This window comes from Streptococcus sp. 3109 (genome assembly GCF_013276905.1).
In the GTDB taxonomy this organism is placed as follows: Bacteria; Bacillota; Bacilli; order Lactobacillales; family Streptococcaceae; genus Streptococcus.
Genome location: NZ_VMLY01000001.1, coordinates 226616 through 341958, shown reverse-complemented (window position 1 = coordinate 341958; position 115343 = coordinate 226616). Strand labels below are relative to the sequence as shown.

The 115343-nt window shown below is 39.9% G+C and carries 97 protein-coding genes, 3 tRNA genes, 1 other RNA gene and 3 pseudogenes; 84 read left to right on the top strand and 20 right to left on the bottom strand.

Annotated features, from left to right (window positions below; all coding sequences use genetic code 11):
* The first annotated feature begins 64 nt into the window (after window positions 1–64).
* The 3 genes from HT698_RS01785 to ciaH all read left to right on the top strand — a co-directional run bounded on the left by HT698_RS01785 (window position 65) and on the right by ciaH (window position 4717).
* Complete coding sequence (locus HT698_RS01785; RefSeq protein WP_173217612.1) at window positions 65–2611, top strand: M1 family metallopeptidase; 2547 nt, start codon at window positions 65–67, stop codon at window positions 2609–2611.
* A 107-nt stretch (window positions 2612–2718) separates the two neighbouring features.
* Window positions 2719–3393 (top strand): two-component system response regulator CiaR, encoded by a 675-nt coding sequence (gene ciaR / locus HT698_RS01780; RefSeq protein ID WP_000590628.1) that lies wholly within the window; start codon window positions 2719–2721, stop codon window positions 3391–3393.
* The gene (gene ciaH, locus HT698_RS01775; RefSeq protein WP_173217610.1) at window positions 3383–4717 is read left to right on the top strand and encodes a two-component system sensor histidine kinase CiaH; all 1335 of its coding nucleotides are present in this window, start codon (window positions 3383–3385) and stop codon (window positions 4715–4717) included. Before ciaR ends, ciaH begins: the two co-directional genes overlap by 11 nt.
* Window positions 4718–4745: 28 nt before the next feature.
* On the opposite strand, the gene HT698_RS01770 is transcribed toward ciaH, so the two are convergent.
* Complete coding sequence (locus tag HT698_RS01770; protein ID WP_112443507.1) at window positions 4746–5033, bottom strand: DUF3270 domain-containing protein; 288 nt, start codon at window positions 5031–5033, stop codon at window positions 4746–4748.
* Window positions 5034–5172: 139 nt separating this feature from the next.
* Between HT698_RS01770 and HT698_RS01765 the strand changes: the two genes are divergently transcribed.
* From HT698_RS01765 to ezrA, 7 genes are all read left to right on the top strand, one after another.
* The gene (locus HT698_RS01765; RefSeq protein WP_173217608.1) at window positions 5173–6102 is read left to right on the top strand and encodes a peptidase U32 family protein; all 930 of its coding nucleotides are present in this window, start codon (window positions 5173–5175) and stop codon (window positions 6100–6102) included.
* A 198-nt stretch (window positions 6103–6300) separates the two neighbouring features.
* The gene (locus HT698_RS01760; RefSeq protein WP_173217606.1) at window positions 6301–8751 is read left to right on the top strand and encodes a bifunctional DnaQ family exonuclease/ATP-dependent helicase; all 2451 of its coding nucleotides are present in this window, start codon (window positions 6301–6303) and stop codon (window positions 8749–8751) included.
* 36 nt (window positions 8752–8787) lie between these two features.
* A complete protein-coding gene (locus tag HT698_RS01755; protein WP_112443510.1) occupies window positions 8788–10011 on the top strand; it encodes an FtsW/RodA/SpoVE family cell cycle protein in 1224 nt (407 codons plus the stop codon).
* A 10-nt stretch (window positions 10012–10021) separates the two neighbouring features.
* A complete protein-coding gene (locus tag HT698_RS01750; RefSeq protein ID WP_112443511.1) occupies window positions 10022–10576 on the top strand; it encodes a DJ-1 family glyoxalase III in 555 nt (184 codons plus the stop codon).
* 84 nt (window positions 10577–10660) lie between these two features.
* Window positions 10661–11224: an HAD family hydrolase gene (locus tag HT698_RS01745; RefSeq protein WP_173217604.1), complete on the top strand. Its 564-nt coding sequence runs from the start codon at window positions 10661–10663 to the stop codon at window positions 11222–11224.
* Window positions 11225–11238: 14 nt separating this feature from the next.
* The gene (gyrB, locus tag HT698_RS01740; protein WP_173217602.1) at window positions 11239–13185 is read left to right on the top strand and encodes a DNA topoisomerase (ATP-hydrolyzing) subunit B; all 1947 of its coding nucleotides are present in this window, start codon (window positions 11239–11241) and stop codon (window positions 13183–13185) included.
* A gap of 81 nt (window positions 13186–13266) precedes the next feature.
* Entirely contained in the window at window positions 13267–14994 is a 1728-nt protein-coding gene (gene ezrA, locus HT698_RS01735) for a septation ring formation regulator EzrA (RefSeq protein WP_173217600.1), read from the top strand.
* 185 nt (window positions 14995–15179) lie between these two features.
* On the opposite strand, the gene HT698_RS01730 is transcribed toward ezrA, so the two are convergent.
* From HT698_RS01730 to HT698_RS01715, 4 genes are all read right to left on the bottom strand, one after another.
* Window positions 15180–15479, bottom strand: coding sequence for a DUF1827 family protein (locus HT698_RS01730; protein WP_000767194.1), 300 nt, complete (start codon window positions 15477–15479; stop codon window positions 15180–15182).
* A 210-nt stretch (window positions 15480–15689) separates the two neighbouring features.
* Window positions 15690–16142, bottom strand: a complete 453-nt coding sequence (locus tag HT698_RS01725; RefSeq protein ID WP_112443514.1) for an NUDIX hydrolase — start codon at window positions 16140–16142, stop codon at window positions 15690–15692.
* Window positions 16143–16272: 130 nt separating this feature from the next.
* A complete protein-coding gene (locus HT698_RS01720) occupies window positions 16273–18531 on the bottom strand; it encodes an ATP-dependent Clp protease ATP-binding subunit (RefSeq protein ID WP_112443515.1) in 2259 nt (752 codons plus the stop codon).
* A 228-nt stretch (window positions 18532–18759) separates the two neighbouring features.
* Complete coding sequence (locus tag HT698_RS01715; RefSeq protein ID WP_000443574.1) at window positions 18760–18990, bottom strand: DUF1797 family protein; 231 nt, start codon at window positions 18988–18990, stop codon at window positions 18760–18762.
* 189 nt (window positions 18991–19179) lie between these two features.
* On the opposite strand from HT698_RS01715, the gene HT698_RS01710 reads away from it, so the two are divergent.
* From HT698_RS01710 to deoD, 13 genes and pseudogenes are all read left to right on the top strand, one after another.
* Entirely contained in the window at window positions 19180–19863 is a 684-nt protein-coding gene (locus tag HT698_RS01710; protein ID WP_001011642.1) for an amino acid ABC transporter permease, read from the top strand.
* Window positions 19863–20597, top strand: coding sequence for an amino acid ABC transporter ATP-binding protein (locus HT698_RS01705; protein WP_112443516.1), 735 nt, complete (start codon window positions 19863–19865; stop codon window positions 20595–20597). The genes HT698_RS01710 and HT698_RS01705 overlap by 1 nt, the downstream gene beginning before the upstream one ends.
* Before the next feature lie 158 nt (window positions 20598–20755).
* Window positions 20756–21613: a bifunctional methylenetetrahydrofolate dehydrogenase/methenyltetrahydrofolate cyclohydrolase gene (locus tag HT698_RS01700; protein WP_000192089.1), complete on the top strand. Its 858-nt coding sequence runs from the start codon at window positions 20756–20758 to the stop codon at window positions 21611–21613.
* Between the two features lie 136 nt (window positions 21614–21749).
* Window positions 21750–22571 (top strand): phosphate ABC transporter ATPase, encoded by an 822-nt coding sequence (locus HT698_RS01695; protein WP_173217598.1) that lies wholly within the window; start codon window positions 21750–21752, stop codon window positions 22569–22571.
* A gap of 13 nt (window positions 22572–22584) precedes the next feature.
* The gene (locus tag HT698_RS01690) at window positions 22585–23457 is read left to right on the top strand and encodes an NAD(P)H-hydrate dehydratase (RefSeq protein WP_173217595.1); all 873 of its coding nucleotides are present in this window, start codon (window positions 22585–22587) and stop codon (window positions 23455–23457) included.
* A 281-nt stretch (window positions 23458–23738) separates the two neighbouring features.
* Window positions 23739–24422, top strand: a complete 684-nt coding sequence (rpiA, locus tag HT698_RS01685; protein ID WP_166736654.1) for a ribose-5-phosphate isomerase RpiA — start codon at window positions 23739–23741, stop codon at window positions 24420–24422.
* A 13-nt stretch (window positions 24423–24435) separates the two neighbouring features.
* On the top strand, window positions 24436–25647 hold the full coding sequence (locus tag HT698_RS01680; RefSeq protein ID WP_166736655.1) for a phosphopentomutase: 1212 nt from the start codon (window positions 24436–24438) through the stop codon (window positions 25645–25647).
* A gap of 1 nt (window position 25648) precedes the next feature.
* Window positions 25649–26209, top strand: a complete 561-nt coding sequence (locus tag HT698_RS01675) for a DUF1697 domain-containing protein (RefSeq protein ID WP_166736656.1) — start codon at window positions 25649–25651, stop codon at window positions 26207–26209.
* Window positions 26206–27015 carry a purine-nucleoside phosphorylase gene (locus HT698_RS01670; RefSeq protein ID WP_112443522.1) on the top strand — a complete coding sequence of 270 codons (810 nt, stop codon included), beginning with the start codon at window positions 26206–26208 and terminating at the stop codon, window positions 27013–27015. The genes HT698_RS01675 and HT698_RS01670 overlap by 4 nt, the downstream gene beginning before the upstream one ends.
* Window positions 27016–27316: 301 nt before the next feature.
* Window positions 27317–30064 carry a thiol-activated cytolysin C-terminal domain-containing protein gene (locus HT698_RS10465; protein WP_173217593.1) on the top strand — a complete coding sequence of 916 codons (2748 nt, stop codon included), beginning with the start codon at window positions 27317–27319 and terminating at the stop codon, window positions 30062–30064.
* A 128-nt stretch (window positions 30065–30192) separates the two neighbouring features.
* Window positions 30193–30438: pseudogene (locus HT698_RS01660) on the top strand (purine-nucleoside phosphorylase); the annotation flags it as partial.
* 14 nt (window positions 30439–30452) lie between these two features.
* Window positions 30453–31633 (top strand): annotated as a pseudogene (locus HT698_RS01655) (chloride channel protein); the annotation flags it as partial.
* Between the two features lie 562 nt (window positions 31634–32195).
* Window positions 32196–32906: a purine-nucleoside phosphorylase gene (gene deoD, locus HT698_RS01650; protein WP_173217591.1), complete on the top strand. Its 711-nt coding sequence runs from the start codon at window positions 32196–32198 to the stop codon at window positions 32904–32906.
* A gap of 26 nt (window positions 32907–32932) precedes the next feature.
* On the opposite strand, the gene HT698_RS01645 is transcribed toward deoD, so the two are convergent.
* The 3 genes from HT698_RS01645 to coaA all read right to left on the bottom strand — a co-directional run bounded on the left by HT698_RS01645 (window position 32933) and on the right by coaA (window position 34734).
* Window positions 32933–33457 carry a DNA topology modulation protein gene (locus HT698_RS01645; protein ID WP_173217589.1) on the bottom strand — a complete coding sequence of 175 codons (525 nt, stop codon included), beginning with the start codon at window positions 33455–33457 and terminating at the stop codon, window positions 32933–32935.
* Between the two features lie 52 nt (window positions 33458–33509).
* Complete coding sequence (gene rpsT / locus HT698_RS01640; protein WP_001274000.1) at window positions 33510–33746, bottom strand: 30S ribosomal protein S20; 237 nt, start codon at window positions 33744–33746, stop codon at window positions 33510–33512.
* 67 nt (window positions 33747–33813) lie between these two features.
* Complete coding sequence (coaA, locus tag HT698_RS01635) at window positions 33814–34734, bottom strand: type I pantothenate kinase (RefSeq protein WP_173217587.1); 921 nt, start codon at window positions 34732–34734, stop codon at window positions 33814–33816.
* Between the two features lie 200 nt (window positions 34735–34934).
* On the opposite strand from coaA, the gene HT698_RS01630 reads away from it, so the two are divergent.
* From HT698_RS01630 to HT698_RS01590, 9 genes are all read left to right on the top strand, one after another.
* The gene (locus HT698_RS01630) at window positions 34935–35339 is read left to right on the top strand and encodes a hypothetical protein (protein ID WP_173217585.1); all 405 of its coding nucleotides are present in this window, start codon (window positions 34935–34937) and stop codon (window positions 35337–35339) included.
* A gap of 215 nt (window positions 35340–35554) precedes the next feature.
* Entirely contained in the window at window positions 35555–36145 is a 591-nt protein-coding gene (locus HT698_RS01625; protein WP_319946291.1) for a class I SAM-dependent methyltransferase, read from the top strand.
* On the top strand, window positions 36142–37419 hold the full coding sequence (locus HT698_RS01620; protein WP_173217583.1) for a pyrimidine-nucleoside phosphorylase: 1278 nt from the start codon (window positions 36142–36144) through the stop codon (window positions 37417–37419). Before HT698_RS01625 ends, HT698_RS01620 begins: the two co-directional genes overlap by 4 nt.
* Before the next feature lie 19 nt (window positions 37420–37438).
* Entirely contained in the window at window positions 37439–38101 is a 663-nt protein-coding gene (gene deoC, locus HT698_RS01615; RefSeq protein WP_054392738.1) for a deoxyribose-phosphate aldolase, read from the top strand.
* Window positions 38088–38477: a cytidine deaminase gene (locus tag HT698_RS01610; RefSeq protein ID WP_000246098.1), complete on the top strand. Its 390-nt coding sequence runs from the start codon at window positions 38088–38090 to the stop codon at window positions 38475–38477. Before deoC ends, HT698_RS01610 begins: the two co-directional genes overlap by 14 nt.
* Before the next feature lie 89 nt (window positions 38478–38566).
* Entirely contained in the window at window positions 38567–39619 is a 1053-nt protein-coding gene (locus HT698_RS01605; RefSeq protein ID WP_049524889.1) for a BMP family protein, read from the top strand.
* A gap of 142 nt (window positions 39620–39761) precedes the next feature.
* Window positions 39762–41297 carry an ABC transporter ATP-binding protein gene (locus HT698_RS01600; protein ID WP_173217581.1) on the top strand — a complete coding sequence of 512 codons (1536 nt, stop codon included), beginning with the start codon at window positions 39762–39764 and terminating at the stop codon, window positions 41295–41297.
* Window positions 41290–42348 (top strand): ABC transporter permease, encoded by a 1059-nt coding sequence (locus HT698_RS01595; RefSeq protein ID WP_023942990.1) that lies wholly within the window; start codon window positions 41290–41292, stop codon window positions 42346–42348. Before HT698_RS01600 ends, HT698_RS01595 begins: the two co-directional genes overlap by 8 nt.
* Window positions 42349–42350: 2 nt before the next feature.
* Window positions 42351–43307: an ABC transporter permease gene (locus HT698_RS01590; RefSeq protein ID WP_000029124.1), complete on the top strand. Its 957-nt coding sequence runs from the start codon at window positions 42351–42353 to the stop codon at window positions 43305–43307.
* Window positions 43308–43344: 37 nt separating this feature from the next.
* Here the strand turns inward: HT698_RS01590 and plsY are convergent, their stop codons facing one another.
* Window positions 43345–43986: a glycerol-3-phosphate 1-O-acyltransferase PlsY gene (plsY, locus tag HT698_RS01585; RefSeq protein WP_173217579.1), complete on the bottom strand. Its 642-nt coding sequence runs from the start codon at window positions 43984–43986 to the stop codon at window positions 43345–43347.
* A gap of 135 nt (window positions 43987–44121) precedes the next feature.
* On the opposite strand from plsY, the gene parE reads away from it, so the two are divergent.
* From parE to sufB, 21 genes are all read left to right on the top strand, one after another.
* A complete protein-coding gene (gene parE / locus HT698_RS01580; RefSeq protein WP_173217577.1) occupies window positions 44122–46065 on the top strand; it encodes a DNA topoisomerase IV subunit B in 1944 nt (647 codons plus the stop codon).
* Window positions 46066–46092: 27 nt separating this feature from the next.
* Entirely contained in the window at window positions 46093–46920 is an 828-nt protein-coding gene (locus HT698_RS01575; RefSeq protein ID WP_173217575.1) for an aminoglycoside 6-adenylyltransferase, read from the top strand.
* A gap of 29 nt (window positions 46921–46949) precedes the next feature.
* Window positions 46950–47510, top strand: coding sequence for a GTP pyrophosphokinase (locus HT698_RS01570; protein WP_173217573.1), 561 nt, complete (start codon window positions 46950–46952; stop codon window positions 47508–47510).
* A gap of 481 nt (window positions 47511–47991) precedes the next feature.
* Complete coding sequence (gene parC, locus HT698_RS01565) at window positions 47992–50463, top strand: DNA topoisomerase IV subunit A (RefSeq protein WP_173217571.1); 2472 nt, start codon at window positions 47992–47994, stop codon at window positions 50461–50463.
* Window positions 50464–50597: 134 nt separating this feature from the next.
* Complete coding sequence (locus HT698_RS01560; RefSeq protein ID WP_173217569.1) at window positions 50598–51620, top strand: branched-chain amino acid aminotransferase; 1023 nt, start codon at window positions 50598–50600, stop codon at window positions 51618–51620.
* A 22-nt stretch (window positions 51621–51642) separates the two neighbouring features.
* Window positions 51643–53610, top strand: coding sequence for a peptide ABC transporter substrate-binding protein (locus HT698_RS01555; RefSeq protein ID WP_173217567.1), 1968 nt, complete (start codon window positions 51643–51645; stop codon window positions 53608–53610).
* Window positions 53611–53674: 64 nt separating this feature from the next.
* Complete coding sequence (locus tag HT698_RS01550; RefSeq protein WP_057487179.1) at window positions 53675–54364, top strand: DUF969 domain-containing protein; 690 nt, start codon at window positions 53675–53677, stop codon at window positions 54362–54364.
* Entirely contained in the window at window positions 54361–55284 is a 924-nt protein-coding gene (locus HT698_RS01545; protein ID WP_120007861.1) for a DUF979 domain-containing protein, read from the top strand. The genes HT698_RS01550 and HT698_RS01545 overlap by 4 nt, the downstream gene beginning before the upstream one ends.
* Window positions 55285–55298: 14 nt before the next feature.
* The gene (gene pcp / locus HT698_RS01540; RefSeq protein ID WP_000699369.1) at window positions 55299–55943 is read left to right on the top strand and encodes a pyroglutamyl-peptidase I; all 645 of its coding nucleotides are present in this window, start codon (window positions 55299–55301) and stop codon (window positions 55941–55943) included.
* A gap of 167 nt (window positions 55944–56110) precedes the next feature.
* A complete protein-coding gene (locus HT698_RS01535; RefSeq protein WP_000037113.1) occupies window positions 56111–56341 on the top strand; it encodes a DUF2969 domain-containing protein in 231 nt (76 codons plus the stop codon).
* Window positions 56342–56390: 49 nt separating this feature from the next.
* Window positions 56391–56471: transfer RNA gene (locus tag HT698_RS01530), tRNA-Tyr, on the top strand.
* Between the two features lie 9 nt (window positions 56472–56480).
* Window positions 56481–56552 (top strand) — tRNA-Gln (locus tag HT698_RS01525).
* A gap of 161 nt (window positions 56553–56713) precedes the next feature.
* On the top strand, window positions 56714–57916 hold the full coding sequence (gene rpsA / locus HT698_RS01520) for a 30S ribosomal protein S1 (RefSeq protein WP_120007859.1): 1203 nt from the start codon (window positions 56714–56716) through the stop codon (window positions 57914–57916).
* Between the two features lie 85 nt (window positions 57917–58001).
* Window positions 58002–58499, top strand: coding sequence for a GAF domain-containing protein (locus HT698_RS01515; protein WP_120007857.1), 498 nt, complete (start codon window positions 58002–58004; stop codon window positions 58497–58499).
* Window positions 58499–60154: a DNA polymerase III subunit gamma/tau gene (gene dnaX / locus HT698_RS01510; RefSeq protein WP_173217565.1), complete on the top strand. Its 1656-nt coding sequence runs from the start codon at window positions 58499–58501 to the stop codon at window positions 60152–60154. The genes HT698_RS01515 and dnaX overlap by 1 nt, the downstream gene beginning before the upstream one ends.
* 27 nt (window positions 60155–60181) lie before the next feature.
* Window positions 60182–60376 carry a DUF3272 domain-containing protein gene (locus HT698_RS01505; RefSeq protein WP_001041547.1) on the top strand — a complete coding sequence of 65 codons (195 nt, stop codon included), beginning with the start codon at window positions 60182–60184 and terminating at the stop codon, window positions 60374–60376.
* A gap of 150 nt (window positions 60377–60526) precedes the next feature.
* Window positions 60527–61297, top strand: coding sequence for a Fe-S cluster assembly ATPase SufC (gene sufC / locus HT698_RS01500; RefSeq protein ID WP_000114489.1), 771 nt, complete (start codon window positions 60527–60529; stop codon window positions 61295–61297).
* A gap of 27 nt (window positions 61298–61324) precedes the next feature.
* Window positions 61325–62587 carry a Fe-S cluster assembly protein SufD gene (sufD, locus tag HT698_RS01495; RefSeq protein WP_173217563.1) on the top strand — a complete coding sequence of 421 codons (1263 nt, stop codon included), beginning with the start codon at window positions 61325–61327 and terminating at the stop codon, window positions 62585–62587.
* Window positions 62588–62597: 10 nt separating this feature from the next.
* Window positions 62598–63824, top strand: a complete 1227-nt coding sequence (locus tag HT698_RS01490; protein ID WP_173217561.1) for a cysteine desulfurase — start codon at window positions 62598–62600, stop codon at window positions 63822–63824.
* Complete coding sequence (gene sufU, locus HT698_RS01485) at window positions 63811–64251, top strand: Fe-S cluster assembly sulfur transfer protein SufU (protein ID WP_173214244.1); 441 nt, start codon at window positions 63811–63813, stop codon at window positions 64249–64251. The genes HT698_RS01490 and sufU overlap by 14 nt, the downstream gene beginning before the upstream one ends.
* A gap of 57 nt (window positions 64252–64308) precedes the next feature.
* Window positions 64309–65721, top strand: coding sequence for a Fe-S cluster assembly protein SufB (gene sufB, locus HT698_RS01480; RefSeq protein WP_000797050.1), 1413 nt, complete (start codon window positions 64309–64311; stop codon window positions 65719–65721).
* Between the two features lie 83 nt (window positions 65722–65804).
* Here the strand turns inward: sufB and pbp3 are convergent, their stop codons facing one another.
* Window positions 65805–67046: a D-alanyl-D-alanine carboxypeptidase PBP3 gene (gene pbp3 / locus HT698_RS01475; RefSeq protein WP_173217559.1), complete on the bottom strand. Its 1242-nt coding sequence runs from the start codon at window positions 67044–67046 to the stop codon at window positions 65805–65807.
* Window positions 67047–67148: 102 nt separating this feature from the next.
* Between pbp3 and cozE the strand changes: the two genes are divergently transcribed.
* From cozE to HT698_RS01460, 3 genes are all read left to right on the top strand, one after another.
* Window positions 67149–68258 (top strand): cell elongation protein CozE, encoded by a 1110-nt coding sequence (gene cozE, locus HT698_RS01470; protein ID WP_164225969.1) that lies wholly within the window; start codon window positions 67149–67151, stop codon window positions 68256–68258.
* A 540-nt stretch (window positions 68259–68798) separates the two neighbouring features.
* Window positions 68799–69146, top strand: a transfer-messenger RNA (tmRNA) gene (ssrA, locus tag HT698_RS01465).
* 314 nt (window positions 69147–69460) lie between these two features.
* Window positions 69461–70795, top strand: a complete 1335-nt coding sequence (locus HT698_RS01460) for an Nramp family divalent metal transporter (RefSeq protein ID WP_155459215.1) — start codon at window positions 69461–69463, stop codon at window positions 70793–70795.
* 78 nt (window positions 70796–70873) lie between these two features.
* On the opposite strand, the gene HT698_RS01455 is transcribed toward HT698_RS01460, so the two are convergent.
* A tRNA-Ser gene (locus tag HT698_RS01455) sits at window positions 70874–70961 on the bottom strand.
* Between the two features lie 161 nt (window positions 70962–71122).
* On the opposite strand from HT698_RS01455, the gene HT698_RS01450 reads away from it, so the two are divergent.
* The 4 genes from HT698_RS01450 (at window position 71123) to HT698_RS01435 (ending at window position 77109) form a co-directional block, all read left to right on the top strand.
* Window positions 71123–71863, top strand: coding sequence for a DeoR family transcriptional regulator (locus HT698_RS01450; protein ID WP_173217557.1), 741 nt, complete (start codon window positions 71123–71125; stop codon window positions 71861–71863).
* On the top strand, window positions 71860–72771 hold the full coding sequence (pfkB, locus tag HT698_RS01445) for a 1-phosphofructokinase (protein ID WP_173217555.1): 912 nt from the start codon (window positions 71860–71862) through the stop codon (window positions 72769–72771). Before HT698_RS01450 ends, pfkB begins: the two co-directional genes overlap by 4 nt.
* On the top strand, window positions 72768–74720 hold the full coding sequence (locus HT698_RS01440; protein WP_173217553.1) for a fructose-specific PTS transporter subunit EIIC: 1953 nt from the start codon (window positions 72768–72770) through the stop codon (window positions 74718–74720). The genes pfkB and HT698_RS01440 overlap by 4 nt, the downstream gene beginning before the upstream one ends.
* A gap of 85 nt (window positions 74721–74805) precedes the next feature.
* Window positions 74806–77109: a DNA translocase FtsK gene (locus tag HT698_RS01435; protein ID WP_345789466.1), complete on the top strand. Its 2304-nt coding sequence runs from the start codon at window positions 74806–74808 to the stop codon at window positions 77107–77109.
* Between the two features lie 42 nt (window positions 77110–77151).
* Here HT698_RS01435 and HT698_RS01430 read toward each other — a convergent pair whose 3' ends face one another.
* Window positions 77152–77580, bottom strand: a complete 429-nt coding sequence (locus tag HT698_RS01430; protein WP_173217551.1) for a DUF6556 family protein — start codon at window positions 77578–77580, stop codon at window positions 77152–77154.
* A gap of 138 nt (window positions 77581–77718) precedes the next feature.
* Between HT698_RS01430 and HT698_RS01425 the strand changes: the two genes are divergently transcribed.
* The 12 genes from HT698_RS01425 (at window position 77719) to HT698_RS01370 (ending at window position 92219) form a co-directional block, all read left to right on the top strand.
* Window positions 77719–78861, top strand: a complete 1143-nt coding sequence (locus HT698_RS01425; RefSeq protein WP_173217549.1) for a cysteine desulfurase family protein — start codon at window positions 77719–77721, stop codon at window positions 78859–78861.
* Between the two features lie 8 nt (window positions 78862–78869).
* The gene (gene thiI, locus HT698_RS01420) at window positions 78870–80084 is read left to right on the top strand and encodes a tRNA uracil 4-sulfurtransferase ThiI (protein WP_173217547.1); all 1215 of its coding nucleotides are present in this window, start codon (window positions 78870–78872) and stop codon (window positions 80082–80084) included.
* Between the two features lie 135 nt (window positions 80085–80219).
* On the top strand, window positions 80220–81044 hold the full coding sequence (locus HT698_RS01415; protein ID WP_031233572.1) for an alpha/beta hydrolase: 825 nt from the start codon (window positions 80220–80222) through the stop codon (window positions 81042–81044).
* A gap of 21 nt (window positions 81045–81065) precedes the next feature.
* On the top strand, window positions 81066–81806 hold the full coding sequence (locus tag HT698_RS01410) for an esterase family protein (protein WP_153219659.1): 741 nt from the start codon (window positions 81066–81068) through the stop codon (window positions 81804–81806).
* 12 nt (window positions 81807–81818) lie between these two features.
* Window positions 81819–82985: an ATP-grasp domain-containing protein gene (locus tag HT698_RS01405; RefSeq protein WP_173217545.1), complete on the top strand. Its 1167-nt coding sequence runs from the start codon at window positions 81819–81821 to the stop codon at window positions 82983–82985.
* 354 nt (window positions 82986–83339) lie between these two features.
* On the top strand, window positions 83340–84833 hold the full coding sequence (locus HT698_RS01400; RefSeq protein WP_173217543.1) for a class I SAM-dependent DNA methyltransferase: 1494 nt from the start codon (window positions 83340–83342) through the stop codon (window positions 84831–84833).
* Window positions 84834–84845: 12 nt separating this feature from the next.
* Window positions 84846–85910, top strand: coding sequence for a restriction endonuclease subunit S (locus HT698_RS01395; protein WP_173217541.1), 1065 nt, complete (start codon window positions 84846–84848; stop codon window positions 85908–85910).
* Between the two features lie 59 nt (window positions 85911–85969).
* Window positions 85970–86206, top strand: a complete 237-nt coding sequence (locus tag HT698_RS01390; protein ID WP_000260605.1) for an AbrB family transcriptional regulator — start codon at window positions 85970–85972, stop codon at window positions 86204–86206.
* The gene (locus tag HT698_RS01385) at window positions 86203–86616 is read left to right on the top strand and encodes a type II toxin-antitoxin system death-on-curing family toxin (RefSeq protein WP_023941843.1); all 414 of its coding nucleotides are present in this window, start codon (window positions 86203–86205) and stop codon (window positions 86614–86616) included. Before HT698_RS01390 ends, HT698_RS01385 begins: the two co-directional genes overlap by 4 nt.
* A 117-nt stretch (window positions 86617–86733) precedes the next feature.
* Entirely contained in the window at window positions 86734–87699 is a 966-nt protein-coding gene (gene xerA, locus HT698_RS01380) for a site-specific tyrosine recombinase/integron integrase (protein WP_023936148.1), read from the top strand.
* A 33-nt stretch (window positions 87700–87732) separates the two neighbouring features.
* Window positions 87733–88839, top strand: a complete 1107-nt coding sequence (locus tag HT698_RS01375) for a restriction endonuclease subunit S (protein WP_173217539.1) — start codon at window positions 87733–87735, stop codon at window positions 88837–88839.
* Between the two features lie 29 nt (window positions 88840–88868).
* Complete coding sequence (locus HT698_RS01370) at window positions 88869–92219, top strand: DEAD/DEAH box helicase family protein (RefSeq protein WP_173217537.1); 3351 nt, start codon at window positions 88869–88871, stop codon at window positions 92217–92219.
* A 527-nt stretch (window positions 92220–92746) separates the two neighbouring features.
* On the opposite strand, the gene HT698_RS01365 is transcribed toward HT698_RS01370, so the two are convergent.
* Window positions 92747–93217: an arginine repressor gene (locus HT698_RS01365; protein ID WP_001043011.1), complete on the bottom strand. Its 471-nt coding sequence runs from the start codon at window positions 93215–93217 to the stop codon at window positions 92747–92749.
* A gap of 16 nt (window positions 93218–93233) precedes the next feature.
* Complete coding sequence (locus tag HT698_RS01360) at window positions 93234–95507, bottom strand: Xaa-Pro dipeptidyl-peptidase (RefSeq protein WP_173217533.1); 2274 nt, start codon at window positions 95505–95507, stop codon at window positions 93234–93236.
* 347 nt (window positions 95508–95854) lie between these two features.
* On the opposite strand from HT698_RS01360, the gene HT698_RS01355 reads away from it, so the two are divergent.
* The 3 genes from HT698_RS01355 to pyk all read left to right on the top strand — a co-directional run bounded on the left by HT698_RS01355 (window position 95855) and on the right by pyk (window position 101610).
* Window positions 95855–98956, top strand: coding sequence for a DNA polymerase III subunit alpha (locus HT698_RS01355; protein WP_173217531.1), 3102 nt, complete (start codon window positions 95855–95857; stop codon window positions 98954–98956).
* An 82-nt stretch (window positions 98957–99038) separates the two neighbouring features.
* Window positions 99039–100046, top strand: a complete 1008-nt coding sequence (gene pfkA / locus HT698_RS01350; RefSeq protein WP_173217529.1) for a 6-phosphofructokinase — start codon at window positions 99039–99041, stop codon at window positions 100044–100046.
* A gap of 58 nt (window positions 100047–100104) precedes the next feature.
* On the top strand, window positions 100105–101610 hold the full coding sequence (pyk, locus tag HT698_RS01345; protein ID WP_112443566.1) for a pyruvate kinase: 1506 nt from the start codon (window positions 100105–100107) through the stop codon (window positions 101608–101610).
* 710 nt (window positions 101611–102320) lie between these two features.
* On the opposite strand, the pseudogene HT698_RS01340 reads toward pyk, so the two are convergent.
* Window positions 102321–102830: pseudogene (locus HT698_RS01340) on the bottom strand (S24 family peptidase); the annotation flags it as partial.
* A 479-nt stretch (window positions 102831–103309) separates the two neighbouring features.
* Between HT698_RS01340 and HT698_RS01335 the strand changes: the two are divergent.
* The 4 genes from HT698_RS01335 to HT698_RS01325 all read left to right on the top strand — a co-directional run bounded on the left by HT698_RS01335 (window position 103310) and on the right by HT698_RS01325 (window position 105518).
* Window positions 103310–104182, top strand: coding sequence for a DUF4300 family protein (locus HT698_RS01335; protein WP_173217527.1), 873 nt, complete (start codon window positions 103310–103312; stop codon window positions 104180–104182).
* Window positions 104183–104242: 60 nt separating this feature from the next.
* Window positions 104243–104371 carry a hypothetical protein gene (locus HT698_RS10460; protein ID WP_262081764.1) on the top strand — a complete coding sequence of 43 codons (129 nt, stop codon included), beginning with the start codon at window positions 104243–104245 and terminating at the stop codon, window positions 104369–104371.
* A 114-nt stretch (window positions 104372–104485) separates the two neighbouring features.
* Entirely contained in the window at window positions 104486–104797 is a 312-nt protein-coding gene (locus HT698_RS01330; protein ID WP_000420573.1) for a hypothetical protein, read from the top strand.
* Window positions 104798–104801: 4 nt separating this feature from the next.
* A complete protein-coding gene (locus HT698_RS01325) occupies window positions 104802–105518 on the top strand; it encodes an alpha/beta hydrolase (RefSeq protein WP_173217525.1) in 717 nt (238 codons plus the stop codon).
* Window positions 105519–105638: 120 nt separating this feature from the next.
* Here the strand turns inward: HT698_RS01325 and HT698_RS01320 are convergent, their stop codons facing one another.
* Genes HT698_RS01320 through HT698_RS10455 form a run of 3 tightly spaced genes read right to left on the bottom strand, consistent with a single transcriptional unit; the run spans window position 105639 to window position 107488 of the window.
* Window positions 105639–106454 carry a TIGR03943 family protein gene (locus tag HT698_RS01320; protein WP_173217523.1) on the bottom strand — a complete coding sequence of 272 codons (816 nt, stop codon included), beginning with the start codon at window positions 106452–106454 and terminating at the stop codon, window positions 105639–105641.
* Complete coding sequence (locus tag HT698_RS01315) at window positions 106451–107356, bottom strand: permease (protein ID WP_173217521.1); 906 nt, start codon at window positions 107354–107356, stop codon at window positions 106451–106453. Before HT698_RS01315 ends, HT698_RS01320 begins: the two co-directional genes overlap by 4 nt.
* Window positions 107357–107488: an SPJ_0845 family protein gene (locus HT698_RS10455; RefSeq protein WP_000268685.1), complete on the bottom strand. Its 132-nt coding sequence runs from the start codon at window positions 107486–107488 to the stop codon at window positions 107357–107359.
* 290 nt (window positions 107489–107778) lie between these two features.
* On the opposite strand from HT698_RS10455, the gene HT698_RS01310 reads away from it, so the two are divergent.
* From HT698_RS01310 to HT698_RS01300, 3 genes are read left to right on the top strand one after another with little or no spacing between them, the layout of a single operon-like run.
* Window positions 107779–109908: a Tex family protein gene (locus HT698_RS01310; RefSeq protein ID WP_112443573.1), complete on the top strand. Its 2130-nt coding sequence runs from the start codon at window positions 107779–107781 to the stop codon at window positions 109906–109908.
* Window positions 109895–110344 carry a SprT family protein gene (locus tag HT698_RS01305; protein ID WP_112443574.1) on the top strand — a complete coding sequence of 150 codons (450 nt, stop codon included), beginning with the start codon at window positions 109895–109897 and terminating at the stop codon, window positions 110342–110344. Before HT698_RS01310 ends, HT698_RS01305 begins: the two co-directional genes overlap by 14 nt.
* A gap of 58 nt (window positions 110345–110402) precedes the next feature.
* Entirely contained in the window at window positions 110403–110675 is a 273-nt protein-coding gene (locus HT698_RS01300; protein ID WP_001085044.1) for a PspC domain-containing protein, read from the top strand.
* A 137-nt stretch (window positions 110676–110812) separates the two neighbouring features.
* Here HT698_RS01300 and HT698_RS01295 read toward each other — a convergent pair whose 3' ends face one another.
* The gene (locus HT698_RS01295; RefSeq protein WP_173217519.1) at window positions 110813–111010 is read right to left on the bottom strand and encodes a hypothetical protein; all 198 of its coding nucleotides are present in this window, start codon (window positions 111008–111010) and stop codon (window positions 110813–110815) included.
* Window positions 111011–111437: 427 nt separating this feature from the next.
* Between HT698_RS01295 and HT698_RS01290 the strand changes: the two genes are divergently transcribed.
* Together HT698_RS01290 and HT698_RS01285 are read left to right on the top strand one after the other, a co-directional pair.
* Complete coding sequence (locus HT698_RS01290) at window positions 111438–112196, top strand: ABC transporter ATP-binding protein (protein WP_000173372.1); 759 nt, start codon at window positions 111438–111440, stop codon at window positions 112194–112196.
* A gap of 1 nt (window position 112197) precedes the next feature.
* Window positions 112198–114186, top strand: coding sequence for an ABC transporter permease (locus HT698_RS01285; RefSeq protein ID WP_173217517.1), 1989 nt, complete (start codon window positions 112198–112200; stop codon window positions 114184–114186).
* 239 nt (window positions 114187–114425) lie between these two features.
* Here the strand turns inward: HT698_RS01285 and HT698_RS01280 are convergent, their stop codons facing one another.
* Window positions 114426–115121, bottom strand: a complete 696-nt coding sequence (locus HT698_RS01280; protein WP_173218216.1) for a VIT family protein — start codon at window positions 115119–115121, stop codon at window positions 114426–114428.
* Window positions 115122–115343: the final 222 nt, after the last annotated feature.

Below are 115343 nucleotides of genomic sequence, written 5' to 3'. Positions count from 1 at the left end.
ACATGATATAATAAGTTTGTTTGAAGAAGAGCAGCAGCTCTTAAACTTAGAATAGGAGAAAACTATGCAAGCAGTTGAACATTTTATTAAGCAATTTGTTCCTGAACATTATGATTTATTTTTAGACTTGAGTCGTGAGACCAAGACTTTTTCTGGGAAAGTGACCATCACTGGTCAAGCACAGAGTGACCGCATTTCCCTTCATCAAAAAGACTTGGAAATAGCTTCTGTAGAAGTTGCAGGGGTAGCTCGCCCATTTACTGTTGACCATGACAATGAAGCCCTTCATATCGAATTGGCTGAGGCTGGTCAAGTTGAAGTGGTTATCGCTTTCTCAGGAAAAATCACAGACAACATGACAGGGATTTACCCTTCTTATTACACAGTTGATGGAGTCAAGAAGGAAGTCTTGTCTACTCAATTTGAGAGCCATTTTGCGCGCGAAGCCTTCCCATGTGTGGATGAGCCAGAAGCCAAAGCAACTTTTGACCTCTCTCTACGTTTTGACCAAGTAGAAGGTGAATTGGCCTTGTCTAACATGCCAGAAATCGATGTTGAAAACCGTGAGGAAACAGGTATCTGGAAGTTTGAAACAACACCTCGTATGTCTTCTTACTTGTTAGCCTTTGTTGCGGGTGATTTGCAAGGTGTAACGGCTAAAACTAAAAACGGTACCCTTGTTGGTGTTTACTCAACCAAAGCCCACCCACTATCTAACCTTGATTTTTCACTGGACATCGCTGTTCGCTCTATCGAGTTTTACGAAGATTACTATGGAGTTAAGTACCCAATCCCTCAATCTCTCCACATCGCCCTTCCTGACTTCTCGGCTGGTGCTATGGAAAACTGGGGTCTTGTGACCTACCGTGAAGTTTACTTGGTTGTCGATGAGAACTCTACATTTGCTAGCCGTCAACAAGTTGCCCTTGTTGTGGCCCATGAATTGGCTCACCAATGGTTTGGGAACCTCGTAACTATGAAATGGTGGGATGACCTTTGGCTCAATGAAAGCTTTGCTAACATGATGGAGTACGTCTGTGTGGATGCTATTGAACCAAGCTGGAATATCTTTGAAGATTTCCAAACAGGTGGAGTACCTCTTGCTCTTGAACGTGACGCGACTGATGGTGTTCAGTCTGTTCACGTCGAAGTCAAACACCCAGATGAAATCAATACGCTCTTTGATGGCGCTATCGTCTATGCCAAAGGAAGCCGTCTCATGCACATGCTTCGCCGTTGGCTAGGAGATGCTGATTTTGCTAAAGGTTTGCACGCTTACTTTGAAAAACACCAATACAGCAACACCATTGGTCGTGACCTTTGGAATGCCCTTGGACAAGCATCAGGCCGTGATGTCGCAGCCTTCATGGATTCTTGGTTGGAACAGCCTGGTTACCCAGTTCTTACTGTCAAAGTTGAAAATGATGTTTTGAAGATTTCACAAAAACAATTCTTCATCGGTAAGAATGAAGACAAGAACCGTCTCTGGGTTGTGCCACTCAATAGCAACTGGAAAGGCTTGCCTGATACACTTGAAACTGAAAGTATCGAAATCCCTGGCTACGCAGCTCTTCTTGCTGAAAACAAAACGGCACTTCGTCTCAACACTGAAAATACAGCCCACTACATTACAGACTATCAAGGAGACTTGTTAGATGCTGTTCTTGCTGACCTAGTTGAGCTTGATAACACAAGTAAACTGCAAATCGTTCAAGAACGTCGTTTGCTTGCTGAAGCAGGGCACATTTCTTATGCTGACTTGCTTCCAGTTCTTGATAAGCTTGCTAAGGAAGAATCTTACCTTGTCGTTTCAGCTGTTTCTCAAGTAATTTCTGCCCTTGAGCGCTTTATCGATGAAGGAACAGAAGCTGAAAGAGCCTTCAAAGCCTTGGTTGCTAAATTGGCTCGTCATAATTATGACCGTCTTGGTTTTGAAGCTAAAGATGGCGAATCAGATGAGGATGAATTGGTTCGTCAGTTGGCTATTTCTATGATGATTCGATCAAATGATGCAGAAGCTAGTCAAGTCGCTAGCCAAATCTTCGAAGCTCACAAGGATCAGCTTTCAGGACTTCCAGCAGCCATTCGCTCACAAGTTCTGATCAATGAGATGAAACATCATGAGACCAAAGACTTGTTAGCACTTTATCTTGATACTTATACGCACGCAACAGATGCTGTCTTTAAACGTCAGTTGGCAGCCGCTCTTGCCTATAGTAAAGATGCGGACAATATCCAAACCTTGATTGCTGCTTGGAAGGACAAATTTGTGGTGAAACCGCAGGACTTGTCTGCTTGGTATTACCAATTCCTAGCTCACCAAGCAACTCAGGAAACAGCTTGGTCTTGGGCGCGTGAAAACTGGGCTTGGATTAAGGCAGCTCTTGGAGGAGATATGAGCTTTGATAGCTTTGTTATCCTTCCTGCTCATGTATTTAAGACTCAGCAACGCTTGGTGGAATACAAGGAATTCTTTGAGCCACAACTTTCTGATCTTGCTCTCAGCCGTAACATCGGTATGGGAATCAAGGAAATTGCAGCGCGTGTTGACTTGATTAACCGTGAAAAAGCTGCAGTGGAAGCAGTCGTTCTTCAATATGGAAAAGCTTAAACGTTCGTAAAATAATAAAAACTCAACTTTCTCTCTTAAAGTGAGAGGGAGTTGAGTTTTTTTTAAGGCAAATTTGGTATAATGGTTTTAATAAGGAGGAGTTTCTCATGATAAAAATCTTATTAGTTGAGGATGACCTAGGCTTGTCAAATTCAGTATTCGACTTTTTAGACGATTTTGCGGATGTCATGCAGGTATTTGATGGGGAAGAAGGTCTCTACGAAGCTGAAAGTGGTGTCTATGACTTGATTTTGCTCGATTTGATGTTACCAGAAAAAAATGGCTTCCAAGTCTTGAAAGAATTGCGTGAAAAGGGAATTACGACTCCAGTTCTGATCATGACCGCCAAGGAAAGTTTGGATGACAAGGGACATGGATTTGAACTGGGAGCGGATGATTATCTGACCAAGCCTTTCTACCTAGAAGAACTCAAAATGCGGATTCAGGCCCTTCTCAAACGTTCAGGTAAGTTTAATGAAAATACGCTATCTTATGGAGATATTCTCATCAATTTATCAACCAATACCGTTAAGGTTGAAGATACTACTGTCGAATTGCTGGGGAAAGAGTTCGATTTACTAGTTTATTTCCTTCAAAATCAAAATGTTATTTTGCCTAAGACGCAGATTTTTGATCGTCTATGGGGATTTGATAGTGATACAACGATTTCAGTTGTCGAAGTCTATGTTTCAAAAGTCCGTAAGAAATTAAAAGGAACCACTTTTGCAGAGAATTTACAAACCTTGCGCAGTGTTGGGTATATTTTAAAAGATGTTCAATAAACTAAAAAAAACATGGTATGCGGATGACTTTAGTTATTTTATCCGTAACTTTGGTGTCTTCACTCTGATTTTCTCTACCATGACTCTGATTATTTTGCAGGTCATGCACTCGAGTCTCTATACTTCAGTGGATGATAAGCTCCACGGACTGAGTGAAAATCCTCAGGCAGTTATTCAGCTTGCTGTAAATAGGGCAACAGAAGAGATTAAAGATTTAGAAAATGCCGCTACAGATACTAGCAAGACTGAGATAAAACCCAATGTCAGTTCCAATACGGAAGTCATTCTCTTTGATAAGAATTTTACCCAACTCCTTTCTGGAAATCGATTTTTGGGCTTGGATAAGATTAAGTTAGAGAAAAAAGAACTAGGCCATATCTACCAGATTCAAGTTTTTAATAGCTATGGACAAGAAGAAATCTATCGCATGATTTTGATGGAAACGAATATCAGTTCGGTTTCAACCAATATCAAGTATGCTGCTGTCTTGATTAACACCAGTCAGTTGGAGCAGGCCAGTCAAAAGCATGAGCAATTGATTGTGGTCGTGATGGCTAGTTTCTGGATTTTGTCTTTACTTGCCAGTCTCTATCTAGCTAGGGTCAGTGTTCGTCCTTTGCTTGAGAGCATGCAGAAGCAACAGTCCTTTGTGGAAAATGCCAGTCATGAGTTACGAACTCCACTTGCAGTTTTGCAAAATCGCTTAGAGACCCTTTTCCGTAAGCCAGAAGCAACCATTATGGATGTGAGCGAAAGCATTGCATCGAGTTTGGAAGAAGTCCGAAATATGCGTTTTTTGACGACAAACTTGCTGAACTTAGCTCGGAGAGATGATGGGATTAAGCCGGAGCTTGCAGAAGTTCCAACTAGTTTTTTCAATACGACTTTCACAAACTATGAGATGATTGCTTCGGAAAATGATCGTGTCTTCCGTTTTGAAAATCGGATCCATCGTCCGATTGTGACGGATCAACTGCTCTTGAAGCAGTTGATGACTATCTTATTTGATAATGCTGTCAAGTATACTGAAGAGGATGGTGAAATTGATTTTCTTATCTCGGCGACCGATCGTAATCTTTATTTGCTAGTTTCCGATAATGGAGTCGGTATTTCGACAGAAGATAAAAAGAAAATTTTTGATCGTTTTTATCGAGTCGACAAGGCTAGAACCCGGCAAAAAGGTGGCTTTGGTTTAGGATTGTCCCTAGCCAAGCAAATTGTAGATGCGCTAAAAGGAACCATTACTGTTAAAGATAATAAGCCAAAGGGAACAATCTTTGAAGTGAAGATTGCCATTCACACACCATCTAAAAAGAAAAAATAAACATATCGCTCCAGACGGGGCGATATGTTTATTTTTTAAGTTTTCGTTTGATAATAGAGCGTTGGACTTTTAAAACAAGTAAGCTGGATACTATTGCTGCAGGTAAGGCGAGCACAGTTGTTAATTTTAATGATAAAAAGATAAAACTAAAGATAGCAATGCAGATACAAAAAACAGCGATATTGACAAAAAATAAAATTTCTTTGAGATTGCTATCAGCTTGTGCTTCAGGTGTATAAGCTTGATAATGAGGAAGTTGCTGGTTTAATTCTTCTTGATAGTCTACTTCATAGGATTGTAATTTTCTTACGGGCATGATTCTCTCCTTAACAGTACATACCTATTTTATCATTTTTTCAGCAGAGAATTATTACAGAAAGGTTACAAAAAGAATAAGGTCCCTTTTCATTTTCAAAGAATAGCTGATTTTGGAGAAATATGGTATAATTTTTCCTATGGAAAAGATTATCATTACAGCAACTGCTGAAAGTATTGAACAAGTTAAACAATTGCTCGAAGCTGGCGTAGACCGTATCTATGTCGGTGAGAAAGATTTTGGCCTTCGTCTACCAACGACCTTTAGTCATGACCAATTGCGTGAAATCGCTAAGCTGGTTCATGATGCTGATAAGGAATTGATTGTTGCAGTCAATGCCCTTATGCACCAAGACATGATGGATCGTATTAAGCCCTTCCTCGATTTCTTGGAAGAAATTAAGGCCGATTACATTACGATTGGGGATGCAGGCGTTTTTTACGTGGTCAATCGCGATGGTTATTCATTTAAGACCATCTATGATGCTTCAACCATGGTGACAAGCAGTCGTCAGATTAACTTCTGGGGACAAAAGGCTGGCGCATCTGAGGCTGTTTTGGCGCGTGAAATTCCATCGGCTGAACTCTTCAAAATGCCAGAGATTTTAGAAATTCCTGCTGAAGTTTTGGTGTACGGTGCTAGTGTCATCCATCATTCTAAACGTCCACTTTTGCAAAACTACTATAACTTTACGCATATCGATGATGAAAAGACGCGCAAGCGTGACCTCTTCTTGGCAGAGCCAAGTGACCCAGAGAGCCACTATTCCATTTTTGAAGATAATCATGGTACCCATATCTTTGCCAATAACGACCTTGATTTGATGACTAAATTGACAGAATTGGTGGAGCATGGTTTTACCCATTGGAAATTAGAAGGACTTTATACTCCAGGTCAAAACTTTGTTGAGATTGCAAAACTCTTTATCCAAGTGCGTAGCTTGATTCAAGAGGGCAACTTTAGCCATGACCAAGCCTTCTTGCTGGATGAAGAAGTGCGTAAACTTCACCCTAAAAACCGTTTCCTTGATACAGGATTTTATGACTACGATCCTGACATGGTTAAATAAAGTAAATGATTCGTTGAGAGAAGAAAGATGCAAACATTTCTTCTCTCAATTTTTCTTATTCTCCAATATTTTCAAAAAATAAGTAGGCTAGGATGCTCTATTTATTAGGATTTTTAAGAAAAGTGACCTTCTTGAGTTTGAAAATTATCCTATGTTTGCAGGTGCCAAATGGCCCTTTTTTTGGTATAATTTTTTATAATGAAAACGATTGGTAATCGCTATGTTGTGGTGGATTTAGAGGCAACTAGCACAGGTAGTAAGGCTAAAATTATCCAAGTGGGAATTGTCGTGATTGAGGACGGAAAAATCGTCGATCACTATACGACGGATGTCAATCCACATGAACCCTTGGATGCTCATATCAAAGAACTGACAGGATTGACAGACCAACGTCTGGCGCAAGCACCTGATTTTTCGCAAGTTGCTAGAAAAATCTTTGACTTGGTGGAGGATGGGCTTTTTGTAGCCCATAATGTTCAGTTTGATGCCAATCTTTTGGCGGAAAATTTATTTTTTGAAGGCTATGAACTAAGAAATCCTCGTGTTGACACGGTCGAATTGGCCCAAGTCTTTTTCCCTGAACTGGAAAAATATAGTTTGCCGATATTGTGCCGAGAATTAGGAATTCCTCTAAAACACGCTCACACAGCCCTTTCAGACGCCCAAGCTACAGCGGAATTACTCTTATTTCTACGGGAAAAGATGGCCCAGCTTCCGAAAGGTCTCTTGGAACGCTTGCTGGAAATGGCTGACGCTCTCTTATATGAGTCCTACCTGGTTATTGAGGAAATTTATCGCAACCAATCTATCCTTAGTTCTCCAGACTTGATTGAAGTTCAAGGGCTATATTTCAAGAAAACTGCAGCTCCCAATGAGCCACGAAAACTATCTCAAGATTTTTCTAAAAATATTTCTTTGTTGAACCTTGAAGTGAGGGAGGAACAAGAAAGTTTTGCTAAAGAGGTTGGCTTGCTATTGAAAGATGAGCCTGTCTCTCTGATTCAAGCGCCGACTGGGATTGGGAAAACTTATGGCTATCTCTTACCCGCTTTGTCCCAAGTGGAAAATCGTCAGATTGTCCTTAGTGTTCCGACAAAGATTCTTCAAAATCAAATCATGGAAGAAGAAGGTAAACGTCTCAAGGAAGTATTTCATACAGATATTCATTCTTTAAAGGGACCACACAATTATCTGAAGTTGGATACCTTTTATCGTTCCTTGCAGGAAAATGATGAAAATCGCTTATTTAGACGTTTTAAAATGCAACTCTTGGTCTGGTTGACTGAGACAGAGACAGGGGATTTGGATGAGATTGGGCAACTCTACCGTTATCAACATTTTCTAACAGATCTTCGTCATGACGGAAAGTTATCTTCTAAAAGTTTATTTGTAACAGAAGATTTTTGGAAACGTAGTCAAGAAAGGGCAGAGACCTGCAAGCTTTTAGTGACCAATCATGCCTATCTTGTAACCAGACTGGAAGATAATCCTGAATTTATCAGTGACCGTTTATTGATTATTGATGAAGTTCAAAAGATCTTGTTGGCTCTAGAAAATCTGCTTCAAGAGCCCCACGATATCCAGTCTATTATCGCTTTGCTTGATAAGGCTTTAGTAGGAGAAGAAAACAGGATTCAACAACGAATACTAGAAAGTATTCGCTTTGAGTGCTTCTACTTGATAGAACAATTTCAGTCTGGAAAATCTAGGAAAAATATCTTAGATTCTCTTGCCAATCTCCACCAGTATTTTTCAGAATTAGAGGTAGAAGGCTTTGAGGAGCTGGTTCGCTATTTTACAGCTGACCGAGATTACTGGCTTGAAGCAATTGAAACGAGTCAAAAGAAAATTCAGATTTCTTCTACAAAATCAGGCCGTATTCTCCTATCTTCTTTAGTACCTAATTCATGTCAAGTCTTGGGAGTATCGGCTACTCTTGAGATTAGTCAGAGAGTTTCTTTGGCAGACCTTCTAGGCTATCCTGAAGCCAAATTTGTTAAGATTGAAGCTGGTAAAAAACAGGATCAAGAAGTGGTCTTGGTCAAAGATTTTCCCCTGGTAACAGAAACCTCCTTAGAAGTCTATGCCAGAGAGGTAGCTGCTTTACTAGTGGAAATTCAAGCTTTCCAGCAACCGATTTTGGTTCTCTTTACTGCTAAAGACATGCTTCTAGCAGTATCGGATTTACTTCCAGTTAACCACTTGTCCCAGTATAAAAATGGGGATGTTCATCAGCTAAAGAAACGCTTTGAAAAAGGTGAACAACAAATCCTGCTTGGTGCAGCAAGTTTCTGGGAGGGAGTTGATTTTTCAAGTCATCCTTTTGTGATTCAAGTTGTATCAAGACTTCCTTTCCAAAATCCCCAAGAACCCTTGACGAAAAAGATCAATCAGGAACTGAATCAAGAAGGGAAAAATGCCTTTTATGATTATCAATTGCCGATGGCTATTATTCGTTTAAAACAGGCTTTGGGAAGAAGTATGAGACGTGAACACCAACGTTCCTTAACCCTCATTCTGGATAGGAGAATTGTCGGAAAACGATACGGCAAGCAAATAGTGACTTCTCTAGCAAAAGAAGCGAGTGTTACAACGATTGCTCAATCTGAAGTTAATGAGGCTATTGATAGATTTTTAAATGAACTTTGATAAATAGTATTGTATGAAAGTATAAGGTTAGTGTATATGAAACGTTCTCTCGACTCTAGAGTCGATTATAGTTTGCTCTTGCCAGTATTTTTTCTACTGGTTATTGGCGTGGTGGCTATCTATATAGCCGTTAGTCATGATTATCCAAATAATATTCTGCCCATTTTAGGGCAGCAGGTCGCCTGGATTGCCTTGGGGCTTGTGATTGGTTTTATCGTCATGCTCTTCAATACAGAGTTTCTTTGGAAGGTGACCCCCTTTCTATATATTTTAGGCTTGGGACTCATGGTTTTGCCGATCGTCTTTTATAATCCAAGCCTGGTTGCATCAACGGGTGCCAAAAACTGGGTATCAATAAATGGAATTACCCTATTCCAACCGTCAGAATTTATGAAGATATCCTATATTCTCATGTTGGCTCGTGTGATAGTTCAATTTACAAAGAAACATAAGGAATGGAGACGCACGGTTCCGCTGGACTTTTTGTTAATTTTTTGGATGATTCTCTTTACCATTCCAGTCCTAGTTCTTTTGGCACTTCAAAGTGACTTGGGGACGGCTTTGGTTTTTGTAGCCATTTTTTCAGGAATCGTTTTATTATCAGGGGTTTCTTGGAAAATTATTATCCCAGTATTTGTGACTGCTGTAACAGGAGTTGCTGGTTTCTTAGCAATCTTTCTTAGCAAGGACGGACGAGCTTTTCTTCACCAGATTGGAATGCCGACCTACCAAATCAATCGGATTTTGGCTTGGCTCAATCCCTTTGAGTTTGCCCAAACAACGACTTACCAGCAGGCTCAAGGGCAGATTGCCATTGGGAGTGGTGGCTTATTTGGTCAGGGATTTAATGCTTCGAATCTGCTTATCCCAGTTCGAGAGTCGGATATGATTTTCACGGTCATTGCAGAAGATTTTGGCTTTATTGGCTCTGTCCTTGTTATCGCCCTTTATCTCATGTTGATTTATCGTATGTTGAAGATTACTCTGAAATCAAATAACCAATTCTACACCTATATTTCCACTGGCTTGATTATGATGTTACTCTTTCATATCTTTGAGAATATCGGTGCCGTAACAGGTTTGCTTCCTTTGACTGGGATTCCCTTGCCTTTTATTTCGCAAGGGGGATCAGCTATTATCAGTAATTTGATTGGTGTTGGCTTGCTTTTATCGATGAGTTACCAGACTAATCTAGCTGAAGAAAAGAGCGGAAAAGTTCCATTCAAACGGAAAAAGGTTGTATTAAAACAAATCAAATAAGGAGAAAATCATGGTAACAGTAGCAGTTATGTTAGCTCAGGGCTTTGAAGAAATTGAAGCCTTGACAGTTGTAGATGTCTTGCGTCGCGCCAATATCACTTGTCATATGGTAGGATTTGAAGAGCAAGTGACAGGCTCGCACGCAATCCAAGTAAGAGCAGATCGTGTCTTTGATGGTGATTTATCAGACTATGACATGATTGTCCTTCCTGGAGGGATGCCTGGTTCTGCACATTTGCGCGATAATCAGGCTTTGATGCAAGAATTGCAAAGTTTCGAACGAGAAGGGAAGAAACTGGCAGCTATTTGTGCGGCGCCAATTGCCCTCAATCAAGCAGGGCTATTGAAAAACAAGCAGTACACTTGTTATGACGGTGTTCAAGAGCAAATCCTTGATGGTCACTACGTCAAGGAAACAGTAGTGGTAGATGGTCATTTGATAACCAGTCGAGGTCCATCAACAGCCCTTGCCTTTGCCTACGAGTTGGTGGAGCAATTAGGAGGAGACGCAGAGACTTTACGAACAGGAATGCTCTATCGAGATGTCTTTGGTAAAAATCAGTAAAACGGGAGTTATTCTCTCGTTTTTCATGTGGAAAAATCAGGGAAATCATCGCTTTTTTCATAAAAAAATGCTATAATGAAGGGTATGAAATATCACGATTATATCTGGGATTTAGGTGGAACTTTACTGGATAATTATGAAACTTCAACAGCTGCCTTTGTTGAAACATTGGCACTGTATGGCATCACACAAGACCACGATAGTGTCTATCAAGCTTTAAAGGTTTCTACTGATTTTGCGATTGAGACATTCGCTCCCAACTTAGAGCATTTTTTAGAAAAATACAAGGAAAATGAAGCCAGAGAGCTAGAACACCCGATTTTATTTGAAGGAGTTTCTGACTTATTGGAAGATATTTCAAATCAAGGTGGCCGTCATTTTTTGGTCTCTCATCGAAATAATCAGCTCTTAGAAATTTTAGAAAAAACTTCTATAGCAACCTATTTTACGGAAGTAGTGACTTCTAGCTCAGGCTTTAAGAGAAAGCCAAATCCTGAGTCTATGATTTATTTAAGAGAAAAATATCAGATTGGCTCTGGTCTTGTCATTGGTGATCGGCCGATTGATATTGAAGCAGGTCAAGCTGCAGGACTGGATACCCACTTGTTTACCAGTATCGTGAATTTAAGACAAGTATTAGACATGTAAGAAAAAGGAATAAGATGACAGAAGAAATCAAAAATCTGCAGGCACAGGATTATGATGCCAGTCAAATTCAAGTTTTAGAGGGCTTAGAGGCTGTTCGGATGCGTCCAGGGATGTATATCGGGTCAACTTCAAAAGAAGGTCTTCACCATCTAGTCTGGGAAATTGTTGATAACTCAATTGATGAGGCCCTGGCAGGATTTGCCAGTCATATTCAAGTCTTTATTGAGCCAGATGATTCGATTACTGTTGTCGATGATGGGCGTGGTATCCCAGTCGATATTCAGGAAAAAACAGGCCGACCTGCTGTTGAGACAGTCTTTACGGTTCTTCATGCTGGAGGAAAATTCGGCGGTGGCGGCTATAAGGTCTCAGGTGGTCTTCACGGAGTAGGGTCATCAGTAGTTAACGCCCTTTCCACTCAATTAGATGTTCATGTCCACAAAAACGGTAAGATTCATTACCAAGAATACCGTCGTGGTCATGTTGTCGCAGACCTTGAGGTAGTCGGAGATACAGATAGAACTGGAACAACGGTTCACTTCACACCAGACCCAGAAATCTTTGCTGAAACAACAACCTTTGATTTTGATAAATTAAATAAACGGATTCAAGAGTTAGCCTTTCTAAATCGCGGTCTTCAAATCTCCATCACAGATAAGCGTGAAGGTTTGGAACAAACCAAGCACTATCATTATGAAGGTGGGATTGCTAGTTACGTTGAATATATCAACGAGAACAAGGATGTTATCTTTGATACACCAATCTATACAGATGGTGAGATGGATGATATCACAGTTGAGGTAGCCATGCAGTACACAACGGGTTACCATGAAAATGTCATGAGTTTCGCCAATAATATTCATACCCATGAAGGTGGAACGCATGAACAAGGTTTCCGTACAGCCTTGACACGTGTTATCAACGATTATGCACGTAAGAATAAGTTACTGAAAGATAATGAAGACAACTTAACAGGGGAAGATGTCCGTGAAGGCCTGACTGCAGTTATCTCAGTTAAACACCCAAATCCGCAGTTTGAAGGACAAACCAAGACCAAATTGGGAAATAGTGAAGTGGTCAAGATTACCAATCGCCTCTTCAGTGATGCTTTCTCCGATTTCCTCATGGAAAATCCACAGATTGCCAAACGTATCGTGGAAAAAGGGATTTTAGCTGCTAAGGCTCGTGTAGCTGCCAAGCGTGCGCGTGAAGTCACCCGTAAAAAATCTGGTTTGGAAATTTCCAACCTTCCAGGTAAACTAGCAGACTGTTCTTCTAACAATCCTGCTGAAACAGAACTCTTCATCGTCGAAGGAGACTCAGCTGGTGGATCAGCCAAATCGGGTCGTAACCGTGAATTTCAGGCAATTCTTCCAATCCGCGGTAAGATTTTGAACGTTGAAAAGGCAAGTATGGATAAGATTCTAGCTAACGAAGAAATTCGTAGTCTTTTCACAGCGATGGGAACAGGATTTGGGGCAGAATTTGATGTTTCGAAAGCCCGTTACCAAAAACTCGTTTTGATGACCGATGCCGATGTCGATGGAGCCCACATTCGTACCCTTCTTTTGACCTTGATTTATCGTTATATGAAACCAATCCTAGAAGCTGGTTATGTTTATATCGCCCAACCACCAATCTATGGTGTCAAGGTTGGAAGCGAGATTAAAGAATATATTCAGCCAGGAGCAGATCAAGAAATTAAACTCCAAGAAGCTTTAGCCCGCCATAGTGAAGGACGTGCCAAACCAACCATTCAGCGTTATAAAGGTCTGGGTGAAATGGATGATCACCAATTATGGGAAACAACCATGGATCCCGAACATCGCTTGATGGCCAGAGTTTCTGTGGACGATGCTGCAGAAGCAGATAAAATCTTTGATATGTTGATGGGGGATCGAGTAGAACCTCGTCGTGAGTTTATCGAAGAAAATGCTGTCTATAGCACGTTGGATGTCTAAAAAATTGGGAGAAGTAGTTCCCTTGGTCTAAAAAATATGATATAATCATTACGATTGTTTCAAGTAAAAAAGGAGTTTGATATGTCTAATGGACAACTAATTTATTTAATGGTTGCAATTGCAGTCATTTTAGTTCTGGCTTATGTAGTGGCAATCTTTCTACGTAAGCGAAACGAGGGAAGATTAGAGGCGCTAGAAGAAAGAAAAGAAGAACTATACAATCTTCCAGTAAATGATGAAGTAGAAGCTGTAAAAAATATGCACTTGATTGGACAAAGTCAAGTGGCTTTCCGTGAATGGAATCAAAAATGGGTCGATTTATCTCTCAACTCTTTTGCCGATATTGAAAATAATCTCTTTGAAGCAGAAGGCTATAACCATTCATTTCGTTTTCTCAAGGCCAGTCATCAAATTGACCAAATTGAGAGTCAAATTACTTTGATTGAAGAAGATATTGCTGAAATTCGCAATGCTTTGGCAGACTTAGAGAAGCAAGAATCTAAAAATAGTGGTCGTGTTCTCCATGCTTTGGATTTATTTGAGGAACTTCAGCATAGAGTTGCTGAAAATTCAGAACAGTATGGTCAAGCCTTGGATGAAATTGAAAAACAATTAGAAAATATCCAATCTGAATTTTCACAATTTGTAACCTTGAATTCATCGGGTGACCCTGTGGAAGCCGCAGTGATTTTGGATAATGCTGAAAATCATATCTTGGCTTTGACACATATTGTTGATCGTATACCAGCAATTGTAACAACATTATCTAAAGAGCTACCAGATCAACTAGAAGATTTAGAAGATGGTTATCGTAAACTAATTGATGCTAATTATCATTTTGTTGAAACGGATATTGAAGCACGTTTCCACTTGCTTTATGAAGCATTCAAGAAAAACCAAGAGAATATTCGTCAGTTGGAATTGGATAATGCCGAATATGAGAATGGACAGGCACAAGAGGAAATCAATGCCTTGTATGATATTTTTACTCGAGAAATTGCTGCTCAGAAAGTAGTGGAAAATCTACTTGCAACTCTTCCAACTTACCTTCAACATATGAAAGAGAATAATATTTTATTGGGAGAAGATATTGCACGTTTGAGCAAGACCTATTTACTTCCTGAGACAGCTGCAAGCCATGTTCGTCGTATTCAGACAGAATTAGAGAGTTTTGAGGCAGCTATTGTTGAGGTAACTTCAAATCAAGAAGAACCAACCCAAGCTTATTCAGTTCTTGAAGAAAATCTTGAGGATTTACAAACTCAACTAAAAGATATTGAAGATGAGCAAATTTCAGTTAGTGAGCGCCTGACACAAATTGAGAAAGATGATATCAATGCACGTCAAAAGGCCAATGTTTATGTCAATCGTCTCCATACTATCAAGCGATACATGGAAAAACGCAATCTGCCAGGTATTCCACAAACTTTCTTGAAGTTATTCTTTACGGCAAGCAATAATACCGAGGATTTAATGGTTGAGTTAGAACAGAAAATGATTAACATTGAATCTGTTACCCGAGTTCTTGAAATTGCAACGAATGATATGGAAGCTTTAGAAACGGAAACTTATAATATTGTACAGTATGCAACCTTGACAGAGCAACTCTTACAATATTCTAACCGCTATCGCTCATTTGATGAACGCATTCAAGAAGCATTTAACGAAGCTTTAGAGATTTTTGAAAAAGAATTTGATTATCGCGCTTCATTTGACAAGATTTCTCAAGCATTGGAAGTGGCAGAGCCTGGTGTAACCAACCGCTTTGTTACCTCATATGAGAAAACACGTGAAACGATTCGTTTTTAATAAAAGAAAAAGATTTGATTGTGTGAGGAGCAGAATCAAATCTTTTTCTATAGTAATATCGTGAGCAAAAGATTTCAAAATGATAAAAACGCATAATAGCGGGTGTAAAAACTCTTGCTACTATGCGTTTTATTATGGAAAGACTTATTGGACTTTCTCTCAAATCGAGTTTTTACTCAATTTCCTTACTTGATTGGGATTGAAATTCCAATCAATTTCTCTGAGTAGAGTGTCTTGATATTGGCTTCATCAATAGAGTCCTTATCAATTTTACGTTTCAAGAAAAATTCTTGAATGGTTTCGATTTCAGGCTCACGAATAGCACGGTGTTTATTTGAGATGAGGATTTCATAGTGAAGCGGCGCTTGGGTAAAAATAACATCAGTATTTCCTGCTGAGTAAACCTCAACAAGGGTTGCATCTGTACTTTCTAGCTGGCTTTTTACAAGTTGCGAGTGTGAGTTTGTCGTATTGATAAGCTTCATAATATTTCCTCCGATTTTCTAATTCTATTATAGCACTTTTTGAATAAAGTCGCTTGATTTATACTCAATGAAAATCAAAGAGCAAACTAGGAAGCTAGCCGTAGGCTGCTCAAAACACAGTTTTGAGGTTGTAGATAAGACTGACGAAGTCAGTGACCATATCTACGGTAAGGCGACGCTGACGTGGTTTGAAGAGATTTTCGAAGAGTATTAGCCAATCTTATGCTGTTTTTTCCAAGATTGGATGGCCCATTTATGGCTACCACGTTTAAGATTTTCAATAGCCTCATCAATAGGGAACCAAGCAATATGATTAAAGTCTTCTAGTGGCTTTTGCACTTCTTTGAAAGAAGTCGCTTCATAGAGGTAGGCAGGATTGTAGTAGTAGGTATCACGGTGACGAGAGTAGAAATATTCGTCAGCTTGTCCGTAATAGGTACCAATTTCAGCAGTGAATCCAAGTTCTTCAATCAATTCACGTTTTAGGGCTTCCTGATGATTTTCCCCTGCTTCAATTTCGCCACCTGGTAAGAACCAAGCACCATTAGGAGCTTGAACTAAAACTATTTGTTTTTGTTCAGCGTCAGGAATAACTGCATATACTCCATAGCGTGCAACATAGTCTGTATTCGCTTTTTTTTCTCCGAAAGTTGGGTTTGCCATTGCATTTTCCTCATTATCTAGTATCGTTATTATTATCATAATGGACAAAGGGCAAGCTGTCAAGAAATTACAGTTATTTTAGTAAAAAAGAAGCAGAAAATTTTCATTTTCTACTTATTTTATATAGTATTTATTTTTCTGTTTCAGAAGCTTTCACTTCAGCTTTTTTGGCAGACTTAATTTGAATCTTGCCCTTGCTGGTCATAACTGCCTTGAGGTCTTTTTCGCTTGGATTTTCAAGGTAGTAGTCAGTGATTGCGTCCTCAATATAGTCTTGAATAGTCCGGCGAAGTGGGCGTGCTCCCATTTTTGGATCATAACCGAGGTCAACCAATTTTTCCTTGACTTTGTCTGTCACATCGAGATGGATATTGTTGCTAGAGAGGCGCTTATTAACATCAGCTAGCATAAGCTCGACGATTTGAAGGAGGTTGTCTTTGCTGAGAGCTTTGAACTCGATGATGCCGTCAAAACGATTCATAAATTCTGGGCTAAAGAAGTTGCCGAGTTCACCGAGAACAGAGTTGGTACGTCCTTCGCGCGCTGCCCCAAAACCAACGCTAGCTTCGGCCTTACCTGTACCTGCATTTGAAGTCATGATGATGATGGCATCCTTAAAGCTGACGGTACGTCCTTGCCCATCTGTCAAACGACCATCATCCAAGACCTGGAGGAACATGTGCATAACATCAGGGTGAGCTTTTTCCACTTCATCGAGAAGGATGAGAGAATATGGATTGCGGCGAACTTTTTCAGTTAATTGACCAGCCTCATCATAGCCAACATAACCTGGAGGAGCGCCGACCAACTTAGCCACACTATGTTTTTCCATGTATTCACTCATATCAAAGCGAATCATACTGTCAGCAGAACCAAAGAGTTCGATAGCTAGTTGTTTGGAAAGTTCTGTCTTACCGACACCAGTTGGTCCGACGAAGAGGAAGCTTCCGATTGGGCGGTTAGGTGTACCGAGACCGACACGATTACGGCGAATAGCCTTGGCAATCTTATCGACAGCATCATCTTGTCCAATAACATGAGACTTGAGATCTTCGGCTAGATGGATGAGTTGAGATTGTTCTTTCTCTTTCAAATCACCAACAGGGATATTGGTTTTCTGCTCAATAATGTGCTCAATAGTTTTCTCGCTGATGATAGGAGTATCTTGGTCTGTGACCTTTTTCTTTTGCATTTCTTTATACTTGGCAATCTGGTCGCGGAAATAGGCAGCCTTCTCAAAATCTTCTTCTCGTGTAGCTTGAGATTTGAGATTTTCAGCCTCAATCAAGCGCTGATCAATGACTTTAGGATCCACAAAATTCAAGGTCAAGTTCATCTTAGAACCTGCTTCATCTAGGAGGTCAATGGCCTTGTCAGGTAAGAAGCGGTCTTGAATATAACGATTGGAAAGAGTTGCAGCTGCTTCAATTGCAGCATCGGTATATTGAACGTGGTGATAGTCTTCGTATTTCTTTTGAATTCCTTTGAGGATAATGATTGTTTCGTCCACCGTTGGTTCATCGACTTTGACAGGCTGCATACGACGCTCTAAGGCAGCATCCTTTTCAATGATACGGTATTCATTGAGGGTAGTAGCGCCGACAAGTTGCAGTTCTCCACGAGCAAGGGCTGGCTTGAGGATATTTCCAGCATCCATATTACCATCGCTCGCAGAACCTGCACCGACAATTTCATGGATTTCATCGATAAAGAGGATAATATCCTCACGTTTGCGAATTTCTTCCATGAGTTTTTGCATGCGTTCTTCAAATTGTCCTCGGATACCTGTTCCTTGAACCAAGCTAACCACATCCAAGCGGATGACTTGTTTGCCTTGGAGTTTATGTGGAACATCGCCATCAACGATTTTCTGAGCTAGACCTTCGACAACGGCCGTTTTTCCGACACCTGGTTCACCGATAAGGACAGGATTATTCTTGGTTCTACGATTGAGAATCTCGATGACACGGATAATCTCATCGTCGCGCCCGATAACGGGGTCAATGTCTCCACGACGGGCAATCTCAGTTACGTTGATACCAAATTCTTCTAGCAGGCCTTTTTCTTGGCTTGGGGGCGGAGTTTGAGCAGATCCACGATTTTGGGAACCATAACCGCCGTTTCCACCGTAACCTCCACCTGATTGGGTTGGGGGAATAGGAGGAGTATTGCTAGAAGGTCTGAAATTGTTTAGATCATTGAAGAAATCACCAAAAGGATCGAAATCACGATTGTTCAAATCTGTCATTCCTTTAAAGAGACTGTTATTAGGATCTGTTTTGATAATCTTGTAGCAGTTTTGACAGAGGTCAATTTGTTTTTGTTTTCCATTGAGATTGGTGTAAAGATGAATTGTTGAGTCGTTGATTTTACAGTTTTGACAAAGCATACATCTACCTCATTTCTTTCTTTAGCCTGACCTGTTCAAAGGTCAAAAATAGTCAAATTCCTATACTCTCATTATAACAGGATTGGGGTGTAAAGCAAGTAAAAAGATTGAAGCTTTGAGAAGTTGTTACAATGAAAATTTTTGTGAATTTGGACTAAAAAAAATCCTATTTGTGAGACAAAAAGGATTTTGGTTAGACATGCAGGGGCAATCCCAGCTTGCTTTAGATTAGTAGAGGAGTTCGTAAATCTCCATTGCAATTAAGTCAATGCTATCAAAAGTATAAGTTTCGCGAGCTTCTACATCACGAAGGGTAAAGATTGATCCGTTTTCTTCGTCGTGGCTGTATGCAACTTCTGCAACAACAACTCCTTCGCGTTCAAAATTACGTTTTAAATTTCCGCCATCGTTTGCCATTGCTTCAAGGCGGTTGATGATTCTAACCAAATGTGATTCCATTTTGATTCTCCTTCATTTCTTATCGTTACTATTTTACCATAAAGGAGGCCAACTTGACTAGAAAAAACTAAGATTTCTCGCTAATTCTGCTAGTTTAAAGATTTTTAAATAAATTGGATAAAAGATTTGAATTTTAATTCAATGCATGTTATAATCATACAGTACTCTATTTTAGAAAGCAGTGTGACTATGAATTTTTCTTTTTTACCTAAGTATTTACCTTATTTTAACTATGGGGCTGTTGTGACGGTTCTCATTTCTATCTGTGTTGTCTTTTTGGGAACTATTTTGGGTGTTGTCTTGGCTTTTGGGCAACGTTCAAAGTTTAAACCGCTTGTTTGGCTGGCCAACTTGTACGTTTGGATTTTCCGCGGGACACCGATGATGGTTCAGATTATGATTGCCTTTGCTCTAATGCATATCAATGCTCCGACTATTCAGGTTGGAATTTTGGGTGTTGACCTTTCTCGTCTGATTCCAGGGATTTTGATTATTTCTATGAACAGTGGTGCTTATGTTTCTGAGACTGTTCGTGCCGGAATCAATGCAGTTCCAAAAGGTCAGCTAGAAGCGGCTTATTCGCTAGGGATTCGTCCTAAAAATGCGATGCGGTATGTGATTTTGCCACAAGCAATCAAAAATATTTTGCCAGCATTGGGGAACGAATTTATCACCATTATCAAGGACAGCTCCCTCTTATCAGCTATTGGGGTTATGGAGTTGTGGAACGGTGCTACAACAGTTTCTACAACAACCTACCTACCTTTAACACCACTTTTATTTGCAGCCTTTTATTACTTGATTATGACTTCTATTTTGACAGTAGCCTTGAAAGCTTTTGAAAAACGTATGGGACAAGGAGATAAGAAATAATGACAGAAACCTTGATAAAAATTGAAAATTTACATAAATCCTTTGGAAAGAATGAAGTATTGAAGGGCATCAACCTCGAGATTAAAAGAGGAGAAGTTGTTGTTATCATCGGTCCTTCGGGGAGCGGGAAATCTACCTTGCTTCGCTCTATGAATTTGTTGGAAGAAGCAACAAAGGGGAAGGTTATCTTTGAGGGAGTCGATATTACGGACAAGAAGAATGACCTGTTTGCCATGCGTGAGAAGATGGGCATGGTTTTCCAACAATTTAATCTCTTTCCTAATATGACTGTGATGGAAAATATCACCTTGTCACCTATCAAGACCAAAGGTGAGAGCAAGACAGTGGCTGAGAAGAGAGCCCAAGAGCTTTTGGAAAAAGTTGGTTTGCCAGATAAGGCAGACGCTTATCCACAGAGTTTGTCAGGTGGTCAGCAACAACGGATTGCCATCGCGCGTGGTTTGGCTATGGAACCAGATGTTTTGCTCTTTGACGAACCAACTTCAGCCTTGGATCCTGAGATGGTAGGTGAGGTATTGGCTGTTATGCAAGACCTTGCCAAGTCAGGAATGACCATGGTTATCGTAACACATGAGATGGGATTTGCCCGCGAGGTGGCAGATCGTGTTATCTTTATGGCAGACGGTGTGGTTGTTGAAGACGGAACACCTGAACAGATTTTTGAACAAACCCAAGAACAACGGACTAAGGACTTCTTGAGTAAGGTTTTATAATCTATTTTAAAATTTCAAGACAAGATTAGTGAAAAGCTCAACCAGAGCTTTTTCTTATAGTTTGAAACTATAGGATTGCCTAGGAAAGAAGTGTTAGAGGGTACTAGCAGTTTTTGGTATAATGGAAGATATTTGAAAGAAAAGAAAAGAGAAGTGATATGACACAGATTATTGATGGGAAAGCTTTAGCTGCCAAATTGCAGGGGCAGTTGGCTGAAAAGACTGCAAAATTAAAGGAAGAAACAGGTCTAGTGCCTGGTTTGGTAGTGATTTTGGTTGGGGACAATCCAGCCAGCCAAGTCTACGTTCGCAACAAGGAGAGGTCAGCTCTTGCGGCTGGTTTCCGTAGCGAAGTAGTGCGAGTTCCAGAGACCATTACTCAAGAGGAATTGTTAGACTTGATTGCCAAATACAATCAAGATCCAGCTTGGCATGGGATTTTGGTTCAGTTGCCATTACCAAAACATATCGATGAAGAGGCGGTTCTATTGGCTATTGACCCAGAAAAGGATGTGGATGGTTTCCATCCTCTAAATATGGGACGCCTTTGGTCTGGACATCCAGTTATGATTCCATCAACACCTGCAGGAATTATGGAAATGTTTCATGAATATGGGATTGACTTGGAAGGTAAAAATGCGGTCGTCATCGGTCGTTCTAATATCGTTGGAAAACCCATGGCCCAGCTTCTTTTGGCAAAGAATGCTACAGTGACCTTGACTCACTCACGCACCCATAATCTCGCTAAGGTGGCTGCAAAAGCGGATATTCTTGTAGTAGCAATCGGTCGCGCCAAGTTTGTTACTGCTGACTTTGTGAAACCCGGTGCGGTAGTCATTGACGTTGGGATGAACCGAGATGAAAATGGTAAGCTCTGTGGGGATGTGGATTATGAGGCAGTTGCCCCACTTGCTAGCCATATTACGCCAGTCCCTGGAGGTGTCGGTCCTATGACCATTACTATGCTGATGGAGCAAACTTATCAAGCAGCACTTCGGACATTGGATAGAAAATAAGAGAAAAATCGCTGAAGAGAGTGTATTTTCTATAGCTATATCTGAAATGGCAGAAATGAGTATTAAATTTTAGAAATAAGTTTATAAAAGGAGGTCTGCGCCTCCTTTTTGTTGTATAATGGAGTGAGGTGATTAGATGATTTTAAAAATTTATAATGGGGAATATAGTTTACAATGGGATGGAATATACTACTTATCACTAATTGATTATCCAAATATTCAAGAGTGGGAATTAGAAAAAATTGCTAAATTTATAGCTTACGAAAAACTTCATAAACGTCAAACAAGTATTGAGTGTGCTGATTTTTGTTTAAAAAAAGAAATTTTAGATTACATCTATCAGCATCCCTTTCTGCCACCATTTACCCCTACAGATAAAAGAGTAGCCTCGACTTATGATCTACATAAGAGGTTAGTGACTTCGGACTACTGTAGTCATACTACGACTATAGATGCAGCGATTTCTATCTTTAAAACAGGTCAGCTCTTATCTGCTGTGAAAGCCTTTGGGCGAGATGCTGAGGAGTTGGTTTTGGATAGTAGAAATGCTGCATCGGATCCGATAGATTATTTTGACTATGTCATGTTAGGGTGGTCAAATACAAGTTCTGGTTATCGATTAGCGATGGAGCGTTTATTAGGTCGAGCTCCTTCAGAGAAAGAATTACAAGACAAGTTTATTCCTGGAGTGAGTTTTCATTTTATCTATACAGATTTGATTAAAGTTACTGGTTATATTTTTGATGGCTACCATGTTGCAAAAATTAAGGACATGTTGAATTTATTTAGTGAGTTGTATATTTGTATTATTCCAACTCATAATAAGAGCCAATTTGAAAATATTATTCCAACTAAAATACAAGATAGGGTGCATTATCTTGACTATGCTGGAGAAGACTTAGAAGAGTGGACTAAGAAAGTCTATCAAGTTGTTTTAAAACAATCAGATAAAGGATAGTTGAGGAAAAACGATGAGAGTGATTGAGCAAGCATTATTAGAAAAAGTCATTATAAAACGTTCTCGTACAAGTCATAAAGGAAACTATGGTCGTCTGCTGTTGCTTGGTGGGACTTATCCTTATGGTGGCGCCATCATTATGGCTGCTTTGGCAGCTGTTAAAAGTGGGGCTGGTTTGGTGACTGTTGGAACAGATAGGGAAAATATCCCAGCTTTGCACAGTCATTTACCTGAGGCTATGGCCTTTTCTCTTCAAGACCAGCAATTGTTAAAAGAGCAATTGGAGAAGGCAGAAGTTGTCTTGCTGGGGCCTGGTTTACGAGACGATACTTTTGGAGAAAATATAGTAAAACAGGTCTTTGCTAGCTTAAAAAAGAATCAGATTTTGATTGTAGACGGAGGGGCCTTAACTATCATTGCTAGGATAAGTTTGTCGTTTCCGTCTAACCAGCTTATCCTAACTCCCCACCAAAAAGAATGGGAAAAGCTGTCTGGTATTGCTATTGAAAAGCAAAAGGAAGCTGCAACGGCTAGTGCCCTAACTTCCTTCCCTCAAAGAACAATTTTGGTGGAGAAAGGCCCAGCTACTCGTATTTGGCAAGCTGGTCAGTCTGATTATTACCAGTTACAGGTTGGCGGTCCCTATCAGGCGACTGGGGGAATGGGAGATACGCTTGCTGGAATGATTGCAGGATTTGCAGGCCAATTCCGACAGGCCAGTCTCTACGAACGTGTGACAGTAGCGACCCATCTTCATTCAGCTATTGCCCAAGAACTAGCTCAAGAACAGTATGTGGTTTTGCCAACGGAGATTAGTAATTGTCTTCCTAAAGTAATGAAAATTATTTGTCAACAAGAGAGGGTAAGCGAAGATAAATTTGTTTAAAATAGACAGAGAAACCTACTTCCTTCTCTTGATTTATGATTCTTGAAATGCGCCTGCTTTAATGCTAAACTAGACGTATCAAAGTTAAGGTCTTGTTTTTGGAACTGGAAAGAGATGAACAAATCAAATACATAAAAGATAAACTCATTTTTATTCGTTTGGTAAAAAGAAAATGCATATTTTTAAAGAAAGATTGATGAAAAATGTAGATTTGATGTTTTTACTTGAATAAAAAGCGGTTTCATAGTAGAATAAGAACTGAGAATGATGGAGGTAAATCGGTGGAAAATCTGAAGAAAATGGCAGGTATCAAGGCTGCTGAGTTCGTGAGCGATGGAATGGTCGTTGGACTTGGAACAGGCTCGACTGCCTATTATTTTGTCGAAGAAATCGGTCGTCGTATCAAGGAAGAAGGATTGCAGATTACAGCTGTAACAACTTCTAGTGTGACCACTAAACAGGCAGAAGGCCTTAATATCCCGCTCAAGTCTATTGACCAAGTAGACTTGGTTGATGTGACGGTTGACGGGGCGGATGAAGTTGATAGTCAGTTTAACGGAATCAAAGGCGGTGGTGGTGCTCTTCTGATGGAGAAGGTTGTTGCGACACCATCAAAAGAATATATTTGGGTGGTGGATGAAAGCAAGCTGGTCGAAAAACTAGGTGCTTTTAAATTGCCAGTAGAAGTGGTTCAGTATGGTGCAGAGCAGGTCTTTCGTCATTTTGAACGAGCTGGCTACAAACCAAGCTTCCGTGAAAAAGACGATCAACGTTTTGTGACCGATATGCAGAATTTTATCATCGATCTTGCCTTGGATGTCATCGAAGATCCAATTGCTTTCGGACAAGAATTGGACCATGTCGTTGGTGTCGTAGAACACGGTTTATTCAACCAAATGGTGGATAAGGTCATCGTTGCTGGACGAGATGGGGTTCAGATTGTAACCTCAAGAAAAGAAAAATAGAAGGGGGCATAAGATGTCTAAATTTAATCGTATTCATTTGGTGGTACTGGATTCTGTAGGAATCGGTGCAGCACCAGATGCTAATAACTTTGTCAATGCAGGGGTTCCAGATGGAGCTTCTGACACACTGGGACACATTTCAAAAACAGTTGGTCTGAATGTGCCAAACATGGCTAAAATCGGTCTAGGAAATATTCCTCGTAAAACTCCTCTTAAGACTGTAGCAGCTGAAAGCAATCCAACTGGATATGCAACAAAATTGGAAGAAGTATCTCTTGGTAAGGATACCATGACTGGACACTGGGAAATCATGGGACTCAACATTACTGAGCCTTTCGATACTTTCTGGAACGGATTTCCAGAAGAAATCTTGACAAAAATCGAAGAATTTTCAGGACGTAAGGTCATTCGTGAAGCTAACAAACCTTACTCAGGAACAGCCGTTATCGATGATTTTGGACCACGTCAGATGGAAACTGGAGAGTTGATTATCTATACTTCAGCTGACCCTGTTTTGCAAATTGCTGCCCACGAAGATATTATTCCTTTGGACGAATTGTACCGTATCTGTGAATACGCTCGTTCAATTACTCTTGAGCGCCCAGCCCTTCTAGGACGTATCATTGCTCGGCCTTATGTAGGTGAACCAGGTAACTTCACTCGTACTGCAAACCGTCGTGACTTGGCGGTATCTCCATTTGCACCAACTGTTTTGGATAAATTGAATGAAGCTGGTATCGATACTTATGCTGTTGGTAAAATCAACGATATCTTTAACGGTGCTGGTATCAACCACGACATGGGCCATAACAAGTCAAATAGCCATGGAATTGATACACTATTGAAGACCATGGGCCTTGCTGAGTTTGAAAAAGGATTCTCGTTCACAAACTTGGTTGACTTTGATGCCCTTTATGGCCACCGTCGTAATGCTCATGGCTACCGTGATTGTTTGCATGAGTTTGATGAACGCTTACCTGAAATTATCGCAGCCATGAGAGAGAATGACCTCCTCTTGATTACTGCGGATCACGGGAACGACCCAACTTACGCAGGAACAGACCATACTCGCGAATATATCCCACTTTTGGCTTACAGTCCTGCTTTTAAAGGAAATGGTGTCATTCCAGTAGGACATTTTGCAGATATTTCAGCGACTGTTGCCGATAACTTTGGTGTTGAAACTGCCATGATTGGTGAAAGTTTCTTAGATAAATTGGTATAAGATGACGAGATATGCTTTACTTGTTCGGGGCATTAATGTAGGTGGGAAAAATAAAGTTGTTATGGCGCAGCTTCGGCAAGAATTGACAGAGTTGGGAATTGAAAAGGTTGAAAGCTACATCAACAGTGGCAATATTTTCTTTACTTCGACAGAACCAAAAGCTCGATTGGTTGAAAAATTAGAGACTTTCTTTGCAGTCAATTATCCATTTATTCAAAGCTTTTCTTTACTGAGTCAAGAAGACTATGAAGACGAACTTGAGAGTCTACCAGCTTGGTGGAATGAAGACTTGGCAAGAAAAGACGTTCTCTTTTACACGGAGGGTTTGGATGTGGAGCAAGTCATCACGACAGTTGAGAGTTTAGAGATGAAAGATGAGGTCGTTCATTTTGGAAAACTTGGTATTTTCTGGGGGGAATTCTCTGAGGAAACCTACTCTAAGACTGCCTATCACAAGTACTTGCTCAAGATGCCTTTCTACCGCCACATTACTATTCGCAATGCTAAAACTTTTGACAAAATCGGTCAAATGCTAAAAAATAATAGAGGAGACACACAATGACATTTTTAGATAAGATCAAGGAAACAGCTACTTTCCTGAAAGAAAAAGGAATCCAAGCGCCTGAGTTTGGTTTAATCCTTGGATCAGGGCTTGGAGAATTGGCAGAAGAAATCGAAAATCCAGTTGTAGTAGACTATGCTGAGATTCCAAACTGGGGCCGCTCTACAGTAGTTGGTCACGCTGGGAAATTGGTATATGGTGAACTGGCAGGTCGCAAGGTCTTGGCTCTTCAAGGTCGCTTCCATTTCTACGAAGGGAACCCTCTGGAAGTGGTGACTTTCCCAGTTCGTGTCATGAAAGTTCTTGGATGTGAAGGTGTCATTGTAACCAATGCAGCTGGTGGTATTGGTTATGGCCCTGGTACTTTGATGGCTATCTCAGACCATATCAATATGACGGGGCAAAATCCATTGATGGGTGAAAACTTGGATGACTTTGGTCCACGTTTTCCAGATATGTCTAAGGCCTACACACCAGAATACCGTGCTACTGCCCATGAAGTGGCCCAAAAACTTGGTATCAAGCTTGATGAAGGTGTCTATATCGGCGTTACTGGTCCAACTTATGAAACACCAGCAGAGATTCGTGCCTATAAGACACTGGGAGCAGATGCAGTTGGTATGTCTACGGTTCCTGAAGTGATCGTGGCAGCCCACTCAGGCTTGAAAGTTCTAGGAATTTCATGTATTACTAACTTTGCGGCTGGTTTCCAAGAAGAACTCAACCACGAAGAAGTTGTAGAAGTAACCGAACGTGTCAAAGGTGATTTCAAAGGCTTGCTTAAAGCTATTCTTGCTGAATTGTAAGAAAAAAGATTTAAAAGGGGGAATACCTCTACCTTTTCATAATTGACTATTCGGAACAAAGAAGAAACATAGGTAGACTATGGGTTTCTTCCTACTCTTGTAACTGAAAGAGTCTGATAGTTAGCATTGTGAAAGACAAGATTCTAGGATACTAGCATTAGCTTCCTAGCCAAGCAGACTAGTATGATAAGAAGAGATAAGAATGAATTTACTTTCTGAATTTCTCAGTCTTATCATATATAGCACAATGAGATTTTGCTTGAGTCTGCTTACAAATAAACGAAAAGAAAGATAAGAAATAATGAAAATTGGTCAACGAATTATGCGCTTTGGCATAAAAAAATTAAGTATCGGAGTTGTATCTGTTGCAGTCGGCTTCGCATTTCTAGCTCCAGCTGGAATTTCAGCCAATGAACTAAAACAATATGTAACATCTGAAGTGGCAACAAGAGTGCTAGATTCTAAGGAGGAATTGAGAGAGCCGGAAAATGTTGCTCCAAAACTAGAAACTCCTCTTAGAGAGGAGCCAAGACTAACTCCTCAAACGCTTCCAGAAGCAAGTGAAGTTCTTGAAAACAAAAGGGAAGAGTCAAAAGTAGAGATAACAGAGCCAGCTCAAGACTCACCTATTCATGCTCCTGTAGAAGAAACTAAAGAAGAAGTTGTGACAGAAAAACCAACAAATACTCGTTCTTTAACAGCAGAAGATTTGGTGAAGATTTCCAAAGGGGAATTGCATTTAGAAAATGATTTGATTGATGAATCTCTCTATGGTGAAAAAGTTCTTGATTTGGAAGGGGATGATGACCAAGATGGCATCAAAAACAAAGATGAACTTTATGTGTACAACAAAGATGGTAAGGATTATCTAGGATATAACAGTCATCCCTTGCTAGCAGACAGTGATGGGGATGGTTTGTCAGATGGAGAAGATGACAATAAGAAAGAATGGTATGTCACAGACCGTGATTCTTTTCTCTTTATGGAGTTAGCCTATCGAGACGATGATTATATTGAGAAAATTTTAGATCATAAGAATCCTTTCCCTAGTCTCTATCTTGACCGTCAAGAATACAAACTCATGCACAATGAATTGGCTCCTTTCTGGAAGATGAAAAAAGCCTACCATACAGATAGTGGTCTGGATGCTTTCTTATTTGAGACCAAGAGCGACCTTCCTTATCTCAAAGATGGAACGGTGCACATGTTGGCTATTCGTGGAACGCGAGTTAATGACGCCAAGGACTTAAGTGCAGATTTGGTTTTATTAGGTGGAAATAAACCAGCTCAAGCGGATGATATCCGCAAGGTTGTTGGGGAATTAGCTAAGGATACAAGTATTACCAAGTTGTATATGACAGGTCATTCTCTTGGAGGCTACCTAGCTCAGATTGCAGCGGTTGAAGCTTACCAAAAATATCCTGACTTTTATAACCATGTATTGAGGAAAGTGACGACTTTCAGTGCGCCTAAAGTGATTACTTCCAGAACTGTTTGGAATGCTAAGAATGGTTTCTGGGATGTTGGTTTGGAAAGCCGTAAATTAGCTGTTAGTGGAAAAATTAAGCATTATGTAGTTGATAATGATAATGTTGTGACTCCATTGATTCATAATGATCGTGATATTGTTACATTTACAGGTAATTCACGCTTTAAACACCGTTCTCGTGGCTATTTTGAAAGTCGAATGAATGATATTCCTAACTTTAATATTGGTAAACGAGCTACCTTGGATAAACATGGTTATCGTGATCCGAAATTGGATAAAGTGCGATTCTTTAAGAAACAGGCTCTGCCTCAATCTTCTAGTCAACCAAGCGCTGAACCAATGGAAAATATTGCCTTAGGGAAACAGGTTACTCAAAGTTCGACAGCTTTCGGAGGAGATGCTAGAAGAGCTGTGGATGGCAAAGTTGATGGTAACTATGGTCACAATTCTGTCACTCATACCAACTTCCAATCCAAGCCTTGGTGGCAAGTAGATTTGGCTAAAGAAGAAACCATTCGCCAAATCAATATTTACAACCGAACAGACACTGCCCAGGATAGATTGGCAAACTTTGATGTCATTCTTTTAGACAGTTCTGGTAAAGAAATTGAGAGAAAACGAATAACATCTCTTAAAGATGTGTCAGCACAAATTGCGATTAACCATAAAAAAGCGCGCTATGTTCGGATTGAGCTAGAAGGCTATAATGCCCTCAGTCTTGCAGAAGTCCAAGTATATCGTGCTGAGAATATCGCTTGGAAAAAACAAGCTAAGCAAAGTTCTACTGATTTTGGTGGAGATGCTAGTCGAGCCTTGGATGGCAATACCAATAGTAGTTATAGCCAGCAATCAATTACCCATACAAAATTTGAAAACCAGCCTTGGTGGGAAGTTGATTTAGGTCGTACAGAACAGGTAGGACTTGTTCGCCTTCATAACCGTGGGGATGGCGAGCTTTCTAAACGTCTGTCAGACTTTGATGTGATTTTATATGATGAAAAAGGGAAAGAAGTTGCTAGACAGTATGTTTCTAAACTTGACGGAACGAGCTTGGATGTTCAATTAAATGGGAAATTGGGACGCCGTGTTCGTGTGCAACTACGTAAGAACAATCAAGCCCTCAGTCTTGCAGAAGTAGAAGTTTTCCGCTTTATCGCTACGAATGGTGAGACAGCGACACAAGTTTCTAAGCCAGTTCAACCAATCAGTCAGACGCCTGTGAAAGATAAAACATTGACAATTCAACATAGTGGAGCTTACATTGCTCGCTACTCTATAACTTGGGAAGAAGTTACAGTAGACAAAGATGGAAACCAAGTTGTTCGTAGTCGTTCTTGGGAAGGAAACGGTCGCAACCAGACTGCAGGTTTTGTCCTCAACCTCCCAATCAAAGAAAATATGAGAAATCTGCGAATTAAGATTGAAAAGAGAACAGGTCTTATCTGGAATAGATGGCAAACAATCTATGAAAATAGACCAATTTTAGCTCAACCCCACCGTAAAATTACCCATTGGGGAACAACATTGAATTCTAAGATTTCTGATGACGATGTCTTGTAATCTGATGATACAATGACAGTTAGATAATTTAGTTTATAATATAACTACCTGAGTTTGTCCGGAACTCAGGTAGCTCTCTGTGAAAGAAAAAAATAAAACAGAAAGGTAGAGCGCGTGTTCTAATTTGAACACGAGCAGAAATTCGTACCTATAAGATGCTTGGAACAGATGTGGTCGGAATGTCAACTGCTCCTGAAGTTATTGTTGTAGCCTACTCGGGTTTGAAACTTCTAGGAATTTTATGTATTACTAACTATACTACTGGTTTCAAAGAAGAGATTAACCACGAAGAGGTTATAGAAGTGACTGAGTGTGTTAAAGGTGATTTTAAAGGCTTACTTAAAGCCGTTTTTGCTGAATTATTACTATGTTAAAAGAATTGAGGAGTATTTTTCTACATTATCTTTTAAAGATAATAGAGGAGATAGCTTTTGGTCAATCAGAGCATCAAACTGTATTCTTGACAGATGGAGTTTCCTCGTCGCGGATAGGATTAAGTTTAATAATCGTGGGTGCCAGCTCATCCTTGGTCTGGTATTTCTTGCAAAAAAAATCACAGATTTTTTCCATTAAAGCGCAGATGAAGGATGAGACTTCACAATACAAACTTCATTTTTTAAAACAGCTATTTCATTCAATTTGGCAGATTATTGCAGTTGTAGGGGGAGCACCTATTGGTAAAGAAGCTGCGCCACGAGAGATTGGGACTCTATTTGCAGGACCAATTGGAAAAATATGTTCTCTCTCTCTAAGAAGGATCAAATTTTTCTCCTTGCTTGTGGTGCTGGTGCTGGTTTAGCAGCTGTCTATCAGGTTCCATTAACAAGTGTCTTCTTTGTTTTTGAAACTCTAGGAATTGCTCTATCTATTAAACGAGTTGTCTTAGTCGGTTTGACTACCTATGTCTCAACCTATACAGCAGGCTTGGTTATTTCAGATCAGGCTCTCTACCAGATTCCAGCCATCGCATGGTCATTAAAGGAAATGTGGATTATTCCCTTGCTACTTCTTTTCTTAACCCCACTAGCTTGGTTTTTTGGTTGCTTAAGTAAAGAAGTGTCTTCAAACAGGATAAAAGATAAACGAGTACTTCTCACATTGCCTACAGCTTTTCTTTTTCTTGCTGGGTTGGCAAGTTATTTTCCACATCTACTTGGAAATGGACGTATGATGGCTCAGGAAGTATTGAATGCTAGCAATGGTAAAACAGTATTCCTCTTGTTTATCCTAAAAGCACTGGTCGTTCTTATTACTCTGTGGGCAGGGACCTATGGTGGTACTCTTACGCCATCTTTTGCCTTGGGGATGGCTGGAGCTGCTCTCTTTGGAATGATTCTAGGTGGGGATAACCAGCCAAGCATTTTGCTTTTGGGATCGGTTTGCTTTTTGTCTGTGACCTTGAGGGCTCCCTGGTCTGCAACTGGATTAGTAATAGGGTTCACTGGGCTAGCTTTAGATTCTCTTCCGTATCTCTTAGTAACAGCTGTTTTAGCCTATGAATTTGCAAAAATATTAGACCGTTTTTCTTGGGCTAACATACTGTGTCAGAAGTCAAAGAATAAAGAATAGAGTAATAAGATAGAGAACGATCGTTTCTTCTAATCAAAGATTTATCTTAAAAGATTAAAAACTATTGTCAATTTATCAATAACTGTTTGAAATAAAAAAGAAGTAGGCTTATCGGAGTCATGATTGAATCCGATTTTTCCTAGCTATGAAATATAAAAAAAGAAAGGTAGAGCGAGATGTTCTGATTTGAACACGAGCGGAGAACTTTTCTAAAAACTTAGAGAGGGTAGTTTGGTTTTGAATTGAACCCGTGCTATTCTCCTATTTGTCATCAAAATTAAGAAAGAAAGGAATTGAACCCACCCTAAAAGCAGTGGGAAAAAGATAGTTGGTCTAACGAGCATCGCTCACTGAACCCAACTCCTATTTTCCCTTTGCTTTTTGACGGGTTTGGTATCTTTCTGATTATAAATTTTAGAATAAAGAAAGGATGGGTTAACTGTATTCATTGAACTGAATACGGGCGGAGAACTGTGTAAAAAAGATAAACTGTCTAGCATCTGCGATGCGTCGTCAGTTTCCTATTTTTACTTTGTTCTCTGTCGCCCTTTATATCTTAACTATGTCTATCCATATTGCTGCTCAGCAGGGTAAAATTGCTGATAAAATTCTTCTTCCTGGGGATCCTCTTCGTGCTAAGTTTATTGCGGAGAATTTCCTTGAAGATGCTGTTTGTTTTAACGAAGTACGTAACATGTTGGGTTATACTGGTACTTACAAGGGTCACCGTGTATCTGTCATGGGAACTGGGATGGGTATGCCCTCTATTTCGATTTATGCGAGTGAGTTGATTGTTGACTACGGTGTGAAGAAATTGATTCGTGTTGGAACTGCGGGTTCTTTGAATGAAGATGTACACGTTCGTGAATTGGTTTTGGCGCAAGCAGCTGCAACTAATTCAAACATCGTCCGTAATGACTGGCCACAGTATGATTTCCCACAAATCGCTAGCTTTGACTTGCTGGACAAGGCCTACCATATCGCCAAAGAACTTGGTATGACAACCCACGTTGGGAACGTTTTGTCATCTGATGTCTTTTACTCAAACTACTTTGAAAAGAATATCGAGCTTGGTAAATGGGGAGTTAAGGCTGTGGAAATGGAAGCGGCAGCTCTTTACTATTTGGCGGCTCAGCACCATGTTGATGCTCTTGCTATCATGACCATCTCTGATAGTTTGGTTAATCCAGACGAAGACACAACTGCAGAAGAACGCCAAAATACCTTCACCGATATGATGAAGGTTGGTTTGGCAACCTTGATTGCAGAATAATTATAGCCAAAAAAGGAAGCCCTTCTTTATGAATTGGAGGACTTCCTTTTCTTATCCAGAAATTGATCTAGTTCTTTCTGATTTCGAAGAATAGTGACTTTATGTGAGTATTCTTGGCAAAGTTTTTGGTAATTCTCTTTTTGAGCTTTAGTCCGCCCATCCCAGAGAATCCAACGAATAAATTCCCAGTTGAATTGCTCGGGGCATCCCTTAGCCATACTTTCTCTGACTTTTCCTCGGTATTTAAGATAACGCTTAAAGGCCCGAAAGAGACAGGTAAATGGTGAAAAATTGAGAAAGATGATTTGGTCAGATTCCTGCATTCTTTCCTCATAGAAACACCAAGAATAATTACCATCGATGACCCAAGCTTCATGCTTGGTGAGAAAATTTTTCATCTCGGTTAACATCCAATCACGGTCACTGTCTTGCCAACCAGGTTGAAATTGGAGTGTGTCCATGTGAAGTTTTGGGATGGAGTAGTAGAGAGATAACTTTTCAGCTAGCGTTGACTTACCAGCACCAGAATATCCGATAATTGCGATTTTCATTTTCTACCCTTTCCTATTTGGAGACAAAAAAACAGCCTCTATGGACTGTTTCTTATTTAGCAAGTTTAGCTGAAAGACGAGCTTTATCGCGGCTTGCTTTGTTTTTGTGAATCAAACCTTTAGTTTCTGCTTTATCGATAGCTGAGCTAGCAGCACGGAAAAGTTCTTCAGATGGGTTTGCTTCGAAAGCTTTGATAGCAGTACGCATAGCTGATTTTTGAGCTGAGTTCTTTTCGTTTTGTTTAACGTTCAATTCAGCGCGTTTGATAGCTGATTTAATGTTTGCCAATGTTCTTACCTCCATATTTACTAACTATACCATTATATCTGAAAACTTACGTTTTGACAAGGGAAAATTACTTTTTTAAGTAAATTTCATCGATTTCATGGTTCTTACTTTTATGTAGAATCACTTCCGCACGATTTCTGGTTGGTTCAATATAATTTTGTAGATTTGTGAGATTGATACTGGTCCAGACCTGATGGGCAAAGGACTCCACTTCCCCAATCGGCATTTGTGTAAAACGATAATAGTAGCTATTAGGGTCATTTTGGGCTAGGCTCAGCATTTTCAAGAAACGGTCCAGATACCAACTCTCGATGTCATCGACTGCAGCATCAACATAGATGGAAAAGTCAAAGAAGTCAGTAATGTAGAGACGCTCGTTTTGTGGATTTTGAAAGACATTGATTCCTTCAACAATCACAAAATCAGCAGCTTTGACGCTTTGCTTTTCCTCGGGTACGATGTCGTAGACTTCATGAGAATAGACAGGAATATCTACATCTTGTCCATTTTTGATGCGGTCCAAGAAGTTGAGAAGAGCTTCCATATCATAGCTTTCAGGAAATCCTTTACGATTTAAAATCCCCTGCTCAATCAAGGTCTGGTTGGGATAGAGAAAGCCATCAGTTGTAACCAACTCAACACTAGCATCAGTTACAGTTCTAGAAAGCAGGATTTGAAGTAGGCGACTGGTTGTGGATTTTCCAACGGCAACACTCCCAGAAACCCCAATAATAAAAGGCTGAGATTTACTTTCACGTTGGAGGAAAATTCCTTTTGAAAAGGCTAAATCTTCCTTAGTTCGCTTGTAAATCTGAATCAGATGAGCCAAGGGGAGATAGATATCTGTAACGTCTTGAAGACTGATTTGGTCATTAAAACTCTTGATAGATTCCAATTCTTCTTCTGTCAAAGGAGGTGTTGTCTTTCGATGTAAAGATTGCCAAGTCTGGCGGCTGATTTTTTCAAAATGTAAAAATTCGTTGGTCATTTGTTTTCCCCTAGATATTTTGTCTATCATACCATAAAAAGCTAAAAAAATAAAGCGGTTTCTTGAATGTGGTAAGTCAATAGTATATAATATAAGTAGATAGAGGATGAACAATTTATTGATGAAGTAGGAGCTGCTTTATAGCTGACTTATCAGCTATAAAGGGGGCTTTGGGGTTTATAACTTATAGGAGGTGTACTATGAAAATCTTGAAACCTTACCTATTGGAACTCTGTTTTATTTTAAGTTTTGCCTTACCTTTTATAAAAGGAGTCAATGCGGATAATGGTAGACGCTTTGTGGAAATCTATTACGGTTTTACTTTTTTGATGGAGCATGCCATTATAACAACTGTCTTTATCTGTTCGCTCTTGATTGCTTGGCTACTCAAAAAACGGTGGACGAAACGACTTGCTGCTGGAAGTTATCTATTTTTGATTTTGTGGATTGCGACAGAGGGTTATTTCTTCCGCATGTCGATAGAAGATTTGCTACGACTTTGGACAAGTTCAGAAATCTTGACACAAACTTATCAGTTGGGTTTTTATTTAAACATTTTGTTGGGAATCCTATTGATAGTGAAATATTTAAAAGTAAAGAAATAGCGCTGACAATGCGTCTGATGATAGACAATAAACTTTGTGTTATGTGTTTTATCGTGGCAATGATAACTGTAGTCCTAGATGAAATACAATTTGCTTATAAAAGTTGAAAGAGATTGAAGGGGAGCTATTGTAAAGCAACTTCCTTCAATCTTTTTGTCTCATTCTGGATATGTAAACGATTTACAATTTAAGTCAAATTATGGTAAAATAGTTTCATGAGTAAAATGTATTATGCAGAAAATCCTGACGCTGCTCACGATATTCATGAGTTGAGAGTAGAATTGTTGGGAGAAAAAATGACCTTTTTGACGGATGCAGGTGTTTTTAGCAAAAAGATGGTTGATTTTGGAAGTCAACTCTTGCTCAAGTGTCTTGAGGTCAACCAAGGAGAGACAGTCCTAGATGTAGGCTGTGGTTACGGTCCATTAGGATTGTCCTTGGTCAAGGTTTACGGAGTTCAGGCGACCATGGTTGATATCAATAATCGTGCCTTGGATTTGGCGCGACAAAATGCTGAACGAAATAAAGTAGAAGCGACGATTTTCCAGTCCAACATCTATGAACAAGTTGAAGGGAATTTTGACCACGTCATTTCTAATCCTCCTATCCGTGCAGGAAAGCAAGTGGTTCATGAAATCATTGAGAAAAGTAAAGATTTCTTGGAAATTGGTGGTGATTTGACAATCGTCATCCAGAAGAAACAAGGGGCTCCAAGTGCTAAGTCTAAGATGGAAGATGTGTTTGGAAATTGTGAAATCCTTAAAAAAGACAAGGGATACTATATCCTTAGAAGTGTGAAAGAATGAGAGCAGTTGATTTAATCCAAAAAAAACGAGACGGTCAAGAACTGACTTCGAGTGAAATTGAATGGTTAGTTGAAGGCTATGTGTCAGGAACGGTTCCTGATTATCAGATGTCTGCCTTTGCTATGGCTGTCTATTTCAAAGGAATGACGACTCGTGAAATTTCTGATTTAACGATGAATATGGTTAAGACTGGGCAAGAGTTTGACCTGTCTGTCATTGATGGTGTGAAAGTTGACAAGCATTCTACGGGTGGTGTTGGTGATAAGGTGACCTTGATTTTGGCTCCTCTTGTTGCTAGCTTTGGTGTGCCTGTGGCAAAAATGAGTGGTCGTGGTCTCGGCCATACTGGTGGAACAATTGATAAATTGGAGTCCATTAAGGGCTATCAAGTCGAGCGCAGTCAAGAAGATTTCATTCGTCAGGTTCAGGATATTGGAGTATCTGTCATTGGGCAATCAGACCAGCTGGTCAAAGCTGATAAGCTTCTCTACGCCCTCCGTGATGTGACCGCAACTGTCGACACGATTCCTTTGATTGCGAGTTCGGTGATGAGCAAGAAAATTGCGGCAGGGGCGGATGCTATTTTGCTAGACGTGACTGTCGGTGAGGGTGCCTTCATGAAGACGGTTGATGAGGCGCGTGAATTGGCTCAAACCATGGTGGAACTTGGTAAGGCTGTTGGACGGAAGACAGTAGCAGTGATTACGGATATGAGCCAGCCTTTGGGACGAGCGATTGGAAATCGTCTGGAGATTCTTGAAGCATTGGAGATTTTACAAGGGCAAGGCCGTCAGGATATTACCCACTTCATCTGTGAATTGGCTCAAATTATGCTTGGCCTGGCAAATATAAATAAGACAGTTGAAGAAGTTCGCCAACATCTTGAAAATCGTCAAGCGCTGGCTAAGTTTGAGGAGATGGTCCAAGCCCAAGGTGGAGACTTGGAGGACCTCTATCGCCCAGTCAATGTTGCCCATGTGGTGGAAATCCCTGCTCAGGAAACGGGTGTCATTTCTGCTCTTCCGGCTATGGAATTTGGGCTTTATGCTATGAGACTGGGAGCTGGTCGTGCAGTCAAGTCTGATGCCTTGGACTATGAGACAGGAATTGTTTTTGAAAAGAAAGTTGGAGATTCCGTTCAAAAGGGAGAAATTGTTGCAAAAGTATACACAAATGGAAAAATTTCTCCTCAGCTAGTTACAGATTTTCAAAAATATGTTAAAATAAATGATAGGGTGCAAAGTTTACGAGAAATTATAGAAATTATCTCATAAACAGCAGGAGAATCCGAATATGAAATTAAATAAATATATCGATCATACGCTTTTAAAACAAGATGCAACAGAAAATCAAATTGATTGTTTGTTGTCTGAGGCTAGGGAGTATGATTTTGCCAGTGTTTGCGTTAATCCGACCTGGGTTGAACATGCCAAAAAAGGGCTTGAAGGCACAGATGTCAAGGTCTGCACAGTAGTAGGTTTCCCTTTGGGGGCAACAACTTCAACTGTGAAAGCTTTTGAGACAAAAGAAGCTATCCAAAATGGTGCAGATGAGATTGATATGGTGATCAATGTTGGGGCTCTCAAATCAGGTAATTTAGCCTTGGTTGAATCGGACATCCGTGCTGTTGTAGAAGCAAGTGGTGACAAGTTAGTGAAAGTCATTATTGAAGCTTGCCTTCTGACAGATCAAGAAAAAGTTGTGGCTTGTCAATTAGCCCAAAAAGCAGGAGCTGATTTTGTTAAAACATCTACTGGCTTTTCAACTGGTGGCGCTACGATAGCAGATGTTCAATTGATGCGTGAAACAGTTGGGCCTGATATGGGTGTCAAGGCTGCTGGTGGAGCTCGTTCTTATGAGGATGCTCTTGCCTTTGTCGAAGCAGGTGCGACCCGTATCGGAACGTCAGCTGGAGTAGCAATTCTAAAAGGAGAATTGGCAGATGGCGACTACTGAGTTGATTGAACTGGCAATTGAAACCAGCAAGAAAGCCTATGTCCCTTATTCTCACTTTCCTATCGGAGCAGTTTTAGTAGCCAAAGACGGCAGTGTTTACACGGGAGTGAATATCGAAAATGCTAGCTATCCTTTGACAAACTGCGGAGAGCGTACAGCGATTTTTAAAGCAGTTTCTGAAGGGCAAAGAGAATTTTCAGAGCTGATTGTTTATGGTCAAACTGAAAAACCAATCTCACCATGTGGTGCTTGTCGCCAAGTAATGGTCGAATTTTTTGAACAAGATCTAAAAGTGACCTTAGTCGCAAAAGATAAATCGACGGTCGAGATGACGGTCGGGGAATTACTTCCATATTCTTTTACAGACTTAAATTAGTCTGAGTCGCTCTTTGAGTGGCACGGTCCTTGTGGCCAACCAATCCATACTTGCAACATCGTTGCACATCTTATTTAGGAGGTTCAGTAATGAACAAGAAACAATGGCTAGGTCTTGGCCTAGTAGCAGTGGCAGCAGTTGGACTTGCTGCATGTGGTAACCGCTCTTCTCGTAAGGCAGATTCATCTTCTGATGTGAAGACAAAAGCAGCAATCGTCACTGATACTGGTGGTGTTGATGATAAATCATTCAACCAATCAGCTTGGGAAGGTTTGCAGGCTTGGGGTAAAGAACACAATCTTTCAAAAGATAACGGTTTCACTTACTTCCAATCAACAAGTGAAGCTGACTACGCTAACAACTTGCAACAAGCGGCTGGAAGTTACAACCTAATCTTCGGTGTTGGTTTTGCCCTTCACAATGCGGTTGAAGAAGCAGCTAAAGAACATTCTGACTTGAACTATGTCTTGATTGATGATGTGATTAAAGATCAAAAGAATGTTGCGAGCGTAACTTTCGCTGATAATGAGTCAGGTTACCTTGCAGGTGTAGCTGCAGCAAAAACAACTAAAACAAAACAAGTTGGTTTTGTAGGTGGGCAGGAGTCAGAAGTTATCTCTCGTTTTGAAGCTGGTTTCAAGGCAGGTGTTGCCTCAGTAGACCCATCTATCAAAGTACAAGTTGACTATGCTGGTTCATTTGGTGATGCTGCTAAAGGTAAAACAATTGCAGCAGCACAATACGCAGCTGGTGCAGATATTGTTTACCAAGTAGCTGGTGGTACAGGTGCTGGTGTCTTTGCAGAAGCAAAATCACTCAACGAAAGCCGTCCTGAAAATGAAAAAGTTTGGGTTATCGGTGTTGACCGTGACCAAGAAGCAGAAGGTAAATACACTTCTAAAGATGGCAAAGAATCAAACTTTGTTCTTGCATCTACTTTGAAACAAGTTGGTACAACTGTAAAAGATATTTCTAACAAGGCAGAAAAAGGTGAATTCCCTGGCGGTCAAGTGATCGTTTACTCATTGAAAGATAAAGGGGTTGACTTGGCAGTAACAAACCTTTCAGAAGAAGGTAAAAAAGCTGTCGAAGATGCTAAAGCTAAAATCCTTGATGGAAGCGTAAAAGTTCCTGCAAAATAATGGATGGAAGTTATTTCTTAGGAAGCGGCCATCGGCCGCTTTTTAAGAGTTGAGACAAAGTCATTTTGTCTCAGTAAAGCTTGCTACTAGAGAAACTAGCAAGTTTTATTGAAATAAAATAAGACTCTGAAAGGAAGAGCACATGGCACACGAAAATGTCATTGAGATGCGTGATATTACCAAGGTGTTTGGTGAATTTGTTGCCAACGACAACATCAACCTGCACCTACGAAAAGGTGAAATTCATGCACTTTTAGGAGAAAATGGGGCTGGTAAGTCCACGCTAATGAACATGTTAGCGGGTCTTCTTGAACCAACTAGTGGTGAAATTGTGGTCAACGGTCAAGTTGTCAACCTCGACTCACCATCTAAAGCGGCTAGCTTGGGAATCGGAATGGTTCACCAGCACTTTATGTTGGTAGAAGCCTTCACAGTGGCTGAAAACATCATTTTAGGTAGTGAATTAACTAAAAATGGTGTATTAGATATCGCTGGAGCTAGCAAAGAAATCAAGGCTCTTTCTGAACGTTATGGCTTAGCTGTTGATCCTTCTGCCAAAGTGGCAGATATCTCAGTTGGAGCCCAACAACGTGTAGAAATTTTAAAAACCCTTTATCGGGGGGCTGATATCCTTATCTTTGACGAACCAACGGCTGTTTTGACTCCATCAGAAATTGATGAGTTGATGGCTATCATGAAAAATCTTGTTAAAGAAGGAAAATCAATTATCTTGATTACCCACAAGTTGGATGAGATTCGTGCAGTTTCTGACCGAGTTACAGTTATCCGTCGTGGGAAATCAATTGAAACTGTCGAAATTGCAGGGGCTACCAATGCTGATTTAGCAGAAATGATGGTGGGACGTTCTGTTTCCTTTAAAACAGAGAAACAAGCCTCTCAACCAAAAGAAGTAGTCTTGTCTATTAAAGACTTGGTGGTCAATGAAAACCGCGGTGTCCCAGCTGTTAAAAATCTGTCCTTGGATGTTCGTGCTGGAGAGATTGTTGGTATTGCAGGGATTGATGGAAATGGTCAGTCTGAACTGATTCAAGCCATCACAGGTCTTCGCAAGGTTGAATCTGGTAGCATTGAGCTAAAAGGAGATTCAATTGTAGGCTTGCATCCACGACAAATTACAGAGCTAAGTGTTGGGCACGTTCCAGAAGACCGTCATCGTGATGGTTTGATTTTGGAAATGATGATCTCTGAAAATATTGCCCTTCAAACCTACTACAAAGAACCACATAGTAAAAATGGAATTTTGAACTATTCAAATATTACTTCTTATGCTAAAAAGCTAATGGAAGAATTTGATGTTCGTGCTGCCAGTGAATTTGTGCCTGCAGCTGCACTCTCAGGAGGAAATCAACAAAAAGCAATTATTGCTCGTGAAATTGATCGAGATCCTGATCTCCTTATCGTCAGTCAGCCAACTCGTGGTTTGGATGTCGGTGCCATTGAATATATCCACAAGCGCTTGATTGAAGAGCGTGATAATGGTAAGGCTGTTCTAGTTGTCAGCTTTGAATTGGATGAGATTTTAAACGTCTCAGACCGTATTGCCGTTATACACGATGGTAAGATTCAAGGTATTGTATCACCAGAAACAACCAATAAACAAGAACTTGGTGTCTTGATGGCTGGTGGAAACTTGGGAAAGGAGAAGAGTGATGTCTAAAAAATTACAACAAATTTCGGTTCCCTTGATTTCTGTCTTCCTAGGAATTTTACTTGGAGCCATTGTCATGTGGATATTCGGTTATGATGCTATTTGGGGCTACGAAGAATTGTTCTATACAGCCTTTGGTAGTCTGCGTGGGATTGGAGAAATCTTCCGTGCTATGGGTCCTTTGGTCTTGATTGGTCTTGGTTTTGCTGTTGCCAGTCGTGCAGGTTTCTTTAACGTCGGACTTCCTGGTCAGGCTTTGGCAGGTTGGATTCTCAGTGGTTGGTTTGCCCTGTCGCATCCAGATATGCCGCGTCCCTTGATGATTCTAGCAACCATCGTGATTGCCTTGATTGCTGGTGGAATTGTTGGCGCGATTCCAGGTATTCTGAGAGCCTATCTAGGGACGTCAGAGGTTATTGTAACCATCATGATGAACTACATTGTCTTGTATGTAGGGAATGCCTTTATCCATGCCTTCCCTAAAGACTTTATGCAAAGTACAGATTCGACCATTCGTGTTGGTGCTAATGCAACCTACCAGACACCTTGGTTGGCTGAGTTGACTGGTAACTCACGGATGAATATTGGTATTTTCTTTGCCATCATTGCTGTTGCAGTTATTTGGTTCATGCTCAAGAAAACGACTCTTGGTTTTGAAATCCGTGCGGTTGGTCTTAATCCACATGCTTCAGAATACGCTGGTATTTCTGCCAAACGGACTATTATCCTATCAATGATTATCTCAGGTGCCTTGGCAGGTCTTGGTGGAGCTGTTGAAGGACTGGGAACCTTCCAGAACGTCTATGTTCAAGGGGCATCATTAGCTGTCGGATTTAACGGGATGGCGGTTAGTCTGCTTGCGGCCAACTCACCAATTGGTATTCTCTTTGCAGCCTTCCTATTTGGTGTTCTCCAAGTTGGAGCCCCTGGTATGAATGCGGCGCAGGTACCGTCTGAGCTTGTCAGCATTGTAACAGCGTCTATTATCTTCTTTGTCAGTGTTCATTACCTTATCGAACGCTTTGTCAAACCGAAAAAACAAGTTAAAGGAGGTAAGTAAAGATGTCTATTACAACCTTGCTCACCCTCTTGGTGTCTTCTATGCTGATTTACTCAGCGCCCCTCATCTTTACAAGTATTGGTGGTGTTTTCTCTGAACGTGGTGGTGTCGTCAACGTCGGCCTTGAAGGAATTATGGTTATGGGTGCCTTTTCTGGAGTTGTCTTTAACCTTGAATTTGCAGAACAATTTGGAGCAGCAACTCCATGGCTATCCTTGCTTGTAGCAGGATTGGTTGGTGGTCTCTTCTCTATCATCCACGCAGCAGCGACGGTTCATTTCCGTGCAGACCATGTTGTCAGCGGTACGGTATTGAACTTGATGGCGCCAGCCTTGGCTGTTTTCTTAGTGAAAGTCCTTTATAACAAAGGACAAACCGACAACCTAAGTCAGACTTTTGGACGCTTTGATTTCCCAGTCTTGGCAAATATCCCAGTGATTGGTGATATCTTCTTCAAGTCAACTAGTCTACTTGGTTATCTGGCGATTGCCTTCTCATTCCTTGCTTGGTTTATCCTCTTCAAGACTCGCTTTGGTCTTCGTCTCCGCTCTGTCGGTGAACATCCTCAAGCAGCAGATACTTTGGGAATCAATGTCTACAAGATGAGATATTTAGGGGTTATCATTTCAGGTTTCCTAGGTGGAATTGGCGGAGCGATTTATGCTCAATCCATCTCAGTTAACTTCTCAGTAACAACTATTGTTGGACCTGGATTTATCGCCCTTGCTGCGATGATTTTCGGAAAATGGAATCCAATCGGAGCCATGCTTTCTAGTCTATTCTTTGGGCTTTCACAAAGTTTGGCTGTTATCGGCTCTCAATTGCCATTCCTACAAGGAGTGCCTGCGGTTTACCTTCAAATCGCACCTTATGTCTTGACAATTCTTGTCTTGGCAGCCTTCTTTGGAAAAGCAGTTGCACCAAAAGCAGATGGTATCAACTATATCAAATCAAAATAAGCATACAAAAAAACGTCAGTTCTGTTCAAACTGGCGTTTATTTTTTAGAATTTTGATGGGTTAAGTTTAATCCCCAAGGGACAAGATTTTCAGTTTTATTTTTGATACGTGTGATATTATCCTTATGCCGAATGATAATCAAACTAGCCAGTGCTAGGATAATAGCGATGAAGAGAGGGTCATAGTTACTCAGGATAAAACCAAAAAGTGGAAAGAGTAGAACTCCAATGACAGCCGCGATAGATGCGGTGACACTAGATAGTGAAATCATACTACCAAGATAAAGGATTCCAAAGAAAACAACTGCAAGGTAGAGACAGAAGACAGGCGCAAATCCGAAAATCACTCCAGCACTGGTTGCGACAGCCTTACCACCCTTAAATCCTGCAAAGATAGGGAAGGTATGACCAATGACAGCCAAAAGTCCAAAGATGAGAGGCGAAACGCCTTGCAGATGAAACATAATCGGAAGTAGCGTTGCTAGGGTTCCTTTGAAAAAGTCAATCACAAAGGTTGCCATACCCGCTTTCTTACCTAAAATGCGGAAAGTATTGGTCGTTCCAGTGTTACCAGAACCATGCTCGCGCAGATTGATTTGAAAGAATACTTGTCCAATCCAGAGACCAGACGGAATCGAACCCAGCAGATAAGCTAGGATTAATAAAACTATTGTAATCATACTCCTATTATATCATGAATTGGGAAAGAAAAGCAGAGAATCTCTGCTGAAATTGTCACAGCGGAGAAAGAAAAATTTTGCAAAATCCTTGGAAAACCTGTAGAATAGTAAAGATGAACGAATAGGAGGTTCCTTGTGTCAAAAAAGGAAATCAATATTAACAATTATAATGATGATGCCATTCAGGTGCTAGAAGGGTTGGATGCGGTCCGAAAACGTCCAGGGATGTATATTGGATCGACTGATGGTGCTGGTCTCCATCACCTAGTCTGGGAAATCGTCGACAATGCAGTCGATGAGGCCTTGTCTGGATTTGGTGACCGTATTGATGTGACCATCAATAAAGATGGTAGTTTAACGGTTCAAGACCACGGACGTGGGATGCCGACAGGTATGCACGCTATGGGAATCCCAACTGTTGAAGTTATCTTTACCATTCTTCATGCCGGAGGAAAATTCGGTCAGGGTGGCTACAAGACATCTGGTGGTCTCCACGGGGTGGGTTCTTCCGTTGTTAACGCCCTTTCTAGCTGGCTAGAAGTTGAAATCACCCGTGATGGTGCAATCTACAAGCAACGTTTTGAAAATGGTGGAAAACCTGTCACGACCTTGAAGAAAATCGGTACAGCACCCAAGTCTAAGACAGGTACCAAAGTCACCTTCATGCCGGATGCGACTATCTTTTCTACGACAGACTTCAAGTACAATACCATTTCAGAACGCCTCAATGAGTCAGCCTTTCTCTTGAAAAATGTGACCTTGTCCTTGACGGATAAGCGAACAGATGAAGCGATTGAGTTCCACTATGAGAATGGGGTACAAGACTTTGTTTCTTATCTGAATGAAGACAAGGAAACCTTAACGCCTGTCCTCTACTTTGAAGGTGAGGATAATGGTTTTCAAGTGGAAGTAGCTCTTCAGTACAATGATGGATTTTCAGATAACATTCTGTCCTTTGTCAATAACGTTCGCACCAAGGACGGTGGAACGCACGAGACAGGACTCAAGTCAGCCATTACTAAGGTTATGAATGACTATGCGCGTAAGACGGGGCTTCTCAAGGAAAAAGATAAAAATCTTGAAGGGTCAGACTACCGTGAGGGACTTGCTGCTGTTCTTTCTATCTTGGTTCCTGAAGAACATCTTCAGTTTGAAGGCCAGACCAAGGACAAACTGGGAAGCCCTCTTGCTCGTCCCGTTGTGGATGGCATTGTGGCTGATAAGTTGACCTTCTTCCTCATGGAAAATGGAGAACTAGCTTCTAACCTCATTCGCAAGGCTATTAAGGCCCGTGATGCTCGCGAAGCGGCACGTAAGGCGCGTGATGAGAGCCGAAATGGGAAGAAAAATAAAAAAGACAAGGGCTTGCTGTCTGGGAAATTGACCCCAGCCCAGTCTAAGAATCCTGCTAAGAATGAACTCTATCTGGTTGAGGGGGACTCTGCCGGCGGTTCTGCCAAGCAAGGTCGTGACCGCAAGTTCCAGGCCATCTTGCCTCTTCGTGGTAAGGTTATCAATACAGCCAAGGCCAAGATGGCGGATATTCTCAAAAATGAAGAAATCAACACGATGATTTATACCATCGGTGCAGGTGTGGGAGCAGACTTCTCCCTTGAAGACGCCAACTATGACAAGATCATTATCATGACCGATGCGGATACTGATGGTGCCCATATCCAGACCTTGCTCTTGACATTTTTCTACCGTTACATGCGTCCTCTAGTCGAGGCAGGTCATGTCTATATCGCCCTTCCGCCTCTTTACAAGATGTCCAAAGGCAAAGGCAAGAAAGAAGAAGTGGCCTATGCTTGGACGGACGGAGAGCTAGAAGAACTCCGCAAGCAGTTCGGTAAAGGCGCTACCCTCCAACGATATAAAGGACTTGGTGAGATGAATGCAGATCAGCTCTGGGAAACAACCATGAACCCAGAAACTCGTACCCTCATCCGTGTCACAATCGAAGACCTAGCCCGCGCCGAACGCCGCGTCAATGTCCTCATGGGCGACAAGGTCGAACCACGCCGTAAGTGGATTGAAGACAATGTCAAGTTTACGCTGGAAGAAGCGACAGTTTTTTAAGTTAGTTTTTAATGAATGGGTATAAACATGAGAACTGAAACAGAAATGCTCGATGTAATTTTAAAGACTGCTGAAACCTTACAAGTCGCGGCTGTCGCCATGTCTGGTTCACGGACTGATACAAAAGTCTCAAAAGATGAATTTCAAGACTATGACGTAGTCTATGTTATAGAGAATCTGGACGAGCTGATTACAGATTTATCTTGGTTGGACCAGTTTGGCAAACGCGTTATCGAGCAAGAGGTTGCTCTTGACCATCGTCGTCTAAATCTTATGCTTTTTGAAGATGGTAATCGCATTGATTTGACCCTCTGCCCTAAAGAACACATGAAAGAATGGGTAGATAGCGAGTCGAAATTCATAGTTTTAGAAGATGAGAAGAGCCTGTTTGAGTCATATTATCCCAGTCCAAAGCGTTTCTGGATACATCCAGCTACTGAGACAGATTTTAAAAATTCCTGCAATGAATTTTGGTGGGTGTCAGCCTACGTGGTCAAAGGAATCTGTCGTAAGCAAGTCATCTATGCCACTGACCATCTCTACGGCATTTGTCAACAAGAATTCTTGAAAATTTTGGCTTGGCAGGTAGCAAGTGATAAGGGAAAAGTAGACGTCGGCAAGAATTATAAATATCTCTTTAACTATTTACCTGCTGAGAAAGAAAAGGAATTCTCGAATCTGCTTGATTTTTCAAGTGTAGAGAAACTTACTAAGTCTTTGTTTGCTACGATGCAACTTTTCCACCAAGAAGCTCACTCCCTTGCTCACAAGATGGGCTTTGGCTACGATAAGGAAGTGGCTGAGAAGATGATTAAGTATGCTGAGGAAAGAGTGAAGAAGTTTGGGAATAACTAGAAAAATGAAAAAGCGAGAGGAGAAGACTCATGATTGAAAAAGTGGAACGCCTCATTACAGAGATTAATCGTATTCATCGAGAATATTCTAAAGATTATTTTAAAACGGGTAAGGTGGAAAAAATCAATCTCAAGCATACCTTTTCAAAAGTTCCGACGAAAGCGATTTTGGCCTACCGTCTGAATTTACATGAGTCAATTAATGATTATCTGATGAAAGCGGATGTCCAAGATATTGCCTATGTTTATCGTGTCAAAACTTCTGAGTCTATTTTAGATAAAATTACACGTTTTTCAGAGCGTCAAGAGGGCTATCCTGTGAATTCAATTCTTAATGATATTTTTGGTGCTCGTATGATTTTAAGTTCCAAAGAGATTGCTCAAGTCATGGAGGAATTAGATGATTGGCAAGAGCTGTACGGACTAAAAAACTGGTATTTACGTGATAAAGATGGCTATGTCGGTATTCATATCTATTTTAAAAATAAAAGTAATTTTCACTATCCATGGGAACTCCAACTTTGGGATAAGAAAGATGTAGATAGCAATATCGCTAGTCATATCAAGTATAAACGAGGATTTGTGAAGTAGACACTTCAAGTGGAAATGACGATACAGGAATTGGGTGAAACTCACTTACTCTATATTTTTTCTTTTTCCATAATATTTACTCTCCATTCTTCGAAAGGAGTTGAACACGCCCTAAATGCTATGTGAAAATTCCTTAATACTAACCGAATCAATAAATTTTAAACACTTTAAACTACAGAAAGGATAGTTTGGTTACTTATCGTAACTGAACACGGGACTAAGACTTAGGAAACAAGAGAAATCTACTTGGGTTCATTGAACCCTATATCGATTTCCTATTTTTCTACAGAAATTTTCGGCAAGCCGAATCGTCCCTTTATATCTTAACTGAACACCTTTTCTGTAAAAACCTACTCTATATTCTTTGAAAGGAGTTGAACACGCCCTAAATGCTGGGTGAAAAAGATAAATTCTCTTGTGAGCTTGCTTACTTCAAGAATTTTCTATTTTCACTTGGTATTTTACGGGCTCTGTATCCTATATGAGTAACATTCAAAACATGTCCCTTGAGGACATTATGGGAGAGCGCTTTGGTCGCTACTCCAAGTACATTATTCAAGACCGGGCTTTGCCAGACATTCGGGATGGACTCAAGCCGGTTCAGCGTCGTATTCTTTATTCTATGAATAAGGATGGCAATACTTTTGACAAGAGCTACCGTAAGTCGGCCAAGTCTGTCGGGAATATCATGGGGAATTTCCACCCACACGGTGACAGTTCTATCTATGATGCCATGGTTCGTATGTCACAGGACTGGAAAAATGGTGAGATTCTAGTCGAAATGCACGGTAATAACGGTTCTATGGACGGAGATCCGCCTGCGGCTATGCGTTATACTGAGGCGCGTTTGTCTGAGATTGCAGGCTATCTTCTTCAAGATATCGATAAAAAGACCGTTCCTTTTGCTTGGAACTTTGACGATACGGAGAAAGAGCCGACAGTCTTGCCAGCAGCCTTTCCAAATCTTTTGGTCAATGGTTCGACTGGTATTTCGGCTGGATATGCCACAGACATTCCTCCCCATAATTTGGCTGAGGTCATTGATGCGGCGGTTTACATGATTGACCATCCAACGGCCAAAGTTGAAAAACTCATGGAATTCTTGCCTGGCCCAGACTTCCCGACTGGAGGGATTATTCAGGGTCGTGATGAAATCAAGAAAGCCTATGAAACTGGTAAGGGGCGCGTGGTTGTTCGTTCCAAGACTGAGATTGAAAAGCTAAAAGGTGGTAAAGAACAAATCGTTATCACTGAGATTCCTTATGAAATCAACAAGGCCAATCTGGTCAAGAAAATCGATGATGTTCGTGTCAATAACAAGGTGGCAGGTATTGCTGAGGTTCGTGATGAGTCTGACCGTGATGGTCTTCGTATCGCTATTGAACTTAAGAAAGACGCTAATACGGAGCTTGTTCTCAACTACCTTTTCAAGTACACTGACCTACAAATCAACTACAACTTCAACATGGTGGCGATTGACAATTTCACACCTCGTCAGGTTGGGATCGTTCCAATCTTGTCTAGCTATATTGCCCACCGTCGTGAAGTGATTTTGGCGCGTTCACGCTTTGATAAGGAAAAGGCTGAAAAACGTCTCCATATCGTCGAAGGTTTGATTCGCGTGATTTCGATTTTGGACGAAGTCATTGCGCTTATCCGTGCTTCTGAGAATAAGGCTGATGCCAAGGAAAATCTCAAGGTCAGCTATGATTTTACAGAAGAGCAGGCTGAGGCTATCGTAACCTTGCAACTGTACCGTTTGACCAATACCGATGTGGTTGTCTTACAGGAAGAAGAAGCCGAACTTCGTGAAAAGATTGCCATGCTTGCTGCTATTATCGGGGATGAACGGACTATGTACAATCTCATGAAGAAAGAACTTCGTGAGGTTAAGAAGAAGTTTGCGACTCCGCGTTTGAGTAGCTTAGAAGACACTGCGAAAGTAATCGAGATTGATACAGCTAGTCTGATTGCAGAGGAAGATACCTACGTCAGCGTGACCAAGGCAGGTTACATCAAGCGTACCAGCCCACGTTCCTTTGCGGCTTCCACTCTGGAAGAAATTGGCAAACGTGATGACGATCGTTTGATTTTTGTTCAATCTGCCAAGACAACCCAGCACCTCTTGATGTTCACAAGTCTTGGAAATGTCATCTACAGACCAATCCATGAATTGGCAGATATTCGTTGGAAGGACATCGGAGAGCACCTGAGCCAGACCATTACAAATTTTGAAGCGAATGAAGAAATTCTTTATGCGGAAGTACTGGAACAGTTCGCTGATGCGACAACCTATTTTGCGGCGACTCGTCTCGGTCAAATCAAGCGTGTAGAACGAAAAGAATTCACCCCATGGCGGACCTATAAATCTAAGTCTGTCAAGTATGCTAAGCTCAAAGACGAGACAGACCAGATTGTAGCAGTGGCTCCGATTAAACTAGATGATATTCTCTTGATTAGCCAAAACGGTTATGCTCTGCGTTTCAATATCGAAGAGGTTCCGGTTGTAGGTGCCAAGGCTGCAGGTGTCAAGGCTATGAATTTGAAAGAAGATGGTGTCCTCCAAGCAGCCTTTATTTGCAATACATCATCTTTCTACCTCTTGACTCAGCGTGGAAGTTTGAAACGTGTTTCTGTTGAGGAAATTCCAGCAACCAGCCGTGCCAAACGAGGACTTCAAGTCTTGCGTGAGTTGAAAAACAAACCGCACCGTGTCTTCTTGGCAGGAGCAGTTGCAGAACAAGGCTTCGTTGGTGACCTCTTTAGTACAGAAGTGGACGAGAATGACCAAACTCTGCTTGTTCAATCTAACAAAGGAACAATCTATGAAAGTCGATTGCAAGACTTGAATTTGTCAGAACGCACAAGTAACGGTAGCTTCATCTCTGACACGATTTCAGATGAAGAAGTTTTTGACGCTTACCTTAAAGAAGTATTTACTGAAGCTAAATAAGTGAAATGAAGAATCAGTTCTAAGAGCTGGTTCTTTTTATTGAAGAAATTTTCTGAAAATTACAAAATATACTTGCTATTTTAGAAAAATAGTGTAGAATATAAGAAATAGATTTTTAGAATAAGGAGTGGAATATGACAGTAACGATTGATTGGGAAAATCTCGGTTTTTCCTATATGAAATTACCTTATCGCTATATTGCTCATTTTAAAAATGGACAATGGGATCAAGGAGAGCTTACAGAGGATGCAACCTTGCATATTTCAGAGTCTTCTCCAAGTCTTCACTATGGTCAACAAGCCTTTGAAGGTTTGAAAGCTTACCGTACTAAGGATGGTAGTGTTCAACTTTTCCGTCCTGACGAAAATGCTAAACGTCTGCAACGTACTTGTAATCGTCTCTTGATGCCACAAGTTCCGACAGACATGTTTGTAGAAGCTTGTAAGGCAGTTGTCCGCGCGAATGAAGAATACGTACCACCATATGGAACAGGTGGAACCCTTTATCTTCGTCCTCTTTTGATTGGTGTTGGAGATATTATCGGGGTTAAACCAGCAGAGGAATACATTTTCACCATCTTTGCTATGCCAGTTGGAAATTACTTTAAGGGTGGTTTGGTCCCAACCAACTTCTTGATTCAGGATGAATACGACCGTGCCGCTCCAAATGGTACAGGTGCGGCTAAGGTTGGTGGGAACTATGCTGCCAGTCTCTTGCCAGGGAAATTGGCTAAATCACGTCATTTCTCAGATGTTATCTACCTAGACCCTTCAACTCATACAAAGATTGAAGAAGTCGGTTCAGCTAACTTCTTTGGAATTACAGCTGATAATGAATTTGTAACACCATTGAGTCCATCTATCTTGCCATCTATTACCAAGTATTCCTTACTTTATTTAGCAGAACACCGCTTGGGCTTGACTCCTATTGAGGGGGATGTCCCAATTGATAACCTTGACCGTTTTGTAGAGGCTGGTGCCTGTGGTACAGCAGCGGTTATTTCTCCAATTGGAGGTATTCAGCACGGTGATGATTTCCATGTATTTTATAGTGAAACAAAAGTAGGACCTGTGACTCGTAAACTCTATGATGAATTGACAGGAATTCAGTTTGGTGATATTCCAGCGCCAGAAGGTTGGATTGTAAAAGTAGATTAAAAATATATTAAAGGAGATTTTTATGAAATCAAAAAAGTGGATTTTAACAACAGGACTTATCCTAAGCACAACAGCTCTTTTAGCAGCCTGTGGAAAAGCTGATAAAGAAGCAGATGCTCCGACAACATTTTCTTATGTATATGCAGTGGATCCAGCATCCTTGGACTACAGTATAGCAACGCGTACATCCACAACAGATATTATCGGGAATGTCATTGATGGTTTGATGGAAAATGATAAATATGGTAATGTTATTCCTTCTTTGGCTGAGGATTGGTCTGTCTCAAAAGATGGATTGACTTATACCTATAAACTTCGTAAAGGAGTGAAATGGTACACATCAGAAGGCGAAGAATACGCAGAAGTAACAGCCCATGACTTTGTGACAGGACTAAAACACGTCGCTGATGGTAAGTCAGACGGTGTCTCTCTCATCCAAAATTCAATCAAAGGCTTGGACGCCTATATGACTGGTGAAACCAATGATTTCTCTACAGTTGGTGTTAAAGCTTTGGATGACTATACAGTTGAGTATACATTGAATGCGCCAGAAAGTTTCTGGAATTCAAAAGTGACTACAGCAACGATGTTGCCTGTAAATGAAGAGTTTTTAAAGGCATCAGGAAAGAATTACGGAGAGGTTAGCCCAGCAGGTATTCTCTACAATGGTCCTTATTTCTTAAAAACATTGACTTCTAAATCGTTGATTGAATATGAAAAAAATCCAAATTACTGGGATAAAGAAAATGTTAAAATTGAGAAGATTAAATTGACCTACTACGATGGTTCAGATCAGGAGTCTTTGATCCGTAGCTTCTCCTCTGGTGCTTATACGACAGCCCGTCTCTTCCCAAGCAGCTCAAACTTTGCTTCAACTTTGGAAGAATACGGAGATAAAATCACTTATAGCCCACAGGACTCAAGCAGTTATTACTTCACCTTTAACGTAAATCGTCAGTCATACAATAAAACTGCGAAAACAAGCGAAGAGCAAAAGACTTCTACAAAAGAAGCGATGCTCAATAAGGACTTCCGTCAGGCTATCAACTTTGCCTTCAACCGTCATTCGTATGCTGCCCAGCTAAACGGTGAAGATGGTGCGGACAAGATTATTCGTAACAGCCTTGTTCCAGATAACTTCGTACAAGCAGGTGGTAAGAACTTTGGTCAAATCGCCCAAGCAGAGTTGGTGAACTATGGTGACCAATGGAAAGGTGTTGAGCTAGTTGACGGTAAGGATTCTATCTACAACCCTGACAAGGCTAAAGCTGCTTTCGAAAAAGCTAAGAAAGACTTGGAATCTAAAGGGGTAACCTTCCCAATTCACTTGGATGTCCCGGTTGAACAAACAGATACTATCGCCGTTCAACAAAGCAACTCTTTCAAACAGTCTATTGAATCAACTCTTGGTGCTGAAAATGTTGTCATCGATGTACTTCAAATGACAGATAATGAAAAAGAAACGATTACATCACAAGCGCGTGTTCCTTCTCAAAAAGACTATGATTTGAACAGTACAGGATGGGCTCCAAGCTATCAAGATCCAGCATCTTACTTGAATATTATGGATCCAAAATCTGGTTCTGCCATGAAACACCTTGGTATTACGAAAGGAAAAGATAAGGATGTTGTCGCTAAACTTGGTTTGGATCAATATAAGAAATTGTTAGAAGATGCTGTTTCTGAGACCACTGACTTAGAGAAGAGATATGAAAAATATGCCAAAGCTCAAGCTTGGTTGACAGATAGTTCATTATTGATGCCAACAGCCTCATCTGGTGGTTCTCCAGTTGTAAGTAACGTAGTACCATTCTCAAAACCATACTCACAAGTTGGTATTAAGGGGGATCCATATATCTTTAAAGGAATGAAATTGCAAAAAGATATTGTTACAACAAAAGAATATGACGAAGCTCTTAAAAAATGGCAAAAAGAAAAATTGGAATCCAATAGCAAATATCAAAAAGAACTAGAAAAACACATTAAATAAGGAATGGTATTGCTTTTGATAAAATTTAAAAAATACTGTCATTTTGAATATAAAGGAGTTTGATATGGAGTGGATTAAACTAATAGGAATAGCAATCATTGTTGTGGGTTTTATTTTAAAGTTTGATACAATTGCAACAGTAGTCTTAGCTGGTTTGGTTACAGCTTTAGTTTCAGGTGTTTCTCTTGTTGAATTTTTGGAGATTTTGGGAAAAGAATTTAGCAATCAGCGAGTGCTCACGATTTTTATGGTTACCTTGCCTCTTGTGGGGCTGTCAGAAACCTTTGGACTCAAGCAACGATCAATTGATTTGATTCGAAAGATTAAAGGTCTGACAGTTGGAAACTTCTATACAGTTTATTTCTTTATTCGAGAGTTAGCTGGTTTCTTTTCAATTCGTCTAGGAGGACACCCTCAGTTTGTCAGACCTTTGGTTCAACCTATGGGAGAAGCAGCAGCAGAGTCTCAATTAGGTAGAAAGTTAACAGAGGTTGAAGATGAGGCAATAAAAGCGCGTGCGGCTGCAAATGAAAATTTTGGAAATTTCTTTGCTCAAAATACGTTTGTAGGTGCTGGGGGAGTCCTCTTGATAGGGGGAACATTAGATCAGTTAGGCTATGAAAGTAATTATGCAGGGATTGCTTCTGCATCTATTATTGTTGCTGTTATAACACTTATTGTAGTGGGGATTTATAATTATTTATTTGATAAAAAATTGACATCAGAAAAGACTAGGGGAGGAGAACAAAAATGACAGAGTTGGCAAAGCAACTATTAGAGTTGACCTATATTGTGATTGGTTGTCAATTTCTCCATACAGCCTATTGTAGTTATAAAGATAAAACAAACCCAGTCCGATTTGGAACATCTGCATTTTGGACTCTATTGGCTATTACGTTTATAGGTGGTTCCTATATGCCAAATATGAGTATTGGTATTATTGTAATCATATTATCGCTGTTAACATTGTTTAAGCAAGTCCGTATCGGAACCTTGCCATCCTTAGATGAAATGAAAGCCAATATTGAATCTAACAGATTGAAAAATAAAATTTTTATTCCAGTTATGCTGATGGCAATACTTGCGTTGGTCTTAGCGCAAATGATTCCAGAATTTAGCAAGATTTCGATTAGCCTTGCCGCCTTATTTGCTACAATTTCTGTTCTTGTGATTACCAATAGTCACCCTAAGAGTTTGTTATCAGAAAATAATCGAATGACTCAGCAAGTTTCAACAAGTGGGATTGTTCCCCAATTATTAGGGGCTTTGGGGGCTATTTTTACTGTAGCAGGTGTTGGTGATGTTATCTCTCATCTGATTAGCGGTATTGTTCCTTCAGATAGTCGCTTTATAGGAGTTTTGGCCTATGTTCTTGGAATGGTTCTATTCACAATGATTATGGGAAATGCTTTTGCAGCATTCACCGTTATTACAGCAGGTGTTGGAGTTCCCTTTGTATTTGCTCTGGGAGCTAATCCAATTGTGGCTGGTGCTCTTGCCATGACAGCAGGTTATTGTGGGACCTTATTGACCCCAATGGCTGCTAATTTTAACGCTCTACCAGCAGCATTGATGGATATGAAAGATCAGAATGGCGTTATAAAGGCTCAAGCAGGTGTTGCGCTAGTAATGATTGTTATTCACATATTCTTAATGTACTTTCTCGCATTTTAGTAAAGGAAAATAAAATGAAAATATTGGTTACAGGTTTTAATCCTTTTGGAGGTGAAAAGATTAATCCAGCTTTGGAGGCTGTAAAATTATTACCATCTGAGATTAATGGGGCCGAAGTTCGCTGGGTAGAAATTCCAACGGTTTTTTATAAGTCGTCAGAAGTTTTAGAGGCAGAAATATTACGATATCAACCAGATGCTGTACTTTGTATTGGACAAGCAGGCGGCAGGACAGGTTTAACACCTGAACGAGTGGCTATTAATCAAGATGATGCTCGCATACCTGATAACGAAGGCAATCAACCAATTGATACACCGATTCGTATTGATGGAGCATCGGCCTATTTTAGTAGTTTACCTATCAAAGCGATGGTACAAGCTATTAAAAAACAGGGACTTCCGGCAGTTGTATCCAATAGTGCAGGAACCTTTGTTTGCAATCATTTGATGTACCAAGCTCTTTATTTAGTGGATAAAAAATTCCCTAATATGAGAGCAGGTTTCATGCATATTCCATATATGATGGAACAAGTAGTAAATAAGCCGAATACTGCAGGAATGAGTCTATGTGATATTGTAAGAGGCATAGAGGTAGCTATTGAAGCTATTGTAGACTACAAAGATAAGGATTTGCAGTTAGTAGGTGGTGAGACTCACTGATAACCTAAAAAGGATAGTCAATTATGCTTGTTTACTAACTATTAGCTATGCTAAATTGATTGAGGTTGTTTACATAAAACTCTATGTCAGACAAGCCTGATATAGAGTTTTTTCTTGCTAGTTTTAGGATTTTCTTGTAAAATAGAAAAAGTGAAGAGAGGTATGAAATGAGTAAGAAAGATAAAAAAATCGAAATTCAAGTAGCAGATGCCAAGGTTAATGTAGGAAAAGACAGTTTTGAAGGTTATACCTTGACCATTGGTAAAAAAGTTATCGGAGAAATTGCCGAATTAGATGGACAATTTGCCATCATAAAGAATGGGAATGTCGATAGTTTTTATAAAAAATTGGAAAAAGCTGTGGAAATTTTGATTGAAAATTATAATTTAGCAAAATAAGTCTTGTTTTTTTGAAATTTTCATGATATAATAGTCCATGTTGATTGTAGGAGAGATAGCGAAGAGGCTAAACGCGGCGGACTGTAAATCCGCTCCTTCGGGTTCGGGGGTTCGAATCCCTCTCTCTCCATTTTATCAATGGGGTATAGCCAAGCGGTAAGGCAAGGGACTTTGACTCCCTCATGCGTTGGTTCGAATCCAGCTACCCCAGTTCTTAGGTAATAATCAAGATAAAAAGCAAAATATCTTAGGGTATTTTATTTTTATAATTGAAAGACGTGAATGATATGAACATGTCCTTGCGGGTGCTTAGGAAAAAAATTATAAGTATGTCAAGTTTAAGAAAAACTTGATTGTTGGAGGATTTTTTAGATGAACGAATTTGAAGATTTGCTAAATAGCGTTAGCCAAGTTGAGACTGGTGATGTTGTTAGTGCTGAAGTATTGACAGTTGATGCGACTCAAGCTAACGTTGCAATCTCTGGAACTGGTGTTGAAGGTGTCTTGACTCTTCGCGAATTGACAAACGATCGCGATGCAGATATCAATGACTTTGTTAAAGTAGGAGAAGTATTGGATGTTCTTGTACTTCGTCAAGTAGTTGGTAAAGATACTGATACAGTTACATACCTTGTATCTAAAAAACGCCTTGAAGCTCGCAAAGCATGGGACAAACTTGTTGGTCGCGAAGAAGAAGTTGTTACTGTTAAAGGAACTCGTGCCGTTAAAGGTGGACTTTCAGTAGAATTTGAAGGTGTTCGTGGATTTATCCCAGCTTCAATGTTGGATACTCGTTTCGTACGTAACACTGAGCGTTTTGTAGGTCAAGAATTTGATGCTAAAATCAAAGAAGTTGACGCTAAAGAAAACCGCTTCATCCTTTCACGTCGTGAAGTTGTTGAAGCAGCTACAGCAGCAGCTCGCGCTGAAGTATTCGGTAAATTGGCTGTTGGTGATGTTGTAACTGGTAAAGTTGCCCGTATCACAAGCTTTGGTGCTTTCATCGACCTTGGTGGTGTTGATGGATTGGTTCACTTGACTGAATTGTCACATGAACGTAACGTATCACCAAAATCAGTTGTAACTGTTGGTGAAGAAATTGAAGTGAAAATCCTTGATCTTAACGAAGAAGAAGGACGTGTATCACTTTCACTTAAAGCAACAACACCTGGACCATGGGATGGCGTTGAGCAAAAATTGGCTAAAGGTGATGTAGTAGAAGGAACAGTTAAACGTTTGACTGACTTCGGTGCATTTGTTGAAGTATTGCCAGGTATTGATGGACTTGTTCACGTATCACAAATTTCACACAAACGTATTGAAAATCCAAAAGAAGCTCTTAAAGTAGGTCAAGAAGTTCAAGTTAAAGTTCTTGAAGTTAACTCAGATGCAGAGCGCGTATCACTTTCTATTAAAGCTCTTGAAGAGCGTCCAGCTCAAGAAGAAGGACAAAAAGAAGAAAAACGTGCTGCTCGTCCACGTCGTCCAAAACGTCAAGAAAAACGTGATTTTGAACTTCCAGAAACACAAACAGGATTCTCAATGGCTGATTTATTTGGTGATATCGAACTTTAATCAAATTGAAAATTCACAAAATCCTTTGTTTACTAAACAAGGGATTTTTCTTTTGTCTCGGCTCCTTTTTTGATATAATAGTTCTATGTTAAAATCAGAAAAACAATCACGTTATCAAATGTTAAATGAAGAATTGTCCTTCCTATTGGAAGGCGAAACCAATGTTTTGGCTAATCTTTCCAACGCCAGTGCTCTCATAAAATCACGTTTTCCTAATACCGTATTTGCAGGTTTTTATTTGTTCGATGGAAAGGAATTGGTTTTAGGTCCCTTCCAAGGAGGTGTTTCCTGCATCCGTATTGCACTAGGCAAGGGTGTTTGTGGTGAGGCAGCTCACTTTCAGGAAACTGTTATTGTTGGAGATGTGACGACCTATCCCAACTATATTTCTTGTGACAGTCTAGCTAAAAGTGAAATTGTGGTGCCGATGATGAAGAATGGTCAGTTACTTGGAGTTCTGGATCTGGATTCTTCAGAGATTGAGGATTACGATGCTATGGATCGAGATTATTTGGAACAATTTGTCGCGATTTTGCTTGAAAAGACGGAATGGGACTTTACAATGTTTGAGGAAAAATCTTAATGTATCAAGCACTTTATCGAAAATATAGAAGTCAAAACTTCTCCCAGTTGGTTGGTCAAGAAGTTGTGGCTAAGACTCTTAAACAAGCAGTAGAGCAAGAGAAAATAAGTCATGCCTATCTTTTTTCTGGTCCACGGGGAACAGGAAAAACCAGTGTAGCTAAGATTTTTGCTAAGGCTATGAACTGTCCCAATCAAGTGGGTGGCGAACCTTGCAATAACTGCTATATTTGTCAGGCAGTGACGGATGGTAGTTTAGAAGATGTCATTGAAATGGATGCGGCCTCTAATAATGGGGTGGATGAAATCCGTGAAATTCGTGATAAATCTACCTATGCCCCTAGTCTTGCTCGTTATAAGGTTTATATCATAGACGAGGTTCACATGCTGTCTACAGGGGCTTTTAATGCCCTCCTAAAGACGCTGGAAGAGCCAACACAGAATGTAGTCTTTATTTTGGCCACTACTGAATTGCACAAGATTCCTGCGACTATTCTATCCCGTGTGCAACGTTTTGAATTTAAATCAATTAAGACACAGGATATTAAGGAACATATCCACTATATCTTAGAAAAAGAAAATATTAGTTCTGAACCAGAGGCTGTGGAAATCATTGCCAGACAGGCGGAAGGTGGAATGCGGGATGCCTTGTCTATTTTGGATCAAGCTCTGAGTTTGACACAGGGAAATGAATTGACGACTGCCATCTCTGAAGAAATTACTGGCACCATTAGCCTATCAGCCTTGGATGATTATGTGGCTGCCTTGTCTCAACAGGATGTTACCAAGGCCTTGTCTTGCTTAAATCTTCTTTTTGATAATGGTAAGAGCATGACTCGTTTTGTGACCGACCTTTTGCACTATTTAAGAGATTTGTTAATTGTTCAAACAGGTGGAGAAAACATTCATCATAGTCCAGTCTTTGTGGAGAATTTGGATCTTCCTCAAGAAAATCTGTTTGAAATGATTCGCTTAGCGACAATCAGTTTAGCAGATATTAAGTCTAGTTTGCAGCCCAAGATTTATGCTGAGATGATGACCATCCGTTTGGCGGAGATTAAGCCTGAGCCATCTCTTTCAGGAGCGGTTGAAAATGAAATTGCTTCGCTGAGACAGGAAGTGACACGTCTCAAACAAGAACTCGCCAATGTGGGAACTGCGCCCAAGCCAACTAGTCCAACTCCTAGTCGCCCAGCAACAGGCAAGACCGTCTATCGTGTGGATCGCAATAAAGTTCAATCTATCTTACAAGAGGCTGTCGAAAATCCTGATTTAGCACGTCAAAATCTGATTCGTTTGCAGAATGCCTGGGGAGAGGTGATTGAAAGTCTTGGTGGGCCGGACAAAGCTTTGCTAGTTGGTTCTCAACCGGTTGCGGCCAATGAACACCATGCTATTCTTGCTTTTGAGTCTAACTTCAATGCTGGTCAAACCATGAAACGGGATAATCTCAACACCATGTTTGGCAACATCCTCAGTCAGGCAGCAGGTTTTTCACCTGAGATTTTAGCCATTTCCATGGAGGAATGGAAAGAAGTTCGCGCAGCCTTTTCAGCCAAAGCCAAATCTTCTCAAACTGAAAAAGAAGCAGAAGAAAGCCTGATTCCAGAAGGATTTGAATTTTTGGCTGATAAAGTGAAGGTAGAGGAAGACTAAAGAAAGATTTCATGATACAATAAGTTTATGAATAAACAACAATTTATTATTATGGCGCTGTTTACAGCTGCTGAAACCTATTTTTTCAATGAAGCCTGGATGACTGGTCGCTATATTATGGCAGCCTTTTGGGCAATTTTACTCTTCAGAAATTTCCGAGTCAGTTATGTGATGGGCAAAATCGTTGATGTCATCGATCAGCATTTTAATAGGAAAGACTAGCCCTCAGCTTCCAGACAAAATCAAAGCCTTTTAGGCTTTTTTTTGTTATACTATAAAAGTATATTTATTGACCTTTTACCGTATTTTCTAGGGAAATCAAGTATGTTTCTAGTAAGCACTGTAAAGGCCTTGAAAAAGAAAGGAACTATCATGTCAGTATTAGAGATCAAAGATCTTCACGTTGAGATTGAAGGAAAAGAAATTTTAAAAGGGGTTAACCTGACCCTGAAAACAGGTGAAATCGCCGCTATCATGGGGCCAAATGGTACTGGTAAATCGACTCTTTCTGCCGCTATCATGGGAAATCCTAACTATGAAGTGACCAAAGGTGAAGTTTTGTTTGATGGCGTAAACATCCTTGAGTTGGAAGTGGATGAGCGTGCGCGTATGGGACTTTTCCTTGCTATGCAATACCCATCAGAAATTCCTGGAATTACCAACGCTGAGTTTCTTCGTGCAGCCATGAATGCTGGTAAAGAAGACGATGAGAAGATTTCAGTTCGCGAGTTTATTACTAAGCTAGATGAAAAAATGGAATTGCTCAACATGAAAGAAGAAATGGCAGAGCGTTACCTCAACGAAGGTTTCTCTGGTGGTGAGAAAAAACGTAATGAAATTCTTCAACTTTTGATGTTGGAACCAACTTTCGCCCTTTTGGATGAGATTGACTCTGGTCTTGATATTGACGCTCTTAAAGTTGTTTCTAAAGGTGTGAATGCTATGCGTGGTGAAGGCTTTGGTGCTATGATTATCACTCACTACCAACGTCTTTTGAACTACATCACACCAGACGTGGTACACGTCATGATGGAAGGTCGTGTTGTCCTTTCAGGTGGTCCAGAATTGGCTGCGCGTTTGGAACGTGAAGGATACGCAAAACTAGCTGAAGAACTTGGCTACGACTACAAGGAAGAATTGTAATTCCCTCGTATCTTTTAGGAGAAGTAAATGACTAAAGAAAATATTAAACTTTTTTCAGAAATGCACGCTGAACCAAGCTGGTTGGCTGATCTCCGTCAAAAAGCTTTTGACAAGATTGAGACTTTGGAATTACCAGTTATTGAGCGTGTGAAATTTCACCGTTGGAATCTGGGTGATGGAACGATTACAGAAAGTGAGCCATCAGCAAATGTTCCAGATTTCACTGCACTAGATAACCACTTGAAGTTGGTGCAAGTAGGAACCCAAACTGTTTTTGAGCAAATTCCAGTTGAATTGGCTGAACAGGGTGTTATCTTTACAGACTTCCACTCAGCTTTAGAAGAAATTCCCGAGCTGATCGAAGAATTCTTCATGTCATCTGTTAAGTATGACGATGACAAGTTGGCGGCCTACCACACAGCTTACTTTAACAGTGGTGCTGTTCTCTATATTCCTGATAACGTGGAAATTGTTGAACCAATCGAAGGAATTTTCTATCAAGACAGCGATAGCGATGTGCCGTTTAACAAGCATATTATGATTATCGCTGGTAAAAATTCTAAGATTAGTTATCTGGAGCGTTTAGAGTCACGCGGTGAAGGAAGTGCCAAAGCAACTGCTAATATCACAGTAGAAGTAATTGCACGTTCTGGTGCTCAGGTGAAGTTTGCCGCCATTGATCGTCTAGGTGAAAATGTTACTGCTTACATTAGCCGTCGTGGTAAATTAGGCAACGATGCAAGCATTGACTGGGCGATTGGTGTTATGAACGAAGGGAACGTCGTTGCGGACTTTGATAGCGATTTGATTGGTAACGGTAGCCATGCTGACCTGAAAGTTGTAGCTCTTTCAAGTGGTCGTCAGGTACAAGGGATTGATACTCGAGTGACTAACTATGGTTGTAACTCAATCGGAAATATCCTTCAACATGGGGTTATTCTTGAAAAAGCAACTTTGACTTTCAATGGTATCGGCCACATCATCAAGGGTGCCAAGGGAGCAGATGCGCAACAAGAGAGCCGTGTTCTCATGCTTTCTGACCAGGCTCGTTCAGATGCTAACCCAATTCTATTGATTGATGAAAATGATGTTACTGCAGGTCACGCAGCTTCTATCGGTCAGGTGGATCCAGAAGACATGTACTACCTCATGAGCCGTGGTTTAGATAAGGCAACTGCAGAACGTTTGGTTGTCCGTGGTTTCCTTGGCTCCGTTATCGTTGAGATTCCAGTCAAGGAAGTTCGTGATGAAATGATTGCAACTATCGAAGAAAAATTGTCAAAACGCTAAGGGGTAGCCTATGTTAGATGTAGAAGTGATTCGCAAGGATTTTCCAATTTTAGACCAGATTGTCAACGATGAACCTCTGGTCTATCTGGACAATGCTGCGACGACACAAAAACCACTAGCAGTTCTGGAAACAATCAACCGCTACTATGAGCAGGACAATGCCAATGTTCACCGTGGTGTTCATACTTTGGCAGAACGAGCGACAGCATCTTATGAAGCCGCTCGTGAAAGCATTCGTAAGTTCATCAATGCAGGTTCGACAAAAGAAGTTCTCTTTACTAGAGGAACGACAACCAGCCTTAACTGGGTGGCACGCTTTGCAGAGGAAATCTTAACTGAGGGTGACCAAGTCTTGATTTCTGTCATGGAACACCATTCCAATATCATTCCATGGCAAGAAGCCTGTCGCAAGACTGGAGCAGAGCTTGTTTATGTCTATCTCAAGGATGGAGCTCTGGATATGGATGATTTGCGAGCTAAATTGACTGATAGAGTCAAGTTTGTCTCCCTAGCTCATGCATCAAATGTCCTTGGTGTGGTCAATCCGATTAAAGAAATCACTAAAATGGCCCACCAAGTTGGAGCTATCATGGTGGTGGATGGTGCTCAATCTACGCCTCATATGAAGATTGATGTCCAGGACTTGGATGTGGACTTCTTTGCCTTTTCAGGTCACAAGATGGCTGGTCCAACTGGTATCGGTGTTCTTTACGGCAAAGAAAAGTATCTGGAGCAAATGTCACCCCTTGAATTTGGTGGTGAGATGATTGATTTCGTTTATGAACAATCTGCTAGTTGGAAGGAATTGCCTTGGAAATTCGAGGCTGGAACTCCTAACATGGCTGGTGCAATCGGACTTGCTGCCGCAGTGGATTATCTGGAAAAGATTGGTATGGATGTCATTGAAGCCCATGAACAGGAATTGATCGCCTACGTATTTCCAAAATTGCAGGCAATTGAAGGACTGACCATTTATGGTTCACAGGACTTGGCTCAACGTTCAGGTGTCATTGCTTTTAACCTAGGCGACCTTCATCCTCACGACCTTGCAACGGCTTTGGATTATGAAGGTGTGGCAGTTCGTGCGGGTCACCACTGTGCGCAACCCTTGCTCCAGTATTTGGATGTTCCAGCAACAGCTCGTGCAAGTTTTTATATCTACAATACCAAGGAAGATTGCGACAAGCTAGTCGATGCCTTACAAAAGACAAAGGAGTTTTTCAATGGCACTTTCTAAACTAGATAGCCTTTATATGGCAGTGGTAGCGGACCATTCGAAAAATCCACATCATCAAGGAAAGTTGGAAGATGCTGAACAAATCAGTCTCAACAATCCGACCTGTGGCGATGTCATCAATCTCTCTGTCAAGTTTGATGCAGATGACTGTTTGGAAAATATCGCTTTTCTAAACTCAGGTTGTACCATCTCAACTGCCTCTGCAAGCATGATGACAGATGCTGTTTTGGGCAAGACCAAGCAAGAAATTTTAGAACTTGCGACTATTTTTTCTGAAATGGTTCAAGGACAAAAAGATGAACGCCAAGACCAACTAGGCGATGCAGCTTTTTTGTCAGGTGTTGCCAAATTTCCGCAACGAATCAAATGTGCAACCCTAGCTTGGAACGCCCTTAAGAAAACAATCGAAAATCAAGAAAACAACTAAGACAAGTTTCTTTTGTCTTATGAATCAGTAGAAATGAAGAATGAAAGAAAGGATATTATGGCTGAAGAAAGAGTAGAACCAAAACCAATTGACCTTGGTGAATATAAATTTGGTTTCCATGATGATGTAGAGCCTGTCCTATCGACAGGAAAAGGATTGAATGAAGATGTCATTCGTGAACTATCAGCTGCTAAGGGAGAACCTGAGTGGATGTTAGAATTCCGTTTGAAGTCTTATGAAACCTTCAAAAAAATGCCTATGCAAACTTGGGGAGCAGACTTGTCAGAGATTGACTTTGATGACTTGATCTACTACCAAAAACCATCTGATAAGCCAGCCCGTTCTTGGGATGACGTTCCTGAAAAAATCAAAGAAACCTTTGAACGTATTGGGATTCCGGAAGCTGAGCGTGCCTATCTAGCAGGTGCCTCTGCCCAGTATGAGTCAGAAGTGGTTTACCACAACATGAAGGAAGAGTTCCAGAAATTGGGGATTATCTTTACAGATACAGATTCTGCCCTCAAGGAATACCCAGACTTGTTTAAACAATACTTTGCCAAGTTGGTACCGCCAACAGATAACAAATTAGCTGCCCTCAACTCAGCAGTATGGTCTGGTGGAACCTTTATCTACGTACCAAAAGGTGTAAAGGTAGATATTCCACTTCAAACTTACTTCCGTATCAACAACGAAAATACTGGTCAGTTTGAACGTACCTTGATTATCGTTGATGAGGGAGCAAGTGTCCATTACGTAGAAGGATGTACAGCGCCAACTTATTCAAGTAACAGCTTGCATGCGGCCATCGTAGAAATCTTTGCCTTGGATGGAGCTTATATGCGTTATACGACTATCCAAAACTGGTCTGATAACGTCTATAACTTGGTAACCAAACGTGCTAAAGCTCAAAAGGATGCCACTGTTGAGTGGATTGATGGTAACTTGGGTGCTAAAACAACCATGAAATATCCATCTGTTTACCTTGATGGAGAAGGGGCGCGTGGTACCATGCTTTCGATTGCCTTTGCCAATGCTGGGCAACACCAAGATACGGGTGCTAAGATGATCCACAATGCTCCACATACTAGCTCGTCTATTGTGTCTAAATCCATTGCTAAAGGCGGAGGAAAGGTTGACTACCGTGGACAGGTAACCTTTAACAAAAACTCTAAGAAGTCTGTTTCTCACATCGAGTGTGATACCATTATCATGGATGACTTGTCAGCATCAGATACCATTCCGTTTAATGAAATTCACAACTCGCAAGTAGCTTTGGAACACGAAGCTAAGGTATCTAAGATTTCTGAAGAACAACTCTATTATCTCATGAGCCGTGGATTGTCAGAATCTGAGGCAACTGAGATGATTGTTATGGGATTTGTAGAACCCTTCACAAAAGAGCTTCCAATGGAATATGCTGTTGAGCTAAACCGCTTGATTAGCTATGAAATGGAAGGATCAGTCGGTTAAAATTTGTTTTTAGATTTACCCCCAATCAAGGATCTTGAAGATGAATTTGTAATAAAAAATCGCGATTTTAAACCGCGATTTTTTTATAATTTCTCATTAACAAATCGGATAAACTGATTCCACCAAACTTTTAAGAAGAAGGCTTTTTCAACATTCTTTTCTGCTACCATTTCAAAACTAGGACGTTCTGTGGTAATGTAACCTTGACCGATCAAGTCCTTGTCTTCGTAAGTCAGATGGCCAACCACTGTTCCAGCTTCAAGTGGTGCTGGGATTGCTTTGGAATCAGGTGTGAATTGAACAGATTGGGAAGATTGATTCCCAATACGCTCAATTAGATAGATATCCTCTGGGGCCACTGCAGTGACCGTATCTTCTTTTCCATCTTGTACAGGGGCTTTGCTATCTTGATAGGCATCGCCTTGCTGAACGATTTTGCGAAGTGTAAATGTAGAAGAAATATAATCCATTAGGGAAGATGTAGCTGTAAACCGAGCGTAGGGATTATTGTCTTGATGGTCTGCATTTAAAACAACTGTGATGACTCTCATGCCTTTTTCGACAGTAGTACCAACAAAAGACTCTCCAGCCTTATCTGTTGTTCCTGTTTTTAGCCCATCAAAACCACCACGGTAAGCAGGCATACCTTCTAACATGTAGTTGGTTGAAGTAATTGTCATTCCAGCAAAAGTAGAAGAAGGTTTTTTGGTGATTTCCAAGACTTGTGGGTACTTTTTGATGAGGTTGCGGGCAACGATGGCAACATCATAAGCACTGAGCTTATTTTCATCATCTTTATTAGACCCTGGGTAAATGTTATCCCCTAGAGTCTCGTTGTTAAGACCAGTTGTATTGACAACCGTGGCATCTTTGATTCCCCATTCCAGGAGTTTGGCTCGCATCATATCAACGAAGTTTTTTTCTGAGCCAGCAATTTTCTCAGCTAGGGCAATAGCGGCGCTGTTGGCACTAGATACCAGAGTTGCTTCAAGCAACTCTTCGACAGTATAATTACGGGCCTCCATAGGAACATTACTGGCTTCAGAATTTGTTGTCAATTGATAAGGATAGTCAGAAATATCTACAGGAGTGGAGAGGGTAATACTTCCCTTTTCCAGAGCTTCATAGACCAGATAAACAGTAATCAATTTTGTTATGGAAGCAATTTCGACAGGTTGCGTTGCATCCTTCTCATAGAGAATTTTACCAGTATTTGCCTCAACAGCAATCGCATGTTTAGCGGCAATGGTAAAATCTTGAGCAACAGCAGTAGAAGCACCTCCTAAAAGGGAGACAGTTAATAAAGTTAAAAATATTTTTTTCATAGTAGTCTTATTCTATCATAAAGAAAAAAAATATTCTTGCTTTAATAATTCATCCGTTAAGCTTTTTGAAAATATGGTAAAATAGAGTGAGGGAGGTAACTCATGTTTCGTAGAAATAAATTATTTTTTTGGACCACAGAAATTTTACTCTTAACCCTCATCTTTTACCTATGGAGACAGATGGGGTCTTTGATTAACCCTTTTGTTAGCGTGCTTAATACAATTATGATTCCATTTTTATTAGGGGGCTTTCTTTATTATTTGACAAACCCTATTGTTACTTTCTTAAATAAAGTCTGTAAACTCAATCGTTTACTTGGTATTTTAATTACCTTGTGTGCTTTGGTCTGGGGAATGGTCATAGGTGTTGTCTATCTCTTACCTATTTTGATTAATCAGTTATCTAGCTTGATTATATCTAGTCAAACTATTTATAGTCGAGTACAAGACTTAATCATAGACTTATCTAATTATCCTGCGCTCCAGAATTTGGATGTAGAAGCTACAATTCAGCAGTTAAACTTATCCTATGTTGATATTCTTCAAAAGATCCTAAATAGCGTATCAAATAGTGTGGGGAGCGTCTTGTCAGCTCTTATCAGTACTGTTTTGATTTTGATTATGACTCCAGTTTTTTTGGTTTATTTCTTACTAGATGGACATAAATTCTTGCCCATGCTTGAAAGAACGATTCTAAAGAGGGATCGTTTGCATATTGCAGGCCTCTTAAAGAATTTGAATGCGACGATTGCTCGCTATATTAGTGGAGTTTCGATTGACGCAATCATTATAGGTTGTTTAGCTTATATTGGCTATAGTATTATTGGTTTAAAATATGCTTTAGTTTTTGCTATTTTTTCTGGTGTAGCCAATTTAATTCCTTATGTGGGGCCAAGTATTGGTCTGATTCCTATGATCATCGCAAATATATTCACTGATCCCCATAGAATGCTGATTGCAGTGATTTATATGCTTGTTGTTCAGCAGGTAGATGGTAATATCTTATATCCTCGAATCGTAGGAAGTGTTATGAAGGTTCATCCAATCACGATTTTAGTTTTACTTTTGTTGTCAAGCAATATCTATGGTGTAGTTGGAATGATTGTCGCAGTGCCAACCTATTCTATCTTAAAAGAAATTTCTAAGTTCTTATCCCGTTTGTATGAAAATCATAAAATAATGAAAGAACGAGAAAGAGAATTAGCTAAGTAAAAGTCAGGAGAACCCTGATTTTTCTTTACTGGAAGTGGCCTTTAGATTAGAAGATTGAAAATAAGTTAAAGTCCTAAACTAATTTTCACAGCTAAGAATAGTAGAAGTTAATCTGATAAAAATCGAAAAACCAGTGGAATTCCGTGTCAGGGTAAGTTCCACTGGTTTTCATAGTCTATTAAAGTTTGAATGAAATTTATTTATTTTAGCACAACAAGTAAAACGTAGTCCGAATAATATAAGGATTGATTTTATAGTTTTTAAACTCAAATGAATTGAAATAAAGAGAGTAGGAAAATTCTCATCTGAAAGTATTTTAGAATAATTTTCTTAGTGAATTTCTTCAAAACAGATAGCTTTATCTTAGGTATGTGTTAATTGGATTTCGTAAGTTCTATTCACAATCGTAAAGTTATGCACTGAGAAAGTTGTAGTTAGTCTCCCAGTTTGCTAAATTTCTCGAATAGTATCTTTTTTAGGTAAGTGATTTCCTTTTTGCATTTTTGAGTTAGATAAGGTATAATGGTTTTATTGTCTTTTGGGGTCGTTACGGATTCGACAGGCATTATGAGGCATATTTTGCGACTCGTGTGGCGACGTAAACGCTCAGTTAAATATAACTGCAAAAAATAACACTTCTTACGCTCTAGCTGCCTAAAAACCAGCAGGCGTGACCCGATTTGGATTGCTCGTGTTCAATGACAGGTCTTATTATTAGCGAGATACGATTAAGTCTTGTCTAGCGGCTTGATAAGAGATTGATAGACTCGCAGTTTCTAGGCTTGAGTTATGTGTCGAGGGATTGTTAAAATAATACATAACCTATGGTTGTAGACAAATATGTTGGCAGGTGTTTGGACGTGGGTTCGACTCCCACCGGCTCCATTATTCCTTTGCATTCTTTTGCATTCCTTGGTAAAACGTTGTTAAATCAACGTTTTTTATTTTTATCTTTGGTATTCCTTGGTATTCTTTTGCAAAAAAAGATACAACATTTTGTTGTATCCTAAATATTAAATCAAGTCCTGAATTTTCTTAAGTTTTTATCATATTTTCTGTTATAATTAAGGTGCCTTAAGAAAAATAATGAAAAAACTAAATGTTTTTCATATAGTTTTCATTGTTTTAATAGTTTAAAGTCAATCTTATTTTTCTCTAATAGAAAATAATGAAAAAGTAGGTTTAGAAAGAGGTAAGTATCTATGTCTTCTCATAAAAAAGTGTCACTCTCTGAGATTAATCAATCTATCGATACTCCAAATAACAATCATTTCTGGCAAAATTTAAAGGCCTTTTTAGGTCCGGGTGCTCTTGTCGCAGTTGGTTATATGGATCCAGGAAACTGGATTACCAGTGTAGTCGGTGGTGCTTCCTATAAGTATAGTCTCTTGTTTGTTATCTTGATTTCATCTCTCATTGCCATGCAACTTCAGCAGATGGCAGGAAAGCTTGGTATTGTAACCCAGATGGACCTGGCTCAAGCAACGGCTCATCATTCACCTAAATGGCTTCGTTATAGTCTATGGGTGATTTTAGAATTAGCCTTGATGGCGACAGATCTGGCAGAAGTTCTAGGTTCAGCGATTGCTCTCAATCTTCTCTTTAAGATTCCGATTATGATAGCCATCCTCTTGACCGTGTTGGATGTTTTTCTCTTATTGCTTCTGATGAAATTTGGCTTTAAGAAGATTGAAGCTATTGTGACAACACTGATTTTAACCATTCTAGCAATTTTTACCTATCTTGTAGCCTTGTCACATCCAAGCTTCCAAGGAATCGTTGAGGGTTATCTACCGAATGCAACCTTATTTAAAAGTCCTTTGCCAGGGCATGAAAGTCAATTAACCTTGGCACTAGGGATCGTGGGAGCAACTGTTATGCCTCATAACCTCTATTTGCATTCATCCTTGTCACAGACTCGTAAAATCAATCACAAGGACAAAAATGATGTTCGAAAAGCCGTACGCTTTATGACCTGGGATTCTAATCTCGAGTTATCCTTGGCCTTTGTCGTTAACTCCCTTCTTTTGATCTTAGGAGCGGCTCTCTTTTTCGGCCATGCATCCGAGATTTCTGCCTTCTCTCAAATGTATAATGCCTTGCAGGATTCTACTATTGCAGGAGCTATAGCTAGCTCGACCTTATCAACCTTGTTTGCCTTGGCTTTATTAGCCAGTGGTCAGAATTCGACAATTACGGGTACCTTGACTGGACAAATCGTTATGGAAGGTTTCTTGCATATGAGATTGCCTCAATGGTTCATTCGTTTGGCGACTCGCCTCTTTGCCTTGCTACCTGTCATGATAGTTGCAGTTCTGTTTGGTCATCAGGAAAAAACCTTGGATCAGTTATTGGTCTATTCACAGGTCTTTCTTTCAATCGCTCTTCCGTTTTCAATCTTCCCTTTGATTTATTTAACTTCTAAGAAATCACTGATGGGCGAATTTACCAATGCTAAATGGAATACCATCCTTGGTTATATTGTTTCCATTATCTTAACAATTCTCAATGTGAAATTGTTATTTGATATTTTCTAAGAAATTCACCCGAGTTATAAAACAAGCATATAAGAAAAAAGATACCCAAGATTTCTTGGGTATCTTTTTTAAAATAAACGGAAGACATGGGATTCGAACCCACGCACGCTGTTACACGCCTACCGCGTTTCCAACACGGCCTCTTAAGCCTCTTGAGTAATCTTCCAATACTTACTCAAATAGTCTACCATAAAGGCTCTTATCTTGCAATAAAAATTCTGAAAATAAGAAAAATGATAGAATTTGAAAGAAAATGATAAAAAATGCTTGACTTTAAAAGAAAGTGTGATAGAATGAATAGTGTAAACGATAACAGGAGGTGATTCGGTGTTAAAAACAGAGCGGAAGCAACTGATTTTAGAGGAGTTAAATCAACATCATGTAATTTCTCTAGAAAAATTAGTTAGTTTGCTAGAGACCTCAGAATCAACGGTTCGAAGAGACTTGGATGAATTGGAAGCAGAAAACAAGCTTCGTCGCGTGCATGGTGGAGCAGAATTGCCTCATTCCTTGCAGGAAGAAGAAACCATTCAAGAAAAATCTGTCAAAAACCTTCAAGAGAAGAAGTTGCTGGCTCAGAAAGCAGCCTCTCTTATCAAGGAACAAGATGTCATCTTTATCGATGCTGGAACAACGACAGCCTTTTTAATTCATGAATTGGTCAATAAGAATGTTACAGTTGTGACCAACTCCATTCACCATGCAGCTCAGTTGGTTGAAAAGCAGATTCCAACTGTCATGGTTGGAGGAAGTGTCAAGATGGCGACAGATGCGAGCATCGGGGGCGTTGCTCTTAACCAGATTAACCAATTGCACTTTGACCGTGCCTTTATCGGGATGAATGGTGTGGACGATGGCTATTATACAACTCCTGATATGGAGGAGGGAGCTGTGAAGCGTGCTATTTTAGAGAATGCCAAACAGACCTATGTCTTGGTGGATTCGTCTAAGATTGGACAAACTTGCTTTGCAAAGGTAGCACCACTCAAACGCGCTATTGTTATCACAAGTCAAGGGCATGATCTCTTGCAGGTTATTAAGGAGAAAACGGAGGTAATAGAAGTATGATTTATACAGTCACACTCAATCCATCCATTGACTATATCGTTCGTTTGGACCAAGTCCAAGTCGGTAGTGTCAATCGTATGGACAGTGATGATAAGTTTGCTGGTGGGAAAGGAATCAATGTCAGTCGTGTCTTGAAACGCTTGGGTATTCCCAATACAGCGACGGGATTTATCGGTGGCTTTACTGGTAAATTTATCACAGATACTTTGGCAAAGGAAGAAATCGAGACACGTTTTGTCCAAGTGGCAGAAGATACTCGTATCAATGTTAAAATCAAAGCAGACCGAGAAACAGAAATCAACGGAACGGGTCCAACTGTTGAGCCCGAACAACTTGAAGAGTTAAAAGCCATTCTTTCAAGTCTGACAGCAGAAGATACAGTTGTCTTTGCTGGTTCAAGTGCTAAAAATCTAGGCAATGTCATCTACAAGGATTTGATTGCCTTGACACGCAAGACTGGTGCGCAAGTGGTTTGTGACTTTGAAGGACAGACCTTGATTGATAGTTTGGACTACCAGCCACTATTGGTTAAACCAAATAATCATGAACTTGGAGCTATCTTTGGGGTTAAACTTGACAGTTTGGACCAAATTGAGAAATATGCTCGAGAGTTACTGGCTAAAGGTGCTCAAAACGTCATTATCTCTATGGCTGGTGACGGTGCCCTTCTTGTCACATCTGAGGGAGCTTACTTTGCTAAACCAATCAAAGGGACAGTCAAAAATTCAGTCGGAGCTGGTGATTCTATGGTTGCCGGATTCACAGGTGAATTTGTCAAATCAAAAGACGCAGTAGAATCCTTCAAATGGGGAGTGGCTTGCGGAACGGCAACCACCTTCTCAGATGATTTGGCAACAGCAGAATTTATTAAAGAAACATATGAAAAAGTTGAGGTAGAAAAACGATGAAAATTCAAGACCTATTGAGAAAAGATGTTATGTTGCTGGATTTGCAGGCAACTGAAAAAACAGCTGTCATTGAAGAGATGATTAAAAGTTTGACAGAGCACGGTTATGTGACAGATTTTGAAACCTTTAAAGAAGGCATTTTGGCGCGTGAAGCCTTGACTTCTACTGGTTTAGGAGATGGTATCGCAATGCCTCACAGCAAAAACGCTGCTGTCAAAGAAGCGACAGTTCTCTTTGCTAAGTCAAACAAGGGTGTTAATTACGAAAGTTTAGATGGGCAACCAACCGACCTCTTTTTTATGATTGCAGCTCCAGAAGGTGCCAATGATACCCACTTGGCAGCCTTGGCAGAATTGTCTCAATACTTGATGAAAGACGGTTTTGCTGACAAACTTCGTCAAGCAACATCAGCTGACCAAGTCATTGAACTTTTTGACCAAGCTTCAGAAAAAACTGAAGAGCCTGTTCAAGCGCCTGCCAATGAAACTGGTGACTTTATCGCAGCTGTTACAGCTTGTACAACAGGTATTGCCCACACTTACATGGCCCAAGAAGCTCTTCAAAAAGTGGCTGCTGAAATGGGTGTTGGAATTAAGGTCGAAACCAACGGTGCCAGTGGTGTTGGTAACCAACTAACTGCGGAAGACATTCGTAAGGCTAAAGCTGTTATCATCGCAGCAGACAAGGCAGTTGAAATGGATCGTTTCGATGGTAAAGCATTGATCAATCGTCCAGTTGCTGACGGTATCCGTAAGACAGAAGAGTTGATCAACATGGCTCTTTCTGGGGATGCTGAAATCTACCGTGCTGCAAACGGTGCAAAAGCTGCAACAGCCTCTAACGAAAAACAAAGTCTTGGTGGTGCCTTCTACAAACACTTGATGAGTGGTGTATCTCAAATGTTGCCATTCGTTATCGGTGGAGGTATCATGATTGCCCTTGCCTTCTTGATTGACGGTGCTTTGGGTGTTCCAAATGAAAATCTTGGTAGTCTTGGTTCCTACCATGAACTAGCTTCTATGTTCATGAAAATTGGTGGTGCAGCCTTTGGCTTGATGCTTCCAGTCTTTGCAGGTTATGTTGCCTACTCTATCGCTGAAAAACCAGGTTTGGTAGCAGGTTTCGTGGCTGGTGCTATTGCCAAAGAAGGTTTTGCCTTTGGTAAAATCCCTTATGCCGCAGGTGGTGAAGCAACTTCAACTCTTGCAGGTGTCTCATCTGGTTTCTTAGGTGCCCTTGTTGGTGGATTTATCGCAGGTGCGTTGGTTCTTGCTATCAAGAAATACGTTAAAGTTCCTCGTTCACTTGAAGGTGCTAAATCAATTCTTCTCTTGCCACTTCTTGGAACAATCTTGACAGGATTTGTCATGCTAGCCGTTAACATCCCGATGGCAGCAATCAACACTGCTATGAATGACTTCCTAGGTGGTCTTGGAGGAGGTTCAGCTGTTCTTCTTGGTATCGTCCTTGGTGGAATGATGGCTGTCGATATGGGGGGACCAGTCAACAAAGCTGCCTATGTCTTTGGTACAGGTACGCTTGCAGCGACTGTTTCTTCAGGTGGTTCTGTAGCCATGGCAGCAGTTATGGCTGGAGGAATGGTGCCACCACTTGCAATCTTTGTCGCAACTCTTCTTTTCAAAGATAAATTTACTAAGGAAGAACGCAACTCTGGTTTGACAAACATCATCATGGGCTTGTCATTTATCACTGAGGGAGCGATTCCATTTGGTGCCGCTGACCCAGCTCGTGCGATCCCAAGCTTCATCCTTGGTTCAGCAGTAGCAGGTGGACTCGTTGGTCTTACTGGTATCAAACTCATGGCGCCACACGGAGGAATCTTCGTTATCGCCCTTACTTCAAATGCTCTCCTTTACCTCGTTTCTGTCTTGGTAGGAGCAATCGTAAGTGGTGTAGTCTATGGTTACCTACGCAAACCACAAGCATAAAAAATAGAAAAATGAAAAGATTGGACCGTTTGGTGCAGTCTTTTTCTCTTTCCGAAATACCTGTGAAATATGGTATAATAGAAGAATGGCAAACAAGAATACAAGTAAAACAAGACGGAGACCGTCAAAAGCAGAACTCGAAAGAAAAGAAGCGATTCAACGAATGTTGATTTCGTTGGGAATCGCGCTTTTATTGATTTTAGCAGCCTTCAAATTAGGGGCTGCAGGTATCACCCTTTACAATTTAATACGCTTGCTGGTAGGTAGCCTAGCTTATCTGGCAATATTTGGTATCCTGCTCTATCTCTTCCTTTTCAAGTGGATCCGAAAACAGGAAGGACTCTTATCAGGATTTTTCACCATATTTGCTGGCTTACTCTTGATTTTTGAGGCCTACTTAGTTTGGAAATATGGTTTGGATAAGTCGGTATTAAAAGGGACCATGGCTCAGGTTGTGACTGATCTGACTGGTTTTCGAACGACCAGTTTTGCTGGAGGTGGCTTGATTGGTGTCGCCCTTTATATTCCAACTGCCTTTCTCTTTTCAAATATCGGCACTTACTTTATTGGTTCTATCTTGATTTTAGCTGGAGCCCTCCTAGTCAGTCCTTGGTCTGTTTACGATATTGCTGAATTCTTCAGTAGAGGATTTGCCAAATGGCGAGAAGGGCATGAGCGTCGAAAAGAGGAACGCTTTGTCAAACAAGAAGAAAAAGCTCGTCAAAAGGCTGAGCAAGAGGCTAGATTAGAAAAAGAAGAGGCTGAAAAAGCCTTACTCGATATGCCTCCTGTTGATATGGAAACGGGTGAAATTCTGACAGCAGATGTTGTGCTTGACGTTCCACCTGTTCCAGAAGAAGACTGGGTGGAACCAGAAATCATCCTGCCTCAACCTGAACTTGAATTCCCTGAACAGGAAGATGGCTCTGATGATGAAGATGTTCAGGTCGATTTTTCAGCAAAGGAAGCCCTTGAATACAAACTTCCAAGCTTACAACTCTTTGCCCCAGATAAACCAAAAGACCAGTCGAAAGAGAAGAAGATTGTTCGAGAAAACATCAAAATCCTAGAAGAAACTTTTGCTAGTTTTGGTATTAAGGTAACGGTTGAACGGGCTGAAATTGGGCCATCCGTGACTAAGTATGAAGTTAAGCCAGCCGTGGGTGTGCGGGTTAACCGCATTTCCAATCTGGCAGATGACCTCGCTCTAGCCTTGGCGGCCAAGGATGTTCGTATCGAAGCTCCAATCCCTGGGAAATCTCTCGTTGGAATCGAAGTGCCTAACTCTGAGATTGCGACTGTGTCTTTCCGAGAACTTTGGGAACAATCTCAAACGAAAGCAGAAAATCTTTTGGAAATTCCTTTAGGGAAGGCTGTTAATGGCACCGCAAGAGCTTTTGACCTTTCTAAAATGCCCCACTTGCTAGTCGCAGGTTCGACGGGTTCAGGTAAGTCAGTAGCAGTTAACGGTATTATCGCTAGCATTCTCATGAAGGCGAGACCAGATCAAGTTAAATTTATGATGGTCGATCCCAAGATGGTTGAGTTATCTGTTTACAATGACATTCCTCATCTCTTGATTCCAGTTGTGACCAATCCACGCAAGGCCAGCAAGGCCCTGCAAAAGGTTGTGGACGAGATGGAAAATCGTTATGAACTCTTTGCAAAGGTAGGAGTTCGGAATATTGCAGGCTTTAATGCTAAGGTGGAAGAGTTCAATGCCCAGTCTGAGTACAAGCAGATTCCGCTACCGCTCATTGTCGTGATTGTCGATGAGTTGGCTGACCTCATGATGGTAGCCAGCAAGGAAGTAGAAGATGCTATCATCCGTCTTGGACAGAAGGCGCGTGCTGCAGGTATCCACATGATTCTTGCAACTCAGCGTCCATCCGTTGATGTCATCTCTGGTCTGATCAAGGCTAATGTCCCATCTCGTGTAGCATTTGCGGTTTCATCAGGGACAGACTCCCGTACGATTTTGGATGAAAATGGAGCTGAGAAACTGCTTGGTCGAGGAGATATGCTCTTTAAACCGATTGATGAAAATCATCCAGTTCGTCTCCAAGGATCCTTTATCTCGGATGATGATGTCGAGCGCATCGTAAACTTCATCAAGGCTCAGGCAGATGCGGACTACGATGATAGTTTTGATCCAGGTGAGGTTTCTGAAAATGACGGTGAATTTTCAGATGGTGAAGCTGGTGGAGATCCGCTTTTTGAAGAAGCCAAGGCTTTGGTGATAGAAACCCAGAAAGCCAGCGCCTCCATGATTCAGCGTCGTTTGTCAGTTGGATTTAACCGTGCGACTCGTCTCATGGAAGAACTGGAGATGGCAGGTGTTATCGGTCCAGCTGAAGGTACCAAACCAAGAAAAGTATTGCAACAATAAAAATGGCTTCTTTCCAAGTTTGGAGAGAAGCTATTTTAGTGATTATTGATTAGTTTTATTTTCTGAAGTTGGGGTATTGGACTGTTTTTCATTTTCAGTAGCAGGTTTACTTGGAGTAGGAGTAGAAGAATCCTGAGTTGATGCTTTCTGCTCTTCTTTTTTCTCTTCCTTGACGCTAGCTTTTGGTGTTTCCTCTTGCTGTGTTTTTTCTTGAGAAGTGTTATTTTCCTTATTGGGACTAGTGTTTTCCTGAGGGGATTCCTTTTGAATTTCTTTGACAATTGTTGTCGTCTGGCTTGTCGTAGGTTCTTTTTTAGTATTTTTGTTATTGTCCAAGGCGTTCATAATCGTGATACTTGCGGTAATTAAGCCAAGGATACTACCGATAGTAGCGACGGTTTTTTGAAAGACCGTAAAGCCTTTTTTGATGTGTTCTGTTTTTGGTTTTGAAGTTCTACGATAATTAGACATACATTCTCTCCTTTAATTAAAATTTATTATACCGCATTTCTTTAAAAAAATCTTAAAAAAAGAGGAATTGCCCTTTCTTGTCGCAAGCTCCGTTTCATGATACAATAGAGGGAGTGATTTTAGAAAGCGTAAGAAAACATGATTTACTTTGATAATTCGGCAACGACCAAGCCTTATCCTGAAGCACTTGAAACTTATATGCAGGTCGCTTCAAAAATTTTAGGAAATCCATCTAGTCTCCATCGTTTGGGAGACCAGGCAACACGAATTTTAGATGCTTCCCGGCAACAGATTGCAGATTTAATCGGTAAGAAAAGTGAGGAAATCTTCTTTACTTCTGGTGGAACAGAAGGGGATAACTGGGTCATCAAGGGAGTAGCATTTGAAAAAGCCCAGTTTGGCAAGCACATCATCGTATCAGCCGTTGAACATCCGGCAGTCAAAGAGTCAGCCCTTTGGTTGAAAAGTCAAGGATTTGAAGTGGATTTTGCTCCAGTTGATAACAAAGGATTTGTGGATGTTGAAGCGTTAGCAGATTTGATAAGACCGGATACGACCCTTGTTTCCATCATGGCAGTTAACAATGAAATTGGCTCTATTCAGCCCATTGAGGCTATTTCAAAACTATTGGCAGACAAGCCGACTATTTCCTTCCACGTTGATGCGGTTCAGGCGCTTGCCAAGATTCCGACTGAAAAGTATCTGACAGAACGAGTGGATTTTGCGACTTTCTCTGGTCACAAGTTCCACGGAGTTCGTGGTGTTGGTTTTGCCTATATCAAGTCTGGCAAGAAGATTACACCTCTTTTAACAGGTGGTGGTCAGGAGAGTGACTATCGGTCGACTACTGAAAATGTAGCAGGGATAGCAGCGACAGCCAAGGCTCTCCGTTTGTCCATGGAAAAGCTAGATTTCTTTACTAGCAAGACTGGGCAGATGAAAGCTGTTATTCGCCAAGCACTTCTGGACTATCCAGATATTTTTGTCTTTTCAGATGAGGAAGACTTCGCACCTCATATTCTGACTTTTGGAATCAAGGGTGTTCGTGGTGAAGTCATCGTTCACGCCTTTGAAGACTATGATATTTTCATCTCAACGACCTCTGCTTGTTCATCCAAGGCTGGGAAACCTGCAGGAACTCTTATTGCTATGGGAGTGGATAAAGATAAGGCTCGGTCAGCTGTGCGTCTAAGCCTAGACCTTGAAAATGATATGAGTCAGGTCGAGCAGTTTTTGACCAAGTTAAAATTGATTTACAATCAAACTAGAAAAGTAAGATAGGAGCATTCATGCAGTATTCAGAAATTATGATTCGCTACGGTGAGCTGTCAACCAAGGGTAAAAACCGTATGCGTTTCATCAATAAACTTCGTAATAATATTTCAGACGTTTTGTCTATCTATCCCCAAGTTAAGGTAACAGCAGATCGCGACCGTGCCCATGCTTACCTCAATGGAGCAGATTACACGGCAGTTGCAGAATCTCTCAAACAAGTATTTGGAATTCAAAACTTTTCCCCTGTTTATAAGGTTGAAAAATCTGTAGAAGTTCTGAAGTCTGCTGTCCAAGAGATTATGCAGGACATCTACAAGGAAGGCATGACCTTTAAGATTTCTAGCAAGCGTAGCGACCACAACTTTGAGTTGGATAGTCGTGAACTCAACCAAACACTTGGAGGAGCTGTTTTTGAAGCCATTCCAAATGTGCAAGCTCAAATGAAAAGTCCTGACATCAATCTTCAGGTGGAGATCCGTGAAGAAGCTGCCTATCTTTCTTATGAAACTATTCGTGGGGCTGGTGGTTTGCCAGTTGGAACTTCAGGTAAAGGTATGCTTATGTTGTCGGGAGGGATTGACTCACCTGTAGCAGGTTATCTTGCTCTTAAGCGTGGGGTGGATATTGAGGCTGTTCACTTTGCTAGTCCACCATATACTAGTCCCGGTGCCCTCAAGAAAGCGCAGGACTTGACCCGTAAATTGACCAAGTTTGGGGGTAATATCCAGTTTATCGAAGTGCCTTTCACTGAGATTCAAGAGGAAATCAAGGCCAAGGCGCCAGAAGCCTATCTCATGACCTTGACCCGTCGTTTTATGATGCGGATTACCGATCGTATTCGTGAGGTACGAAATGGTTTGGTTATCATCAATGGGGAAAGCCTTGGTCAAGTAGCTAGCCAGACCTTGGAAAGCATGCAGGCTATTAACGCTGTGACCAACACTCCCATCATCCGTCCAGTTGTGACCATGGATAAGTTGGAAATCATCGATATTTCACAAGAAATTGATACCTTTGACATTTCAATCCAACCGTTTGAAGACTGTTGTACGATTTTTGCGCCAGATCGTCCAAAGACTAATCCTAAGATTAAGAATGCGGAGCAGTACGAAGCGCGTATGGATGTTGAAGGCTTAGTTGAGCGAGCAGTGGCTGGAATTATGATTACTGAGATTACACCGCAAGCTGAAAAAGATGAAGTTGATGACTTGATTGACAATCTGCTCTAATCAGAAAATCCAAAAGAATTTAGAAAATTAAATGAAAAAGTTAGTTTTTAATCCAAAAATGGAAGAAAAACTGACTTTTTTTCTTAAACTGTGATATAATAAGAATAAATTTTGAATATAGAGAGTTTTCTGACAATGAATCAATCCTACTTTTATCTAAAAATGAAAGAACACAAACTCAAGGTTCCTTATACAGGTAAGGAGCGCCGTGTGCGTGTTCTTCTGCCTAAAGATTATGAGAAAGACACGAATCGTTCCTATCCTGTTGTATACTTTCATGACGGGCAAAATGTTTTTTATAGCAAGGAGTCTTTCATTGGTCACTCATGGAAGATTATCCCAGCTATCAAACGAAATCCCGATATCAGTCGCATGATTGTAGTTGCTATTGACAATGATGGCATGGGGCGGATGAATGAGTATGCGGCATGGAAGTTCCAAGAATCTCCCATCCCAGGCCAGCAGTTTGGCGGTAAGGGTGTGGAGTATGCCGAGTTTGTCATGGAGGTGGTCAAGCCTTTTATCGATGAAACTTATCGTACAAAAGCAGACCGCCAGCATACAGCTATGATTGGTTCCTCACTAGGAGGCAATATTACCCAGTTTATCGGTTTAGAATACCAAGACCAAATTGGTTGCTTGGGCGTCTTTTCATCTGCCAACTGGCTCCACCAAGAAGCCTTTAACCGCTATATCGAGCGTCAGCAACTATCGCCTGACCAGCGCATCTTCATCTATGTGGGAACGGAAGAAGCGGATGATACAGACAAGACCTTGATGGCTGGTAATATCAAACAAGCCTATATTGACTCATCGCTTCGCTATTACCATGATTTAATAGCAGGGGGGGTACATCTGGATAATCTTGTGCTGAAAGTTCAGTCTGGTGCCATCCATAGTGAAATCCCTTGGTCAGAAAATCTACCAGATTGTTTGAGATTTTTTGCAGAAAAATGGTAAGTTAAGAAAGGAAAAAACGAAATGCATATTGAACATCTTAGCCATTGGAGTGGCCATCTCAACCGTGAAATGTACCTCAATCGTTATGGACATGCTGGGATTCCAGTTGTGGTCTTTGCTTCATCAGGTGGTAGTCACAACGAATACTATGATTTTGGCATGATTGATGCCTGTGCCTCTTTTATCGAGGAAGGCCGTGTCCAGTTCTTTACCCTCTCCAGTGTAGACAGTGAGAGCTGGTTGGCCACTTGGAAAAACGGTCACGACCAAGCAGAGATGCACCGTACCTACGAACGCTATGTGATTGAGGAGGCCATTCCTTTTATTAAGCACAAGACAGGCTGGTTTGATGGTATGATGACAACAGGTTGCTCCATGGGAGCCTACCATGCTGTCAATTTCTTCCTCCAGCATCCAGATGTCTTTACCAAAGTGATAGCTCTTAGTGGTGTTTACGACGCACGTTTCTTTGTCGGCGATTACTATAATGACGATGCTATTTACCAAAACTCGCCAGTAGATTATATCTGGAACCAGAACGACGGCTGGTTTATTGATCGTTATCGTCAGGCAGAGATTGTGCTGTGTACGGGTCTTGGTGCCTGGGAACAAGACGGTCTACCATCTTTCTACAAGCTCAAAGAAGCCTTTGACCAGAAACAAATTCCAGCCTGGTTTGCTGAATGGGGACATGATGTCGCCCACGACTGGGAATGGTGGCGTAAACAAATGCCTTATTTCCTCGGCAATCTCTATTTATAAAAGGAGTTATCTATGAATTACCTTGTTATTTCTCCCTACTATCCACAAAACTTTCAACAGTTTACCATTGAACTAGCCAATAAAGGCATCACCGTCTTGGGAATTGGTCAAGAGCCTTACGAGCAATTGGATGAGCCCTTGCGCAATAGCCTGACCGAGTATTTCCGTGTAGATAATCTTGAAAATATAGATGAAGTCAAACGTGCAGTTGCTTTTCTCTTTTATAAACATGGACCAATTGACCGCATTGAATCCCATAATGAATACTGGCTTGAGCTGGACGCAGCTCTCCGTGAACAATTCAATGTTTTTGGTGCTAAACCAGAGGATCTCAAAAAGACGAAATTTAAGTCTGAAATGAAGAAACTGTTCAAAAAAGCAGGTGTCCCCGTGGTACCTGGAGCTGTTATCAAGACGGAAGCAGATGTTGATCAAGCAGTGAACGAAATCGGTCTTCCAATGATTGCCAAACCTGACAATGGAGTTGGAGCAGCCGCGACCTTTAAGCTTGAAACAGAAGACGATGTCAATCACTTCAAGCAAGAATGGGACCATTCAACTATTTATTTCTTTGAGAAATTTGTCACGTCTAGTGAAATCTGTACCTTTGATGGTCTAGTGGATAAGGATGGAAAGATTGTCTTTTCAACAACCTTTGACTACGCCTATACACCGCTTGATCTCATGATTTACAAGATGGATAATTCTTATTACGTGCTCAAGGATATGGATCCTAAATTACGTAAATATGGTGAGGCAATTGTCAAAGAATTTGGTATGAAAGAACGTTTCTTCCATATTGAGTTCTTCCGTGAGGGGGACGATTACATTGCCATTGAGTACAATAACCGTCCTGCAGGTGGTTTCACCATTGATGTTTATAACTTTGCTCATTCCTTGGATCTCTATCGTGGATATGCAGCCATTGTCGCAGGAGAAGAGTTCCCAATGTCAGAGTTTGAACCTCAGTATTGTTTGGCTACTTCTCGCCGTGCAAATGCTCACTATGTTTATTCTGAGGAGGACTTGCTTGACAAATATAGTCAGCAGTTCAAGGTTAAAAAAATCATGCCAGCTGCCTTTGCGGAACTTCAAGGGGATTACCTTTATATGCTGACAACTCCGAGTCGACAAGAAATGGATCAGATGATTGCTGATTTCGGACAACGTCAAGAATAAGAACTATCGGATTAAGGAAATTCACTCCCTTAATCCTTTTGTTTTGTCTGATAAAAAATAAGAGCATCCTAACAAGGTAGCTATCATAAAACTTGTTCGATAACTATTTGAAGCAGGATTAGGTGGTCAGAAATTGAATTTTAACATTTCAATTTAGTCATAGTATTGTGTTTTCGTATCCGTAAATCAGCTAAAAGGATCCATGACGACACCTATACGATATAGTTTTCAAGATACTAAACAAGTCTATTAAAATATTCAGGTGACGCATAGATATAGTTAATTGAAGCTTTGTTTGAAATCTGATAAAATAATGATATTACTAAGTTTTAAAAACTAAAGAAAAGGGAAGATATGATTACAGGCGAATTAAAAAATAAAATCGATCAGTTGTGGGAAATTCTTTGGACAGAAGGAAATGCAAATCCTTTAACAAATATTGAACAGTTGACTTATCTCTTATTTATGAAAGATTTGGATAGTGTCGAGCTTGGACGTGAAAGTGATGCTGAATTTTTAGGGATTCCTTATGAGGGAGTTTTTCCAAAAGATAAACCTGAATACCGTTGGTCAACTTTTAAAAATATAGGAGATGCTCAGGAAGTTTATCGTTTAATGACTCAGGAGATTTTTCCGTTTATTAAAAATCTCAAGGGGGATACAGATGATACAGCCTTTTCACGATATATGCGAGAAGCTATTTTTCAAATAAATAAACCTGCTACGCTTCAAAAGGCAATTTCTATCTTAGATGCATTTCCAACTAGGGGATTAGATGTAGATTTTGATAATGACAAACAAAGTATTACTGATATCGGGGATAACTATGAATATCTGTTATCAAAATTGTCGACCGCAGGTAAAAATGGACAGTTTCGTACACCTCGTCACATCATCGATATGATGGTTGAATTGATGCAACCGACCATCAAAGATATCATCTCAGATCCCGCTATGGGTTCTGCTGGCTTCTTAGTATCTGCTAGCCGTTACTTAAAGCGTAAGAAATATGAATGGGAAACCAATACAGATAATATCAATCATTTTCATAATCAGATGTTTCATGGAAATGATACGGATACGACTATGTTGAGACTTGGGGCGATGAACATGATGCTACATGGAGTAGAAAATCCACAAATCAGTTACCTGGACTCGCTGTCTCAAGATAATGAAGAAGCCGATAAATATACCTTGGTTTTAGCAAATCCTCCTTTTAAGGGCTCACTTGACTACAATTCAACCTCTAATGACCTTCTTGCAACCGTAAAAACCAAAAAAACAGAATTACTCTTTCTTTCTCTTTTCTTGCGAACTTTAAAACCAGGTGGACGAGCAGCAGTTATCGTACCTGATGGTGTTCTTTTTGGTTCGTCTAAAGCTCATAAAGGAATTCGTCAGGAAATTGTAGAGAACCATAAGCTTGATGCTGTAATCTCAATGCCTAGTGGTGTTTTCAAGCCTTATGCTGGAGTTTCAACTGCCATTCTCATCTTTACAAAAACTGGCAATGGTGGTACTGACAAGGTCTGGTTTTACGATATGAAAGCGGATGGTTTAAGTTTGGATGATAAGCGACAACCGATTAGCGACAATGATATTCCAGATATTATCGAACGCTTTCATCATCTTGAAAAAGAAGCAGAACGTCAGAGAACGGATCAATCTTTCTTTGTTACAGTTGATGAGATAAAGGAAAATGATTATGATTTGTCTATCAATAAATATAAAGAGATTGAGTATGAAAAAGTTGAGTATGAACCAACAGAGGTCATCTTAAAGAAAATCAATGATTTAGAAAAAGAAATTCAAGCTGGCTTGGCTGAATTAGAAAAATTACTCAAGTAGGGAGGTGGCTGTATGAAAAAAGTGAAGTTGGGGGAAATCTTATCTCTAAAAAAAGGAAAGAAAGCCACTGTACTTGCTGAACAAACAACTCTAAGCCAACGTTATATTCAAATAGATGATTTAAGAAATAATAATAATTTAAAATTCACTGAAAGTTTAAATATGACTGAAGCACTCCCAGATGATATTCTGATAGCATGGGATGGTGCTAATGCAGGAACAGTTGGTTATGGGTTATCGGGAGCTGTTGGTAGTACAATTACGGTCTTAAAAAAGAATGAGCGATACAAAGAAAAAATTATATCAGATTACTTGGGAGTCTTTTTGGAAAGTAAATCGCAGTATTTACGAGATCATTCAACAGGGGCAACAATTCCTCATTTAAACAAGAATATATTACTTGATTTACAATTAGAATTGCTAGGTATCGAGGAACAAGAGAACATTATCTGTATTCTTAATACGATTAAAAGGCTTATTACTAAAAGAAAATTGCAGTTAGATGAACTAAACTTGCTCGTCAAATCCCGATTTAACGAGATGTTTGGGGATCCTTTAAATAATAACAAGAAATTTGCAGTAAAAACGGGACAACAGTGTTTTAAATTTTCAAGTGGAAAATTTCTTGATAAACATGATAGAGTTTTTGAAGGTTATCCTGCCTATGGTGGAAATGGCATTGCTTGGAAAAGTCGAAAATATTTAATTGATAATCCTACTATCATCATTGGTCGTGTAGGTGCATATTGCGGTAATGTAAGAACTACCTACGGTAAGGTATGGATAAGTGATAATGCTATATATATAAAAGAATTTAAGAATTCCGATTTTAATCTTGTATTTTTATTAGAATTAATGAAAGTAATTGATTTTAGTAAATTTGCTGATTTCTCAGGTCAACCAAAGATAACTCAAAAACCATTAGAAAATCAGAAATATATTCTCCCCCCTCTTTCCCTCCAAAATGAGTTCGCAGACTTTGTAGCCCAGGTCGACAAATCACAATTGGCAATCCAAAAATCTCTGGAAGAACTTGAAACTTTGAAGAAATCTCTGATGCAGGAGTATTTTGGCTGATATTCTGCCATTGTAATTACCGTAATGATTTGTTATAATACAATAAAGGAGGAAATCAGATGGTAGTAAAAACAAGAAAACAAGGAAATTCAATCACCATTACGATTCCAAGTGAATTTAATATTCCAAGTGGTGTTAAATACGAAGCGAAATTGTTACCAAGTGGTGAGATTATCTTTACTCCTGAAGAATTGGGGCAGCAGGTTTCTTATGTATCTGATGATGCCTTTGACTTAAATTTAGATAAAATATTTGACGAATACGACGATGTTTTCAAAGCTTTGGTGGAAAAATGACAATCTATCTGACAGAAAAGCAAATTGAAAAAATAAATGCTTTAGCAATTCAACGGTATTCTCCAAATGAGAAAATTCAAACAGTTAGTCCTTCTGCCTTAAATATGATTGTGAACTTACCAGAACAATTTGTCTTTGGGAAGCCTCTTTATCCAACAATTTTTGATAAAGCAACGATACTATTTGTCCAATTGATAAAGAAGCATGTTTTTGCTAATGCTAATAAAAGAACTGCTTTCTTCGTTTTGGTCAAATTTTTACAATTAAACGGCTATCGTTTTTCTGTAACGGTAGAAGAAGCAGTAAAAATGTGTGTAACCATCGCAGTAGAAGCTTTAACTGATGAAAAAATGACAAGCTACTCCAAATGGGTTTCTGAACATTCTGTTAGAGAAAAGGTCAAAAAGTAACCTAGTATGCTGGATTTGAATGAGCACAAGAAAATAAATGAACAGACAATATTAGAATTCTGTAATGCAGAAACTGATATTGTCTCTTTTTATTGATGAATAAGAAAGTGAGAAATTATGGAATCAAAAGTTACAATTATCATGCAAGAAATGTTACCTCTTTTAAATAATGAACAATTACTAGCGTTGAGAGAGAGTTTAGAACATCATCTAGTAGACGGAAAAAAGCAGCAGAAGTATTCGAATAATAACCTGTTGCAACTATTTATTACCGCCAAGCAGGTAGAGGGCTGTAGCTCAAAAACAATTCGTTATTACCAGAGGACGATTGAAAACTTGTTTAATGGTATTAAGGAGTCTGTGACACAACTCACAACAGATGATTTAAGGAGTTATTTAGCAAATTACCAGTCTGAAAAGGATTGTAGTAAGGCGAATTTAGACAATATTAGGCGTATATTGTCTTCTTTTTTTGCTTGGCTTGAGCAAGAGGAATATATCATTAAAAATCCCATTCGACGGATAAAGAAAATTAAGACTGAGCAAAATGTGAAGGAAACTTATACTGATGAACATTTGGAAATTATGCGCGATAACTGTGAAAATTTGAGAGATTTGGCAATAATAGACCTACTAGCATCGACAGGTATGCGTGTAGGGGAGCTTGTACAGTTGAATCGTTCAGATATTGATTTTGAAAACAGAGAGTGTGTTGTCTTTGGTAAAGGAAAGAAGGAGAGACCAGTATATTTTGACGCTCGTACGAAAATTCATTTAAGAAACTATCTTAACGACAGAAAAGATAGTCACCCTGCTCTTTTTGTAACGTTAGTTGGAAAAGTCCAGAGGCTTGGAATTGCTGGTGTAGAGATTCGCTTAAGAAAGTTAGGAGACAAACTCGGTATACAAAAGGTTCACCCACATAAGTTCAGAAGAACTTTAGCGACTAAGGCAATTGATAAAGGTATGCCTATCGAGCAAGTCCAAAAACTGCTAGGTCATAGCAAGATTGACACAACCCTGGCCTATGCCATGGTCAATCAAAATAATGTCAAGCATTCACACCAAAAATTCATCTCTTAAAAGCAAATCCCGATATTCCGAGGAGGTGGTTGCATGAAGAAAGTGAAATTAGGGCAAGTGGCTACTTTTATCAATGGCTATGCTTTTAAACCTCAAGATTGGTCATCTGAAGGGAAAGAGATTATCAGAATACAGAATCTGACTAAAACTTCAAAAGGGATAAATTATTATTCGGGTACGATTGATAAAAAATACATTGTTGAAGCTGGTGATATCCTTATTTCGTGGTCGGGTACATTAGGGATTTTTCAGTGGTGTGGAAGATCCGCAGTGTTAAATCAGCACATTTTTAAAGTGGTTTTTGATAAGATAGATATAGATAAATCGTATTTTAAATATGTTGTTGAAAAAGGTTTACAAGATGCTGTAAAACATACTCATGGTTCCACAATGAAACATTTAACTAAAAAATATTTTGATAATATTATGGTTCCATATACAAATTTGGGAGAGCAACAAAAAATTGCAAGTGAGCTGGATTTGTTAAGCAAGCTGATTTTAAGGAGACAAGAACAACTTGAAGAGCTTAATCTACTTGTAAAATCCCGATTTAACGAGATGTTTGGGGATTTTTATACTACATTATTCCCCAAATATAAAATAGGTGAAAAATTTGAAGTTTCTAGTGGAAGTACACCATCAAGAGATAATAAATTATATTGGGATAGCGGAACGATTAATTGGGTAAAAACAACTGAGGTAATAAATAGAGAAATTACGGAAACTGAGGAAAAAATTACAAAATTTGCTTTAGAAAATACATCTCTTAAACTTTTTCCAGTTAATACAATATTAATTGCTATGTATGGTCAAGGACAAACAAGAGGAAGAAGTGCAATCCTCAAAGTTGAATCTACTAGCAACCAAGCATGTGGGGCTATATTTCCAAATAAAATAGACAATCCAGTTTTTATTTGGCATCAATTAATGCTAAGGTATAGCGAATTACGAGAACTTGGACGAGGAGGAAATCAACCTAATTTAAACGGTCAACTGATTAAAAATTTTGAACTGATTTTCCCCCCACTAGCCCTCCAAAATGAGTTCGCAGACTTTGTAGCCCAAGTCGACAAATCACAATTTGCTTGTGAGATAGCTATAAAAGTGTGGAGAAATAGCTTGAAATTTAGTATAATATAGCTAAACTATTTGTTTAAAGTGAGAAAAAAATGGGAAATTTTAGCTTTCTTTTAAAAAATGACGAATATGAATCTTTTTCAAAACCTTGCATTGAAGCTGAGAATATGATTGCTACATCAACTGTGGCTACTGCCTTTATGGCGCGTCGTGCTTTAGAGCAGGCTGTCCATTGGATATATAGTCACGATTCATATTTAGAAGCTCCCTATCGTGCTACTCTATCTTCTTTAGTATGGGATGATGATTTTAGGGATATCGTAGATTCTGAACTCCACAAGCAGATAGTTCTGTTGATTCGGTGGGGAAACCATGCTGCTCATGGTGGTGAAATTAAGGAACGAGAAGCTATTTTAGCTTTGCATCATTTGTATCAGTTTGTTAATTTTATCGATTATTGTTACAGCAATGAGTTTGTGGAGCGTTATTTTGATGAGAAGTGCTTACCACTTTCAGCAAACATCAAATACCGAGAAACTCCACAATCTATGATAAAGTTACAAGACAGTTTACCAGAACTGCCTGATTTTCATGAACAGATGGCTGCTCAGTCCGTAGAAGTTCAAGAGACTTATACTGAAAAACGTGAGACTGCAGCGCAACGGCAAGATGTGCCTTTCCATATTGATCAATTATCTGAGGCAGAGACAAGAAAGCTCTTTATTGATATCGATCTCCGTCTAGCAGGATGGATATTTGAAGAAAACTGTCGTGTTGAGATAGCTGTTGATGGTCTCAAGCACGGTTCAGGAATTGGTTACTGTGACTATGTACTTTATGGTAAAAATGGGAAAATTTTAGCGATTGTGGAGGCTAAAAAAGCCTCTGTCAATCCAGAAGTAGGGGAAGTACAGGTCAAAGAATATGCTGAAGCTCTGGAGAAATATATCGGCTATCAGCCAATTTGCTTTATTACAAATGGCTTGAAGCACTATATACTTGATGGTCCAAACCGCCGCCAGATTGCAGGCTTTTACTCTCAAGAAGAATTGCAATTAGTGATGGATAGACGTCATCTTCAAAAACCACTTGAGGATATTTCTAGTAAAATTAGGGACGATATTTCCGGGCGTCACTACCAAAAACATGCGATTGCAAGCGTTTGTGAAGCTTTCTCTAATCATCGTAGACAGGCACTTTTGGTTATGGCAACTGGGGCTGGGAAAACTCGTACAGCAGTTTCTCTAGTTGATATCTTATCACGTCATAACTGGGTAAAAAACGTTCTCTTCTTAGCCGATAGAACTTCCTTGGTTAAGCAAGCCTATGATTCGTTTAGGAAATTACTCCCAGATCTTTCCGTTTGTAACTTCTTAGAAGATAAAGAAGGAGCTCAATCAAGTCGCATGGTCTTTTCAACTTATCCGACTATGATTGGAGCGATTAGTGGTCAAGAAGAAGTAAATCAACGTCCTTTCACTGTTGGGCATTTTGACCTTATCATAATTGACGAATCTCACCGTTCTATTTATCAGAAATACAAGTCCATTTTTGATTATTTTGATGCAAGGATTGTAGGCTTAACAGCTACTCCGCGTCAAGATTTAGATAAAAACACCTATGGATTCTTTAATTTGGAGAATGGTGTTCCAACATATGCATATGATTTGGAAGAGGCTGTTAAAGACGGATATTTAGTAGCCTATCATTCTATCGAAACCAAACTGAAACTACCTACGGATGGTCTACATTATGATGATTTGTCCGAAGAAGAAAAGGAACATTTTGATAGCAAATTTGAAGACGATAGCTGTGAAAAAGATATTGATGGGAGTGTGTTTAATTCCTTTATTTTCAATAAAAGTACAGTAGAAATTGTTTTAAATGAACTCATGACAAGAGGAATTCAGACAGCCTCGGGTGATGAAATTGGTAAAACTATTATTTTTGCTAAAAATCATGATCATGCGGAATATATCAGAGGTATTTTTAACAACCGCTATCCTGAAAAAGAGAGCGACTATGCTCAGGTGATTGATTATAGTATTAAGCATTATCAGACCTTGATTGATGATTTTAAAATTAAGGAGAAGTATCCTCAAATTGCGATTTCTGTCGATATGTTAGATACAGGTATTGATGTACCAGAGGTTGTTAATTTAGTCTTCTTCAAGAAAGTACGCTCTAAAACTAAGTTTTGGCAGATGATTGGTCGAGGAACCCGTCTATGTAAAGATTTATTTGGACCTGAGCAGGATAAGGAAAACTTCTTGGTATTTGATTATGGGGACAATTTTGATTATTTTCGTGCAGATCCAAGAGATGGAGAGGGGCGTCACATTGTTTCGTTGAGTCAGCGTTTATTTAATATCAAAGTGGACTTGATTCGAGAACTTCAGGGACTCCAATACCAAGAAGATCAGTTTGCTAGAGCATACCGTCAGGAGCTTGTTTCAGAACTTCAAGGTCGTATAGAGAGCTTAAATGAGTTGGACTTCAGGGTTCGTATGGTTTTAGATACAGTTTATAGCTATAGGAAATTGGAAAGTTGGCAGAATCTAACTGCTGTTACAAGTGAGACCATTCAAAAAAATCTCTCTCCGCTTTTATTTGATGAAGATAAAGAAGATGAGATGGCGAGGAGATTTGATCTGTGCTTGCTTCATATTCAGTTGGGGCAACTGACAGCTAAATCTTCCGCTGTTCATATTTCCCAAGTGATGAAGACGGCTAGAGCTCTTTCTGCTATTGGTAATATTCCGCAGGTTTTTGAGCAGGCTGAAATTATCAGGAAAGTACAGGAGCCTGAATTTTGGAAAGAAGTTAGCTTGTCTGATTTGGAAAAAATTCGTCTTGCTATTCGAGATTTATTACAGTTTTTGGATAAAACAGACCGTAAACCCTACTATGTTAACTTTGAAGATCGTATACTCTCCACTGTTCACGAGACCACAGCATTTTTGCAGGTCAACGATCTTCGATCTTATAATGAAAAAGTTGAGCATTACTTGAAAACTCATCTGGATGAAGAGTCCATTTCTAAGCTATACCATAATAAAAAGTTGACATCTGATGATATGCTTGCACTTGAAAAATTGCTCTGGGAAAAATTAGGTAGCAAATCAGACTACCAACATCATTATGAAAATAAGGCAATTCCGAGATTGGTTCGTGAGATTATTGGCTTAGATAGAGAGTCTGCCAATCGTATTTTTTCTAAATTTTTGTCGGATGAGAACCTTAATGCTAGGCAGATTTCATTTGTAAAATTGATTGTAGACTACATTGTAGAAAATGGTTTTTTAGAGACGAAAGTGTTAACGCAAGAGCCGTTTAAATCTTATGGATCTGTTCAGCTACTCTTTCAACACCAACTACCAGTACTTCGTAATATTGTTCAAACCATTGAGCTCATCAATAATCGAGCTGGAGAAGCGGCTTAAATTCTAAAATGATTGCCATGCTTGAGACTCATTTAAAATTAAAAAGAGTAGAAATTTATGTTATATATGAGAAGTTTTATTAGGAAGAATGTCATCGTTTTCCTAGAATACAGTATCAGTTGTTAAGTGGCTGATAAATTTCAAAGTAGATACTTATACCACGATGTTTGTTGATCGAGTTATTAACAAAAGAGCTACTTTGATTTTAAAGAAATAGAAAACAAAAAGCCGAGCAAGAATTCAATTGCAGGAGAAAATGAAGGAATACTCAGTGAAAATCAAAGAGCAAACTAGGAAACTAGCTGCAGGCTACTCAAAACACTGTTTTGAGNNGAAGTCAGTAACCATACCCACGGCAAGGCGATGTTGACGCGGATTGAAGAGATTTTCGAAGAGTATAAATCTTCCTAGGATAAAGCAAAACGCATAGTATCAAGGGTTTTAAACACTTGATACTATGCGTTTTCTGATGTTAAAGACTTTCTACCAGGTTTTTTTAAAGCATAATTGTTAGTTGTAGTCATTTATTATTCTTCAAAGAAAAATGGTGGGGCGAATTTTTTCAGTTCTTCAAAGCACTTTTGAGCAGCATCTGTATCTTCACAGATGATAAGGCAAACATCATCACCACAAAGGGTTGCGATAATATATTGGAAATCAAGAGCATCAATAATTGTAGCGAATGATTGTGCTAGACCAGGAAGAGTTTTGAGTAGGACTTGGTGCTGAATAGGTCGCAACATGATGAGGGCATCTTCCATATAGTTTTCCAAACGTTTTTCCCATTTTGAGATGGAACCATTATTAAGAACATAATAAGCATTATCTTCTTCGCGGACTTTTGATAGGTTCATATTTTTGATGTCACGTGAGAGGGTTGCCTGGGTCACTTGAATGTCGTTCTCAGCAAGAAGGGACTGTAATTCAGCCTGTGTATGAATCTTGTTTTTTGCGACAAGAGCGCGTATGAGTTGGTGGCGGTGTTCTGATTTATTCATAATAATGTAACTCCTTTTAGCAAGGTATGGTAAGCGTGGACTGAGTGAGGTCGACAGTCAAGTGGTAGTCGGTATTGTCACGTATGGTGATTTCAAAGTCAGTAGTATAGAGGACTAAACGAAGAGTATCTCCTTCTTTTAACTTGTAAATAGTAGGTTGTAGTTCAAATTGCACATCCATCCATTCATCTGCTGTAATATCCTCTACTAACAGTAGATCAGTTCTATTTTGTAAATTAAGGTAGCCTTTTGTCACGACTCGTTGTGCATCTGCTCTAAATGGCAGTTCACAGAGATTTTCCAACATGTGGTAGCGTCCATTATCAATGGTTTTAGCACTTAAAATAGCTGGATAAGATTGTAGGTATTTCTTTTGACCAAGTTCCAGTAGTTGGGCTGATAAGAGCCCCTTGTTTGTACTGGATTTGATACGAAGATTAAGCTGAGCGCGACCGTTCAAGTGAAGATCTTTGGTCACAGGAAGGTCAATAGTAATTTGATTTGTTTTCCCTTGATAGAGTTCTGTATTGAAGGTTTGGTAGGTTTTACCATAGCGCTCAAAATCCTTATCTGGGTACTGGTTTTGAATAGCTTGCTCTTCTTGACCAAGTGAGAAGGTTTCAAAGTTATCTTGCTCACCGAAGGTATCAAGTGATAACCAAGTCTGAGGGGCTGTATTGTCCTGCCAGATAAGAGTAGGAAGTTGGAAATCTGTATCTTGTCCCAGTAATTTCTTTGTCAACAAAGCATTCATGGACTCACGGAAGTCAATGGACTGCCAGTTGTTCATGTAAACATGGGCCCCATTATGGAAAAAGAGATGCTTGTGTATATAAGTAGGAAGAGCATGGAACATCTGGTAAACATGAAGTGGTTTAACATTCCAATCCTGAGAACCATGGGTAAAGACAACCTCTGCCTTTACTTTATGGGCATTGAGCAGATAATTGCGGTCATGCCAAAACTGGTTATAGTCGCCGGTCTTGCGATCCAGTTGTTCCTTTACTTTTTCTAAGTCAGCTTGGTGAGCTTCATTGCCACGGATATAGTCGCCAGCCAAGAGATTACGAGAGTAGGTTAGTTCAGCAAGGGAGTCAAAGTCCTCACCTGGATAGCCACCTGGGCTAGTTACCAGACCGTTTTCTCGGTAGTAGTTGTACCATGAAGAAATTCCAGCCTCGGCAATGATGACTTCTAAACCATCGACACCTGTAGTCGCCAGACCATTGGACATGGTACCTAGATAAGAAATTCCAGTTGTGGCTACTTTTCCATTTGACCAGTCAGCCTTGACTTGACGCTGGCGCGTATGGTCGGTAAAGGCACGGCAACGGCCATTTAGCCAATCGATGACATTTTTATAAGCCTCGATTTGCTGGTAGTCTCCATTAGTCATGAAACCAGTAGAGTCTTTGGTACCAACACCTGAAACATAGAGATTGGCAAAACCTCGTGGGAGGAAGTAGTCGTTGAGTGTATAGCTAGAGTTGATGTGACTTAGCTTTTCCTCAGCTTCTGACACAAGTTCAGCTTGACCTTGGGGTTGGACGAGATTGAGTTGAGGTTCCTCTAGTTCAATCTTATGAGCAGGTTTCACCTCAAGCTCGCCCTCCATCTTGTAGAGAGCCTTATCGCTTGCCTTGTCATTTGTTCCCTGATGATAAGGGCTGGCTGTCATGATGGCAGGGATTTGCCCCTCATAACGTGGACGAATAATGCTAACCTTGACTAGATCTGGTAAGCCTTTTTGGTCAGTATCGACACGAGACTCAACGTAAACGACTTCACGAATGACATCATGGCTAGAAAAAGTAGCCAAACTCTTGCCGTTAAAGTAGTGATAGTCATTATCCTCAGGGATAAGACCGTCGCTTACCAGCTGATCAATCAGGGTATTCCCCTTTTTGGTGCGAGTATTGAGTAACTGATAGAGATTTTCAATCAAGTCACCGTATACAATAGGAAATCCAGTCTCTTTACGAAAAGCTTCACTGTCTTCGAAGTCAATCAAATAAGAAAAGCCTAAAAGTTGAAAGGCGACAGTATAAAAAATATCTGCGGTCAAGTCTTTGTCAGTTTTGAAAAAAGTTAATATGTTAGTTTCTTTATCTATAGCTAAGCAGGAGAGTGGATAGTCGGTGTTCTCATAAGTGAAAAAGAAACGACGTAAAAAAGTTTCCAGTAATTCCTTGGGATTGGCTGTGTTTTGTAAATCAAAGCCATATTTTTTTAGTTCAGATAAGATATTTTCTTTTGGGAAAGTGACATAACTATATTGATTAAAACGCATAGAACCTCCATATAGAATGATAGTTAAGGTTATTATATCAAAAAAAAAGCAGAAAGGGAATTGTTAACTGTAAAAGGAAATAATCCAATAAAAATGAATAAAGTGCTAAATTCAATATAGAGAACAGTGTAATAATAGACGTAATAGGTATAATATAAAAATTCTAGGAGATTTATATTATATGTTTTCTATTTTTATATATAATATAGTATAAATATAAAAAACGATGACAAAAAATACAAATGAATAGAAAGTAAATTAGTAAGCTGATGAAATTTTTCTCAAGAGAAGCCTTTTATATGTGAAAATGGTATAATATAGTGAGAAGGATAGAGGAGAAGTGTAAATTGATCGCACAACTAGATACAAAAACAGTCTATAGTTTTATGGAGAGCGTCATTTCGATTGACAAGTATGTGAGAGCAGCTAAAGAATACGGCTACACTCATTTGGCTATGATGGATATTGACAATCTTTATGGTGCTTTTGACTTTCTAGAGGTTACAAAAAAATATGGCATTCATCCTTTGTTAGGGCTTGAAATGACTGTGTTTGTAGATGACAAAGATGTGAATTTGCGCTTTTTAGCTCTATCTAGTGTAGGCTATCAGCAGTTGATGAAGCTTTCAACAGCCAAGATGCGAGGGGAGAAAAGTTGGTCAGTCCTGTCCCAGTATCTGGAGGATATTGCAGTCATTGTGCCTTATTTTGAAGAGATTGAGTCGCTAAATCTAGGATATGATTATTATATTGGGGTTTATCCAGAAACACTGACAAGCGAATTTCATCATCCTATCTTACCACTTTATCGAGTCAATGCCTTTGAAAGTAGGGATAGAGAAGTTCTGCAAGTGCTAACAGCGATTAAAGAAAACCTACCGCTCAGAGAAGTCCCTTTGCGCTCGCGACAAGATGTTTTTATATCAGCAAGTTCTTTAGAGAAATTATTCCAAGAACGATTTCCGCAAGCCTTGGAAAACTTAGAAAAGCTGATTTCAGGTATTTCTTATGACTTGGATACTAGTCTAAAATTGCCTCGTTTTAATCCAGCTAGACCAGCAGTAGAAGAATTGAGAGAACGTGCTGAATTGGGGCTTGCTCAGAAGGGGTTAACTGGTAAAGAATATCAAGACCGTCTAGACCAAGAATTGGCTGTTATTCATGATATGGGCTTTGATGATTATTTCTTGGTTGTTTGGGATTTATTGCGTTTTGGACGTTCGAATGGCTATTATATGGGAATGGGACGAGGTTCCGCAGTTGGTAGCTTGGTTTCCTATGCTTTAGACATTACAGGGATTGACCCAGTAGAGAAAAATCTGATTTTTGAACGTTTCCTCAATCGTGAACGCTATACCATGCCTGATATTGATATTGATATTCCAGATATTTATCGTCCAGATTTTATCAGATATGTTGGTAATAAATATGGTAGTAAACATGCGGCACAAATCGTTACTTTTTCTACCTTTGGTGCCAAGCAAGCTCTGCGTGATGTCTTGAAACGCTTTGGTGTGCCCGAGTATGAATTATCTGCAATTACTAAGAAAATCAGTTTTCGGGACAATCTTAAGTCGGCCTATGAGGGCAATCTCCAGTTTCGTCAGCAAATCAATAGTAAGTTAGAATACCAAAAAGCCTTTGAAATTGCTTGCAAGATTGAGGGCTATCCAAGACAAACTTCTGTCCATGCGGCTGGTGTTGTGATTAGCGACCAAGATTTGACCAACTACATCCCTCTAAAGCATGGTGACGAAATTCCATTGACTCAGTATGATGCTCATGGAGTTGAAGCTAGTGGGCTTTTGAAAATGGACTTTCTGGGACTACGAAATCTGACCTTTGTCCAGAAGATGCAAGAATTGCTTGCTGAAACAGAAGGTGTTAAGATAGTTATCAACGAGATTGATTTGGAAGACAAAGAAACGTTAGCTTTATTTGCCTCTGGAAATACAAAAGGTATCTTTCAATTTGAACAACCTGGTGCCATTCGCCTACTCAAACGTGTGCAACCAGTCTGTTTTGAAGATGTCGTAGCAACTACTTCCCTAAATCGACCAGGTGCTAGTGACTATATCAATAATTTTGTGGCAAGAAAGCATGGTCAGGAAGAAGTGACGGTTCTGGATCCAGTACTGGAGGATATTTTGGCTCCAACCTACGGCATAATGCTCTATCAGGAGCAGGTTATGCAGGTTGCCCAGCGATTTGCCGGATTTAGTCTAGGGAAAGCCGATATTTTGCGTCGGGCTATGGGGAAAAAGGATGCCTCTGCCATGCATGAGATGAGGGCTTCCTTTATTCAAGGTTCTTTAGAAGCTGGACATACTGCGGAAAAAGCAGAGCAGGTTTTTGATGTTATGGAGAAGTTTGCAGGTTATGGATTTAATAGATCTCACGCCTATGCCTACTCAGCCTTGGCCTTCCAGTTGGCTTATTTCAAAACGCATTATCCAGCCATTTTTTATCAGGTCATGTTGAATTCCGCCAACAGTGATTACCTAACAGATGCCTTAGAAGCAGGCTTTGAAGTGGCGCCTCTGTCCATCAACACCATTCCCTATCACGATAAAATTGCCAACAAGTCCATCTATCTGGGATTGAAATCGATTAAGGGAGTCAGCAAGGATCTGGCTCTATGGATTCTTGAAAACAGACCCTATTCTAACATTGAAGATTTTATAGCTAAATTACCTGAAAATTATTTGAAACTTCCTCTGCTAGAACCTTTGGTAAAAGTTGGTCTTTTCGATTTATTTGAAAAAAATCGTCAAAAAGTATTCAATAATTTAGTTAATCTATTTGAATTTGTGAAAGAGTTAGGAAGTTTGTTTGGAGATACTATTTATAGTTGGCAGGAATCGGAAGATTGGACAGAGCAAGAAAAATTCTATATGGAACAAGAGCTTTTAGGGATAGGTGTTAGCAAACATCCCCTACAAACTATCGCAAGTAAAGCTATTTACCCGATTACCCCAATCGGAAATTTATCAGAAAATAGCTACGCTATTATTTTGGTTGAAGTTCAGAAAATAAAAGTAATTCGTACCAAAAAGGGTGAAAATATGGCTTTCTTACAGGTAGATGATAGTAAAAAAAAATTGGATGTTACTCTCTTTTCAGACTTATATCGTCAGATTGGGCAGGAAATAAAAGAGGGAGCCTTCTACTATATAAAAGGAAAAATCCAGTCACGTGATGGCCGTCTGCAAATGATTGCACAAGAAATAAGAGAAGCAGTTGCTGAACGCTTTTGGATACAGGTGAAAAATCATAAATCGGATCAAGAAATTTCACGTATTTTAGACCAATATAAAGGCCAAATCCCAGTCATCATCAGGTATGAAGAGGAACAGAAAACAATCGTTTCTTCCCATCATTTTGTAGCTAAATCCAATGAATTAGAAGCGAAGTTGAATGAAATCGTTATGAAAACGATTTATCGCTAAAAATACGGAAAATAGAAGAATTTTAAAATCAAATGTGGTATAATCAAGAAGAATGTTAAAAGAAAAAGGAGCATAAACCAATATGAAACGTATTGCTGTTTTGACTAGTGGTGGAGACGCCCCTGGTATGAACGCTGCTATCCGTGCAGTTGTTCGTCAAGCAATTTCAGAAGGAATGGAAGTGTTTGGTATCTATGACGGATATGCTGGTATGGTTGACGGTGAAATTCATCCCTTAAATGCGGCTTCAGTAGGAAACATCATTTCTCGTGGTGGTACTTTCCTTCACTCAGCTCGTTACCCAGAGTTCGCTCAACTTGAAGGGCAACTTAAAGGGATTGAGCAATTGAAAAAACACGGAATTGAAGGTGTAGTTGTTATCGGTGGTGACGGATCTTACCACGGTGCTATGCGTTTGACTGAGCATGGTTTCCCAGCTATCGGTCTTCCAGGTACAATTGATAACGATATCGTTGGTACTGACTTCACAATCGGTTTTGACACAGCGGTTACGACTGCTATGGACGCTATCGATAAGATTCGTGATACATCATTAAGTCACCGTCGTACTTTTGTCATCGAAGTTATGGGGCGTAACGCTGGTGATATCGCTCTTTGGGCTGGTATCGCAACTGGTGCTGATGAAATTATCATCCCTGAAGAAGACTTCAAAATTGAAGATATCGTAGCAAGTATCAAAGCTGGCTATGAATGTGGTAAAAGACACAATATCATCGTTTTGGCAGAGGGTGTGATGTCAGCAGATGAATTTGCTCAAAAACTAAAAGAAGCTGGAGATACGACCGATCTTCGTGTGACAGAACTTGGACATATTCAACGTGGTGGTTCTCCAACTGCGCGTGACCGTGTATTGGCGTCACGTATGGGTGCCCATGCTGTTAAACTTCTTAAAAAAGGTATCGGTGGTGTTGCGGTAGGTATTCGTAACGAAAAAATGGTTGAAAATCCAATTCTTGGTACTGCAGAAGAAGGAGCATTGTTTAGTTTGGCAGCAGACGGTAAGATTATTGTAAATAATCCACACAAAGCTGATCTTGACCTGTCACAATTGAACAATTGCTTGTCATAATTCATAATTTAGTTAATAAGACCAAAAGGTCATATATATAAAGGAGTCACAAAAAATCATGAACAAACGTGTAAAAATCGTTGCAACTTTGGGTCCTGCGGTAGAAATCCGTGGTGGTAAAAAATTCGGTGATGACGGATACTGGGGTGAAAAACTTGATGTTGAAGCTTCAGCTAAAAACATTGCTAAATTGATTGAAGCTGGTGCTAACACATTCCGTTTCAACTTCTCACACGGTGACCACCAAGAACAAGGTGAGCGTATGGCAACTGTTAAACTTGCTGAAAAACTTGCAGGTAAAAAAGTTGGTTTCCTTCTTGATACAAAAGGACCTGAAATCCGTACAGAATTGTTCGAAGGTGAAGCTAAAGAATATTCATACAAAACTGGTGAAAAAATCCGTGTTGCAACTAAACAAGGAATCAAATCAACTCGTGAAGTGATTGCATTGAACGTTGCTGGTGCTCTTGATATCTATGATGATGTTGAAGTTGGTCGTCAAGTGTTGGTTGACGATGGTAAACTTGGTCTTCGTGTGGTTGCTAAAGATGACGCAACTCGTGAGTTTGAAGTTGAAGTTGAAAATGATGGCGTAATTGCTAAACAAAAAGGTGTGAACATTCCTAACACTAAAATTCCTTTCCCAGCTCTTGCTGAACGCGATAACGACGATATCCGTTTCGGTCTTGAACAAGGTATCAACTTCATCGCGATTTCATTCGTACGTACTGCAAAAGACGTGAACGAAGTTCGTGCAATCTGTGAAGAAACTGGAAACGGACACGTTCAATTGTTCGCTAAAATCGAAAACCAACAAGGTATCGATAACTTGGATGAAATCATCGAAGCTGCTGATGGTATCATGATCGCTCGTGGTGACATGGGTATCGAAGTACCATTCGAAATGGTTCCAGTTTACCAAAAAATGATCATCACTAAAGTCAATGCTGCAGGTAAAGTTGTTATCACTGCAACAAACATGCTTGAAACAATGACTGAAAAACCACGTGCAACTCGTTCAGAAGTATCAGACGTATTTAACGCTGTTATCGACGGAACTGACGCAACAATGCTTTCAGGTGAGTCTGCAAACGGTAAATACCCACTCGAGTCAGTAACTACAATGGCTACAATCGACAAGAACGCTCAAACTCTTCTTAATGAATACGGACGTTTGGATTCAGATTCATTTGAGCGTAACTCTAAGACAGAAGTAATGGCTTCAGCTGTTAAAGATGCTACTAACTCAATGGACATTAAATTGGTTGTAACTCTTACTAAGACAGGTCACACTGCACGTTTGATTTCTAAATATCGTCCAAATGCTGACATCTTGGCATTGACATTTGATGAATTGACAGAACGTGGCTTGATGTTGAACTGGGGTGTTATCCCAATGTTGACAGATGCTCCATCTTCAACTGACGATATGTTTGAAATCGCTGAACGTAAAGCGGTAGAAGCAGGTCTCGTTGAGTCAGGCGATGATATCGTTATCGTTGCTGGTGTACCAGTAGGAGAAGCTGTTCGTACAAATACAATGCGTATCCGCACAGTACGTTAAGAAAAATATAAAAACCTATCATATCCAGCTTTAGAGCTTGTGTGATAGGCTTTTTTTGTATAGAGGGTAAGAAAGAGGCAAAACTTTCATAATGGATTGATACTCTTCGAAAATCTCTTCAAACCACGTCAGCGTCGCCTTGCCGTATATATGTGACTGACTTTGTCAGTCTTATCTACAACCTCAAAACAGTATTTTGAGCAGCCTGCGGCTAGCTTCCTAGTTTGCTCTTTGATTTTCATTGAGTATGAAATAAGATATGCACAAATTGATTAGGAAAGTCAAATGAATTTCTACAAATGTTTTAGCAATCGTAATGTACTTGTCTAGATTCGATCTGATATATTTTTGATTTAATGATATGGTATTTAAAACCTCCAAAGCAGCTTGCTCCATTCTTTTACTTACGTGAGTGCAGATATTATTTATTGTTTTAGCGTCTTTGTGTTCCACTCTAACCACTATAGCTAGTGTACTAAGGAGTGTGTGCCTGAAAATATGGGAACTAAGGGGCTGATTTATCGGTTTCGCTAGTTTAGTATTTGCCTTTTGAAAAGTGATCTTAAATGCCTTTCTCTAAATTGACATATCACTATTGTTTCACAAAATCTAATCTGCTTTAGCTCACTTATTCTTTTTTTGAAATGTAGAATGAACTTTTTCGAATCTTTTAAAATCTGTTTGTTTTATATCGCCATTCTCCCCCTTTTTTAATTCTCCCTATACAGCCTGACAACTTTCCCTATGGTACGAATATGGGTGCTTTCGTCTAGGTGGATGTCGGGGTATTCGGGATTGAGTTTTTTGAGGTAGCCTTGGCGGAGTTTCTTGACATAGTTAGCACCGTCTACTTGGAAGATGCCGATGGTATTATAGTCAATCTGTGGGGGATTCTTGATAAATAGGTAGTCGCCGTTTCTTATATTTGGCTCCATGGATCTGCTGACGACATAAGCGATTGCGTCGTAGTCGTCTGGGATTTCATCCTCATAGAATAGAAACTCCATATCTAAATCGTCGTCCTGCATCGAGTGGCCACCTGCAGAGATAAACTACCTAACACGAGAGTAAGTAGTCTGTCTGTAGTCGTCCAGTCTGATGATTTTTACGATACTTCGTTTATCTTCGTTTTTCTGCTCATACAGTTGCCTCTTGGCATAGGTCAGGAATTTACCTTGTCTGGGTGGTGCCCGTTGGTTGTAGATAGATTGGATATCGCTAGGAGAATCCTTTTGAACTAGAGGAAAGAGGGCATCAATCAAGCTACTGAATACTTTAGCTAAGTCAAATATAGTATTTTTCTTAGTAGACCTAACCCTTTTTTCATAATTTCCAATGGTGTTTTTACTTATACCTATCTTAGTACCCAATTCTTATTGAGTCTAACCATTACTAGTCTATATTGTTTTATTTTTCGCCTGTAACAATCGCAATCTCTTCTTTATCCACAGATGAAATCGTTTTCTATTTTTGTAAGTAAAGCATAACACGAAATCCACGAAAATGAAAACTTTGTTGTGTTTTCGTAAAAAATTTGTTGACAGAGCACGAAACGCCTACTATAATTGAATCAAGCTTAAGGAAATAACAAAAAAACAAATCGGAGGGAAAGACGATGAACACATTAAATGAGAAAGTAATCAATATCTGTAAAGCAGTAGTTAAAGAAACTTTAATCCAAGACATTTAGGAGAAAAAGATGAAGAAATCAAGAAAATTAGCCACATTAGGAATCTGTTCTGCCTTGTTTTTAGGCTTGGCTGCTTGTCAACAAGATGCTACAATTTCGAATGAGACGAGTCAAAGGCAAAGTAGTTCAACGAAAGTGCCATGGAAAGCTTCATACACCAACCTAAACAATCAGGTAAGTACAGAAGAGGTCAAATCTCTCTTATCAGCCCATTTGGATCCAAATAGTGTTGATGCATTTTTTAATCTCGTTAATGATTACAATACCATTGTCGGGTCAACTGGCTTATCGGGAGATTTTACTTCCTTTACTCACACCGAATACGATGTTGAGAAAATTAGTAACCTTTGGAATCAAAAGAAGGGCGATTTCGTTGGGACCAACTGCCGTATCAATAGTTATTGTCTTTTGAAAAATTCAGTCACCATTCCCAAGCTTGAAAAGAATGACCAATTGCTTTTCCTAGATAATGATGCGATTGATAAGGGAAAGGTCTTTGATTCACAAGATAAGGAAGAGTTTGATATTCTATTTTCAAGAGTTCCAACTGAAGCAACTACAGATGTCAAGGTTCACGCTGAAAAGATGGAAACATTCTTCTCACAATTTCAATTCAACGACAAAGCTCGAATGCTGTCTGTAGTCTTGCACGACAATCTGGATGGCGAGTATCTGTTTGTAGGCCACGTTGGAGTCTTAGTACCTGCTGATGACGGTTTCTTATTTGTAGAGAAATTGACTTTCGAAGAGCCCTACCAAGCGATTAAATTTGCCAGCAAGGAAGATTGTTACAAGTATTTAGGCACTAAGTATGCGGACTATACAGGCGAGGGACTGGCTCGGCCTTTTATCATGGATAATGATAAGTGGGTTAATATCTAGAGGTAATCTAACATGGATATAGTATTAGGCATTTTATGTTTATTCTTTATAGGTATATGGGTGAGTACGATAATTAACAGTCGAAAACCACGAAAAAATGAAACATTTATTGGTTATATCCAAAGATACGATATTGATGGGGAAGGCTATCAATCAGAAGTATGGGAAGTGACTGAGGAGGAAGATTAAGAAGTAAAAACAGCGTCTTCTTTTTAGTATTGCACCTATTTCCAGACAGTCCATTTGTAGTTTTATCCAGATTGATATATAATTTAAGGTAGAGAAAATAGGAGGATCAATCAGATGGAATTAAAAGATTTTACAGAAAAAGAACAGGAAATGATTAAGAATGGGCTGACGACGTCTAAGATTAGTGACAAGGAAACTGCTGAGAAGATTCTTGCACTAGTCCCACAAGACTTGATTAAGCGAATCCCATTTTTCGTCAGAAAACATGCTACAACACGTACGATTAAACGCATTTCAATTGAACACCCTGAACTCTACGCTGCAGCTCAAACAAGTGGTGAAATTCCAGAAAAAGAACGCGAAGAGTTGCGTCAAATTATCACGACTATCTTTGAACAAAAGATGAATAAGCATAGTATTAAGTAACTGAATGAAGACATTTTTTATTGGCGGTTTGGGAAGCAATGTCTATCATAGCAAGGATTTTTTTCAAGAACTAAATTCGCAGATTTATTTTCTAGATACATATGAAAAGCATCTTCGAGATGAAATAGAATTGAAATCATGGTTTAAAAATGAGATTGTAGAGGAAGAATCTATCTGTCTGATAGGCCATTCTCTTGGAGGGGATTTGGCTCGTTATCTCTCATCGGAATTCCATGAAGTGAAAAAACTGATTCTTTTGGATGGTGGCTATCTAGATTTAGATAAGATTTTACCTTTAGATACAGAGTTAGAGGAAACTAAAAACTATATTGAATCTCAAGTTGTTTCGGACTTAAATCTTCTTATTTCTAAAGAAAAATCCGAAGCAAAGCATTGGTCAGAAAATATGGAGAAAGCTGTAAGACAGTCCTATCACTGGAATGTTGAGTATAATAGATATGAGTTGGCTATAAATTATGAAAATATAGAAGCGATCCTCCGCCTACGAAGAAAAATCCAAGCTTTTAAGAGAGAAGTGGGAGATGCTTTGTTTATCAGTCCTCGCTATCCTAATGAAGTTACATGGAGAGAGGAAGTCCTAAAAGAATTGCCAGATTATTTTGATATTATTTTTCTAGAAAACGTTAGCCATGAGCTTTATACTCAAGCACCTAAAGAAATGGCTAGTCTAATTAATGAGTGGCTCGCTCATTCTCTCTGAGATAGTGATTGAATAGTGATAATCAATATAGGATAAAAGTCTACCTAGACTCAACAAAAAACGAACAGGCTCTTTTTCTGTTATTCAGAAGAGAACTTGTTCGTTTTTATCTTGATTTTCTTAAAAAGCTCGATAAACATAGGGATTTTCTGGTTTATCGACTTTGGTAAAGCTTTCGATTTCCAAGGTTGGAAGGTTTTGTTTGAGTTCTTTATGGTAGTGATTGACCAGTTTTCCCTTGGCTGTTATCCAAGTATTATTTTCATATTGACGGGTATTTCCCTTGGTCAGTAATCCATAGACACCAGAATCTGCGATACAGTGAATAATGCCGAAGCGGAACAGAAATTGACTATTGGCATGACTGGGGTCATTATAGACAAAGCCTGTGAATTGGACCGTCTTGCCCTCAAACTCATCTGGATAGTCGTAGATAGCCTCCATGACTTCCATATAGTTTTCGTTGGTAATCTGAATGTTATCCTGGGACAAGTATTTATCCGCCGTCGTTCGCATCTCCTTTTCATAGGCTGTTTTTGAGAAATAAGAACTGGTATCTGGTTTCAAATATTGGCTTGTCGTCCCTTCACTTGTCTGAATGGCCAGATCCGTTCCTTCCGATAGGGGGAAATGATAGCCTTTGGCTGAAACGGTCTGGGAATCCAAGCTAACAGTTGGGAAAGTTAAGCCGATGACAAGTGGAATAGCCAGAAGAGCAAGACTCGTCATCTTCGCCAATCGGCTGTTCAGATGACTGTGGGTTTTGACTTGCTTCATCCAGATATACAGTTGAACAATTGCCAAAATAAAGGAAAGCACCATGGAGATATAGGCCAGATAGGAATAGTGCATGTTGATGTACTGGTTTAATTTGCCCGACAGATGGAGATAAATGGTCAGTTCAAAATAGCCAGCTAAAACTAAAAATCGAATCATAGGATGACTCCAATCAAGAGAGAATAGACTAAGACGACAAGAGTTACAATCGTAATGAAGTGACTGATAAATCGTGCTTTCAAGTAATTTTTCATCATGAGAATATTTTTGATATCCAGCATTGGACCAATCACCAGAAAGGCCAGAACTGGTGCCAAACCGAAACTCGAGAGAAGAGAGGCACCGATAAAGGCATCCGCCTCACTACAGAGCGACAGAAGAAAGGCCAAAAGCATCAAGAGCAAGATGGCAAAAAGAGGGGTCGCACTGATAGAGGTCAGAATCCGTGTCGGAACATAGACCTGTATAACAGAGGCAAAGAGACAGCCGAATACCAAATAACGTCCCGTATCAAAAAATTCATCAATTGCTTGCACAAAAACCTGAAAAACCTTTTTTGCAGGGCTTAAGTGAGAAAAATCATGCTCATGACAGGCCAACCGATTTTCTTTCTGAATCGGTTCTTGCCAGAAAAATCCCAGAAAAATTCCTAGTATTACAGCCACAACGATGGAACCCAGAGCTCGTAACAGGGCGATGTGGAAGGAATTACCAAAGGCAGAATAGGTCGCAAAAAGAACAATGGGATTGATGACAGGTGCTGTTACGAGAAAGGGAACAGCCGTGTAACTGGGAACTTTCTTTTCCAGAAAACGATTGATAATGGGGACGATTCCACATTCACAAGAAGGGAAAAGTATACCGACAAAGGTCCCAAAAAAGATTCTCCCCCAACGATTTCGAGGGAGAAAATGATAAACCTTGTTAGGTGTGATATAAACCTCAATCAGCCCAGAGACAATGCTTCCTATCAGAACGAAGGGAAGGGCTTCAATGATAATGGAGAGAAAAATGGCTCCAGTTTGAAGCACACTAGATGGGAGTTGTTGGAAAGCAGTCATCTAGTTTTTCTTTTCTGCTTTGGCTTTTTTCTCTTTGTCATCAGGGAAAGTGACTTGTTTCAAATCAGGGAGTTTAGCAAACTCTTCAAACATCTTGTCCAAGTCGTCTCGTTTTGTAAATTTTACAGCCATAGGTGTACCTCGATTCTAAATTCTACCTCTATTATACTATTATTTTAAGGAAAAGGGAGTTTTTTAATTTGTTTTCGATAGTTGATACTCTTCGAAAATCTCTTCAAACCACGTCAGCTTCGTCTTGCCGTATATATCATAGGTATAGGTAACTGACTTCGTCAGTCTTATCCACAACCTCAAAACGGTGTTTTGAGCAGCCTGCGGCTAGCTTCCTAGTTTGCTTTTTGATTTTCATTGAGTATGAAAAGGATTGGAGAAAGCCTTCCAGCTTATGGTATAATAGTTTCATGGATAAAAAATATGAAAAAATCTCCCAGGATTTGGGAGTGACGCTAAAGCAAATTGATACTGTTCTAAGTTTGACAGCTGAAGGGGCGACTATTCCCTTTATTGCGCGTTATCGCAAGGACATGACTGGTAGTCTGGATGAGGTGGCGATTAAGGCTATTATCGACATGGATAAAAGTCTGACAAATCTCAACGACCGTAAGGAAGCTGTCTTGGCTAAAATTCAAGAACAAGGCAAGCTGACCAAGGAGTTGGAAGAGGCTATCTTAGCAGCCGAAAAATTAGCAGACGTAGAAGAACTCTATCTTCCATACAAGGAAAAGCGTCGAACCAAGGCAACTATTGCCCGTGAAGCCGGACTCTTCCCACTTGCTCGCCTGATTTTGCAGAATGTAGCTGACTTAGAGAAAGAGGCTGAAAAGTTTGTCTGTGAAGGATTTGCGACTGGTAAGGAAACCTTGGCTGGTGCAGTTGATATCTTGGTCGAAGCCTTATCGGAAGATGTGACCTTGCGTTCCATGACTTATCAGGAGGTTCTGAGACACTCTAAACTCACTTCTCAAGTCAAGGATGAAAGTCTTGATGAAAAGCAGGTTTTTCAGATTTATTATGATTTTTCAGAGACGGTTGGAAATATGCAGGGTTATCGTACCTTGGCCCTCAATCGTGGGGAGAAGCTAGGTGTCTTGAAGGTTGGTTTTGAACATGCGACGGACCGCATTCTTGCCTTCTTTGCTGCTCGTTTCAAGGTAAAAAATGCCTATATAGATGAAGTTGTTCAACAGTCAGTTAAGAAAAAAGTCTTACCTGCTATCGAGCGACGCATTCGGACAGAATTAACTGAGAAAGCAGAAGAAGGAGCTATCCAACTCTTTTCTGACAACCTGCGCAATCTCCTCTTGGTTGCTCCATTGAAAGGGCGCGTGGTTCTAGGATTTGACCCTGCCTTTCGTACAGGTGCCAAGCTAGCTGTCGTGGATGCAACAGGGAAAATGCTGACAACTCAGGTCATTTATCCTGTCAAACCAGCGTCAGCTCGTCAAATCGAAGAAGCCAAGAAAGATCTGGCAGATTTGATTGGTCAATACAGTGTAGAAATTATTGCCATAGGAAATGGGACGGCCAGTCGTGAAAGTGAAGCCTTTGTGGCGGAAGTTCTGAAAGATTTTCCTGAGGTTAGTTATGTCATCGTAAACGAAAGTGGTGCTTCGGTCTACTCTGCCAGCGAACTTGCTCGTCAGGAGTTCCCAGACTTGACCGTTGAAAAACGCTCTGCTATTTCTATCGCCCGTCGTTTGCAGGACCCCCTTGCTGAATTGGTCAAAATCGATCCTAAGTCAATCGGTGTCGGTCAATACCAGCATGATGTCAGTCAGAAGAAACTATCTGAGAGTCTGGACTTTGTTGTCGATACAGTGGTAAACCAAGTCGGTGTCAATGTCAATACGGCCAGTCCAGCTCTTCTTTCACACGTAGCTGGACTCAATAAAACCATTTCTGAAAATATTGTCAAATACCGTGAGGAAGAAGGAAAAATCACTTCACGCGCTCAAATCAAGAAAGTTCCGCGTCTGGGGGCCAAGGCTTTTGAACAGGCAGCTGGTTTCCTTCGTATCCCTGAAAGTAGCAATATCCTTGATAATACAGGAGTTCACCCAGAAAACTATTCTGCTGTTAAGGAACTCTTTAAACGTTTAGATATTAAAGACCTAAACGAGGAAGCCCAAAGCAAACTCAAGTCGCTTTCAGTCAAAGATATGGCGGTAGAGCTAGACCTTGGTCCAGAAACCCTTAAAGATATCATTGCAGATCTTCTCAAACCAGGTCGAGATTTCCGTGATTCCTTTGATGCACCTGTACTTCGCCAAGATGTCCTAGATATCAAAGACTTAGTGGTCGGACAGAAGCTGGAAGGTGTGGTGCGTAACGTCGTTGACTTTGGTGCCTTCGTTGACATTGGGATTCATGAGGACGGCCTGATTCATATTTCACATATGAGTCGTAAATTTATCAAACATCCTAGCCAAGTGGTATCCGTTGGTGATTTGGTGACCGTTTGGGTCAAGAAAATCGATACTGAACGTGAAAAAGTCAATCTGTCGCTCCTCGCTCCAAATGAAACTGACTGATTACGTCAAGCAGGTTTCACTAGAAGACTTCGGCAGACCTTTTATCCATCATGTCCAGTGGAATTCTCGTCTACGTTCGACAGGTGGGCGATTTTTCCCCAAAGATGGGCATTTGGATTTCAACCCAAAGGTTTATCAGGAACTGGGTCTGGATGTTTTTAGGAAAATTGTTCGACATGAACTCTGTCATTATCATCTCTATTTTCAAGGGAAGGGCTATCAACACAAGGATCGGGATTTTAAGGACCTTTTGAAAGCAGTGGATGGATTACGCTTTGTGCCCTCCTTGACAAATAGCCACTCTAAACCACTCAAGCTTTATCGTTGTCAATCCTGCCAACAAAGGTATCAGCGCAAGCGTAGGATTGATACCAAACGCTATCGCTGTGGACTTTGTCGAGGTAAATTGCTACTAATAAATCAGCCTGAGGACTGATGAAAGCCGAGCCTACCCGTGATATACTATGTCTAACCTAGCAGAAAGAGGAAATATCATGAACAGTAAATTTTATAAAATGAGACGAAATCGCATGATTTCAGGAGTTCTGGCAGGTCTGTCAGACAAGTGGAACTTTGATGTTACCCTGGTTCGTTTTCTATTTGCTATTTTTACAGTCGCAAACTTTGGACTTGGCGTGATTATCTATATCATCCTAGCTTCTATCATGCCAACCAAGGAAGAAATCGAAGCAGAAATGTATGGAACAGGTCCACGCAAACGCAAAGAAGCCCAAGCTATTGACGACAATGAAGGCTGGTTTTGGTGAGGTTTAACAAAAGATTTTGAATAAGCAAAAAGCTTTAAATCAATAGTCTAAACTGCTTGATTTAAAGCTTTTTTACTTTTAATAATATTTCGCCAGTCTCATCTGTAAACTAAAAATATTATTTTGAACTTAGATTTCTAATCTGATTTTTCATGCTGAGACAATACATTTTTTGATAAATGATGGATACTGATAACAACTGATAGCCAGCAAATAGCATAAGCAGTAGCTGTAGATTGTGTACCGATAAAGTGTGTCTTTTCAACTAAGAGCTGACCGATGAATGGAGAGAGGAGATAGAGAAGTCCGATGAGTATATGTTCTTTGTGTTTCATTAAGGCGCACCTTCTTTCCTTATAGGTTGAACAACTTGCAAGTGTTCAATTTAATGGTATGTTATCTAGGTAAGCTTACTCAAATGTTAGTTCCCGCTTCCTCCTTTCCAAAGTAAGCCTTTTCACACTTATATTTTACAATTTTAAAAATAGAAAATCAAATCATTTTATAAGTAATTTTGCCTACATTTCCCCCAATCTTACAAAAATGTAAGATTAAAGTCTCTTTTGTAAGGTTAGGTTATGGCAAGCGGTCTTTTTTTGATGTAAACTAGACTCATAAAGAACAAAGGAGTAACATCATGAAACAAATCTTACAGAAGAAAAAAAGAAAATCAAGCCACAAAGATATCGAGCGTGTTCAGCTGGGATGCGCTATGATGCAAGCAACATTTCATTTGATGGGATATTAAGAAAGGAGATTCTCATGACACTTTTAGATGTAAAACACGTTCAAAAAATTTACAAAACTCGTTTTCAGGGCAACCAAGTAGAAGCCCTCAAGGATATTCACTTTACCGTTGAAAAAGGTGACTACGTTGCCATCATGGGTGAGTCTGGTTCTGGTAAATCAACTCTTCTCAATATTCTAGCTATGCTGGATAAACCAACTCGTGGGCAGGTTTACTTAAATGGAACGGATACCGCAACCATTAAAAATTCACAGGCTTCTAGCTTCCGTCGTGAAAAGCTAGGATTTGTCTTCCAAGACTTTAATTTGTTAGATACTCTCTCTGTAAAAGATAATATCTTGCTTCCCCTTGTCTTGTCAAGAAGACCTATTACAGAGATGATGAAGAAATTGGTGGTGACAGCTGAGAATCTGGGAATAAACCAATTGCAAGAGAAGTACCCTTACGAGATTTCTGGTGGCCAGAAACAGCGTGTAGCAGTAGCACGCGCCATCATCACTGAACCTGAAATTCTCCTTGCGGATGAGCCAACAGGTGCCCTTGATTCCAAGTCCTCTGCAGCCTTACTTGATGTCTTTGATGAAATCAATGAGCGTGGCCAAACCATTCTCATGGTAACCCACTCAACAGCAGCAGCTAGCAGAGCTAAACGTGTACTCTTTATCAAGGACGGAATTCTTTATAATCAAATCTACCGTGGAGAGAAGACAGAACGTCAGATGTTCCAAGAGATCTCTGATACCTTGACTGTCATGGCAAGCGAGGTGAATTAGTATGTTTCGATTAACCAATAAGTTAGCGGTATCGAACTTGATTAAAAACCGCAAACTCTACTATCCTTTTGCGCTGGCTGTTCTTTTGGCAGTCACTGTCACCTATCTCTTTTACTCTCTAACTTTCAATCCCAAGATTGCTGAAATCCGTGGAGGAAACACCATTCAAGCTACTCTAGGATTTGGTATGTTTGTCGTCACCCTTGCGTCAGCCATTATCGTCCTCTATGCCAATAGTTTTGTTATGAAGAACCGTTCCAAGGAACTGGGAATTTATGGCATGTTGGGCTTGGAGAAACGTCACCTGATCAGTATGACCTTTAAGGAGTTAGTGGTGTTTGGGATTCTAACTGTTGGATCAGGTATCGGTATTGGAGCCTTGTTTGACAAGTTAATTTTCGCTTTCTTGCTCAAACTGATGAAATTGAAGGTTGAGCTGGTCGCTACCTTCCAGATGAAAGTTGTCATTACAGTACTTGTTGTCTTTGGTTTGATTTTCCTAGGCCTCATGTTCCTGAATGCCCTTCGAATCGCCCGTATGAATGCCCTCCAGCTCTCGCGTGAGAAAGCAAGCGGAGAGAAAAAAGGTCGTTTCCTACCTCTCCAAACGATTCTTGGTTCGATTAGTTTAGGGATTGGCTATTATCTTGCCCTTACGGTAAAAGATCCTCTTACAGCCTTAACAACCTTCTTCATAGCTGTTTTGCTGGTTATCTTTGGTACTTATCTCTTGTTCAATGCAGGTATTACCGTTTTCCTTCAAATCTTAAAGAAAAACAAGAAATACTATTACCAACCTAATAACCTCATATCTGTTTCCAACTTGATTTTCCGTATGAAGAAAAATGCAGTTGGACTAGCAACTATCGCTATTTTGTCAACAATGGTTTTAGTAACCATGTCAGCAGCGACAAGCATTTTCAATTCCGCAGAATCCTTTAAAAAAGTTCTAAATCCTCATGATTTTGGGGTTTCAGGACAAAATGTTGAAAAAGAAGATTTGGACAAACTCTTGAGCCAGTTTGCAAGTGATAAAGGTTATAAGATTAAAGAGAAAGAAGTAATTCGTTATACTTACTTTGGTGTTGCAAACCAAGAAGGAAATAAGTTAACACTTTTTGAAAAAGGACAAAATCGTGTCCAACCCACAACAGTTTTTATGGTATTTGACCAAAAAGATTATGAAAATATGACTGGTCAAAAACTGTCTCTATCAGGAAATGAGGTCGGACTCTTTGCAAAGAACGAGGGAGTTAAAGAACAAAAAACTCTAATTCTGAATGATCATCAATTTTCTGTAAAAGAAGAATTTACTAAAGATTTTATTGTCAACCATGTTCCAAATCAGTTTAATATTTTGACTGCTGATTACAATTACCTTGTTGTACCTGATTTACAAGCCTTTTTGGATCAATTCCCAGATTCGGCTATATATAATCAGTTTTACGGTGGCATGAATGTAAATGCCAGCGAAGAAGAACAACTCAAGGTCGCTGACGAGTATGATAAATACCTCGATCAATTTAATACTCAATTAAACACGGAAGGTAGCTATGTTTATGGTAGTAATTTATCAGATGCTAGTGCTCAGATGAGTGCCCTCTTTGGTGGTGTCTTCTTTATCGGTATTTTCCTATCCATTATCTTTATGGTCGGAACTGTTCTGGTCATCTACTACAAGCAAATTTCTGAAGGCTATGAAGACCGTGAGCGCTTTATTATCTTGCAGAAAGTCGGTTTAGATCAAAAGCAAATCAAGCAAACTATTAACAAACAGGTTTTAACTGTTTTCTTCCTTCCTTTGCTTTTTGCCTTCATACATCTAGCCTTTGCCTACCATATGCTTAGTCTGATTTTAAAAGTGATTGGTGTAATAGATACGACTATGATGTTGATTGTGACCTTGTCTATCTGCGCTATCTTCCTCATCGCCTATGTCTTGATTTTCATGATTACTTCAAGAAGCTATCGCAAGATTGTGCAAATGTAAAAAAAGATACCTCGACTTCAAAATCGAGGTATTTCTTGTATTTTATACTCAATGAAAATCAAAAAGCAAACTAGGAAGCTAGCCGCAGGTTGCTCAAAACACTGTTTTGAGGTTGTAGATAAGACTGACGAAGTCAGCTCAAAACACTGTTTTGAGGTTGCAGATAGAACTGACGAAGTCAGTAATCATACATACGGCAAGGCGAAGCTGACGTAGTTTGAAGAGATTTTCGAAGAGTATTAAATGCTGAAAAGTTGTCCGAGCAGGAAGGTAACTCCCATGGTCAAGAGGCCAATAGCTAGGTTCCGAATCATAGCTGTTTTGGTTGGGGCTTTTCCAAGTTTGGCACTAGTGTAACCAGTGAGAAGAAGGGCCACACCGACGATAAGGACAGTAACAGGGATGCGGTATTCACTTGGGAAAATGGTAATTGAAAGCATTGGTGGTAAGCTACCAAGGAAAAAGGAAATAAAGCTAGAAATGGCAGCGTGCCAAGGATTGGTAAATTCTTCATACTCAATCCCATATTTTTCCTCTACCAAAGCCTTGAGTGGATTATTTAAAAAGGCTTTGTTGGTGAGAAGTTGGGCTGATGTTTCACACTCGCCATTTTGAATATAGGCAGCATAGAGGGATTTTTTGGCTAGTTCCATATCTTGGTCTAGCAAGAGCTGCTCACGCGCAACGGCTGCTTCCTCGGTATCTTTTTGAGTTGAAACGGATACATATTCTCCACCAGCCATTGAAAAGGCACCAGCTAAGATAGCTGCAAAACCTGATAAAAAAATAATCCAGATATTGCTGGTAGCACTGGCAACCCCGATAACCACACCAGCGATGGAAATAATTCCATCATTGGCACCAAGAACACCAGCACGCAGGATATTTAAACGACCTGCAAAATTTGAATCGATTTCGTGATTTGTTTCTGACATACTAATCTCCTTTTTATCCAGTATAAAGGAAAGAGGTAATGAAATCAATCTTTTAAAAGTATCTGAAAAAAGTTGCACGATTTTAATGATATAAAAATGTCGACATCTTCTCTAATAGATCAAACACCGAAGGTAAAGAGTATAGAATTTTTAAATTAAATACGATAAACATTTTGTTCACTTTATAATCGTTTACAAGAGAATAATGAGTATTAAATCAAA

Excerpts from the sequence above, each read along its gene's own strand:
- HT698_RS01785 (WP_173217612.1), top strand. The coding sequence starts at position 65 with ATGCAAGCAGTTGAACATTTTATTAAGCAATTTGTTCCTGAACATTAT.
- ciaR (WP_000590628.1), top strand. The coding sequence starts at position 2,719 with ATGATAAAAATCTTATTAGTTGAGGATGACCTAGGCTTGTCAAATTCA.
- ciaH (WP_173217610.1), top strand. The coding sequence starts at position 3,383 with ATGTTCAATAAACTAAAAAAAACATGGTATGCGGATGACTTTAGTTAT.
- HT698_RS01770 (WP_112443507.1), bottom strand. The coding sequence starts at position 5,033 with ATGCCCGTAAGAAAATTACAATCCTATGAAGTAGACTATCAAGAAGAA.
- HT698_RS01765 (WP_173217608.1), top strand. The coding sequence starts at position 5,173 with ATGGAAAAGATTATCATTACAGCAACTGCTGAAAGTATTGAACAAGTT.
- HT698_RS01760 (WP_173217606.1), top strand. The coding sequence starts at position 6,301 with ATGAAAACGATTGGTAATCGCTATGTTGTGGTGGATTTAGAGGCAACT.
- HT698_RS01755 (WP_112443510.1), top strand. The coding sequence starts at position 8,788 with ATGAAACGTTCTCTCGACTCTAGAGTCGATTATAGTTTGCTCTTGCCA.
- HT698_RS01750 (WP_112443511.1), top strand. The coding sequence starts at position 10,022 with ATGGTAACAGTAGCAGTTATGTTAGCTCAGGGCTTTGAAGAAATTGAA.
- HT698_RS01745 (WP_173217604.1), top strand. The coding sequence starts at position 10,661 with ATGAAATATCACGATTATATCTGGGATTTAGGTGGAACTTTACTGGAT.
- gyrB (WP_173217602.1), top strand. The coding sequence starts at position 11,239 with ATGACAGAAGAAATCAAAAATCTGCAGGCACAGGATTATGATGCCAGT.
- ezrA (WP_173217600.1), top strand. The coding sequence starts at position 13,267 with ATGTCTAATGGACAACTAATTTATTTAATGGTTGCAATTGCAGTCATT.
- HT698_RS01730 (WP_000767194.1), bottom strand. The coding sequence starts at position 15,479 with ATGAAGCTTATCAATACGACAAACTCACACTCGCAACTTGTAAAAAGC.
- HT698_RS01725 (WP_112443514.1), bottom strand. The coding sequence starts at position 16,142 with ATGGCAAACCCAACTTTCGGAGAAAAAAAAGCGAATACAGACTATGTT.
- HT698_RS01720 (WP_112443515.1), bottom strand. The coding sequence starts at position 18,531 with ATGCTTTGTCAAAACTGTAAAATCAACGACTCAACAATTCATCTTTAC.
- HT698_RS01715 (WP_000443574.1), bottom strand. The coding sequence starts at position 18,990 with ATGGAATCACATTTGGTTAGAATCATCAACCGCCTTGAAGCAATGGCA.
- HT698_RS01710 (WP_001011642.1), top strand. The coding sequence starts at position 19,180 with ATGAATTTTTCTTTTTTACCTAAGTATTTACCTTATTTTAACTATGGG.
- HT698_RS01705 (WP_112443516.1), top strand. The coding sequence starts at position 19,863 with ATGACAGAAACCTTGATAAAAATTGAAAATTTACATAAATCCTTTGGA.
- HT698_RS01700 (WP_000192089.1), top strand. The coding sequence starts at position 20,756 with ATGACACAGATTATTGATGGGAAAGCTTTAGCTGCCAAATTGCAGGGG.
- HT698_RS01695 (WP_173217598.1), top strand. The coding sequence starts at position 21,750 with ATGATTTTAAAAATTTATAATGGGGAATATAGTTTACAATGGGATGGA.
- HT698_RS01690 (WP_173217595.1), top strand. The coding sequence starts at position 22,585 with ATGAGAGTGATTGAGCAAGCATTATTAGAAAAAGTCATTATAAAACGT.
- HT698_RS01680 (WP_166736655.1), top strand. The coding sequence starts at position 24,436 with ATGTCTAAATTTAATCGTATTCATTTGGTGGTACTGGATTCTGTAGGA.
- HT698_RS01675 (WP_166736656.1), top strand. The coding sequence starts at position 25,649 with ATGACGAGATATGCTTTACTTGTTCGGGGCATTAATGTAGGTGGGAAA.
- HT698_RS01670 (WP_112443522.1), top strand. The coding sequence starts at position 26,206 with ATGACATTTTTAGATAAGATCAAGGAAACAGCTACTTTCCTGAAAGAA.
- HT698_RS10465 (WP_173217593.1), top strand. The coding sequence starts at position 27,317 with ATGAAAATTGGTCAACGAATTATGCGCTTTGGCATAAAAAAATTAAGT.
- deoD (WP_173217591.1), top strand. The coding sequence starts at position 32,196 with ATGTCTATCCATATTGCTGCTCAGCAGGGTAAAATTGCTGATAAAATT.
- HT698_RS01645 (WP_173217589.1), bottom strand. The coding sequence starts at position 33,457 with ATGAAAATCGCAATTATCGGATATTCTGGTGCTGGTAAGTCAACGCTA.
- coaA (WP_173217587.1), bottom strand. The coding sequence starts at position 34,734 with ATGACCAACGAATTTTTACATTTTGAAAAAATCAGCCGCCAGACTTGG.
- HT698_RS01630 (WP_173217585.1), top strand. The coding sequence starts at position 34,935 with ATGAAAATCTTGAAACCTTACCTATTGGAACTCTGTTTTATTTTAAGT.
- HT698_RS01625 (WP_319946291.1), top strand. The coding sequence starts at position 35,555 with ATGAGTAAAATGTATTATGCAGAAAATCCTGACGCTGCTCACGATATT.
- HT698_RS01620 (WP_173217583.1), top strand. The coding sequence starts at position 36,142 with ATGAGAGCAGTTGATTTAATCCAAAAAAAACGAGACGGTCAAGAACTG.
- deoC (WP_054392738.1), top strand. The coding sequence starts at position 37,439 with ATGAAATTAAATAAATATATCGATCATACGCTTTTAAAACAAGATGCA.
- HT698_RS01610 (WP_000246098.1), top strand. The coding sequence starts at position 38,088 with ATGGCGACTACTGAGTTGATTGAACTGGCAATTGAAACCAGCAAGAAA.
- HT698_RS01605 (WP_049524889.1), top strand. The coding sequence starts at position 38,567 with ATGAACAAGAAACAATGGCTAGGTCTTGGCCTAGTAGCAGTGGCAGCA.
- HT698_RS01600 (WP_173217581.1), top strand. The coding sequence starts at position 39,762 with ATGGCACACGAAAATGTCATTGAGATGCGTGATATTACCAAGGTGTTT.
- HT698_RS01595 (WP_023942990.1), top strand. The coding sequence starts at position 41,290 with ATGTCTAAAAAATTACAACAAATTTCGGTTCCCTTGATTTCTGTCTTC.
- HT698_RS01590 (WP_000029124.1), top strand. The coding sequence starts at position 42,351 with ATGTCTATTACAACCTTGCTCACCCTCTTGGTGTCTTCTATGCTGATT.
- plsY (WP_173217579.1), bottom strand. The coding sequence starts at position 43,986 with ATGATTACAATAGTTTTATTAATCCTAGCTTATCTGCTGGGTTCGATT.
- HT698_RS01575 (WP_173217575.1), top strand. The coding sequence starts at position 46,093 with ATGAGAACTGAAACAGAAATGCTCGATGTAATTTTAAAGACTGCTGAA.
- HT698_RS01570 (WP_173217573.1), top strand. The coding sequence starts at position 46,950 with ATGATTGAAAAAGTGGAACGCCTCATTACAGAGATTAATCGTATTCAT.
- parC (WP_173217571.1), top strand. The coding sequence starts at position 47,992 with ATGAGTAACATTCAAAACATGTCCCTTGAGGACATTATGGGAGAGCGC.
- HT698_RS01560 (WP_173217569.1), top strand. The coding sequence starts at position 50,598 with ATGACAGTAACGATTGATTGGGAAAATCTCGGTTTTTCCTATATGAAA.
- HT698_RS01555 (WP_173217567.1), top strand. The coding sequence starts at position 51,643 with ATGAAATCAAAAAAGTGGATTTTAACAACAGGACTTATCCTAAGCACA.
- HT698_RS01550 (WP_057487179.1), top strand. The coding sequence starts at position 53,675 with ATGGAGTGGATTAAACTAATAGGAATAGCAATCATTGTTGTGGGTTTT.
- HT698_RS01545 (WP_120007861.1), top strand. The coding sequence starts at position 54,361 with ATGACAGAGTTGGCAAAGCAACTATTAGAGTTGACCTATATTGTGATT.
- pcp (WP_000699369.1), top strand. The coding sequence starts at position 55,299 with ATGAAAATATTGGTTACAGGTTTTAATCCTTTTGGAGGTGAAAAGATT.
- HT698_RS01535 (WP_000037113.1), top strand. The coding sequence starts at position 56,111 with ATGAGTAAGAAAGATAAAAAAATCGAAATTCAAGTAGCAGATGCCAAG.
- rpsA (WP_120007859.1), top strand. The coding sequence starts at position 56,714 with ATGAACGAATTTGAAGATTTGCTAAATAGCGTTAGCCAAGTTGAGACT.
- HT698_RS01515 (WP_120007857.1), top strand. The coding sequence starts at position 58,002 with ATGTTAAAATCAGAAAAACAATCACGTTATCAAATGTTAAATGAAGAA.
- dnaX (WP_173217565.1), top strand. The coding sequence starts at position 58,499 with ATGTATCAAGCACTTTATCGAAAATATAGAAGTCAAAACTTCTCCCAG.
- HT698_RS01505 (WP_001041547.1), top strand. The coding sequence starts at position 60,182 with ATGAATAAACAACAATTTATTATTATGGCGCTGTTTACAGCTGCTGAA.
- sufC (WP_000114489.1), top strand. The coding sequence starts at position 60,527 with ATGTCAGTATTAGAGATCAAAGATCTTCACGTTGAGATTGAAGGAAAA.
- sufD (WP_173217563.1), top strand. The coding sequence starts at position 61,325 with ATGACTAAAGAAAATATTAAACTTTTTTCAGAAATGCACGCTGAACCA.
- HT698_RS01490 (WP_173217561.1), top strand. The coding sequence starts at position 62,598 with ATGTTAGATGTAGAAGTGATTCGCAAGGATTTTCCAATTTTAGACCAG.
- sufU (WP_173214244.1), top strand. The coding sequence starts at position 63,811 with ATGGCACTTTCTAAACTAGATAGCCTTTATATGGCAGTGGTAGCGGAC.
- sufB (WP_000797050.1), top strand. The coding sequence starts at position 64,309 with ATGGCTGAAGAAAGAGTAGAACCAAAACCAATTGACCTTGGTGAATAT.
- pbp3 (WP_173217559.1), bottom strand. The coding sequence starts at position 67,046 with ATGAAAAAAATATTTTTAACTTTATTAACTGTCTCCCTTTTAGGAGGT.
- cozE (WP_164225969.1), top strand. The coding sequence starts at position 67,149 with ATGTTTCGTAGAAATAAATTATTTTTTTGGACCACAGAAATTTTACTC.
- HT698_RS01460 (WP_155459215.1), top strand. The coding sequence starts at position 69,461 with ATGTCTTCTCATAAAAAAGTGTCACTCTCTGAGATTAATCAATCTATC.
- pfkB (WP_173217555.1), top strand. The coding sequence starts at position 71,860 with ATGATTTATACAGTCACACTCAATCCATCCATTGACTATATCGTTCGT.
- HT698_RS01440 (WP_173217553.1), top strand. The coding sequence starts at position 72,768 with ATGAAAATTCAAGACCTATTGAGAAAAGATGTTATGTTGCTGGATTTG.
- HT698_RS01435 (WP_345789466.1), top strand. The coding sequence starts at position 74,806 with ATGGCAAACAAGAATACAAGTAAAACAAGACGGAGACCGTCAAAAGCA.
- HT698_RS01430 (WP_173217551.1), bottom strand. The coding sequence starts at position 77,580 with ATGTCTAATTATCGTAGAACTTCAAAACCAAAAACAGAACACATCAAA.
- HT698_RS01425 (WP_173217549.1), top strand. The coding sequence starts at position 77,719 with ATGATTTACTTTGATAATTCGGCAACGACCAAGCCTTATCCTGAAGCA.
- thiI (WP_173217547.1), top strand. The coding sequence starts at position 78,870 with ATGCAGTATTCAGAAATTATGATTCGCTACGGTGAGCTGTCAACCAAG.
- HT698_RS01415 (WP_031233572.1), top strand. The coding sequence starts at position 80,220 with ATGAATCAATCCTACTTTTATCTAAAAATGAAAGAACACAAACTCAAG.
- HT698_RS01410 (WP_153219659.1), top strand. The coding sequence starts at position 81,066 with ATGCATATTGAACATCTTAGCCATTGGAGTGGCCATCTCAACCGTGAA.
- HT698_RS01405 (WP_173217545.1), top strand. The coding sequence starts at position 81,819 with ATGAATTACCTTGTTATTTCTCCCTACTATCCACAAAACTTTCAACAG.
- HT698_RS01400 (WP_173217543.1), top strand. The coding sequence starts at position 83,340 with ATGATTACAGGCGAATTAAAAAATAAAATCGATCAGTTGTGGGAAATT.
- HT698_RS01395 (WP_173217541.1), top strand. The coding sequence starts at position 84,846 with ATGAAAAAAGTGAAGTTGGGGGAAATCTTATCTCTAAAAAAAGGAAAG.
- HT698_RS01390 (WP_000260605.1), top strand. The coding sequence starts at position 85,970 with ATGGTAGTAAAAACAAGAAAACAAGGAAATTCAATCACCATTACGATT.
- HT698_RS01385 (WP_023941843.1), top strand. The coding sequence starts at position 86,203 with ATGACAATCTATCTGACAGAAAAGCAAATTGAAAAAATAAATGCTTTA.
- xerA (WP_023936148.1), top strand. The coding sequence starts at position 86,734 with ATGGAATCAAAAGTTACAATTATCATGCAAGAAATGTTACCTCTTTTA.
- HT698_RS01375 (WP_173217539.1), top strand. The coding sequence starts at position 87,733 with ATGAAGAAAGTGAAATTAGGGCAAGTGGCTACTTTTATCAATGGCTAT.
- HT698_RS01370 (WP_173217537.1), top strand. The coding sequence starts at position 88,869 with ATGGGAAATTTTAGCTTTCTTTTAAAAAATGACGAATATGAATCTTTT.
- HT698_RS01365 (WP_001043011.1), bottom strand. The coding sequence starts at position 93,217 with ATGAATAAATCAGAACACCGCCACCAACTCATACGCGCTCTTGTCGCA.
- HT698_RS01360 (WP_173217533.1), bottom strand. The coding sequence starts at position 95,507 with ATGCGTTTTAATCAATATAGTTATGTCACTTTCCCAAAAGAAAATATC.
- pfkA (WP_173217529.1), top strand. The coding sequence starts at position 99,039 with ATGAAACGTATTGCTGTTTTGACTAGTGGTGGAGACGCCCCTGGTATG.
- pyk (WP_112443566.1), top strand. The coding sequence starts at position 100,105 with ATGAACAAACGTGTAAAAATCGTTGCAACTTTGGGTCCTGCGGTAGAA.
- HT698_RS01335 (WP_173217527.1), top strand. The coding sequence starts at position 103,310 with ATGAAGAAATCAAGAAAATTAGCCACATTAGGAATCTGTTCTGCCTTG.
- HT698_RS01330 (WP_000420573.1), top strand. The coding sequence starts at position 104,486 with ATGGAATTAAAAGATTTTACAGAAAAAGAACAGGAAATGATTAAGAAT.
- HT698_RS01325 (WP_173217525.1), top strand. The coding sequence starts at position 104,802 with ATGAAGACATTTTTTATTGGCGGTTTGGGAAGCAATGTCTATCATAGC.
- HT698_RS01320 (WP_173217523.1), bottom strand. The coding sequence starts at position 106,454 with ATGATTCGATTTTTAGTTTTAGCTGGCTATTTTGAACTGACCATTTAT.
- HT698_RS01315 (WP_173217521.1), bottom strand. The coding sequence starts at position 107,356 with ATGACTGCTTTCCAACAACTCCCATCTAGTGTGCTTCAAACTGGAGCC.
- HT698_RS10455 (WP_000268685.1), bottom strand. The coding sequence starts at position 107,488 with ATGGCTGTAAAATTTACAAAACGAGACGACTTGGACAAGATGTTTGAA.
- HT698_RS01310 (WP_112443573.1), top strand. The coding sequence starts at position 107,779 with ATGGATAAAAAATATGAAAAAATCTCCCAGGATTTGGGAGTGACGCTA.
- HT698_RS01305 (WP_112443574.1), top strand. The coding sequence starts at position 109,895 with ATGAAACTGACTGATTACGTCAAGCAGGTTTCACTAGAAGACTTCGGC.
- HT698_RS01300 (WP_001085044.1), top strand. The coding sequence starts at position 110,403 with ATGAACAGTAAATTTTATAAAATGAGACGAAATCGCATGATTTCAGGA.
- HT698_RS01295 (WP_173217519.1), bottom strand. The coding sequence starts at position 111,010 with ATGAAACACAAAGAACATATACTCATCGGACTTCTCTATCTCCTCTCT.
- HT698_RS01290 (WP_000173372.1), top strand. The coding sequence starts at position 111,438 with ATGACACTTTTAGATGTAAAACACGTTCAAAAAATTTACAAAACTCGT.
- HT698_RS01285 (WP_173217517.1), top strand. The coding sequence starts at position 112,198 with ATGTTTCGATTAACCAATAAGTTAGCGGTATCGAACTTGATTAAAAAC.
- HT698_RS01280 (WP_173218216.1), bottom strand. The coding sequence starts at position 115,121 with ATGTCAGAAACAAATCACGAAATCGATTCAAATTTTGCAGGTCGTTTA.